This is a genomic window from Hymenobacter sp. M1-2 (genome assembly GCF_057808495.1).
On record NZ_JBTYZO010000001.1, the window covers coordinates 363351 to 470284 of the forward strand.

Genomic DNA, 106934 nt, shown 5'->3' on the forward strand with positions numbered 1-106934 from the left:
GAATGCTGAAAAGAGAGGGCTAGAAGGATTAGAAACCAGCTCCCCTCCTTGAAAAAAGGAGGGGAGCTAGCTTCTTAGCTTCTGGCTCTAGTACACATCCTCTAAGTAGCGGCGCTGCTTCTTGAGCTGTTTGAGGTACTCGGTGGCGTAGTCTTCGCTTTGGCCGCTTTCCTGGCTGATGATAATGAGCAGGGCGCGCTGCACGTCGGAGGCCATGCGGGTTTTGTCGCCGCAGACGTAGAAATGAGCGCCGTTTTCGAGCTGGTCGAATACGCGGCGGCTGTGGGCCAGCAGGCGGTGCTGGATGTAGATTTTCTCTTCCTGGTCGCGGGAGAAGGCCACGTCCAGCCTATCGAGGGTGCCGTGCTTGAGGTGCTGCTGCCACTCGGTCTGGTACAGAAAATCGGTAGTGAAGTGGGGGTTGCCGAACACCAGCCAGTTTCGGCCAGTAGCGCCAGTTTCGGCCCGCTCCTCCACGAAAGCCCGGTACGGCGCCACGCCCGTGCCCGCACCCACCATAATAATGTCGGTGGCCGCATCTTTGGGCAGCTTGAAGTACTCGTTGCGGTCCACCCACACGCGGGCCGACTCGCCGGGCTGGAGCAGGTCGGCCTGGTAGCTGGAGCAGGCGCCGTGCTTGCGGCGGCCGTACGTTTCGTAACGCACGGCGCCCACCGTGAGGTGTACTTCCTCGGGATGAGCCAGTAGGCTACTGGCAATGGAATAGGCCCGGCCCGGCAACGGCCGCAGCACCGCCGCCAAATGCTGCGCCGACAGCTCCACCGGAAAATCGCGTAGCAAATCGGCCACGTCGCGGCCGTATACATAGCCCGGCAGCTGGGCTTTGTCGGCCACCAGGGCGCGCAGTTGCGGGTGCTGCGGGGCCACGGCGGCGTAGCGTTCCAGCACATCGCGCGTCAGCACCGACAGCTCCAGGCGCTCCGTCAGCGCGGTTGCCAGGTCGGCTTCCTCGCCGTTGACCTGCACGGGCGCGGCAGCATCAAGCCGCGCCACTTGCAGTACCTCCTGCACTAAGTCCGGCCGGTTGGTGGGCTGCACGAAAAGGGCATCGCCGGGCTCGTACTGAATGCCGGAGCCTTCGAGCGAAAATTCCAGGTGGTAGGTTTCCTTGGTGGAGCCCCGGCCGTTGAGCTGAATCTTGTCCAGCAGCGGCGCCCGAAATGGCCGGCGGCTCGTGTAGACCTGCTCCACTTCAACACCCGCCGCTACCAGGGTTTGCGCCGCCACCGATACCACGGCCGCCGCTACGGGCGCGGGAGCCGCTGATTGTATCAGCACCTCCAGCACCTGCGCGGCCCACTGGCGGGCGGGCTGCTCAAATTCCACGTCGCAATCCACGCGCTCCACGAGGCGGCGGGCGCCCAGCTCGGCCAGGCGCTGGTCGAACTCGAAGCCGGTCTGGCAGTATTGCAGGTAGCTTTTATCGCCTAGCGCCAGCACCGCGAACTGTAGGTTGGGCAGCTTGGGCGCGCGGCTGCTGAGCAGAAACTGGTGCAGCTCCTCGGCCGCAATGGGCGGGTCGCCCTCGCCCTGCGTGCTCACCACTACCAGCAATTGCTGCTCGTTGCGCAGGTCCTTGGTGGGGTAGTCGTTCATGTCGCGCAGAGCAACAGCCAGGCCGCGCTGGCGGGCCGCTTCGGCGGCTATGGTCGCGGCTTTCTTGCTGTTGCCGGTCTGGGAGCCGTAGAGAATGGTGAGCGAAGCCGGGCCCGTGGCGGGCGTTGCCGTGGCGGGCGCGGGCAGGGTGGCGCCGGCGGCGGCCGTGCGGCCGTAGAAGTAGCCACTCAGCCAGAGCAGCTGTTGCTCGGTGAGGCCCGCCGTAAGCTGCTGGAGCTTTTGGTCGTCGAAAACGGGCGGTAGAGCGGGAGGAGGGGAAAGGGTCATGGCAGAAATAGAGAGGATAGATGAACGCGCTACAGATCAGGCTACTTCGGCGTAAGCCGCCGCCGCAAAGCCACTCAGCACGGCCGGGGTAGCCAGGCGGGCCACTTCGCCCACCACAATGATGGCCGGTGCCCCCACACCAGCCGCCGCCGCGCGCACCGGCAGCTCGGCCACCGTGCCCGTCACGAGGCGAGCCTCGGCCAGTGTCCCGTTCTGCACAATGGCGGCGGGCGTCTCGGCCTGCCCGTGCTGGCAAAACAGGTGCACGATGCGGCCCAACTCACTCATCCCCATCAGAATGATGGTAGTAGTGCGGGAGCGGGCAGCTTCGGCCAAGCTCGCCGACAGCTCCCCGCTGGCCGTGGTGGCCGTTACTACCTGAAACCCTTCGCTCAGGCCCCGATGCGTGACTGGGATGCTCATGCTACCGGCCGCCGCCACCGCGCTGCTGATGCCCGGCACGTAATTGGTGAGCAGGCCGTGGGCTTCGGCGTAGAGCATTTCTTCGCGCCCCCGCCCAAACACAAACGGGTCGCCGCCCTTGAGGCGCACCACGTGGCCGTGCTGGTAGGCGTATTCCACAATCAGGGAGTTGATTTCGTCCTGGGAATAGCTGCGCAAGCCGCGCCGCTTGCCCACGAACACCAGCTTGGCGCCGGGCCGGGCGTGTTCGAGCAGGTCGTTGTTGGCCAGCGCATCGTAGAGCACAACGTTGGCCTCCCCGAGCACCCGCGCACCTTTCAGCGTGAGTAATTCCGGGTCGCCCGGACCGGCGCCCAGCACGGTGAGGCGGGGTATAGTGGCAGTAAGCATAGAAAAAGAGTAGCGCGAAGCTCCGGCTTCGCGCATCGTTGAACGACAAGCGTGGGGGCGGCGCGGGCGAGGCGGAAGGCGCGGACGAGGCGCGAAGCCGGAGCTTCGCGCTACAGCTCCAACGAAGCCGCGTTTCAGCAAAAAGAAAAAGCGGAAAACTGGCCCGTAGGCTCAGGTTTTTGGCCGTACACTGGCTTCGGCAAAGCGGCCCTGGCGGGGCAGCGGAATTGGGCGAAGCAAACGGCGGCGGAATTCCTGGCGGCCGCTACGCGGAAGGCCGCGTCAGCTTAGGCTGGAAGGCGGAGCCAGGCAGTAAAAGGAGGGAAGTGTGTGGGCCTTAACAACAACACGCCATTCCCATCATAGAACAACACCCATGCGGTAGCGCGGAGGGAGTGGCAGATGCGGCGGCGGGGCAGAAGAACGACTTCACGGCTCGTTGTTTTTATATGGTCAGGAGTTAGCTTCGCTGACCTTCGGTTGGCACCGTTTCGGATGATCCGAGGGTTGCCGGCGTTTCCTAGAGCCTGTCTCTCCACGCCTCTGTATAAAAACAATCCTTTGTGGGGAAAGAATTGGTGCCCAAAGGTAGCTGCCGGGCTTTTACACTTCCAAATTAAATTTCCCTAGCCGATTAGCAAACCCAAGTTGCGGACTAAAGCTAAGACTAGTTCCCCTCCTTTTTTTAAGGAGGGGCTAGGGGTGGTTGACCATCGTTGAACGATTACTAAAACTAGCTCTACAAATCGTTCTGGTGTATATCAACCACCCCTAGCCCCTTCTTAAAAAAGGAGGGGAACTAGCTCCTAGCTCTAGTCTTTAGTTGTCCGCAACTTGGGTTAGCAAGGCGGCCGGCCGCATAATGTAAAGTTCATGTAACCCGCAGGGCCTCTTTGTAGTCTTGCAGGAGTTGAACCTCACATTCTGTCCATGACTACTGCTTCTACTTCTGCGCGGCTGCGCAACCAAATAGCCCTCGTAACGGGCGGCAGCTCCGGCATCGGGGCGGGCGTAGCCAAAGCCCTGGCCGCCGAGGGCGCCACGGTGTACGTCAACTACGCGCACGGCGCCGACGGTGCCGCCGAGGTGGTGCGCGACATAGAGAAAGCCGGCGGCAAGGCCGTTGCTATTCATGCCGACGTGAGCCGCGAGGAAGACGTACTGCAGATGTTCAACCAGATTCGGGAGCAGGCCGGCACGCTGCACATTCTGGTTAATAATTCCGGCATTCAGGACGACGCGCCGTTTCTGGACATGACGCTCGACCAGTGGCAGCACGTCATCGGCATCAACCTGACGGGGCAGTTTCTGTGCGCCCGCGAAGCCGCCCGCGAGTTTGTGCGCCGCGGCCCGCAGCCGGAAATCTCGAAGGCCACGGGCAAGATTATCTGCATGAGTTCGGTGCACGAAGTCATTCCCTGGGCCGGCCACGTCAACTACGCTACCAGCAAGGGCGGCATCATGCAACTCATGAAAAGCATGGCCCAGGAGCTGGCCCCGCACCGCATCCGCGTCAACAGCATCGGGCCCGGCGCCATTGCTACGCCCATCAACCTGGAAGCCCGCGACACGCCCGAAGAAGAGCAGAAGCTGCTCACGCTCATTCCTTACGGCCGCATCGGCGAGCCCGCCGACATCGGCCAAGTGGCTGTCTGGCTGGCCTCCGACGAGTCGGACTACGTCACCGGCATCACGCTCTTCGCCGACGGCGGCATGACCCTCTACCCCGGCTTCGCCGACAACGGCTAGGCGCTTGCGCTGCGTTGAATGAGGAATTAAGAATGAGGAAGGAAGAATTTGCTTTAGGCCGTCATGTAGAGCGGAGCCGAAGGCGTAGCGAAGCATCTCGCTAGTGTGGTAATCAATACCACCACAACCTCAGCACGCGAGATGCTTCCTTCGTCTGCATGATGTTCTAGCAAACAACGTCAGCATGCGAGATGCTTCGGCTCCGCTTCATGCGCGGAATGCTCTGCACAATGGCCGGTTCGCGAAAAAAGCCTTATACTTCTTTCGTCCAACTTCCCCACCCTAAGGAGGAGCCTTTTCGCGGGCTCCGCTGTTCTTTCCGTGTGACTGATTCCACTCCCACCACTCCACGCCCGGACCTGCTGCGCGTGCCCTACGACGACTACCGCGCGCTGCCGGCCATTGCCAACTCTGACCTGTCGCGGCTGCGCGACGCTCTTAACGGGCGCCCACCCCGGCCCACTACGTCTATGGGCGCCCTAGGCCTGGGCACTGCTTTTCATACAGCCCTGCTGGAGCCAGACCTCTACGAAGCCGGCCAGCCGGGCATCAACGACACGCTGGTGTGGTGGATGGTAGATGGCGTGAAGCTGAACCCAGAAGTGAACCAGATGCTGGAAATGGGCACGCCTGAGCCCAGCTGCATCTTCACCGAGCCCATCACCGACACGCTCTGCAAGCTCCGCGCCGACCTCATCGTGGACCAGCCCGGCCAGCCCTACACCATCGTCGACTTCAAAACCACCCTGGCCCGCGACCATCAGCACTTCGTGGCCCAGTGCAGCGGCTACGACTACGACCGGCAAGCCGCCTTCTACTCCGATGCCTTGCACGCCGACCGTTTCGTGCTGGTGGGCGTGCAGAAGGTGGAGCCGTTCAAGCTGTTCGTATTTGAAGTGCCCAAGTTCATGCTCTCGGAGGGACGGGCCAAGTACCTGCGCCTACTGAAGCTGCTGCAACCCGAAGCACCCGTGCCAACGGCCGTAGCCGGCGCCGTGCGCGAGGTGCGCGACCTGCTGCGCGGCGATTAAGGAAAGAGGCGAGGAAAAGGAAATTCTAATAGCCTCCTCACGCCCTAGCCCCAGCGGGGCGGCATATCGGTAGCAAAGCAAATCAGGAAAAAGCCAAGCCCCGGCGGGGCGACACCCAATGATTGGTGCCGCCCCGCCGGGGCTTGTTTAATTCTTAGCCCGATTAGCTAACCCAAGTTGCGGCGTAGCCGCGTAGCGGCTGAAGGTTTGTAGCCCCAGTCGGTTCGGAGGGCGCGCCGCGTAGCGGTGCCAGATCAGTTGGCGGCTCTAGCACCGCTACGTGGCGTAGGGTCGTTTTAGGCATGGTTTTCTACAAACCTTTAGCCGCTACGCGGCAACTTGGGTTAGCTACCGAATATGCCGCTCTACTGGGGCTCTCCGGTTTGTTGTTCCGATTTGGACTACCAATACGCCTCCGCCGCGGTGCGGCTAGACCTCTCAGTACTTGAAGCCAAAGGGTGCCTAAACGGCTCTGGAGCGAATAAAGCGTAATCGAAGAAAAATATTCTGAATTTATGTAGGAGTTTCTGTTGTTGATTTCTATACTTGCAAACACTTAACGAAAAAACACACGAGACAATGCGTCTTTTTAGCAATAATCTTCTCAATAATAATTCGAATGCTAATTGCATCCGAAATGGGAAGGCTATTGCTCCATAGGAGAAAAGAGAAATCATAAATTGAATTTCTTTTAAAGCCTTCCACATGTGGAAGGCTTTTTTTGTGCCTGCTGCGCCGATCATGCCCCGTTACAAGCCGAATTAGCGCCGCATTTTTTACGCACAAATACATTCCCGCTTAAATAAAAAACTCCCGAAAGGGAGCAGGGAAAACGCGTGCCTTTTCAAAAATAAAATTCACTTCAAACCACATAAAAAAACAGCACTATGACCGCTCAGGAAATGCTCAAAACCGAAGAAGCCATCAGCTTCGTGAAAGACACTTTCGCTAAGGAATTGTCTACGCAATTACACCTCGTCAAAGTATCGTCGCCGATTGCGGTACTCGATGGGACGGGCATCAACGACGACCTAAATGGGGTGGAGCGGCCGGTGGGCTTCCCGATTAAGGCGTTGGCCGAACGCCGGGCTGTGGTGGTACACTCGCTGGCCAAGTGGAAGCGGGTGCGCCTGCGGGAGCTGGGCATCGAAGCCGGCCGCGGGCTGCTCACCGACATGCGCGCCCTGCGCCCCGACGAAGATTACTCGCCCATCCACTCCATCTACGTAGACCAGTGGGACTGGGAAAAGCACATCAGCCCGGAGCAGCGCACCACCGGGTTTCTGAAAGCTACCGTGGAGCGCATCTACGAGGCACTGCGCACCACCGAGGCCCGCGTGGCCGCCGAGTACCCGGAAATAGCGCCGGTGCTGCCGGGCCGCATCACCTTCCTGCACGCCGAAGACCTATTGAAGCAATACCCCACGCTCACGCCCAAGGAGCGGGAGCACGAGGCCGTGCAGCAATATGGCGCGGTGTTCCTGATGGGCATTGGCGGGGAACTGAGCCACGGCGAACCCCACGACGGCCGGGCCCCCGACTACGACGACTGGAGCACCGAAACCGAAGACGGCTACCGCGGCCTCAACGGCGACATTCTGCTCTGGCACCCCGTACTGCAAACCTCCTTCGAAGTTTCCTCGATGGGCATTCGGGTGGACAAGCACGCGCTGGTGCGGCAACTGGCCCTGCGTGGCTGCGAAGACCGGCAGGAACTCTCGTTTCACGCGCGGCTGCTGGCCGACGAGCTGCCGCAGAGCATAGGCGGAGGCATTGGGCAGAGCCGGGTGTGCATGTTCATGCTGCGCAAAGGCCATATCGGCGAAGTACAGGTGAGCATTTGGCCCGAAGCTGTGCGCGAAGAGCTGGCCGGTGCTGGCGTAGGGCTGCTGTAAGCAGCACACAGGCTCGCTGCCTATAATAGCGGGGCGGAGAAGCAGGTTTGGCGGCCGGAGCTTCTCCGCTTTTTTTGTGGCTAAGTCAAGCACGAATCTTTCTACAGTGCATTTTTTGGCTTGTGAAATTTTTGCTGAGTGAACTGAAAGTCAGCTTGATACTTGCTGCTTCAGTAGAAGATTTAGCCCTTGACAAAACGAATGGGCAGCGTGAAAACAAGGATCGGCACTATGCTTGCGATTCAGCTGCGAAAGCGCTTAGCTTTTGCTTAGTGGCCCGCCTGGGCTCCAAGCGGGCCCCGCTAGTATTCACCTCATTTCTGCTGTCCCATGAAATCCTTCCTGCTCGCCATTGTTGCTTCTGTGCTGTTAGCCACTGCCACTGTAGCCGCGCCACTTGCCGCCCGCTCCGACGATGACCGTTGGGAGAAAAGATCAGACCACGGCAAAGGCCGTAAAGACGACAAGCGCTACGGCTACGAAAAAGAGAAGAAGAACAAAAAAGGCCACGGTTACTACGGCCAACGCGACTCACGAGGCCGCGACAACCGGTGCCAAAACGACCGGCGTGACGGCCGCTACTCCCGCAACGACCGGTACCGGCGCGACTCAGGCTACGGCAACGACCCCAACCGCAAAGTACCCGAGCAGCCTACTTGGGGAGGAATCTTCCGCAAGCAATAACGCAGACTAGAAAAAGGCGAAAAGCCCCGCAGCGCCATGCTGCGGGGTTTTTTAAATACCCAATTGTAGCCAAGGCAGAGAGCCGAAACGCGCAACACCGCCATATCAGGGAGGTAGTTGAAACCAACGGCAAAAGGCCGTCGGCTACCCTTATACAGGATGATTGTCTAAGTTCTAACTTCTCAAATCTAAGGTCTCTTTTAAAGTCTCGACTCAGTTGCCGATAGCATACTGAATGCCGCCTAGCAAGTGCTGCACGAACAGCGGCTCGCTGTAGCTGGCGTCGGTGTGGCCGCCGGCCGTGTAGAAGGCCCGGCCTCCGTCGTAGGTGTGGTACCAGGCTATAGGATGGTTGGCGCCGTTGGTGCCGCCGGAATAAGTGCTTTCGTCGAGCGTGGCCAGTACGGTGATGGCCGGGTTAAGGTCCCGGAAATTGTACCACTCGTCGGTGCGCGGCCAGGCATCGGGGAGGTGCTTGGTGGAGGCGTGGGTTTTGTTGCCGACTTGAATGGTAGCCTGCTGTATGGCCGGGTGGCCATTGAAATAAGCCCCTACCAGCCGCCCGTACCACGGCCAGTCGTACTCGGTATCGGTGGCGGAGTGCACTCCCACGAAACCCTTGCCCGAGCGAATGTACTGTTCAAAAGCCGTCTGCTGCGCTGGATTCAGTACGTCCTGGGTGGTGCTGAGAAATACCACGGCGCTGTACTTGCGAAGTGTGTCGGGCTGAAATTTAGTGGCTTGCTTGGTGGTGTCGACAACGAAGACATGGGTGGTGCCGAGCTGCTGAATGGTCCCGATACCAGCCTGAATGGACTCGTGGTAGTAGCCGCTCGTCTTATAGAATACCAGAATGCGGGGCTTGGGCTTTTCGGCCGATGCTGGGTCGGAAGAGCAGCTGGCTAACAGGCCGGGCGCCAGTAGCAGAAAGACCAGCAAGAATAGGTGTCTCATGAGCGTGCTACAGGTTGAGTATATAGGAACTACGCTAGCTATTGCCATTGGTTGAGCCGCGCGAGATACCACAGCTGCTCAGCCAACGAAGCGGAGGGCTTTACGCTTGGTAAACTGAGTGCTTCTGGCGCAACCTAGCCTCTGCGGCTGAGTATACTTTGTTTTGATTCTCACCCTCAACCAACTTCATTATGGCTACTAACGCACATTCTGCCTCCGGCGACATCTACGCCGATTTCAAGAAAGACGTAAACATGACGGCCTCCGAGCTGGAAAAGTGGCTCAAAACGGAGGAATCCAAGTCCGTGGGCCAAGACAGCGGCGATGGCACCAGCATCGGGCGGCACTCTGGCGAGCGAATCATCGAGATTCTGCACAAGAAGAAGGCCGACCTCAGCGAAGACGACGAGCAGCACATGCACAAGGTGCACAGCTACGTCAGCCGCCACTCGGCCCAGGGCCCGCACGATAAGAACGACGTGGAAACCTCCCGATGGCGCTATTCGCTCATGAACTGGGGCCACGATCCGCTGAAGAAGTAGCGAATCGAGAGGGCCTTCTGCCCGGCTGAATCATTTTCCGCATCAAGCTACAAGCCATTGCCGGGCGTGCTGTGTTGGCGCGCTCAGCAGTGGCTTGTGCTGTGGCTATGAGACCTTCGGTGCTGTTCAGGATGCCAGGTGATGGAGGGGTATTTCGAGGGTGTGATGCTGCAAACTGAGCTTTAACCAAGCAGGCAGGCCAGGCGTAGGCACTAGACCATCAACCCTATAGTCTTCTCCTACCTCATGGCAAACGAACAGAAATACGCCCTCATTACGGGCGCTACCAGCGGCATTGGCCGCGAACTGGCCAAGCTCTTCGCCCAGGATAAATACAACCTCATCATCGTGGCTCGCAACGAGCAGGAGCTAGATGCCACGGCCGCCGAATTCCGCCAGCAGTACGGTATCGAAGTCGTGACGTTGGCCAAGGACCTATTCCAGCGCGAGGCTCCGTTTGAAGTGGTGGAAGAGGTGAAACAACGCGGCCTGCAAGTGGACGCGCTGGTGAATGACGCGGGCCAGGGTCAGTACGGCGAGTTCGTGGACACCGATATCAACCGTGAGCTAGACATCATTCAGCTTAACATCGGAGCCTATGTAGTGCTCACCAAGTTCTTCCTGCAAGAAATGGTAGTCCGCGGCGAAGGCAAGATTCTGCAAGTATCGAGCATCGGCGGGGAGCTGCCGGGGCCGTTTCAGTCGGTGTACCACGGCACTAAAGCCTTCGTAACATCATTCACGGAAGCTATTCGGCAGGAAACCAAGGATACTGGCGTCACCATTACGGCTCTGCTTCCCGGCGTCACGGATACCGACTTCTTCAACAAAGCCGACATGAACCAGTCGAAGCTAGTGGCGGAAGGCAGCAAAGCCGACCCCGCTAAAGTAGCCAAAGACGGTTACGAAGCCCTGCTGGCCGGTGATGATAAGGTAGTATCCGGCCTCAAGAATAAGGCTATGGTAGCCGCCGGCAACCTCCTGCCCGACGAGCTGGTCGCCGCTAACATGTATCAGCAAGGCAAACCCGTAGGCGGCGATAAATAAGCACGAAATCCGCCCCGGTTTGGCCCCCTTTGATGTACACGTTGCGCGTCAAAGGGGGCCAAATCGTTATGTGAAATCCGGGTTGCGGATAGCACTGTGGCACGGACTTCAGTCCGTAGCCTTTGCACGTGTAATCATCAGATATTTAAGAACCAAACAATAAACGCCAGAGGCACCAACCACACTTCACTGCCTATTCTCCGCAATGTTAGCTACTCACTACGAGGGGCGTCCTTCCCACCGCAGATGACTCATCGACAACTATGGCCTTGATACGAAAAGGATGTAAAGGGAAGTGGGGCTACGGACTGAAGTCCGTGCCACGGGGCTTTTAGCGTAGGCTGAGCAAAGCGGGCTTAGCAGGTAAAACGGCCGAGTGCGGCTGCACTTGTGCTACTTGCGTGGCGGCCGTAATGGTGCCAGCAGCATCGCAATAACACACCACGTATTCCAGGTTGGAAGTCGATGGGGGAGTGCGGTCTAGGTGGGGGCTGCACGCGTTGTGCGCAATGCACTCCCAGGCGCGGTGGTGCTGGCGCCGGTAAACGTAGGCGAAGCGGCCGGGTATGCGGGCAAAATCGAGCCGACAACCCGCGGGTACTTGGTGCAGCCGTAGCTCGGCAGAAGGTGTAGTGGTGTGCATAGAAATGGAGGGAAGTAGGCTGAGTTGTGAGAGCTGAGAGCCTAGCGCTTACACGCTCTCGTCGTAAGCAGAGCCTGCGGCAAGAGCGCGTAGTGTGAGTTGGCTCTAAACCGAATGGCTTCTGAATATGCCGTTCTAACAGCTTCTCTGGGCCTTTTTATTCCTGGTTTTCTACGGATTCAGCGAGCATAAAACTCTGATTTTTGGGTCCTGAAAAATACGTAGCCTCTGCAAGCCAACTGGTGTTCGTAGCGTGGAAATCCGTTCCGCGACGAGCGGAGCGAGTAGCCGGTACCACGCCATACGGGCCAGCCGCGTAGGAACTCGCCGGTGGCTCGTGCGCGGAACAGATTTCTGCGCTACTGTTCGTGCAAGCTGCTTACTCGCCGCCGTATTTGCTGTGGCCTCCGCCGCCGGCGTCCATGCGCACGATGCGCGGCGTGAACGAACCCAGCACATCCACTAAGTCGCGCTGGTGGTCCATCACCTGGTGAATGTCTTTGTAGGCCATGGGGGCTTCGTCGAGGCCGCCACCAATAAGCTCCACGCCTTGGTCGCGGAGCAGGCGGCGCAGCTCGCCCTCGGTTACCTGCTGCTTGGCCTGCGTGCGCGACATGCGTCGCCCCGCCCCATGCGAAGCCGATTGCAGCGAATCCGGCTCGCCGCGCCCGCGCACGATGAAGCCGGGCGCCGTCATCGAGCCGGGAATGATGCCGAGCACACCCTGCCCGGCCGGGGTGGCACCCTTGCGGTGCACAATGGCTTCGCGGCCATCGGCCAGGGTTTCTTTCCAGGCGAAATTGTGGTGGTTTTCCACTTTGGCCAGCGGCTTTTCGCCTAGGGCTAGGCTCAGGCGGCGGTGAATGTCGCGGTGGCAGGCTGAGGCGTAGTCGCCGGCCAGGTTCATGGCCCGCCAGTATTCCTGGCCTTCCTGGGTGTCGAGGTCGAGCCAAGCCAGGTAGCGCGCTTCGGGTGGCAGGGGGCACTTGCTCATGGCTACTTTGGTGTAGTGCTGGGCAATGGCCGCGCCCAAGCCGCGCGAGCCGGAGTGCGAAAGCAGCCCCAGGTACTGGCCCACTGGTACGCCCAGCTCGTTGGTTGGGTCGGTGATGTCGACCACGCCCCACTCCACGAAATGGTTGCCGGAGCCGGAAGACCCAAGCTGGTTGATGGCGGCTTCGCGCTTGCCCCGCACCACCGCAATTTCCTTGAACTCCGGCCGGTCCAGAATAGGATCGGACGTGGGGTTCTTGAACACTTCCTTGCCCCCAAAGCGAGTGTGGTTGTGCAACAGCTTTTTCATTTCCTGCCGGCGTTGCTCCAGGTAGCGCGGCAGCACATCGAAGAGCGACAAAGCCATGCGGCAGCCAATATCCATGCCCACGCCGTAGGGAATCACGGCGTTATCGACGGCCAGCACGCCGCCGATGGGCAGGCCGTAGCCTTGGTGGGCATCGGGCATGAGGGCGCCATCGAGCGTGACGGGTAGTTGCATGGCTGTATCCATCTGTTTGCGCGCGCCGTCTTCAATGAAAGCCTCGCCGTAGCGGCGGTAGTCTTTGATGGCGGGGTTGAGGCGGGTTTCCCGGCTGGGGTCCGGCACGAATTCCTTGGCTAAGTCCCGCCACAGCGAGTCGCGCAGGTAGGCGTAGGGGTCTTCCTTGATTTTCTGCAACAGGGCCAGGGCACTGCCCTTGTCGAGGGTTTTCAACTGCTGGTCTTCGAGAATATCCAGGGCCAGGCCAATGGCGCGGCCTTCGGGGTAGCCTATTTTGCGCAGGTCGCTGCCGCGGAGCTTGGGAGATGCCATGTGCTGAAGTGGAAGGGTGGGACAGTTGTAGCGCTGATTGCCGCTGCCGGGTTATGGCCGAGCTGGGCATGCCAGCGCGGCCATCAGTAAAAGCCTGCGGCCATCCCGCGCCCTTAGATAAGCAATTCTATAACACTCCATTAACACCCACGTAACGGCACGCGTCTACTTTCGCCCAACAACCAAACCCACTTAGCAGCATGGCGAAAACCCCTGACTCCAAGAAGATTAACCGGCGGGAATTCCTGAAAAACACGGCCCTCGTGTCGGGTGGCCTGGCGCTGCTGCCGACCGTGCTCAGCTCCTGCGACGACGATGACGAGCCGGGCACCAATTACACCGGCGACTTTGGTTTCCGCGAAGGCGTAGCCAGCTTCGACCCCAGCCAGAGCAGCATCATTCTCTGGACCCGTTACACGCCCGCCGAAAACGAAACCGGCGACGCCACCATTCAGTGGGAAGTGGCCGAGAGCAGCAACTTTTCGCCCATAACCAAGAACGGTACCGCAGTTGCTGCTGCCGCTACCGACTATACGCTAGGCGTAGACGTGACGGGCCTGACATCGAACAAGAAATACTACTACCGTTTCCGCAACGAGCGGACCAGCACTACCTCGGTAGTGGGCGAAACCCGCACGCTGCCCAGCGGCGCCCAAGCCAGCAGCGTGAAGCTAGCGGTGGTGTCGTGCGCCAATTTCCAGGCGGGCTTGTTCAACGTGTACGGCGCCGTAGCCGAGTCGCAAGCCGACGTGGTGGTGCATTTGGGCGACTATATTTACGAGTACGGCGCGGGCGGCTACGGCACCAACCCAGCCACGGCCGGCCTCAACCGCGCCCACCTGCCCGCCAACGAAATCCTGACCCTGGACGACTACCGCACTCGCTACAAGCAGTACCGCAGCGACAAGCAGCTGCAAAAGGCGCATCAGCTTAAGCCCTTTATCTGCGTCTGGGACGACCACGAACTCGCCAACGACGCCTACAAGGAAGGCGCTGAAAACCACCAGCCCAACGAGGGCAGCTTCGAGCAGCGCAAGCAGTACGCCATTCAGGTGTGGCACGAGTACCTGCCGGCCCGCGTGAGCGACAAAACCAAAATCTACCGCAGCTTCGAGTTCGGTAACCTCGTTAACCTGGCCATGCTCGACACGCGCCTGGTGGGCCGCGAGAAGCAGCTGAGTTTCTCCAATTATATTTCGAGTACGGGCACCTTCAACGCGGCGGCTTTTGCGGCGGCTTGGCTGAATCCGAACCGCTCTATTCTGGGCAGCGAGCAGCGCGGCTGGCTCACGGCCAACCTCGGTGGCAGCGGCGCCAAGTGGCAGGTGCTCGGCAACCAAGTGCTCATGGGCAAGATGTACATTCCGGCCGAGCTACTGACCTTGGTGGCTCAGCTGGCTAGCGGCGGAGCCACACCCGCGCTACTGGCCCAGTACAACACGCTCGCCACGCAGCTGGTCGTCATCAAAACACGCATTCAGCAGGGTGATTCTACCGTAACGGCCGCCGAACGAGCCCGCGTCAATACGGTGCTGCCCTACAACCTCGATTCCTGGGACGGTTACCCCGCGGAGCGTGAAACCGTGTACGCGGCGGCCGGCAACAAGAAACTCATCTCGCTGGCCGGCGACACGCACAACGCCTGGTACAACGACCTGACGGCTAATAGTGGCAGCAAAGTGGGCGCTGAATTTGCGACGTCCTCGGTGTCCTCGCCCGGCTTTGAGGCGATATTTGGGGGCAATGCAGCTGCCATTCAAGGCTTCGAGCAGTCCAACCAAGTGCTCATCAACGACCTCAACTACCTCGACGCTTCCCGGCGCGGCTTCCTGGAAGTGGAATTCACGCAGGCCGCTGCCAATGCGCAGTGGAAGTACGTGGCTGGCCTCACTACCGAAAGCACGGCCGTAACGGTGGGCAAAACGGCGACCGAGTCGTAGGAAGGCGTGAGTTGAAAGTGCTGAAAAGCCCCGGCTGCTGGTGTAGCCGGGGCTTTGTGGTTTCACGCTTTTCCTTTCTAGAAGCAATTGGTAGTAGCGTGGTCGGCAGCATAGTAGCGCGAAGATCTGCGCACGAGCGAAGCGAGTTTCTACCCGTTGAAGCGAGTGGCGCGGTACCGGATACTCGCCGGCGGCTCGTGTGCGAAACAGATTTTCGCGCTACTGCATCGTGCATCCTAGTATGAATAGGCCGCCTCAGCGCAAGCCCGACCGAAACAAGCGAGCCGCTACCGCGTTGGGCAAAAGACGCGCGAATCTCTGGCGCATCGCCACTCCCGAATTACTAGATCATGTCTGCGACCCTGAAATCCATAGAACAAGCCACTTTTCATAACTCCTTCGTAGACGAGCTGCGCGGGGAAGATTCCTTTGATCTGCGTCCGCGCCAAGTGCCGGGCTACACGTATTCGCGTGTAAAACCCACGCCCGTACCCAACCCGCAACTCTTGGCGTGGTCTGATGAGCTGGGCGATTTCCTGGGGTTGACCCGGCCGCCGGAGCGGGGAGCGGCCGTGGATGCGCTGGCCGGCAACCTCGTCACGGAAAGCATGAAGCCTTTTGCGGCTCGCTACGGCGGCCACCAATTCGGCAGCTGGGCCGGCCAGCTCGGCGACGGCCGGGCCATGTCGCTGGGCGAGCTAACGGCCACCGACGGCTCCACCTGGGAAATCCAGCTTAAAGGCGCGGGTCCCACGCCGTACTCGCGCCGCGCCGATGGCCGGGCCGTGCTGCGCTCCTCGTTGCGGGAGTTTTTGTGTTCCGAAGCCATGCACTACCTCGGCGTGCCCACCACGCGGGCGCTTAGTCTGGTGCGCACCGGCGCCTCGGTGGTGCGGGACATGTTTTATGATGGCAATCCGCAGGCCGAGCCGGGCGCCGTGGTGGCGCGGGTGGCGCCCACGTTTATCCGCTTCGGCAACTTCCAAATTATGGCGGCCAGCGGGGAGATGGACAATCTGCAGGCGCTGGCCGATTACGTGGTTCGGCGCTACTATCCGGAGCTGGGCGAACCAAGCCCGGAAGTGTATCTGCGTTGGTTTGAGGAAATAGCCCGGCGCACCGCCGTAATGGTGGCGCACTGGCAGGCGGTGGGTTTCGTGCACGGCGTAATGAATACCGATAATATGTCCATCCTGGGCCTCACCATCGACTACGGCCCTTATGGCTGGCTGGAGCCCTACGAGCCCGAATGGACGCCCAATACGACTGACTTCGCCACGCACCGCTACGCCTTCGGGCAGCAGCCCCGCATTGCCCTCTGGAACCTAATGGCGCTGGCGCAGGCCCTTGGCCCGCTAGTAGAAGACCCGCTAACCCTGCGCGCCAGCCTCGACGTGTACGCCAAAACCTTCAACGCGACGCACCAAGGCAACCTACAGCGCAAGCTCGGCCTCACCGGGCCAGACCCCGCCACCGACCAGGACTTGTTCGAAAACCTAACGGCGGCGCTGGAAACCGCCGCAATGGACATGACCTTGTTCTTCCGCCAGCTCAGCCACGCCGTGCCGACCCTACTAGCCGAAACTGCCGACGAGGAAGCCGTATTCAACCAACTCATTGCAGCCGCTTCCTACGCCGCCCCCAGCAGCGAAGGCCACGCGGCGTTGCGGCAGTGGCTGGGCGAATACACCCAGCGGCTGCGGCAGGAAACGACTGCGCCCGAAACCATTCGGGAGCAAATGCTGGCCGTGAATCCCAAGTACGTGTTGCGCAACTACCTCGCCCAGCAAGCCATAGAAGCCGCCACGGCCGGCGACGTATCGGTGCTGAACCGCCTGATGGAAGTGCTCAAAACTCCCTACGCCGAGCAGCCCCAACATGATGAGTTAGCTGCTAAACGTCCAGAATGGGCCCGCGAAAAGCCCGGCTGCGCCACGCTTTCGTGCAGTTCATAGCTAGCAGACCTGAGCAGCTCGCGTCATAGGACTCTGAACCATCCATAGCCCAGGGTTTCAACCCTGGGCTGCTAGGCGCGTCATACTCACGACAGGAAGCATTCGGGCAAAACCATAGGAACAGATTCCCCCAGATGCTTCGCTCTGCTCAGCATGACAGGCACTACCACGGCGCTAGACTGGACAGTACCGGTGCAAAGTCTTACTTTGCGGCGGTACTTTTCTTGACTATATGGCACTGGTATTTTCTGACCGGCAATTGGCGCAACGCTTGGAACGGACGGAGGCGCGGGCCAACGCGAGCATAGTTGAGGCCCACTGCCTCTTGCACCCTGAGAGTGATGCTGCCTGGGTGGATATAGCTGGCGCCTACGCCATGTTCGACGGGGAAGACTCGCCGCTGACGCAGAGCTTTGGGCTGGGTTTGTTTGAGGAAGTGGGAGCATCGGAGTTGGCGCAGGTGGAGCGTTTCTTCACTGAGCGGCAAGCTCCCGTTTACCACGAAGTCAGTCCGATGGCGGCTGCGGCGCTGCTGGAAATGCTGCCGGCGCGAGGCTACCGGCCAGTGGAATATACCTCTGTGCTCTACCGCCCTCTCAGCCCCGAATCCGCCACAATCTCGGGCCCTGCTTCACGGGTCAGTACGCGCCGCATCACGCCCGCTGAAAGCACGTTGTGGGCGCAGACATCGGCAGCGGGCTGGAGTACGGAAGGGCGGGAGCTAGGCGAATTTATTCTACGGCTGGGTCAAATAATGGCCCGTAGCGCCGGGACGGAGCCTTTTCTGGCTGAACTAGATGGTGAGCCCATAGCGGCAGCGGGCTTGTTTTTGCACGAAGATGTAGCCTTGTTGATGGGCGCTAGCACCATCCCGGCCGGCCGGCGGCAGGGGGCGCAGTCGGCGTTGTTGGCGGGGCGGCTGCGGTACGCGGCTGAGCAGGGCTGCACGCTCGCCATGATGGGCGCCTTGCCTGGCAGTCAGTCGCAGCGCAACGCGGAGAAAAACGGCTTTCGGATTGCGTACACGCGCATTAAGTGGCAACTTGAGGGGGCGGTAACGTAGCCTGTGAGGCGGGAAGGATTCACTTTCATCATCTTTGCCCCATGAGCCTAGACAGCGCCACCTTCCTGCTGCACACCGACGCAGCCCACAAGACCATCATTCAAACCCAAACGGCCGACGGTTTTGAGGAGCACGACGCGCTGCTGATTGCCCAAACCTACCGCCAGAAGCTATTCGTGACGCTCGAAGCTCGGCGCCGCTACGTCATGTTCACGTGGCCGGATGATGCCTCTGGGGACGTGGAGCTGGATTTCGTGCAGGATTATGAGGAAGTAGAGGAACTTATGGAAGATGCCGGCCTCTACGGCAGCCACGACGGGGAAGTAGGCATTCTGTACCACAACCTGCTTTTCCTGCTCATGAACCGGTAAAACAGGCACTCTCGTACATTAGAATGTCGGCGCAAGTGAATTCAGTCAGAGTGAGCTAACTCCAAGTTGCAGAGTAGCCGCGCAGCGGCGACAGGTTTGTAGCCCCAAGTCGGTTCGGGGGTAGTGCCGCGTAGCGGTGCCAGATGGGCTGGCGTCTCTGGCACCGCTACGCGGCGCGGGGGCATTTTCGGTCTGGTTTTCTACAAGCCTTCAACCGCTACGCGGCTACTCCGCAACTGGAGTTAGCTACCTCATGTTGGGAGCCGGTATCTGAGCCCCAGCGGGGCGGCATATTGGTAGAACTACCGCCCGTAACATTGAGTAAAGCCCCAGCGGGGCGACACCCTAACTTGGGCAAGTACCGCCCCACTGGGGCTTGGCTGCTTATTTTCCACTAGCCAGAAGTAAACTAGCCACCGACTGAACGCCACATGCTACGCTGGACTGACGTGCTCAAATTCGCCAAATACAGCAACCCCGAGCCAGTTCGGCGGGTGGAGAAGTCGGAGGCAGAGTGGGTGGCGCAGCTGACGCCCGCGCAGTTTCGGGTGCTGCGGCAACAAGCCACTGAGCCGCCATACCGCAACGCCTACTGTCGCTCTTACGAGCCGGGCGTGTACGTCTGCGTCGGCTGTGGGAGCTTGCTATTCAACGCGACCGAGAAATACCACGCCATTTCCGGCTGGCCCAGCTTCACCCAGCCCAGCACCAAAAACGCCATCCAGTACGCCTTCGACGACAGTTTCAATATGCAACGCGTGGAAGTGCGCTGCAACGTCTGCGACGGTCATTTAGGCCACGTTTTCCCCGACGGACCCGAGCCTAGCGGCCTGCGGTACTGCATCAACTCGGAAAGCTTGCGCAGGCTAGATCAATCGGAAGACACGAACTAGCAAACTGAACGGGGAAGAAGGTATTCAAGCCCCGGAGGGGCGGCATGTTGGTAGTAAAAGTGGGATAGAAGGGAAAAAGCCCCATCGGGGCGACAGCAAATCGTTGGACGGGTTATGTCGCCCCGATGGGGCCTTACTCAACGTTACAGGCGTATTTCTACCGATGTGCCGCCCCTCTGGGCTTGATTTTCTATTCTAAGTGACAACAGTCCTAGCCAACTCGTTTTCCCGTCCTGACCAAGCTGAGAATGTGCGGCTGGAACGGTGCTGTTCCAAGCAGAACAAGAGTCCGGCAGAAGAGAAAAGGCTCAGAAACGCGCGGTAGCGGCTATACGTAGGCATATTCCCAACCGGTGAGCCCTCGTTTATTCTGCTGTATGTCGCTTCCTCTGCCTTCTTTCGCCGAAGAGTTTTTTCGCAACCCTGCCGTGGTTGGTTCCCTGATTCCTAGCTCGCAGGAGCTGACGGACAAAGTGATGGAGCCGATAAACTTTGCCCGCGCCAAGTGCATCGTGGAATACGGTCCCGGCACGGGCGTTTTCACCGATGTGCTCATGCGGCGGCGCCGGCCCGAAACGGTGCTCCTGGTGGTGGAAGTGAATGAGCGGTTTGCCCAGCTGCTACAGGAGCGTTACGCGGGCCACGCCAATGTGCACGTCATCCAAGGCTCCGCCGACCAAACCGATCAATACTTGCGCAAACTAGGCGTAGCCCAGGCCGATTACGTGGTGTGCGGATTGCCGTTTTCGTCGTTGCCGTTGCGGCTGGGGTGGCGCATTCTGGAACACACGCGGCAAGTGCTTCTGCCAGCGGGCAAGCTAATTCTATTTCAGTACTCACTGCTAAACCGCAAGCTGTTTGAGCGGTTCTTCCGGCTCTGCGACCACACCCACGTGCTACTGAACCTACCGCCCGCCCACGTACTCGTATATGAGCCCCTGGATACACCAGATACCGAAAACTAGGCGGCTACTGCGTAGGAACAGCCGTAACGGATGGTGTTTATCAGGGGTAGTTTGCTTAGCCTACGTGCAACCGGGTGTAAAATGATGGTGTAATTAGCTGGATAGCATCCGCAGAGGGATAATGGCTTGCTTGTTGCGGCTTGGCTTATCTGATTGTTCACTCATTTTTACTTCTTGCTTATGAAACGATTATTTTTACTCTTGTCCGTAGGGCTTGTTGTTACGGCTTGTCAGAAAAAAGACGCTGAGCCGGCTGAGGCGGAAGATCCTGACTGGATTAAGCTAGAAGTTCCCTCCGACTTGTCGGGTGATGAGGCGCACGCCATCACGGGGGACATCGACAAAACTCTGCTAGTGTCCACGCACACGCACGTGTACGCAACATCTGACCGGGGTAAAACCTGGCAGAAGTCTCCCAACTTTTACGGTGCTATGGAGGGCCTAGTGTTGCGTAACGACACCATTTTCGGGCTTATATTTTATTCCCGCTCCAACAATTCAGACGAAAGAACCGCATCTTATGCGGACAGATACACGGCAGACTACGGCAGGACCTGGGCGTTTACGTCCACCATATATCCATACGACGAATACCGCACCATGAGCCAGATTATTGGGCGGGTAGAAGCAGCGGGCATCACCTACCGGACTCATGTAAACTCGTTGCCTATTCCTAATTCTACGTCTCGCCAGCTTGTGGCTTCCGACCTTTCGCGGACCGACAGCAGGGGCCGGACGCTGTTGCGGCTGCCAATTGGCCACTACCTTAATGGTCTACACCTCGACGACAAAAATCGCCTCTACGTGGCCGCCTCCGGACTTCGCTTTGATACCAGCACTGGGGCGGCCATCAACCCAACCGTAGGCCGACCGGGCGTGGTGTATATCTCTCGCCGGCCGCTGCCATAGTCGGAGTACGGGGCTTCAGGCCGCTTAACGTTTCCGGTTCCGCTGATATTCCGCGTACTGAGCGGCGACAAAGGGGCTTATCCGGCCGGGGCGAATCGTGGTTACGAAGGTCATTCCAGCCAGATAAGGTCCTTCGCGGTACTTAGCAGGGCAAAGTTGACCATCTTGCCGGGTACCAATTACAACCGGATATGACAACGGAAGAGTTTGTTCAGGGATTTTATCGGGAGAAGCAAGGCCTACTGGAACTGTATCTGGGGCAGGAAGTAACCACGGCGGGAGCAGCTCTGATTCTAGAGATGCAGCTGACGGAGGCGCAGCGAGAGTTGATACAACAACTGTTAGATGTAGTGCTGACGGATGTTCTGTACGGTATTCTGCTTGGGTTGGAAGGTAGTGCATCAATTGGCCGCATCCAGACCCGATACGAGCTGCGCGATGCGGAAGGCAACTCCATCAACAACGGTGATCTGGGCGGCTATGCCTGGCAGTATTTCCAGAACGACGGGCAGGAAGACTAAGGAAAGTACGAAGGTGCCCCCTTCAGGTCCTTCAGGCGGCAAGATGACAGAGGTATGAGGAGTCCTTACTGCCTGCTTCGCAGAAACGCGGAATGGTCGAAGAGCTACAACCGCACCACTCGGCAAGGTGCGCTGAGGCCGGCACTCGTGCGCGCCCGTACCGAGTACACACCGGCTGGCTGGTGGTCCAACTGAAGCAGGTAACGGGAAGTAGTAGGCGCAGCTGTTTGCACCAGCCGGCCCAAGGCATCGTGTATTTCTACGGCACGGGTGCCGGCAGGGAGGGTTAGCGTGAACTCGCCCGTGGCGCTGGGGTTGGGATAGGCGCTAAGCTCCGGTACCGCTGCTTGGGCGGTAGAATTGGCCAGCACGCCGGCCAGATTGGCTTGCCACATATCGGCGAGGGTAGACGCGTTGGAGGCCGCGGTGTTGCCGCCCCACACATAGAGCCGATTGTCGCGGACAATGGCGGCGGCGTTGCGGCGCGGGGGCAGGTTGGAAGTGAAGGTGCGCAGCTGGCTGGTGCGGGTGTTGTAGGCCGCCAGATAGCTCTGGTTGGTGAAGTCGCCGACCAGCCAGAGCCACTCGCCCTGCACGGCTACAGCTTGGTTGGAAACAGTTGCGGGCAGTGTCCCGAGGGCCTGCCACTGGTTGGTGGCAATGTCGTAGGCATCAACGCGGGCCGAATTTACTGTGCCGTCATACCCCCCCACCACGTAAATTTTGCCATTGATGGCGGCGCCATAGGCTTGTTTCGCCTCGAACATAGGCGCCAGCGTGGTCCAGGTGCCGGTAGTTGGGTTGAAGGCGCGCAATTGATTGCTGAACGCGCCGCCGGCTACTTGCCCACCAAAAGTGTAAATCAGCCCGTTCCAGACGGCCACGCCGGCCATGGAAGCAGGAGTGGGGTTGGCAATAGTAGTGCCCGCGCCGCCATTCAGGGGCAGGGTTTGAAGCGTGGCGATGGGCGGGCCAGCGGTGCCGCCATTGAGCACGTAGATGGTCCCAGTGGAAGGATTAGGGTCGAGGATGACGGCAGAGGCCCAACGCTGGGCTGCTACGCTGGTGCCGGGCACCGCCGCCCAGGTGTTGTCGGCCACGGAATAGCGGAAGACGCTGGTGTTATAAGCGGTAGCAGGACTCCCGCCGCCTACCATATAGAAGGCATTCTGATCCTGGCAGTAGCCCATGCCGTAACGCCCACCATCGGGCAGGCTCGCAAGGGGGGTAAACGAGAGAGTGGACTGAGCGAGGACTGGGAGCGTGCCTAGCAGAGTAAGCAGGAGAGAGTAGAATCGCTTCATCGGGTTGAGGGGCTGGTTTAATTAAAGCTACCCAATATTTGTCGCAACTTGGTTGGCACGCCCAGTTCGTCCTGTGAATTAGGGGCAAAGCAGGCTCGCAATGAATTGCACCAGATTGCGAGCAGTATTTCACCCGATTACTTGCGTTGTTGCCAGGCATACAGGCCCACGGCGAGGCCGGCGGCCAGAGCGGCGGCCCATTTCTGGCCGTTGCGGGGCGTTCTGGAGGCGCTCCAGCCACCGGAGATGCCGTTACCGTGAGGGGCCGGAGCGGGGCTGAAAAGGCTGCCTTCCGTGATGGGCACGTGCTTGGCCTGGTCCATGTAGCGGGAAAAGAACTGCATGAACGCCCAGCGGGTGGTAGCCGGCGCCAGGCCATACGTGAGGCGCAGCGCTTTGCCGGTCCAGCCTACTATCACCGACGGTTGGGGGTGCCGGGCCAGGGCCACGATGGTGTCGGCTACTTTCTGGGCGGGGAATACGGGCGGGGCGGGCTTGATGAGGCGGCCGGTGTAATTGGCCCCGTGCTGGAAACCGGGCGTGTCGATGTAGGAAGGGTGGACGTCGCAGACGTGGATGCGAGGCTCGGCGCTCAGCTCGGCGCGCAATGTGTCGAAGAGGCCGCGCAGGCCGTATTTGCTGGCGGTGTAAGCGGTGGTGTAAGGCTCGGGCAGCCAGGCTCCCAGGGATACCACGTTGATGAGAATGCCGCGCCCCTGCCGCCGGAAGTAGGGCAGCACGGCATAGGCGCCGTAGAGCGAGCCGAAAAGGTTGATGCGCAACACCTGCTCGTGGGTGGGCAGCGGCACTTGCTCGAACAACCCCACGGCCCCTGCCCCGGCATTATTCACCCAGATATCAATGCCCCCGCCCCCGAAAGCGGCGGCAGCTTCGGCGAGGTGGCGCACGGCCTGCGAATCGGTAACGTCGGTGGGTACGGGCAGGGCTGCGCCGCCGAGGTGCTCGCATTCGGCGGCCACGTCGGCCAGAACTTCGGCGCGGCGGGCGGCCAGCACCACGCGGGCCCCATGGCGGGCGAAAGTGAGAGCTGTAGCGCGGCCAATGCCGCTGGAAGCGCCAGTAATAACGACAGTGGCGTCGCGGAGGGGGTGCTTGGTCATGGAGGAGGCGTGAAGGGCGAATCCAGGGTATACAGCCGGGCCGCGGCCGGAGTTATGGCCGAGCCTGACCACCCCGACCGGCGCCCAGCGCCTGCCCGCCGCCAACCGCATCACCCTCGCCCAGCTCTACGCCACGATGCGGAACTTGATAGCCGACGGCTGGAACCTCTACTGCGGATCCGACCCTGTGCGCCTCAAGGACTACATGGAGGCGCAACTGCTGAAGCGCGTCCGCCGGGAGCGAGGGGGAGAAAGAAGAGCCAGCTCAGATTACGGGCAATAGGGAAAAGAAGTGAGGTTAGCAAAAGGCCCCGGTAGTTGCCGGGGCCTTTTTGGTTACTTTTGATTATTACTCACGTTACGTTCTTGCTATGGATACTGCCGCCATTACCGCTTACATTGAACTGAACCCGCAGGTGCGCTTTGGGAAGCCCATCGTGAAGGGCACGCGCACGACGGTAGCGGAGGTGCTGGAAATGCTGGCCAACGGCATGAGCGCCGCCGATATCGAAGAAGATTTTCCGGCTATTGGCGCGGCGCAGGTGCGGGCTTGCTTGCTGTATGCGGCTAAGCAGCTGCCGTAGCTTCTAGGCGAGCAGAAGGAGTTTGGGTTGTGGCTGCTGCGGCTGGGATAAATTTGCGCTCGGGATGGATGAGCAGATTTTACTAGCCTCTGATTGATTTTATTGCCATCGCAGCTTTTACCAAGGTATTAGCGAGGGCGAAAAGAACTGCTAATGCCGCGGTTGATATGCGGACATAACAAGACGTTCAAGCAAACGCACTGATGATTTCCGCTTCTGTCAAATGCTTGGCGGCGGTCAGGGACATGGAATAGTTGTTATTGTATAGAACCAGGACTGCCTGTTGGGGAAATCGGGAGCAGGCCCACAGCATGAATTCCGCGCCTAGTTCGAGGGTAGAAAACTCTATGACGACCGTGTGGCCGTCTTAGTACCCTGATTTTGCGGCCAGCTTTTCAACTGGCAAGTCACACTACTTTATCAAGCTAATCGACGCGCTGCGGCATTTTACGCCCGAGTTGATGGGTGATATTGAGGCTGAGCAGGAATGGGAAGAAGTTGCGTTTCCGCACTCTATCCAGTGCAGGAGAACAGTTCGGGACAGCCTCAATTGGGTAGCCATTTGCCACGAGCGGCCTACCCCGCCCTTCTCTCTTGAGCTAGCGCCGGAGCGTAGATACATCCCTTAGCACGAACCTGCCCGCACTAAATGATGGAAAGCTCGATGAGAGCCTAAGACAACGTATTGTGGCCGGCAACACTCGCAGGGATGCCGACCCAATCTTAACAGTTGCTGCGCGATACCAATGGGCCGGCTAGCAGCACTTAACACCCATTACGCCTTAGTTGGCCTGCTGAGCCTGCACTAGTTGGCGGTAGTGCGCCAGGGTCGCCTCCTTGTCAGTCGCCAATTGCTGGAGTAAGGTCGCGTTGCCCCCTGCCGGACTGTACTTAGCTCCCCAAAGGGTAATTTCTATTAGTAGGGGAAGTAAATCCAGCCCTTTCTCGGTGAGGCGGTAAGTGAACTTTGACTTCTTGTCGGCGGCGACTTGCTTGGTGACAAATCCCTGAGATTCGAGCGTGGCAAGCCGGTCGGCGAGGATGTTGGTCGCCATCTTTTCAGTTGATTGCAGGAACTCGCCATACGTCGATTTGCCCTCGAACACCATATCGCGCAGGATTAGCAGCATCCATTTATCGCCCAGTACATCCAGGGAAAAGCTGATAGGGCAGTCAGAACGGGGTTTTTGCGACTTCATAGAAAAAGAATGTTTGTTTTACTTGCAAATTGAAAGTTAAATACCCTACATTTGTCTTGCAATGTGCAAGCGAATTTACATCTTTTTATCACTCCGCTTGCCATTGAGTACACCAACCAACATAACGTAAGCGAAATGAATTTCTCGGAAAAAAATGTGGTCATCACGGGCGGCAGCACTGGAATAGGGTTTGCCACTGCTCAAGCCTTTCTCAATGCTGGTGCCACGGTTTGGATAACGGGTCGAAGCGAAGGCAACCTACAGGCCGCTGCGGCCAAGCTCAATAGTCCTAACCTAAAAACGATTGTGGCAGATACCTCAAGTCTAGCCGGGGTCGCTGATTTAGAAAAGGTGGTAGCGGAGAGCATTAAAACCCTCCATGTGCTGCTGCTGAACGCCGGAATCGGGGTTTTTGCTCCCATCGAACACACGACCGAAGCAGACTTCGATGCCCAGTTCAACACCAACGTGAAAGGGCATTACTTTACCTTGCAGAAGCTGATGCCGTATTTGGTGGGAGGCTCCGTCGTGTTGTTCACGTCTTCGATGGTTGCCACCGCCGCCAATCTCAACACGAGTGTGTATTCGGCGACCAAAAGCGCGGTGAACAAAATCGCGCAAGTAGCCGCCAATGAACTGGCCGAGAGGAAAATACGAGTCAACATCGTGAGTCCGGGGCCAGTTGAAACGGACGGTTTACTAAGCGTAGTACCCAAAGAAGCGCAGGGTTCTCTGGCTTCCACTACCGCGCTACAAAGATTGGCTCAACCGGAAGAAATTGCCAAAACCATCCTGTTTCTAGCTTCTGATGATGCCAGCTTTATTACGGGTACAGAGCTTCTTGTTGATGGAGGCTATTCCACGTATTCGTATAAATAAGCGCAGGGTCAACCTCAACCATAAAAAAAGCGGCAGTATGCCGCTTTCGTCGGGGCCCAGGACGCCGTCGGTGGTTTCGCGCAGGTGCTGCTGGACCAGGGCATCGAAGAACTCGATGTAGGCGGTCTGGTCGGCTAGCATGGCCAGGGTGCCGGGCTGGCCGTGGCCCACGTACACCGTTTGGGCGTTCTGGTACTGCTGCTGCGCCTGGGCGAGCTGACGCCGCCACGCCTGCGAGTGGCTTTCTACCAGCCACGGGTGCACCTGGTGATAAGCCAGGTCACCGGCGAAGAGAGTGCCCGAGGCGGGCAAGTATACCACCGACATATTGGAGGTTTCGCCTTCGCCCAGGTCTTCTACCACGAAGTCGAGGCCGCCGATGGTAGCCACAGCAGCTCGTGAAAGTCGTGGCGGTGATGGCCGCGCGGCAAGGTGCGGTTTTGCTCCCAGCCCGGCGACACCGGCAGCAACTCACAGGAAAGCAGCCGTCCATCGGGCCGGACAAAGGGTACCTGCGGAATGGCGGGGCGAGCGGCCATGCTGAGGGAAATAACGGAAGCTTCTGGCAACAGCGCCGGCCCGCCGGCTTCTGCCGGCGGGCCTTGTTACAACGCTGCTTGAGTACAATAGGCGCTGCTAGCCGCTAGTGCGCTACCACCAGCCGTTGCACCGATACGTTCTTGCCAGCCTGAATACGGAGGAAGTACGTGCCATTGACCCAGGTGCCCGTGCTGAGGCTGTGGCGGCGACCGGCGAAACGGCTGGTGCGCAGGAGCCGGCCTTGCAGGTCGTAGACCTGCACCTGGCCTCCGGCTACCGTGCCGGGCAGCTCTAGCTGCACTTGCTCGGTGGCGGGGTTGGGGTAGAGCTGCGGCGCGAAGGCAGCTTGAGCCGCGGTGCTGTTAGGCCGGGTAGAAGTGAGGCGAAGCAGCCAGGACTGGTTGGCCGCCAGCGCCGGCAAGCTCACCGTCCAGCCGCTGACCGAGCCCTGAGCATCGACCGTAACCGTACCTGCCACCTGCCCCGACAGCAATTCCGTGACCTGGTACGCCCCCGCCGCCAGCGTGGACACGGGCAGCGACAAAGCAGGACTGTTGACGGCCGCGCTGCTCAGGTTGGACACCATCACCACCGCTTCCTGCTCGAACACGCGGGCGTAGCTGATTACCGCGCTGGCCGAGGCCGTGACGGGCAGCAAGTAGCCTTTGCGCAGCGGCGCGGAGGTGTTGCGCAGGCGGATGAGTTGCTTGTAGTGGTTGAGCAGCGAGGCCGGGTCGGCCGCTTGCGTAGCCACGTTGAACTGGGCGAAGTTGGAGTTGATGGTGCGCCAGGGCGTGCCGGTGGTAAAGCCCGCCTGGGCGCCGGCGGTCCACTGCATGGGCTTGCGCTTGTCTTCGTCGGGGCCGGCGCCGAGCATGCCTACTTCTTCGCCATAGTACACGAAGGGCACGCCGGGCATGGTGAGGTAGAGCGCGGCGGCCTGCTTCATGCGGGCCTGGTTGCCGCCAAGCACGCTCATTACGCGGTCCTGGTCGTGGTTGGTGAGGAAGGTGGCGTACTGGAGCTTGGGGTAGGAGCGGTCTACGAGGGCCAGCTGGTTGCGCAGGGCGGTGGGATTGCCGGTGCTCACGCCGTTGAGGATGGCCGAGGCCAGATCGAACTCGAAGCAGGCGTCGAGGCGGTCGTTGAGCACGTAGGGCACCACGGCGGAGGTGGCGGTCCAGGCTTCGCCCACGTTGAAGGCGTTGAGGTTGGCGGTCTTCACCACGTCGTGGAATTCCTCCAGAATGGCCAGGGTTTCGGGCGTGTTTTCCTGTACCGCGCCGTCTTCGTCGAGGTGCTTCACGCCGTCGAGGCGGTAGCCGTCCACGCCTTTGTTGAGCCAGAAGCGGGTCACGTCCCACATGGCGGCTTTCAGCTGCGGATTGCCCCAGTTGAGGTCGGGCATGCCGCTCCAGAACACGCCGTAGTAGTAGCTGCCGCCGCGCGCGTGCCACACCGGCTGGCCCCAGGGGCTGAGGTAGCCGGGGTTGGTGTTCGACCAGATATACCAGTCGCGGAAGGAGTTGGTGGCACTGCTGGCCGACTGCGTGAACCAGGGATGTTGAATGGACGAATGATTCAGCACCAAGTCAATCACTACTTTGATGCCGCGGGCGTGGGCGGCGGCCAGGAAGGCCTCAAACTCGGCCATGCTGCCGTAGTCGGGCTCGGTGGCCAGGTAGTTGGTTACGTCGTAGCCGTGGTAGCTCGGCGACTCGGCGATGGGCATGAGCCAGATACCGGTGATGCCGAGGTCGGTGGTGGTGGCCGGGTTACCGTCGTTGAGGTAGTCGAGCTTCTGGGTGAGGCCGGCGAAGTCGCCGCGGCCGTCGCCGTTGGTGTCGTAGAAGCTGCGCACGAAGATCTGGTAAAATACGGCGTCGTTCCACCAGTGGGTGGTGTAGCCGGTGAGGGAGGGGCCGCAGGCCTGGCAGGTGCCGAAGCAGGCCGTAGGCACCGTGTTCACGGCGGCCGTGGCGTCGAGCATGCGGGCCAGGGCGCCGGTGCCGTCGTCGGTGCCGCAGGCGGCGGGCACGGTTTCGGCGTTGGCGGCCGCGTTGCCATTCACGAAGCGGTACTGGAAGCGACCGGGCGCGGGCAGCGAAATCTGCACCTCGTAGATACCATCGCCGTCGGCATCGGTGAGGGGCAGGGCAGCTGGGTTCCAGTTAGGGCCGTAGCCGGCCAGTGCCTGGAAGTTGCCCACCACATGTACCCCGTTGGGCGACACGGTCTGGCCGCGCATGTTCACCGAAAACAGCACCTGCGTAGCACATTCGCCGAACGCCACACTAGGTAGGCGCACGGCCATAGCGCCCACCACCACTTGGCGGTTCACGTTGCCCCCACCGTCGTCTTGGCCGCAGGTAACGGGGGGAAGCTCGGCACCGGGCCAGGCGTTGCCGTTCACGAACTTATAGAGGTACACGCCCGTCGGCACGTTCACCGTAACCTCGTAGACGCCGTCGTTGTCAGCGTCGGTGAGGGCGGTGGTAGCGGGGTTCCAGTCGGCGGGAAAGCCGGCCTCATTCTGGAAGTTGCCGGCCACGTGTACGCCACTAGCTGACACGGTTTGGCCGCGCATATCAACCCGAAAGGTGAGCGGCACGGCCTGGGCTGCTAGGGCGCCGAGTAGGGTGAGGAGGAGTAAAAGGTATTTCATGCGATGGGCTTGGCGAAGAGGCAACAGGTGCAGAGATTAAAAGTAGCTGATAAGCACGGGAATTGATAGCAAGACCATGAAGTGACGTGCTTAAATAGGATTAGGCTTTCCCTAAGTCAGAGTCGGGAAGCTAGGTGGCGGAAAACCAGGGTGTCAGGTAGCATCTATTGCCTGCTTGCTCGGTGTCTTTTGCTTACGCGCCGTGGGCCGGATAGCATGAGGCGGAAATGAGGCCGCCCTCCGTGCGGCCGCCATAGAATGGCACCGGCGCGGAGGGCGGGAAAAGGGAGGGGTTAAGCTATGGAAACGGTTGTCCGAACGGAAAAACCTTAGCGAACAACGAGCTTCTGCGTGACCGGGCCTTCGGGCGTTTCCAGGCGCAGCAGATACACACCGCGCTGCTGATTGCGCAAGTCAACGGGGCGGCCATTGGCCAGGCTGCTGGCCGCTTTGCCTTGCTTGAGCACCAGGCGGCCAAGAGCATCGGTTACGGTGAAAGGCGCGGTGGCTACCGCTGGATTCGATAAAGAAGCCAGAGAGAACTCGCCAGTGGTGCTTGGGTTAGGATATACACTCAGGGCAGCTTTGAGCTGAGGATTTCCAGTTGAAGCGACGACACCGGCGAAGGAAAAATCATCGACCAGGAAAGAGGAGGTGCCTGTAGCCGTTTCATTACCAACGATGTAAATAATACGGAGGGTATCCGGCGTTTCGGTCGTGAAATACTCAATCGGTATGGAGCCTTGGGTATAGGTGTTGGTATTGACCCGAGAGGTGATTGAGGGGGCGGCGCCGCCAATAATCTGGCCGTTTTTGCTCAGGAACACGCCTGCTACCACGGTATCGTTGGCCGCTATGTTGGCCTTGTACCAAAACTGGAGGCTGGTGGGGCGGCCGGTGTAGGCAATACCACCCGTTCGAACAAGGTTGCCGGTTAAGTCAGTGTTGGCAGGGGTACCTAATAAGAAGATAGAGGGAGTTCTGAAAGGGCCTTGGGTGCCATTTAGCACCTGCGTCTGCAATTGGGCCGCCGAGCTGCCGGTGTGGCCGTCGGTCGATTTGGTAACAGTGCCGGCATCGAAGGTAGCGCCGACGGTCAGGTAGAAGTCGTCGGTGGTGTACCAGCCTTGCGGGCTTTCAATGAGGTTGTTGCCACGGGATTCCCACGTTTCGAGGCCGGCATTCGGGATGGTTTGGGCCGAGGCGGTATGAACTGCCAGCAGAAGAGCAGGCGCATACAAAAGAGAGCGTAGTAAGTGTTTCATTGATGGGGTAAGAAGGGATGTGAAAGGATGGAGTTTGAGCGGGTGAAACTAGGACCAGAAAGGCAAAAACAGACACTTTGTTTTAGGCAAGAGGTGTACAAAAAGTTGCCATGATGATGCGGTAGGTGGGCCGGAAGTCAACAGCAGCAAAGCGGATTCTTCTTGCCAGTAAGCAGTTGTCTTAGGAAGATCAGGCACCTGCTGCTTGATTTTTCTAAAGTCTAGAGACGCATGTTTGGGTCATTTCGTTGCTTATTTCGGGTAGAGCGTACTCCCCGAATGGCCTCGTGGGGCATGTGGACAGCTGTTGCGCCGCGCCGACAAGGCCACCAGACCCCAGCCTTGTTTTATGTTTGCGGCTATGGAAAACAACCTCGCCGACTTGCAGTATCCCATTGGGCGGCCCGTACTGCCGGAAGCCCCTCTTACGCCCGCCGAGCGTGAGGTATACATTGCGCAGCTGGCCGAGCTGCCCGCGCAGCTCACGGCGGCGGCCCGGCGAGCTGGCGGTGTGCGGCTGGAAAACAGCTACCGCCCCGGCGGCTGGACCGGCCGGCAGGTGCTGCACCACGTGGCCGACGTGCACCTCAACTTCTACCTGCGCTACCGCCTGGCCCTCACCGAAGACCACCCCACCATCCGCGCCTTCGACATGAACGCCTGGGCTGCGCTGCCCGACAACGACGCGACGCCCGTGACGGTGTCGTTGGGGCTGCTGGAGGCTCTGCACACGCGCTGGGTGACGTTGCTGCGCCACCTGGATGAGGAGCAGTGGCAGCGCACCTTCTACCATCCTCTTTATCAGCAAACCTACACCTTGGACCAGGCGCTGGTGCAGTACAGCTGGCACGGCCGGCACCACCTGGCGCACATTGAGCTGCTGAGTCGGGAAGGGTAGGGGGAAGCAAGTGGCTTACTCCAGTTGGGGAGTAGCCGCGTAGCGGCGACAGGTTTGTAGCCCCAAGTCGGTTCGGGGGAGCGCCGCGTAGCGGTGCCAGATGGGCTGGCGTTTCTGGCACCGCTACGCGGCGCGGGGGCGTTTCAGGTCTGGTTTTCTACAATCCTTCAGCCGCTACGCGGCTACGCCACAACCTGAGTAAGCTTGTTTCTGAGCCTTTGCCTCACCTACAGACTCACATTGGATAAGAATATCTTGTTATGGTTGGCGGGGCAGAGCATTGCTTTGCGGGCGGCGGATCAGCGCGCTTGTGCCAATCTTGCCGCGAGAAACGAAGCCTCGTTTGCTGAGCCCTTGGTAGAGCAGTTCCTTGGACAAGCCGACGTCTGAGGGTTTGGAAAGCGAAGTGACGGGCAGGATCAAGGTGCATTGGGCCTGGTCGGCGAGGTGGCAGAGTTTGTCTAGTGCTGTGCTGCCGTGGCCCTGGCCAGGTAGGGTGCTGACGATGCGCGTCAGGTAGAACGTGGCATTGGTTCGCGGGTGGCCCTCTATCCAGACCTGGGGCGTGAGGGATGCACGACCGTTTGACCACGGTTGCAGCCAGGCATACAGCAGATCGGCGGGGACGAGGGGCGGGTTCATACTTGGGGAACCGGCGTTCAGTTGCTTGCTACCGTTAGCGCGGAGTTGGTGTTGCCTTTGCCATCGTTCTGGGTTTTGGGGTTGGTGGGGTCGGTTTGCCAGTTGCCATCTACTACTATTTTGTATTGGTAGCTGCCGGGGGGGAGTTGGAGGGTGCAGCGCCAGGTGTTGCCTTTTTTGAGGAATAGGGTGTGCAGCGGCTGCCAGTTGTTGAAGCTGCCGGCCAGTGTGATCAGGCGGGCGGTGGGGAAGCCGGGTAGTTGCAGCGTCACGTTGCCTTTAGTGGGCTCGGTGAGCTGGTTGAGGATGTTTTGGGCGGCTTGGTCGGTGGGTTTTAGGGCCACGTAGCGGCCTAGCATATCCTTGGCCTTGGCGTGGTTGTGCTGTTTGAGGTACGCAAAGGCTTGGGCCTTCAGGATGCCGGCCGACTGCGGGTAGTGCGTGCTGCCCAGCGCCAGCAGCGCCACGGCCTGGTCGAGTTGCGGGCCATCACTTAGTTCGTCGGCTATTCTGAGTAAGTCCTCTTCTGGCAGCTGGGCCGCGCCACGCCCGGTTTTGCCGCCTGGCTTGGCCCCCAGGAAAGGAGTTGCGGCGGCCACTGCGCCCTGCTTCAGCACCTTGCGGCTGACCTGCACGAAGGGGGTTTGGTAGGTGTCATATTCCAGGAAATCAGCGGGCTCGGGCGCCGGCTGGCTTAGCGTTTGGGCGGGCACGGCCGCCAGCACGCTCAGGCCGTTGCGGCTGTTGGTGAAGTACACGACGCCCTGTTTGCGGGTGCGCGACACGTAGAAGAAGCAGCGGAAGTCGCCGTTGTCGCCCCAGTGCCAGAACCCTTCGTTGCCGGCTTGTTGCACCAGCCCCACGCCCAGCCCCCACCGAATGACGGCGGAGGCCTGGGTGGTGTCTTGCAGGGTGCGTTTGGGCGTAGACAGAGGGTGGAAGAGGGCTTGCGCGGTGGCGGGTTTGAGGCCCTGGCCCGTGAGCAGGGCCACCAGGAACCGGCCGTAGTCGGTGGCGGTGGTGAGGAGGGAGTAGGCGGCGTTGGACTCTTGGTACCGTTCGAGGGGCGTGGGTTGGCCAAAACGGTTGTGGGGCGTGGCGTGGTTGGCTTCGAAGGCCGGCTGCCAGCGGAAGCTGCTGCGGCTCATGCCCAGGGGCTTGAACACGTACTGCTGCGCCACTTCGTCGAGGTCCTTGCCGGTGATGGTCATCACGACGCCCATCAGGTACACGAAGCCTTCGCCGGAGTAGCCAAACCGGGTGCCGGGGTCGGCGAGGAAGTTGAGCTGGCCGTAGCGCCAGTTGGGCAGGCCGGTTTGGTGGCTTAGGACCAGGCGGGCCGTGAGGCGCTTGTGCCGCTCGTCGTGCTCCAGGGCGCGGAAGGGCACGTATTGGTAGAGGGGCTTGTCGAGGTCGATTTTGCCTTCATCGGCCAGCTTGAGCACCAGGTAGGCAAACACGACTTTGCTGAGCGAGGCCGCCGAGAAAACGGTGTTTTCATCAACCCGGGCCGGCTTGCCTGCTTCCCGCACGCCCACGCCCTTGGCCCAGACCATGCCTTTGGGGTTGATGACGGCCACGGCCAGGCCCGGGATGCCGGCGCTGTCGATGAGGGTGGTTAGCGCGGCATCGGGCAGGGCGGCTTTTTGGGCCCGCGCGAGCTGGGGCAGGAGGAGAAGCAGGAAGAGCAGGAGTTTCGGGTGCGGCATAGGGGCGGGGGGTTGGGGGCAATTTCGCGGTAATTTGGGTAAGCTTGGCTATCGGGCAGTTAGCCGCTTCCTTCTTGGCTTGCTGCGCGACGGCCGTGGCGCAGGGGCTGGGGGCCTCACCCCCCGGCCCCCTCTCCTTCAGAGAGGGGGAGCCAGACGTCAGCAGGTGTACGTTGAGTTGAGAAATACTCTGGGTTGCTGGTTGGAGGGCGGAATCGTGGGTGGGCCGGGCGAGGGGGCATTATGGAGTGGGAGCGGGTGCCTGATGGAAAGCGCCGGGTGGTGGATGGGCGGCGGGTTGTTGTCGGCTTGCGGCTGACGGCTGTTCGGTTGCGGGCGATGTCTGTTCGGTTGCGGGTGATGTCTGTTCGGGTGCGGGTGATGATTGTTCGCTTGCGGGTGATGTCTGTTCGGGTGCGGCTGATGATTGTTCGCTTGCGGGTGATGATTGTTTGCTTGCGGGTGATGATTGTATGGTTGCGGGCGATGATTGTATGGTTGCGGGTGATGTCTGTTTGCTTGCGGGTGATGACTGGCGCGTTGCGGGTGATGATTGTATGGTTGCGGGTGATTGCTGTTCGCTTGCGGGTGATGTCTGTTCGCTTGCGGGTGATGGCTGTTTGCTTGCGGCTGCCATCTGCCGTCTGGAGTGTGGCGGCGGCTAGGGCGGGGCGGAAGAAAAATTTGTGATAGACATCGGTATATAGTTGTGCTTAGGTGGTAAAGTGGTAGCTTTTGCGGCTTGCCTGGTTGGGCAGGTTTATTTCCACTCTTACTTTTTTACGCATAGGCATTATGAACACCAAACAACAGAATCAGGCAACCATGTATGCGGCGGTGCTGCGCTTCTTCGCCGAGGCGGGGGCGCCGCTGGTGACTATTAAGCGCATTGGGGCGGGGCGCGACGCGCTGGCGGCGCTGGTGGCGCGTATCGCGGCCGTGGAGAAGGAGCAGGACCGCAGCACCGCCGGCATTACGCGCGCCCGCCAGGTGGTGAAGGCCGAGGCCGCCCAGAAGGGGGAAATTCTGCGGCTGCTCCTCACCACGGTCAGCTCCGATCCGGCGCTGCTCGGCGACCTGAAGGACCCGCTGAGCCGGGTGGTGAAAGCCAAGGAAGCGGAGCTGCTGACTTACCTGCGCAAGATTGACCAGAGCGTGGACGTGGTGGACCCGCAGGAGCTGGCCGATGCGGGCTACGACCCGGCCGTGCGCACCACGCTGCAAGCCGATATCCGGGAGCTGGCTGACACGCAGGCCACGGCCCGGCAGGTGGAAACGGGCACCAGCACGGCCACCGGGCAGCTGGAACAGCTCTTCGCCGACGCCACCACCGTGCTCGACAAAGCGCTGGACCCGCTGGTGCGCGCCCAGCAGCTGGCCCAGCCGGCGCTGGTGACGCAGTACGAGGCGGTGCGCCGACTGGTGCGCACGGCGGCCACCCGCGGGGCCCGGTACCGGGGCGTGGCGCAGTACGGCAAGCCCACGCTGGTCTACGACCGGCGCGAAACCAGCCTGCCCCAGCCGACGCTGGGCAACCGCAGCGGCAAGGGCCTCACGCTGCGCTACTACACGGCCCTGACCAGCACCGCCGCGCCGGCCCCCGGCCAGGGCGTGGTAGTGAAACACCGTACGGACCTGCGACTGGCCGATTACAGCCAGCTCGGGGCGGAAGAGGCGCCGTATCTGCTGGTGCTGCTGGAGCAGGTGGATGGGGAAGGTAGGTGGGTGGTGCGGTAGGGGGGCCTCACCCCCCGGCCCCCTCTCCCGTGGAGAGGGGGAGCCTAACGACTTCGGTTTAAATGGAAACGCCCCGGTGGTTGCCGGGGCGTTTTTTGTGTTACGTTAAATAAGTAAAAGGTATAGAGTAGACTTAATCAGGAACACAAACATTCCCCATTGCTACTTGAATGTTATGTATAGTTCTGCCTACCTATTAGGGTACAATAGGTCTTCGCTTTGTGGTGGCTCATTATAAGCTGCAAGCTCACGCAGTTTGTGTGTCTTTCAATAGCTATTATTGTCGTTCTGGATTTTTTTTCGTTCTACAAGTCTCTTGTTGATTCTGTTTAATGTGAATTTCAAGTCTTTCGTTGCGTCTAAAAATGAAGCGTCAGAATTTTCAAAAGAAGCAAATACGATAACCTGTTGTTCTGTGAAATTTGAGAGTTCTTCAAGGAAGGTTCTAAAATTTTTCATGGCGATATCTTGTTGTTTTGGTTCGTCAAATATTAGTATTCTAGGATGGTTAGTATTGAACTCGATAGCAGCTTTCAGTAGAGAGATGGTATAAGCCCAAATGCTCCGGATGAAGTCACTTGCCGAAGAGTCGAATATAATATCATAGTGCTTTTCAGCACCTGATTCAACTTTTTTCTTGATTACAGGTAGATAACTGTCATGCGAAATAATAATGTTTTCAAATGTCTTACTTCTATAGTTAAACTTATTAAGTAGGTTTATAAAATTGTTTTCCAAACTTTTTAGCTTATTTCTATCTTCAAATGAAAAAAAGTCTTTTGGTAAGTTCTTCTCTCTGCTCAAAATTTCGCTAAACTCTACAGAGAATTCCTTTATCTGTTGCTTTATTTCATATAATTCTTCGTTTACTCTCTCGTAGAAGTCAATCTGCTTTCTTAATGTAAGCTTCTTTTCTATCTCAGCTTCTGAGGGCATTCTGTCATTTTCTAATAGTTCTTGCTTTATTTTTCTAATTTGAGTTCTTGTCTCTGACAGCAGAATTTCCTGTTTAGATAATTCAAGTGACTTATTAGCTATTGATTTGTTTTGACCATTGATATATAAAGTAATCATTTTTTCCTGGGATTCGAGATATGAAATATTGTCTTCAATTCTCATTGGAGTTTGATTAATATCAATTGGCAGTAAGGAATCTTTTAATTCTTGTTCACACGTTGGACACACATTCAATGAGGTCATAGAGCCTATATCACCGCCAAATTTTTTTATTTTTAAAGCTCCTTTGTTCTTTTTTAGGTCATCTACTATTACTTTTAATTGATTATTGTATTGTTGTAATCTGTCTTTATCAAGATTGATTTCATTGAATAACAAATCATAATTTAAAGAAATATAGCTTAGACTCGTGCTTAAATCTTTTAGTAACAATTCGTTAGATTGAGTATTTTCTCCAACAGTTTTTGTTCTTTGTAATTCTATCTTCCGCAACGCTTGTTTAAAAGTATCTACGTATTCTGATAGAGATAAAGTATTGTCGCCCTTTATATATCTTATTTGTATATCATTAATGTTATTGATTATAAATGGTTTTGAATATATTCCTACGAGCTGGCCTCCGCTTCTTTCCGATAATCTATGTAGTTGGGAAAAAATATTTTCCCATTTACTTTGTAATATTTGCTTGTCTGTGTTTATCTGCTGTTTGTTTTTTTCATTTTCATATACGTCTAAGCTTAGGACGAACTCAAGTGCTCTTTCCTTTACATTCTTTGTGCTATAATAAGGTGTCGTAGCTAGGAAATCAGACCATCCTGCTTTTTGTTCAATTATGAAAGAAGGAGCTATTTGCTGTAGAAATAACCTAGAGAGGTCACCCTTAGTGTTTAAAACTTCAGGTAAATCCCATTCAAGAAACGTGGATAGGAACCTGTGAAAACCATAAAGTTCGTTGGTTGCACTGCCAGCATCATGTACATATGTTGGCATTACATCATAGAATTCCTCGGATTGAGTTAAAGCTGGTCCTAGTATAATATCAATAAGTTGCGGTTTCTTTATGCTGCTAATTACACTGCGTTTAAATGTTGCTACTTTGCTCTTGTTCTCTATTTCTAGATAAACGAAAGACTGAGTTACTTCGTAGAGACTACCATCTGCATCCTCTACGTAGTCTCTCAACACAGATTGCATTGTCTTTTCATTGCGGCCTCCAAGCAATTCCTCAAATCCCAAAGCATATAGGATAGCTTGAAACAAACTACTTTTTCCCGAACTATTATCACCTCTTATTATATTAAGACCTTGCTTAAAATTGAAATTAGTTTCAAAAAGCCCACTTGTGGTGTTGACCTCCAATTTGATAGCATTGATTTTAAGCATGTTCAATTATCCAGTTTTGAGACATTGACTTGATTCGAGACTCTGTTATTTTATTCTTGCCAATTGATTTTAGAAAGATTTTTTCGTTATTAAATAGTTCTTTATCCTGTTCTAATTTTGTGTATAAATCATCTCCTTTTTTTGTTAATTGATATTTTTGGTCGTTTGTCATAATGCATATATTATCCGCAACGGCTAGTTGCATAGCGCGATTTAAAGTAGGCTCCATTCCCCATACAGAAAAGTTGCCCTGATAATTACTTCTAATGAAATTTAATAACTTAATGCTATTAGCTTCGCTCTTGAGCGCCCAAGAGAATAGATGTAATTTTAGCAAATCAGATGTTTCATTTCGGCAACAAAGTTTTAAAACTATGACTATTTCTGCGATTTTATACATAGGTCGATAATTCACTGGAACGCCTATCGGGCGTTTCGTAAACGATAATTTTCTTGCTTCTATTGGTTCCATTACTCAAAATTAATAGGGCATCTTATTATCCAATCTGCTAGCACGTAATCACTCAATCTGTCAATCATTGCTTCATCGAGATTTGGAAAAGAACTTTTAAGTTTCAATTTCAATTCTAATCCTATTTCATCATAAAGAGTATTGCTGCTTAGAGTAGATAAGAAACATTTTTCAGCAACTCTCTTTTCGTATTGATCAACAATTCTAATGAATCTTTCATAGTCTTCCGGATAAGTTTGTTCCCATTTTCTTAAGAGAATATCGCCGTTAAGAAAATCGCTAATCGAGTTTTGTGTGAGGATATCTATTTTTTCGCCTTTGTTCTTAATTTGAGGTGGTAAGCGTAGCTCGTGCTTTCTAACAGCATTTTCAACGTATGGTATTTGAGCGGTTTTCCAATTTATAATGTCTGTAACTGTTGCAGTGTTCTGAGGTACTATGTCAACTTTGCGCTGCTGGTATCCTTTGACCAAGGCAACTTGTCCAGTGAAATTACCTATGTCATGTATCAAAACGTCGAAGCTGTTATCTAGAATAGATAAGTTTTTGTTTCTATATTCATCGGCTTTGTCCCTGCAATGCTTAACTAAGTCTTTCTTTTTATATTCGGGAGTTACAAATATCCATTCTTTTATCTTTATATCTTTGAAATATTTTTTTAGTTGATTTTCGTATAATACCAATTTGTTTAAATCGGATGTTACCTTATCCCTTTGCTCTTCATAAAGTTTGTCTGGTGGATAATCGACATCAGGACAATAGCATTGAAATACCTTGCCTGTTCTCGTAAACCCTTCAATGCCTAAGTCTCCTTGCCAAGCAGGTATTTTTTGATATCCCTCTATTTCATACTTCAACTTGAAGCATAGTTGGCAGAAGTCCTCCCAGGAATTTCCCTCAAAGGTGCCGTGCTCAGTTTTTATCATGATATACTTTTTATTATAAGTACTACACTAATTGTAATTCCTCGTTGCATGAAGTAATGATACACACTTCATCGTTTAAAAGAACCATTTTAATTGACTGTCATCGATTTTGTTCGAGAAAGGGTGTGGAAAGTTAACATATTTTTAACTAACTAAGCAAGCAACGAGATACATAAGTAATAGGACATATGGCTGTTTGTTCCTTTTTGCTGGAGGATGTATCGTCGTCTGCTACGAAGGAGCATACATCATCCTTCAATACTTAGAGAGTCGTAGCCGCGTTGTGAGGTGCGCTTTTCGAAACATCATGCTGCATTTTTGACATCCGATTGTGCTCAGCTCTATTGAGCGGTTTCAGCCGAATGAAGCGGTAGAGATGCTTCGACAAGCTCAGCATGACGTTCTTTTGGCGTAGTGCCTGCACACCCTACTTAGGACGTTCCGGCATGGCGGGCCTAATAACTCGGATGCGGTTGTTGTCCTCGTCGGCTACGTAGAGGGTGCCGTCGGGGGCTATGGCTACGGCGGCGGGGTGGTTGAAGCGGGCGAGGGCGGCGGGGCCGTCGCGGTGGTCGCCCATGGCTTGTCCTTCCATGCCGCCGCTCTCGTCGGGCCCGTAGAAACGCAGGTAGTATTCGTTGAGCGGCTGCTCGAAGCGGTGGCGGCCCACCTGCCCGGCCACGGTGGTTACCTCGCCCTGGGGGCTCACGCGGCGGATGAGGTGGTTGCCGCGGTCGGCGCTGAACACGTTGCCGTGCGCGTCTACGGCCAGGCCGGTGGGGTAGCGGAAGCGAGCCTGGGTGCCGGGGCCATCGGCATAGCCGGGCTCGTAGTCGCCGGCCAGTACCACTGGCCGGCCGCCATTGGGCGGGTAGCGGGTGAGGCGGCCTTGCAGCACGTACACGGCGCCATCGGGCCCCACGGCTACGGCGCCGGGGTAGACGTAGTGCCCTTCGTTGCTGAACGGGCTCACGCGCCGCGTATCGCCTTTTTGCAGGCTGCTCACCCGGCCTTTGGGGGAAATGCGGCGCACGCCCCCGGTTTCGTTGTCGGTTACGTAGAGCGTGCCGTCGGGGGTGGCGGCAATAGTGCTGGGGTTGTTGAACCGGGCCTTGGCGAACCAGCCGTCGTCGTTGCTGCCGGCCACAATGCCGGGCTGCCCGGCCCAGACCTGCACCTGGCCCTGGCGGCTGATGCGGTAGATGGTGTTGCGGCCTTCATCGGCCACGAATACGGCGCCATCGGGCCCCAGCGCTACGCCGGCCGGGCCGAATAGTTCTTCGGGTGCCTGGCTGCGTACTTCCGGCGGCGGAAAGCGGCCCGCGATGGTGCGTACGTCGCCGGTGGGGCTCACGCGGCGCACCAGGCCGTTGCCGAAATCGGCCACCAGCAGGTTGCCACTGGGTTCGAGGGCCAGGCCCCGGGGCCGGTAGAACGTGGCCGTCGCGGCGGAGCCGTCGAGGGTGGTGCGGGGCGGCTGCCCGGCCAGCGTGGTTACCTGGCCGGTGGGGGCAATGGCCCGCAGCACGCCATTCTGCACGTCGGACACGTAGAGCGTGCCGTCGGGGCCCAGGGCCAGGCCGTCGGGGAAGTTGAAGCGGGCGTCGGCGGGCGTAGGGGCATCGGCGTAGGCGCGGGCATCTTTCTGCCCGGCCCAGGGGCTGACGGGCTCGGTACGGTTGGGCAGAATGCGGCGCACGGTGTGGCGGGTATCACTGGAGGTGAAGTAGATGGTGCCCCGCGGATCGACCACCATGCTCTGAATTCCGTCGAGGTCCAGCTCCGCGCCCGGCCAGTTGCCGGTCCGGGTGTTGGTCATGGTCCCCGCCCAGGTGGTGACCTCCCCGCGCATACTCACCCGGCGAATGCAGCCGTTGCCCGTATCGGCTACCAGCAGGGCGCCATCGGGAGCCAGCGCCAGGGCCGTAGGATGTTCGAAGCGGGCGGCCCGGCCTACGCCATCTACGCTACCACCCCTGCCGTCTTCGTCCCGCCCGCCTGCCAACGTGCTGACCATGCCGGCCGGGGTAATTTTACGGATGGCTTTGTTTTGCGAGTCGGCCACGTACAGGTTGCCGGCCGCGTCGAGGGCCAGGCCGAGAGGATACCGGAACAGGGCCTGGGCGGCCGGTCCGTCGCGGTGGCCCGCTGCTTCGTCGCCGTAGCCGGGCTGCCCGGCTATGGTCGTTACCTCGCCCTGCGGGCTGATGCGGCGGATGGTGTTGTTCTCGCTCAGGTACACCGTGCCGTTGGCCGAGACGGTAATGCCCTGGGGCGAACCAAACCGGGCCGCCGCCCCCCGGCCATCGGCGGTGCCGGCGGCACCCGTGAGGCGCATCACCCCGCCTTCCTGCACCTGCACTTGTTGGGCTGGTGGCTCCCCGGCCAGGGTGCTCACCAGGCCCGCGGGGGTGATTTTGCGCACTTGCTGCCCGGCTACCAGATACAGATTACCTCGGGCATCGGCCGCCACGGGTCCCACGCGGTCAAATAGGGCGTTGGTTCCCCGCCCATCGGCGTAGGTGGGGGGCAGCGGCAGGCCCGCCAGGGTGCTTACCACCAGCGCGGGCGGAGCTTGGTTTGGGGTTTCGCCCTGGGTGGGTTCCGGCGAGAGGGCGGGGCGGGCCCGCCAGCTGCCCGCCGCCAGGGCCAGCACGCAGATTCCAATTAGGCTAAGGCTTAGGGGACTCATGTGGAATGTGTGACTGGTGGACCCCACCCCCGGCCCACGCCGCTTGATGCGCGGAATCCTCCGGGAGAGGGGTGCACCCCTCTCCCGGAGGATTCCGCGCATCAAGCGGCGTGGGCCGGGGGTGGGGTTGAGAAACCGCTCCGTAGCCGCTGTAAACTAAGGCAGCACTACTCCCGCTTCAATACTTCTTGAATCCCGCTCAGACCACCGGCAATGGCTTCTAGCTTGGTGAGTACCTGCAGGACCTGGCCGGCGCCGGAGTTGCGCAGGTTGTGGATTTGATGCTTGCCAATGAGCTTTCTTGGGGAGGTAATTAAGCCGCTTCTAGGATGAATTCGGCCGGAATCTGGAGTTCCTTGTAGAGCCGCTTGGCGAGGTCAAGGTTGATTTTACGCCGGCCGCGCAGTACTTCGCTCAGGCGGCTGGGGCTAATCTGGAGTAATTCGGCCAGCTGGTTTTGCTTGAGGCGGCGCTTGAACATTTCCACTTCGATGCGGCCCGCTAAGGTTTGCGGTGAGCCGGGCTCGTGGCCGTGGTCGTTTTCGTAAGCGTTGATGGCGTCGCGTAGCTCGATAAGATGCTGTTTCTTGGCATCGTCGGCAGCGTAATCTTCCCCTGCTAGCAGTTCGAACTGGTGTAGCGCGTGGGTATAATCGGCTTCGGTACGGAGTTGCATGGCGGTACTAGCGTTAGATGATACGGGCGTCGATTTTGTCGTATTCGGAGTGGGTGCCAAGGAAGCGGATATACACCGTTCAAATATCGAAATGAATGCGGGCAATAAGGCGGTAGCGGTTGCCGCGAATGTTGAAGACATACCGGTCGTTGCCTACGTAGTCAGCCGCAGGGTAGATAGATTTCAACTCCGGCAAGCTATTCCAGTCGGCGGCTTCCACTACGGCAAACCAGACGCGCAAAGCTTCGGCGGCATCGGGGTACTGCTCTCCAAACTCGCGGATGATTCGTTTTGAGAGGATAACCACAGGTGAAGGTAGATAATTCTGGATTTGGTAATCTTCCTGTCCTCCTGAGCCTGCGAAGGACCTGCCTCTGAGAAGCGCAAAGCCTCCTTTAGTATTTCGAATTAGGGAAGTGTTAAAGAGGCATCCTGTTGGGCCAATAGAGGCATGACGGGCTAGAATGGCTGTTACTCCCGCTTCAACACCTCCTGAATCCCGCTCAATCCGCCCGCAATGGCTTCTAGCTTGGTGAGTACCTGGAGGACTTGGCCGGCGCCGGAGTTGCGCAGGTTGTCGCGGAAGGTGGCTTTGATTTCCTGCCAGCGGGTTTCCTCTTCCGGCGTGAGCCAGCTGAGCAGCTCGCGCAGCTTGAGCAGGTTGGCTTCGGTGGCGCTGGTCAGGGTTTGGGCTTCGCTTTCGTAGTGGGCGGCCAGCAAGTCCGTAATTTCCTGGTCGTTCATGACGGGGCGCACCTTTTCGGCCAGCTTGTTCATGTTGCGGTAGGAGCCTTGCAGCTTGAACGGCGGCTCGGTGCGGTAAGCGTCGGCCTGGGCGGCGGAGGCAATGTAGGCGGCATTCACGCGGGCCACTACGTCGCGGAGGCGCAGCAGCTTCTGGAGCACCGCCACGTACTCGTTCAGCTCCTCGGGCGTGTGGTTGCCCTCGAAGGATAGGCCTTCTGATTGGCCGGTTTCGGCGAGGCGGATGAGGGCGGGCACGTCCTGGGGGCTCTGGGTGGCGAGGCGAGCCAGGGCGCTGTTGCTGGTGAGGGCGTTTTCGAGGTAGGAGAGACGGAACGCGTCTTCGGAGCCGGCCGTGAGAATGTCGCCGAGGTTGTAGATGTCGGCGCGGTTGGCCAGCATGTCGGGCAGCTGGAATACGTCGCCGCTTTCGGTGTAGGGGTTGCCGGCCATCACCACGGCCACTTTGCGACCCCGGAAGTCGTAGGTGCGGGCGCGGCCCTGGTACACGCCCTCAATCTTGCGCTGCGCGTCGCAGAGCGAAATGAATTTCTGCAAGAACTCGGGGTTGCAGTGCTGGATGTCGTCGACGTAAATCATCACGTTGTCGCCCATCTCGAAAGCCAGGTTCAGCTTTTCCAGCTCCTGCCGCGCCCCGGCGTTGGGAGCCTGCGCCGGGTCCACGCTCGTCACGGCGTGCCCAATGGCCGGCCCGTTGATTTTCATAAAGATGAGGCCGAGGCGGTTGGCCACGTACTCCATGAGCGTGGTTTTGCCGTAGCCGGGCGGCGAAATCAGCAGCAACAGACCCATGAGGTCGGTGCGCTTGCTCTCGCCCGCCGCCCCAATCTGCTTGGCCAGGTTAGCCCCGATGAGTGGCAAATACACTTTATCAATGAGCTGGTTGCGCACGAACGAAGTCAGTACGCGGGGGCGGAAGTCTTCCAGCCGCAGGTCTTGCGTGGCCCGGGCGAGCAGCAGCTTCTTGGTTTCCTGGAACGCCTCGAACTGCGGCACTGTGGTGCGGTCGTAGTGCAGCAGGCGGCGGCGGAAATCTGGGAAGTCGAGGCGGTATTCGTTTTTCGTTTTTTGCTGTTCGTTGTTCGTGACGATGCGCGGGTGGGCGCCCTGGAAGCCTTCGAGGGTTTCGCGCAGGGGCGTGTGCACCACGCGGGCGGAGTCGTAGGTGTTGGTGAGGAGGAGGACGGCGGTTTCGTAAGCCTCACCCCCCAACCCCCTCTCCTTCAGAGAGGGGGAGCCAGACGAAGGTGCTATGTCTGATGATATTAAAATTGAGTCTGAAGGTGATGTTTTTATGGGGTTGGGTTGCTCTTGTGCCGCCGTGGCTCCCCCTCTCTGAAGGAGAGGGGGCCGGGGGGTGAGGCAACTCTGCACCCACTGCCGGATGAGCTGGAACTGGGCGGCGGGCTGGTCTTGGAGGCTGGCTACGGACTGCTGGAACAGGTCGGTGGCCTGGCGCTCTTGCAGGGACTTTTGGAACTGCTGGTACTGGTCGGCGGCTTCCTGGGAGATGATGAAGGTGCCGGTGTGGGTGAGCTCGTGAAAGAGGTAGTCGCCGGCTTCCGCTACCTGGTCGGGCGTGAAGAGGTTGGTTTGCCGCGCGAAGGTCTCCACGGCCGTTTGCAGCTCGGCTTTGAGGTCGTCGAACTCCTGCGAATCGGGGAAGACTTGTAGCAGCACGCCAATGCCTTGCAGCTGCCGCTCCCAGTGGGCGCGTTGGTCGGGGTGGCAGAAGCGGAGCCAGAACAGGCTGGCGGCGGCACGGGCCTCGGCCGGGTAGCGGAGCAGGTCGGCGGAGCGGGTGAGGCGCACCAGGGCCGCCAGCAGCAAAGTTGCGTCGTGGTCGTGTACGCCTTTGAGGTAGCCCTCGGCGTAGCGCGCGGCCATGAACTGCTGCACGTAGGCGAGTAGCTCCGGCTGGCTCAGGTGGGAGAGGTCTTGAATCGACAGCACAGCCGGGCGGCCGGCTTCAGGGTCGGCGGGGGCGGGATGCTGGGCGGCTTGCAGAATGCGCCAGGCCAGAAACTCGGCCCGGTACACGTCCTGGCTTTCCGACACCACGGTTTGCTCCCACACCGAGCGAGCCGAGAGGAGAGCTGGGTCGGTAATTTTCTGGAAGAAATTGGTGCCCGTGAGGTGGTAGTGCAGGTCACCGTCGCGGAGCACCACCGTCAGGTCCAGCGGCTGGGTGTTCACGGTGAAGGCGTGGGGGCCGAACTTGAGCGTCTGGCCACCTTCGGCGTAGAGGTCGGCCCGGTCGCGGAGCTGGCGCACGGCATCTTCGCGCAGGGTCTTGAGCCGGCTTTGCACGTCGTCGGCCTTCACGGCGTCGCCGAGCTTGCGCAGCTCTTCCATCGTGGCGCGCACCTTCTCCACCATGAGGTCCGCCGCAAAGTAGCCGTTGATGTCGGCCACCGATTCCAGGCGGCCGAGGCGGGTTTGCACGGCTTTCAGCAGCCGCTCGGCGCTTTGCAGCAGGGCCGTGGCGCGCTGGTTGCGGGCCGCCACCAAGGCCACTTTCTTGCTCTCAAACGCCTCGTACACTTGCTCGCGCTTGGTGGCAAGCTGGCTCAGGAACTGGTCGAAGTCGGGAAATTTGCCTTCCAGCTCCTCCAGCTGCACCATGAGCTTGGTGAGGTATTCGTCGCACTTGGCGGGCGCGTCGGCCAGGTCGAGGTAGTTGGTGAGGGCCTGATCGAGCAGCTTGAGCTGGGCCGTGAATTCGGCCTGCGCCTCGGTACCGGCCAGGGCCTGCCGCCGCCGTTTCAGCGCCGCCCGAATCTGGTTGAAGCGGGCGTACACCACCGAAATGTTGTCGATGATGGCCGTAGTTTGGGTGGGGTCGGGAATGGGCAGGTTGCCGACAACTTCAATCAACAATTCCAGCTCCTGCGCAATGGCGGCCGTTTCCTGCTCGCGCTGGTCGGCCTCCACGGTTTTCTGCACCTGCGCCACACCTTCCTCAATGGCCTGCACGCGGGTGGCGTAGGGCGCCAGCGCGTCGGGCTTAAGCAGGAACTCCACGGTCTGGGTGGCTACTTCCTTGCTCAGCGTTTCGAGGGTGGCGGCGTGGGCTTCCACGGCGGGTACCTCCACGTAGCGCAGCTCTTTCAACGAAATTACCTCGCCCCGCACGGCGCGCAACTCGCCTAGCAGCCCCACGAACTCCGTCACGGTGTCGGGCGCGGCGCGGCGGATGCGGCCGGCCAGGTCGTCTGCCTTCTGAAAAACGGTCTGGGTTTGCTGGAGGGTGTTTTTGCGGATGCTCTGCACCTTCTCAAACTCCGCCACGGCCGCCGAGGCGGTCTGCCGGATTTCGCCGAGCGGCTCCGCCAGGGCCTGAGCGGCGGGTTCGCGCAGCCAGTGGTAGGAGTCGGTGAGGGCGGTGGTTTGGCGAATGAGGTCGAGGTAGAGGCCGGCGTAGGAATCGTCCTTGCTAGTGAGCGTCAGCACCTCCTGCACCTCGCTCATGGCCCGCACTATCTCCTTGTTGCCGAGCTTGTAGAGGTAGGAATCGGAGGTGACGGGCAACTGGAAGTCGGGGCCAGTGAAGGGCGTCTGCCAGATCTGCACGGCGTGGTGCTTCTTGGGCTCGTCGTCGGCGCGGAAGTAGCACAGCTCGCCGTTCTCGAACAGCGCGTAGCCGTGGCACACGATGGGGTTGTCGACGCGCTGGGCAATGCGGTTGTAACTCAGCAGCAGATACGTGCCCTGGTCGCGGTTGTAGAACACGTACAGAAAATCCTCGCCGTTGGGCGAGACGAGGCGCTTCTCGAACAGCATGTCGCGCAGGCCGTTGTCGAAGAGCTTGTTGTCGCCAGTTTGCAGGTAGAAGCCGTGCGGGAAAATGAGGCCCTGCCCGTCGGGCAGCAGCACGCAGGCATCGGCCAGGGCATCGAGGCGCTGGGCCTGCTGGAGCCGGTGGTTGAAGATAAAGTAGCGGTACTGCTGCTCCTGGTAGGGCCGGATCTTGAGCAGAATCAGGTTGCCGATGCTGGCGAAGTAGATTTCCGAGTCGTCGAGCGTCTGGTCCTTGTTGTCGACCGGCTCACTCAGAATGCCCTGCCCAGTGGCGGTGTTGTCTTCTACTTTGATGGTGAGGTCGCCACCCACGGTTTCCACGAACACCTTGTCTTCGATGCTCACGTGCGGGTGCTTGCCGCCGCGCTGCATGTCGCGGGTGGCGCGCTTCCACTGAAACTCGTGCTGGGGCGGGAAGGCGTACTCGTGGTCGGAGCGGTTGTCGAGGTAGCTGAGCGTGTTGCCCTGCACCAGCCACTTAAACGTCTTCACGTCGGTGGCGCTCTTACCGATGCGGAACACCATGAACAGGTGCGTGCCCATCAGCGCAAACTTCACGAACTGCGTGTTTTTGTAGTAGCGGTAGAGGTTGCGGAATTCTTCCACGAACTGCGGCTGCTGCAACAGCTCCAGGCTCTGGGGCCGGAAGTCGTGCTCCGCGTACTCGTACACCCCAAACACGTCCGCCAGGTCTGGTTCCGCCTTCAGCCCGAGCACCACGTTGTACCCAAACAGGAAGCGCTGCCCCACCGGTACCATGTCCCAGGGCACGCAGTTGTTGTCCGTCGTGATGCGGCCGGTGCCAATAAGGCGCGTATCCACGGCCCCGAACACCTGCTTGCGCTCGGTGTTGAGCGTGTCGAGGCGCTGGCGCAAGTCGGCGCTGCTTTTTTGCAGGCGGTTGCGCAGGATTTCGTAGGTGCCGGTTTCGAGTTGGGTGGCTTGTTCCATGAAGGTGTCTCTAGTTCTAGTTGCCTCACCCCAACCCCTCTCCACAGGGAGAGGGGCTCTTGTTGTAGTTTGTAGAGCTAGTGAATGGCTAGGAGTACTTGATGATCCTGGGGGGGGGTACTGCTTTACTGCGCCGCGGAGAAGCTGTGGCTAATCCGACGTCAGGCTATCGATAACGCAACGGCCGTTTTCCTGCTTGACGTAGAAGTACCAGCTGAAATCGGGCAGGACGGGCAGGCGGTAGGCCTGCGTGCCGGGCTTGAGCTTGGCCGGTTGGTAGGCCGTCAGCTTGTCGATTTCCTCCAGACCGTAGATGTCTTGCGTGTTCAGCACTTCGTCGGAGTCGAATCCTTCGGGTGGACCTTCCTCTTGCCTGATTGCCTCCAAAGAACGGCCCCGTTCCAGGATAGAAGCGCGCTTTTCAGCTAAGTAGCTAGCTGAGAAGTAGCCGGAGCGGCGGAGCGTGTCGAGGTATACGGCCAGCTTGCGTCGGTTCAGCTGCATGTACTTCGTCGGGCTGATATTGCCGCGTGGCATCTTCGCCAAGGTCGCCGAGTCTTCGTCGGCCCGAAGTGGGCTGTTGATGAAGTACGTGCTGGTGTCGTTGCGCTCATAGTAGCGAGCATACCAGCGCAGAAAGGTCTTTATCCGGTCAGCGCACGTAGCAGCCGAGGCGGTTGGAGCACCAGAAGCGGCCGTGTCGGGCGAAGCTTGTTGGGGCGTATCGGCGGGGCGGTCAGGCTGGCAGCTAAGCAGGAGAGCTGCTAGCGGCACGGGAAGCAAGAGAGGCTTGGGAAAGCGCAGAAGCATGTAGAGCTCTAAAACTAGTTCCCCCTCTCTTTTGGAGAGGGGGCTAGGGGTGAGGTGAAGCTACTGCGTGTAGCCAGGATAGAGTACTTTCAAATGCTCCACAATAGTTTGTAACACCTGCGGTGTTTGATGAAGCACTTCTTCATTGGTAAAACGCAGTACCAGAAAGCCTAGCTCCTGCAAATCGTGGGTACGACCTCCATCATACTCTGCTTGTGCGGCATCTGCGTGGACACTGCCATCTACTTCAATAATCAACCAAGCAGCTAAGCACACGAAGTCGACAATAAACTGCTGGATAGCGTGTTGGCGACGGAATCGTACGCCCAGCTTTTGGCCGCGTAGGTGCTGCCAGAGGTGGTCTTCGGCAGGCGTTGGAGCTTTGCGGTTCGTACGGGCATATTCTTTCAACGAGTTCTTCCAGCGGGTGGCGTCGGTGGTGTACATCCGGTAAGGCTCGTTCACCTCACCCCCCAACCCCCTCTCCTCTGGGAGAGGGGGAGCCTGACGATTAGTATCGTCATGATAATCAAATTCCATAGGGACCATGTGAGTCACATATTACAACGCCTAAAGTCGCGCCGCCGTGGCTCCCCCTCTCCGGGAGGAGAGGGGGCCGGGGGGTGAGGTCCTACTTCAGCTCCAGCATTTTCACCGGCTTGTCGCCGATGCCGAGCGCCTGGGCCGTGCTAGCCAGCTGCGTGATAGTATTGCGCGTGGCATCGTCGTTGGCCTTGTTCAGGAGCTTGAGCAGTAGGGCCGAGACGCTGAGGTTCTTCATATCTTCACTGTTCAGGCCGAACTGGTCGATGAAGCGGCGCAGGTTGGTTTTGAAGTCGCCACCGCCATCCAGGGAGAAGAAGGCGTCCTTCACGGTGCCGAGCACTTCGGAGTTGTGCACAGCGCGGTCCACCATTTTACCCTTCGTGATAGAGCCGATGATCTGGTCGAAGAACATCGTTTCGCCGCCCACGATGTCGATCTTGGCGGCTTTGAGGGCTTCGCCGATGACGTCGGCCTGCGAGGCGGCAATGTCTTTCTGAATGCTGATCTGGGCCAGCTCCACCGACTTCTCCTTGTCCAAGCGTAGTTTGAACTCCTCGTGGTCTTTGCCCACGCCATCGAGCTTTTTCATGGCGTCGGCCTTGGCTTCGATGCCCTTGGCTTCCACCGCAAACTTCTGCTCCGACACGGCAGCCTCGGCGAGGCCTTTCTTCTGATCGGCTTCGGCTTTGGCCTGAATGATGTCGGCGTCGGCCAGCCCTTTTTCGCGGTTGATTTTGGCGGCAACCAGGCCCAGTTTCTCGTCAGCTTCGGCCTGCGCGCCGGCTTTGGCCTGAATGGCCTGGGCTTCGGCGGTGGCGGTGAGCTGAAGTACAGTGGCTTCGCTTTCACCTTCTTTCTGGCGGGCGGTGGCTTTGGCCTGCATCACCTGCGCTTCGGCCAGGCCTACCGCGGCGGCTTTGCTGGCTTCGGCTTCGGCCAGCGTCCGGATGGCCTGCGCCTTGAATTCGGCAGAAGCTTTTTCCGCTTCGGCATCAATTAGGGCTTGCTTGGCGCGGAACTCGGCGGCCTGCTTCTCCATGTCGGCGTTGCCGACGAGGCTGACCGTGGCGGCTTCGGCCTGCTGCTTGGCGGCCGTTACGGCTACCAGCTTCTCGCGCTCGGCCTGGGCCTGGGCGCGGGTGTCTTTTATCTTTTCTTCTTCCGCTACCGTGGCTTTTTCCACCACAATTCGCTCCCGGATAATGGTCTGGATGTTCTTCTTCTCTTCCTCCAGGGCCTTCTCTTTCTCGATTTGCGCCAGGGCTACAATCCGCTCCCGTTCGTTGGCCTCCAGCGCCTTAGCCTGAGCCACTCGCTCGGTTTCCACGGCATCGGTACGCTGCTTGTTGCGCTCGGCCACCAGCACCTGCCGGTCGCGGTTTTGCTCCGCAATGCCTACTTCTTCCTCCGTCGTGATGCGGGCACGCTCACCTTTCAGCTTTTCTTCCTGCTGCACCTTTTCGGTTTCGGCCAGCTCGCGGGCCTTGATGTTGGCGATTTCGCGCTTCTGCTTTTCCTGGTTTTCGATGAGCTGCTTATCGAGTTGCAAGATGGTTTCCTGGGCTTCCACGTCCTGCTTCTTGATGGTTTTCTGCATCTCGCGGGCAATGGAGTTGGCCTGGATTTTCTGCTCCGAGGTCAGGGCCACAATCTTCTTGATGCCCTCGGCATCCAAGATGTTGTCCTGGTTGAGCGAGGAAAGCGGGGTTTGCTCCAGGTAGTCGATGGCGCAGTCGTCGAGCACGTAGCCGTTGAGGTCGGTGCCGATGATGCGCAGGATTTCCTGCTTGAACTGCTCGCGGGAGTTATACAGCTCGATGAAGTCGAACTGCTTGCCCACCGTTTTCAGGGCTTCCGAGAACTTAGCGTCAAAGAGGTTTTCCAGGGCCGTAGGATCCGAGGCACGGCGGCAGCCGATGCTCTGGGCCACCTGCACCACGTCGTCGTGGGTTTTGTTGACGCGCACGAAGAAATTCACCTTCACGTCGGCCCGCAGGTTGTCTTTGCAGACGAGACCTTCGGAGCCGGCGCGCGAAATCACCATGTTTTTGAGGGTGATGTCCATTATTTCCAGCTTGTGCAGCACGGGAACAATGAAGATGCCGCTGAACGACACTTTAGTATCGCCGAGGCCGGTGCGCACCAGGGCTTCGCCCTGCACGGCCTTCTGATACATTTTCACCACAATGGCAATAAGGCCAAGCAGCAGGACGGCGAAGACGACAATCACCGCCAGAGAAAGTTGTTCTAACATGGACGTAGGAGTAAGAGTAAAATCAAGAGGAGAAAGTAAAGGCGCGTCGTATGCGCCAGTTGTGTGTAGAGATTTCAGCGAAAGGTTAGAGGATGAGTTTGATAGATGCCAGTGGAACTTGAGTTGGGTCAGCTAGCATCAGTCAAAATATTCTAAGAGAAAGCCACAAGAGGCTTCAATCAATTCAAGCATAGCCTCAAATACAAAGTCGAACAGCGTTTCGGCTACTCGCCAGAGCTTGGATGGTTGTTTTGTTTCCAGTGGTGGCATCAAGCAGCGTCGTAAGGCTCAATCAGATAGCAGCGCCGCTCGGCATCATAGTCAATGACCAGCGCGGAGTCGCCTTTACGCAGCTCGGAGGTGGCGGAAGCGGCTCGCACGTTGAGCACGAGTGGGGCGCCGTTGAGCAGCCGGACGCTGGCTTGGCCCATCCGCTCCTGGCTGGTAGGCAGCAGCACCGTGCAGACTTTGCCGAGCGGCTGCGCGCCGCTGTCGTGGTTGCGTTCCAGGGCCGCGAACAGGTGCACGAAGGGCAGCGTCAGAACCTTGGCTAGGAGCAAGCTGCCGATAAACAGCGGTATCAGAAAGAGCAGGCCGGGCACCAGGGCCGCGTTGCCGAGGTAGTGATTCAGCAGGATGCTGCCAATCCAAAGCGGCAGGGCCACGAAGCTCAGAAACACCATCAGCGGCACGCGGCCCAGGTTGAAGAAGGCCAGCGCGTTGTTGAGCCAACTCACGCCCACGCCGGAATGGTCGACGGCCGCGTGGGCGTGGTGCGATACGTCTAGATCGTGACTGGTGGAAATATCCAGGGTTTTGAAATCGAGCAAGCCCAGAATGACCGTGAGCCAATAAAGTAAGACAAATACCAGCAGACTGGTAGGAAGAATATTGGGCGGCGAAACGGCCGCGTGCAGCAGCTCAGTCATAACAAGTAAGGGAAAAATGCCGCTTTGCTGTCGAAAGAACCGAAAAGGAATTGAGACCTGCGCTATAGAGGAGCTTTTTAGTTGCTGCGATGGCTGAAACTACTCTTGTTGCCGCGGCGCCTGTGCCAGCAATTGCTCCAGCTCCTTGTTGCGCCGCCGCAGCCGCCTGGCATAGCGGCCGTGAACCAAGAGGGCCAAGATCAGGCCGATGCTTACCAAACCTTGTCCTTCACCATAAGCAATGACGTGTGTTATGCGCAGAGCGGAGCCGCTAATTACCAGCAATAAAGAGATAATGAGCAAAGTCTTCTCAACAGGATTTATGCGGTTGTCCATGTGGTGTTACAGTCCTAGTTTAGTCTTTAGAGCTTTCAAGTCCTCGTTGGCCTGGCCGGAGCCAGCAGTGCCCAGAGCCTTATCGATTTCCTGGTCGATGCTGCGGCTTTCCTGGGCAATCTGGCCGTACGATTCGGCCAGGGCTTCTTCGGTGGCTACTTTCTCCTTCATACGTTCCAGCAGCGTTACCGTGCCCGAGGAGTCGAGCTGGGCCAGCTGCTGATTGATGGTTTTGGTGGCCGTACTCACCGTCACGCGAGCCTTCAGCGTCTTCAGCTCGTTGTCCCACTGCGAGATGGTGCTTTTGAGTTGCTGTACGTTCTGGTCGAGTTGCTGGGCCGAGGCTTCAAACTTCTGCTGGTCCTGGCTGGCGCGGGCAGCTTGGGCTTCGTGTTGGCTCTTCTTGAGGAGGGCTTCGGTGGCTAGGCGGTCGGCTTCGGTTGTTTCCAACTTTTGGCGGTGCGCTTTTTGGAGGAGCAGCACGGCCTTGTTCTCGTATTCGAGAGCCCGGCCGCGCTCGGTGTCGGCGTCGTTGCGCGCCCGAATGGCCAGGGCCTTCACTTCGGCCAGCGCGTGCAGCGCTTTGTCGAGGTCCTGGCGCAAGTCGCGCAGACCTTGCTCGGTCATTTTGATGGGGTCTTCGAGCTGGTTGACGGCCGAATGCGCTTCGGCCTGTCCGATTTTGAAGATGCGATTGAAGAGGTTCATGGCTTTGAGAGTTGTAGCGCGAAGCTCCCGCTTCGGGCCTCGGTGAACGATAATCAGGAGGGCAGTAAGTTGCGCGCGAAGCGAGTTGCGTCCTATGCTTTGGAAAACGCAATCAGTTCGTCGCCGAACTCACTTAGCAGCAAGGCTAGCGAGTTGAAGACGGCCTCTAATTCGGGCCGGTCGAGGTGCTCCAGCTGGAGCGTGTCGCGGAAAATGACCTTGCGGCCCGACTCGTCGAGCACGAAGGCGCCGTGGATGATGTCGCGGTTCTTTTGCAGCAGCCGTTGGTAGACGTCGCAGCTGGGGCCGGGCAGATCGAGCAGGTATTGCTCCATGATGAGCAGCGGCTCTCCGCAGCCTAGCACCAGATGTTCGATGCCTAACTCGGGCTTGCTTACTACCAGCAGGTTGTTGGCTTCGTCGATGCGGCGGATGTCGAAGCCCATTTCCAGCAGGTAGCCCTGAATTTTAGAGAAGTAGTGGTTGGCCATATAGTAAGGTGAGGAGAAAAAAGCTAAGAGCGGCGGAGGAGGATAGAAGCAGCCAGGACTATGCTATCGTGTTCGGTGGCTACTGGCTCAAAAAAATAGCGCCTCGTGAAACCATGTATTCGTATTGTGGTAGCTTTACGCCACAAGAGTACTCAAAGTTTTAGATACGCTCAAATTTTGAGCGAAAAATATTTTTGCTGATGTCTTACGTCGGAAAGAACATTCGGAAGATTCGAACGGTAAAAAAGCTTAGTCAGGCGGCTTTTGCAGAGCTTTTTGGCCTCGCACGACCTAGTGTGGGAGCTTATGAGGAAGGGCGTTCCGAGCCAAAAATGGAGACATTGATTCAGATTGCTCATCATTTTGGCTTGTCCGTAGACTTGCTACTAACGAAAGAGCTGACGGTAAATGAGCTTTACCACTTCGATATATTCAAGCAGCACACGGCTCCTGCTGAAGCCACTGCTGCTCTCGCCACTGCTTCAGCCGATCAGCAGAAATCGGTAACGCCTTTCGTGCCCACCGACCGGCTGCTCGAATACATTGTGCAGCACCATAAAGCCAGCTTCCTCGACACGCTGCCGCCGCTCACGTTTCCGCACCAGCTCGGCCCGGCCACGCGGGCGTTTGAAATAATAGGGGCCGAAATGCAGCACCAGCAGCAGGGCCTGCGCCACCAGGATGTGGTGCTGTGCCGCCGCATCGATCTGGCCGCGCCCAACCTGCGGGTGCACCGCATTTATGCCTTCGTTACGCAAAGTCGCCTGCTGGTGCGCCGCTTATCGGAACGGCTACCCAACAACGTGCTCAAGCTGCGCGCCGACAACCCCGATTACGGCGCCGAGGAATTTGCCCTGGAACAAGCCTTGGAAATTTGGGAAGTGAAAGCCGTTTTCACTACTCACCTTCGACCGCCTTCCACTATGGAGGAACGGGTGACGCGGTTGGAGCGGCAGGTAGAAGAGCTGCTGGCGCGGCTAGGGTAGCAGATGTGTAGCACGAACTTCAGTTCGTTGCCCCGCTATTTGTCTCCAATAGGCTGTGAGTTACAGTTCATGCACTATCTGCTGACATGCCGTCTATTAGGGCTACGGACTGAAGTCCGTGCCACAGTCACATTCGCTTAAGGTCATTTATATGCTTAGAATAATACGCTGGGGTGGGGTGGTGCTGGCACTTCTAACGGTGGTTGTGGTTGGCGTTTGCCTCTGTTTCAGCCAGCCAACGTATGAGCCGCCTCGCCAGTCCGAGCTGCGCAAGCGAGTCAACTATTTGGCGCGCGTGATTGGAGAAGGAGCGGGGCCGGGTACGGGGCTGGCGGCCATTGGCGAGCAGACGCCGGAGTGGGCCCTGTTTACCCTGTCCTTTTCCAGCTACGCTTTCAGCAACCTAGCCGCGCAGGATACCAGCTTCCGGGCCGAAGCCGGCCGGCTTACCGAGCAGGCTATACAGGTAGCTTTATCCGAACCCATTCGTGGGCCATTTGAGTACGCCTTCGACCCCACTTTCCCCGACACAACCCGCTCGGTGCTCTATCTGGGGCACTTGACGTTGATGCTGGGCTGCCACCGCCAGTTAGTGCCCAATTCACGCTACGCCGCGCTGCACGATGCCGTGGCCGGAGCATTATATCACCGCTTCAACCAAGACCCGACGGGTTGCTTGGAGTCGTATTCTGGCCAGCGTTGGCTACCAGACAATACGGTAGCGCTGGCCGCCCTGGCGCTGCACAGTCGTCTTACCGGGAGCCCCTACGAGGCGGCGGCCCGCCACTGGACCGCCCGTGCTCGGCAGCAGTGGCAGCAGCCAGGCACCGGATTGCTTATGTCGCAGGTAGATTCGGTGGGGCGGCCTATGGAGGAACCGCGGGGTTCTATGCTAGGATGGGGAATTTGGTTTCTGGCCCGGTTTGATAGCACGCTGGCGGCTGAGCAATACGCCTCGTTTCGGGAACAGGCCAGCACGAACTATGGCGTGGTGCGCCTCTATCGGGAACGGCCCGGCCGCTACACCACCGGCCTCGGCGACTTGGACAGCGGACCGCTCATTCTGGGCTACAGCATTCCCGCCAACGCCTTTGCCCTGGCCGACGCCGTGACCCTGCACGATTGGCGCAATGCCGCGCGGCTGCGGCGGCTGGTGTCCTTTGGCAGTCGTACGCGCGAGACGGACACCGAGATAAGCTACGGCGTGCGCTTAGTGGACTTACCGGTGAGCCCCTTGGCCGAAGCTTTACTGCTGTGGGCCGAAACCGGCGGCTATGCTAGTGGGACTTCACTCTCACAATCAGCTGCCAAAAGGTAGCCAATCAAATAGAAGTACGGCTGTCCTTCCAACCGCAAGGAGGAACGACAGCCGTACACAAAACTATGAACTGCCCTAAGCTCTTACTTCTCAGAGCTCAGCACTTAGCCGAATAACACTGTTGGGGTCAGGTTGCCGGCTTGCCACTCGGTGCTGATTGTAGCTAAGGCGGCGGGTTGCTGCCCTAGCAGCCAGTCCAAGGCGCTGGTGACTTCGGTGAAAAACTGGATGTCGTAGTGGATAAAGGGCCGCCCAACGCGAATCAGGCTTTCGGCTACCATCTGGTTGTACATGTTTTTGGTTGGCAGTACTAGTGCCACTTGCCGTAGCGAGGGCACCGATACGTGCGGTATCCAGTACGTGGCCAGCCAAAACTGCTCCTCTAGTCCCAGGCTGGGCAGCTCATTCATGTCGAGCAGAATGGTAGACACGGTGCCTTGTTCGAGAAGCTGCACTATTCCCGTTAGGCCCTCTCGCAAGCCCCGCAAGCCCTGCTGCTGAGGGTTCCATTGAAAGCGTAGAAACGAAAATTGGGGAAAATACTGGGCCCGCACGGCGGGGAGAGTTAGCATCATGAACAACAAGAAAGGCGAAAGGCGCCTCGCCGAAGGCGCAACTTACGGCTCGATAGTAAACTATTTCCAGAGTTTCTATAACCAAGGTTGTCTGGACGTCAAACGCAGCAAAATTCTCGCCTAGTCGGTATACCTGCTCAAGCGAGTTGCTAGTGTAGTGCTGGCTGCAAGCGAGTTTGAAGCGAAGCCAATATTTTCTACTTGCTTACTTAGTAATAAGTAAGTACATTTGGCCATCATGTCCAACCAAACAATTCCCTCCCTTCCTGACACCCGCACCCGCGTCCTTGACTTGGCTGAGCAACTATTGCTGGCTCGGGGCTTCAATGCGTTTAGCTACCAGCACATTGCCAAAGAGCTAGGCGTGAAGCCAGCGGCCATTCACTACCACTACCCCACAAAAGAAGAGCTCGGCACCACTATTATTCAGCGGCAGCGGGGTCGGTTGCGCAAGTGGCGTGGTCTGCCTCACATGGTAGAGCAGCCACCCGTTGCGCAGCTCGAGGCGCTGATGGGAGTGTACCTCACCCACCTGCGGCAGGAGCAGCGCGTGTGTCTTTTTGGCTCGCTAGCGGCGGAATTCCGCACCCTACCCGAAACCATGCAGCGCGAGCTCCGCCTCTTCAACCGTGAACTCACCGAGTGGTTGGCCGAAGTGCTGGCCGCTGGCCGCACCGCTGGCACCCTGGTTTTCCGCGGCGAGCCACTGGCCAAGGCGGCGCAGGTACTCACCACCTTGGCCGGCGCCCTACAAGTGGCCCGCGTGCACGATGAGAAGCATTTCTACATGATTTTCGACCAACTGCGCAGCGAGTTGCTGCCAGAATAGCTCTCCCCCGCCACGGCCAAAAGTTGTTCGCCGCGAGGCGGGAAACTGTACTGTTGGAGAGCTGATTGGGCGCCTCTTTTGCGTCAGTTCGCAGCTCATTGGCTTGTTCACCACATACCGTTTTGCGCCATGCTCAATACGTACTCTCCCGCTCTTACTCTGTACCCTTTGGAAGCTACTGAAACTCCCGTTGCACCGCCCGTGAAGGTCGCGTACCCGGCCGTGCCGCCGGCCCTGAAGCTGTTGCGACTGAAGCTGCGGCTGCAAGCTCTCATTTCATCGGAATGGGCGTTTAGGTCGGCTTGGCGGTTGTTTTGCACTCCGCGCCGACTGCCCCTGAAGGGCTGGGAAGCACAAGCGCTGGCTGGGAGTCAGCAGCACTGGACAAAGGCCGAAAGTGGCCGGGTGGCGTACTACGAATGGAATCCTGCCGGGGTGCGGACGGTATTGCTGGTACACGGCTGGGAGCACCGCGCTAGTTTCTGGGGTGTCTTGGCGAAAGAGCTGGCAGCTACTGGCTACCGCGTGATTGCACTGGATGGACCGGCCCACGGCGCTTCTGAGGGGCGCCAAGCCAATTTGGTAACTTTTGCGGCTTCCGTACAGGCCGTGGCCGACGCCGCCGGACCACTGCACGCCGCCGTGGCCCACTCATTCGGAGCAGCTGCTTCGGCGGGCGTACCGGTGCAGTTCAATCGAGCTACGGAGGGTCTGCTGCCGCGGTTAGTGCTGCTGAGTATGCCAAGCAGCACCCGCAACGTGGCGCGGCGCTTTGCAGAGCTGCTGCGTCTGCCCGATAGTGTGGTAGAGCGTATGGCACGCTTTATTGAGACGCAGTTTGGGCGTAAAGCCGAGAGCTTCGATGTGCTGGAAACCGGCCGCCACTTACCTGTGCAGCGCGCTCTGCTTTTCCACGACCGGGAAGATGCCAACGTGCCTTTCGAGGAAGCCGAAGAAATAGCCGCTCACTGGCCCGCGCTGGATTTTCGCCCTACCACCGGCCTGGGGCACAACCGAATTCTGCGTGATTCCGGCGTGGTGCGGCAGGTGTTGGAATTCCTGGCGTAGCGCCGTTTCTGACGCCCGTTTTTTGTTCATGATGCGCACGGCGGAAGCTGCGCGCTCAGTATTTCACTATGGCTGTCGTTGAAATTGCTGCTCCCGCGTCCGTTACCATTCCGGCCACCGATGGAGTGCCGCTAGGTGGGTTGCTATTCGAGCCAGTGGGGCCGCCTCGGGCCGCCGTACAGCTCAACATGGCTACTGGCACCAAGCGCCGCTATTACGAGCCTTTCGCGCGGTATTTGGCGGAGCAGGGTTTTGCGGTTTGCCTTTGGGATTACCGGGGCGGTGAACATTCGCGGCCAGTGCCGCTCAACGTGAGTGGCTATCAATTCCTCGACTACGGCACCAAGGACATGCCCGCCGTGCTCGACTGGTTGGAGGCGCGGTTTCCGGGTTTGCCACTCCTACTGATTGGGCACAGTGTAGGCGCGCAGCAAGTGGGTTTCATGCCCAACTTACACAAGCTCCGGGGGCTGGTGGCGGTGGCTACGTCGGTGGGCTATTGGGGCTACATGCCACTTGGCTATCGACTCAAAACGCACTTCTTTTTTCACCTTTTCAGCCCGCTGAGCCATCTGCTGCTAGGCTATAATGCCGCAGGGCGTTGGGGCATCATGGAAGACTTGCCGCGTGGAGTAGTGGAAGACTGGCGCTGCTGGTGCAGCGTGCCCGACTATTTCTTCGACAAGCAGTACGTCGGTCAGTTGCCCCCACATCAGTACAATAATTACACCTTTCCCGTCGCCGTATTCTGGGCCACTGATGACCCTATTTCCAACCGCCATTCCGTGCCGCAGTTCTGGCAACACGTGCGCAGCACCCGCGGCATCACCATGCATCGTCTGGAGCCCGCCGCATTGGGCTTGCGAGCTATCGGGCATTTCGGCTTCTTTCGGCGCCATTTGAAAAGCACCTTCTGGGCACAAGCAGTGAAAGAGTTGAATGCTATGCTCGCCTAGCGCAAGGGGGCTGGCGGCAGTCTTGAGCGAGGCACAGCCGAGCGAAGACTTGCCAGCCACGGAGCCCGGCAAGTCTTCAGACTTGCGAGACCAAACAAGGCGGTGCCCACGGGCTATCCTATTCTGGTCAGTCTGAAGACTGACCTGGCTCCGTGGCGGGCAGTCACGCTGACTTTGTCAGCTGAAGACTGCCGCCAGTGCCACAGTGCCACGCTAGTACTGGTACTTTACAGCTGGCCTGTTAGGCGTTGAGCCGCCGTGGTTAGGCCATTTTGCACGCAAATTTCAAGTGGTTGTTGGCGCATCCAGCAAAGTAGAAAGCCGGCCCAAAAAGCGTCGCCGGCGCCGGTAGCATCAATTACTTCCGTAATGGGCTGGGCCGGCCGGTGCTGCCACGCAGCATTTATTTCCCGAAACCACACGCCATCGGCGCCGCACGTGAGGCAGACTACGCGGGCTGTAGCAGCGGCTGTATCCAGGTAGGCGCGGGCGGCAGAGGCATCCAAGGCCGCGCCGGTGAAACGTTCCACGTCATCGAGGCTCATTTTAAGCAGGGGCGCGTGGGCCATCACTTCGTGGAAAACGTCGGCGGCGTTGTTTTTGCGGCCCCAGATAGATTCAGCGTAGTTCCAGTCGATGGAGACGGGCAAGCCGTGGGCGTGAGCGGCGGCGAAAGCGGTGAGGATGGTGTGCCGGGCTGGGGCTTTGCTCAGAGCAAAGGCGGTAGTATGCACTATTTCGGCGGCGGCAATTAGCTCTTCTGGCACCGCATCTAAGTGCCGGTCGGCGTCGCGGTATTGGATGAATTCGGGCGTACCCTGGCTGCGGGCCACGACAATAACGCTGGTCGCATAATCATCGAGTTGTTGAATGTGGGTGGTGCTCAGGCCCGCTTCATTCACAGCTCGCAGCAATTGCCGGCCCAGTCCGTCCTGCCCCACGGCCGCCACCAGCGTTGCCGCGCCGCCGCCGTGCCGCACGAAGCGGCAGAGATTGGCCGGACTCCCGCCCGCCACCACCCGCAACGTCGTCGCCGCCGACAAATCGGGCACGAAGTCGGTGCTGATGGCGTCAATCAGCAACTCACCAATAGCCAGCAGGCCGACTGGAGCGTGCGTAGGGGCGGAGGGCGTATGCACAGTATAACGAGATAGAAGTGAGGAGCCAGGAAGTAAGAAGCGAGTGGTTACGGAACCAAGCGCAGGGGCATGAGAGAAGCAATTCGAAGGCGAGTCATGCTTTATATCGAGACGCCTGGCTTGGTGCGGGTTGAAGTTCCTGGGCCTTAGGCACCAGAAGCCGGCGACCTTGCTGGTAGGCTTCCGTGATGAGCTGTCCGGCGGCGCTCCAGGTGCAGTAGGGCACGCCGATGGGTTTGTGGCTGAGGCCGTGGAAATTCTCGTAAAAGCCCCATTCTGGCCTATCCGGGTTGAGTTTATTCGCGGCTCGCAGATGCTTTGCTACTTGAGCGGCGGCATCCAATTGCTCATGCTGACACAAGGCCGCACCCAGCCAGCCGTTCCAAACGGACCAGAGGCCACCGTTGTGAAACTCGTGGGGTTGGTTGCGGAAATTGTAAGCGTAGTTGTCGGTCAACTCCGCCATCAAGCCATCCTGCTCCTTGATAGCTGGATCGAAGGCGGGCAGCAAAAATTGTCGCTCCCGCAGTTGCTCCCGCAAGTATTCTACGAGCGTGGTGGTGTGGGCTGGGGTGCCGAGCTTCAGCAGCAGCGCCAGACTGTTGGCAGCCAAATCGAATTGCGCATAGACACGGGCCGGGTTGAAGCCCATGAGCCAGAACTGGCGCGGCGCATTGCGGCGCTGGTGCTCCAGGTTGGGCGCGTAGAGCGGGGCGGTATCGGCGGGGACGTCTTCGTTCCGGTAGTTGCGAACGAGCACCGCCCGAATAGCCGCTGCTTTTGCCAACCACTCCGGGCGCTGCCAGTGGTTGCCGGCTAGCTCCAAGGCCCACACCCGCAGTAGCTGGTCGTAGAGCACGTAGCCGTGCTGCACGTACTCATCGGCCCAGTTGCCGCTCTGCGGCACGTATACGAGATGCTTGCCGTTGAACTCCCAGGCATCGAGCAGCACCAGACCTTTCTCCACCTGTGGCCGGCAGGCCTCGGCCAACGCGGTAGTGCCGGTGAAGTGCGCGTGCTGCAGCAGCCCGATAATGGCCCAGCTCACATTGTCGACGCGCCCGCAGTTGCCGCCGTAGCTGGCGTGGCCGGTGCGCGGGTCAACGTTGGAAGGGAAGAAGCCCACCGTATGCTGGGCCCCGAAAATGGTGCGCAACGTAGCCTCGCCGGTTTCTATCAGTCGCTCATCGCCACTAAGCAGCGCCGCCAACCCCGTAATCACTCCGTCGCGAGTCCAGATGCGCTGGTAGTTGCTTACGTCCTGCACGCTGGCTACGAAGCCATAAGGCGTAGATGCACTGTGCAGTAAGGCAAGGCTTGGCTCGTGTAGCATACATAGGTGTTCAGTAGAGAGACCTTAGAATTAAGAGCTTAGAACTGAGAGGTAATAAGTGAGTCTATTCGTGGGTGGGCTGAGGCTCACCGCTACAAGATGGACGGTTGGTTGGGCTTGATTAGCTAGCTTGTTTGTAGTTGCGGAGTCACAAGAAACCGTTGTTCTTGTATCAGTAATAGATAGCAAGAGCCTCACGCTACGGCTGCTTCGTCTTCGGATTTTGGGATGAATGCCACGGAAATTGCGCCGCAGAGCAGCAGCGCACCGGCGAGGTGAATCACGTTTTCGGGGCGGGAGCCGAGCAAATGGCGGTAAATCCAGGAGAAGGAAAGGGTTTGCAGCAACATGGGCAGCACGATGAACATATTGAAGATGCCCATGTATACGCCCGTTCGCTCTTTCGGAATCGCGCCGGCCAGCATTACGTAGGTGGTGCCCATCATGCTCGCCCACCCAATGCCGAGCCCGAGCATCGGCGCGAGTAGTAGCACCGGCTTATGCAAAAAGGGCAATAGCACCAAGCCGATGCCAGCCGAGCCCAAGCTGAGGGCGTGCACGGCCCGCGGGCCCCACTGCCGCACCAGAAAGGCCAAGCCGAACGCCGCGCAAAACGTAACAAAGTTGTAGGTGCCGTTGATTTCGCCGGTGAGCAGTTGGGCCTTCGCGAAGCCAGGCGAAGCTTGGTCCTGAGTGCTGTACACGGTGTGGGCCAGGCAGAGCGTGATGTACTGCCAGTAGCAAAACAAGGCATACCAGATAAACAGCATCATCGGGCCCATGCGGCGCATAGTAGGCGGCATTTCCATAATGGCGGCTCCAATTTCCGCCAGCGTGTGGCCCAGACCTTTCGGTTGGCGCTGAATGGCGGCTACTTCCTCTTCCGTCAGCGGGTGTTCTTTGGTGGTGATGACGGAGTAGAGGATGGCGGAGATACTCACGGCGGCGCCAATCAAAAATGCGGCGTAAGTGGTGTGCGGGATGTTGTTGGAGCTACGGGCCGTGCCGCTCACCAGCCCCAGGTATACCAGCACCGAAGGCGTGAAATTGGCCAGCGTGATACCTAGGCCCGTGAAAAAGCTCTGCGTCAGGAAGCCCACCGAGTGTTGGGGCGCGGGCAGCTTGTCGCTCACGAAGGCGCGGTAGGGCTCCATGGTGATGTTGTTGGCCGCGTCCAGAATCCAGAGCAAGCTTGCCGCCATCCAGACCGCGCTGCTGAACGGCATCACCAGCAAGCAGAGGCTGCACAGCACCGCGCCCACCAAGAAATACGGCGTGCGCCGGCCCCAGCGGCTCAGGGTTTTGTCGCTTAGCGCTCCCACAATGGGTTGCACGAGCAGGCCCGTCATCGGCCCGGCCAGCCACAGAAACGGCAGCTTGTCCGGGTCGGCTCCCAAGTAGGAGTAGATGGGACTCATGTTGGTTTGCTGCAAGCCAAAGCTGTACTGAATGCCGAAGAAGCCCAGGTTCATGTTCAGAATCTGCCAGAATGCCAGCCGGGGCTTGGTCAGCGCGGTGGCAGAAGCAGTAGATATCGTAGGACTGGCAGCCATGGAAAAGTTGGGTGGAGAGTAGCGCGAAGTTTCAAGTTCGCGCTTCGTGGAACGGTAAGTGGTGTTATGGCAATCAGCAACAATACGCGAAGCGGAAACTGTGCGGTGCTTTCGCAATAGCAGGGTTTTAGAAATGACTCCTTAGCCAGGTAGCAGCTGGATTGGAAGCCAAACGCCGCCCACCTTGCGGCGGGCGGCGGGCAGTCGGCCCTTCCCACGAGGCCTTCTGCCATCCCCACAAACCCGGCCCGCTGGTTGCAGCCTGTCGGCGCCGGGTTTGCAGGAATACAGACTTACAGCACAGCTTTCATTTAAGAGGGTAAGACATGAGTGCTAAAAAATATTCTTGCTCATAGTCAGATGCCTGAGCTTCTTCTAACGAGTCACCGAATAGGTTTTTCGCAGTGTCCCGACTCCGGTAATCTTCACCGATTTCCAGCCCGTTGGCAAGGTGCTTTTGCGCTGCACGATGCCTGCGGGCGTGATATCAAGTCCGCCAAAACCCATGAGCACGGCTTGCAGCACGCCGCCCGCCCCAGTGGCGAAGTAGGGGTTGGTGCCCCCTTTCGTTTCGGCAATGACGCGGAAGGGCGGCAGCAGATTGGGCTCGTAGGCATCCTTGAACCAAAGTTTGGCCTTGTCGGCATCGCCAAGGCGCGAGTACAGCAGCGAGAAAATGGCTTGCGTCATGGCCGGCGTGCCCTCGTTGGGAACCCGCGTTTCGTAGTAAGCTAGATCTTTTTTGATCTGGGCGGGTGCCGTAATCACGTTCAGCGGGTAGGCCAGCAGGTTCACGTCGCCTTGCTTGATGCCTTCGCCCTTGTAGGTGGCGTGCTCTTGCGTGACGCCGTCGGGGAAGCGTAGGATGGGAATGTTCTGGGCTACCAACAGCCAGTCGGGGTTGGCGCGCAAGCCGAGCAGCTTGGCGGCGGCAGCGGCGTTGCGCAGGTTCACTTGAGCCGCGGCGTTGGTGAAGGCATTGTTATCCACGTTTTCGGCCCATTCGTCGGCGGCCACCACGTTCTTGATGTCGTAGTGGCCGGGGCCGTTGCGCTCCACCCGGCTGGCCCAGAAGTCGGCAGTAGCCGAGAGGATGGGCCAGCCCGTTGAGCGCAGCCAGTCTTTGTCCTGCGTCACGCAATAGTACTGCCAGGCGGCCAGCGCTACGCAGCCCGAAATGTGGTGTTCGAAAGGCCCACTCAGCGCCCAGACCGGGGTTTCCTCTACACCCGTATCGGCACTTTCCCACGGGTACATGGCGCCCTGATAGCCGTGAGCAAACGCATTGCGCCGGGCCGGCTCCAGGCGCCGGAAGCGGTACTCAATCAGCGACTTGGCAATTTCCGGGTGCAGCACGGCCAGCACCGGAAACATCCACACGTCGGTGTCCCAAAACACGTGCCCATTGTAGCCCAGGCCCGACAAGCCCATCGGCGAGGGCGAGAAGTCGGTGCCGGCCCGCGAGAAGCTGTAGAGGTGGTAGAGCATGCTGTGCACGTCCTGCTGGGCCTGCGCGTCGCCGGTAATCTGGATGTCGCTGCGCCACAGGTCCTGCCAGGCTTTGGTGTGGAAGGCCAGCAGGCGCTCCTTGCCTTCGAGCCGGGCAAAAATGGTGAGGCGCTCGGCTTCGTTCAGCGGGTCGGCGTGGTGAGCCGAGGTGATGGACGAGCCCGCCACGGCATAGTTGTAGGTTTGCCCGGCTTTCAGCGCCTTACCGAATTTCATCAGGTGCATGTTGTTGTCCCACATTTCGTGGATGACCTTGGGCTCCTGCCCGTGCGCTTCCGCAAACAAAAAGCTGTTGGAGGCGCAGAGCTGCATCTTGCCCGTGGGGCTGCGGGCCGATGAGGTGAGTAAGCTGAGCGTGACGTGCGGCCGGTCGATTTCGTTGTAGTAATTCTGCGCGTCGCGCAGCGCGTCGGGGGTTTCCATCACGCTAGCCGCCGTGAGGCCCACGTCTTTTTTCGCCGTCACGGACACGTCGAGCAGCACCGTGAAGGGCAGGTGGCGCAGGGCGTAGTACGTGTAGCTGATGGTGGCCTTGTCGGCGTAGTCGAAGGTGGTGGTGAGAGCCGCGCGCTGCATGTCGAGCTGCTGGCGGAAGTTGGTGGCGTCCTGGGCCGAAAGGCGCCTGCCATCCACTTCCAGGTACATATTGAGTAGGTTGAAGCTGTTGAGAAAGTTGCTCACCCGGCCCCGGCCATACTGGTCGTACGCCCCAGCTAGCACCACGCTCTTCACCTTAAACGGCTCCGGCGACGACACAATGCCGAGCATGCCGTTGGCCACCGTTACGCCGTAGTATTTGCTCGGGTCAATCTGGTCGGCCGCCACGCGCCAGGGGTCCGGTTGGGCCAGTAGCGGCAGCTGGGCCGCCAGCAACAGCAGTGCCCAGACGCACAGTGAAACCTTCAGTTTTTGAGAGCTAGAAATTGCCATGTAGAAAGGGCTGATATGCTTCAGTGTAAGCTAGCTGGAGCAGCGCTACCGCACGCCACTCAGCGGCACTACTACCGCCTGCCAAGGCTGAAGCGCGAGAGTAGCGCCCGGCTTAAAGGAAGGATAGTTGTTGAGCCAAGGTGTTCCCGCCAGCTTCAGGCCGCCGGGCACTCCCCAGGTGCGCTTTTCCGAGGAGAAGTTGAGCACCACCAGCACCTTCTCCGCCCCCAAAGTCCGCGTGTAAGCGTAGATGTGCGGGTTGGCCTCATCAAGCAGCTCGTACTGGCCGTACACCAGCACCTTGTGTTCCCGGCGGGCGGCCGTGGCCTTGCGGAAGTAGTTGAGGATGGAGTTGGGGTCTTTCTCCGCCGCGGCCGCGTTTATCTGCGCGTAGTTGGGGTTGATTTTCAGCCAGGGCTTGCCCGTCGTAAACCCCGCGTTGGCCGTGGCGTCCCACTGAAACGGCGTGCGGCCGTTGTCGCGGCTCGATATTTTCTGCGATTCCAGAAACTGCTTCAGGTCGCCGCCTTCCGCTTGCAGCTGCGCGTACATGTTCCGGGTTTCGATGTCCTGGTAGTCCTCAATCTTATCGAACCGGATGTTGGTCATGCCCAGCTCGTCGCCGCCGTAGTAGTAGGGCGTGCCGCGCATGGTAAGCAAAAACGTGGTCAGCAGCTTAGCCGAGGCCGCGCGGAACTCCGGCCGGTCGTCGCCCCAGCGCGTTACCATGCGGGGCTGGTCGTGGTTGCCGAGGTAAATGGTGCCCCAGCCTTTCTCCGCGAATATCTTGTCCCACTTCGTGTACACCTGCTTGAATTCCAGGAGGCTGTAGCCTTCGGGTTTGCGCATGCGGTACTTGCTGCCGGGCACGTTGCCCACGTCCATGCCTTCGAAGTGGTAGAGCATGTTCAGCTCGCGGCGGGCGGGGTCCACGTAGTCCAGGGCCTGGTCGCTGGTTACGCCCGCACCCTCGGCCACCGTCATGATGTTGTACTTGCTGAGCACCTCGCGGTTCATTTTCTGCAGGTACTCGTGCCGGCGCGGGCCCTGGGCGTAGTACTTGCTCACATCCTTGAGATACTGCTCGGGAATGGGCGGGAAAGTGGGGTCCTTGGCAATGAAGGAAATCACGTCCATCCGAAAGCCATCGATGCCCTTGTCGAACCAGAAGCGCATCATGTCATACACCTCCTGGCGCAGCTTGGGGTTTTCCCAATTCAGGTCGGGCTGCTTGCGCGAAAAGTAGTGCAGATAATACGCCTTGGTAGAGGCATCATAGGCCCAGGCGTCGCCCTTCACATCGAAGAAGCTGACGCGCTTCGGCGGCGTGCCTTTTTCCTTGGGCCACCAGTGGTAGTAGTCGCGGTAGGGGCTGGTGCGTGCGCTTTTCGACTGCTTGAACCACTCGTGCTCGTCGCTGCTGTGGTTCACTACCAAGTCCATCACCACCTTCAGGCCCCGTTGGTGCATGCCCTGGAGCAGCTCGTCAAAGTCCTGCATGGTGCCGAAGTCGCGCATGATGCTGCGGTAGTCGGAAATGTCGTAGCCGTTGTCGTCATTGGGCGAGCCGTAAATCGGGTTAAGCCAAATGACATTCACCCCGAGGCTTTTGATGTAGTCCAGCTTGGAGATGAGGCCGCGCAGGTCGCCTACGCCGTCGCCGTTGCTGTCTTTATAGCTGCGCGGGTACACCTGGTACACCACGGCTTCTTTCCACCAGGTTTGGTCTTGGTTCATGCCGGTTGGTTGCGCCGCCGGTTTCGCGGTAGTGGCTCGCTGGGCCGCACTGCCACCCGCACAGGTCAGCAGCATCGCCGCAAGCAGCGTTGTTGCAATGTTTTTCATAGCTGGCAGTGAAGTGGAAATATCGGTGCCCTAGCAAGCAGGCCGATAATTGCTACTAAGTGGCAGCAACCACCGGCCTGCGTATTGGGCGCTATCGAATGCTTACAAATGCTGCCTAATATCCAGGGTTCTGAGTGATATTCGGATTAACTGCCAATTGCTGATTCGGGATAGGGAAAATGAGATAGGTGCTAGCGCTGCTCTGAGGCCTATTTTCCGAAGGCCGTGAGAATTGACCGAAGCGAATCAAATCCTGCCGCCGCCACTGTTCCAGGTATAACTCCCGGCCTCGTTCATCAATGAGTACATCCAGATTGACAGACGGCAGGGCGCTGGCTCCCCGTGACGGATGTGTCCGTATAAAATTTACCAGAGCTAGTGGAGTAGCACCGTAAGCACCCGCGCTGGTGGGAGTGCCACCGCGCAAAATGGCTTCAGCCTTCATCAGTAGTATGTCGGGTAGGCGCAAGTGTACCATGTCGTTATTGGTTAAAGCGCTGCCATCATTGGGTACATCAGGGGCGTACTTGAACACCCGGATGCCAGTAACCTCCAAGGTGTTCCTATCGGTTTCGATAATGCTAACAGTGGGGGTAAAGGCCAGCGGCGACCCCTGCCGGTTCGTAAGTGGAGCATCGGTTCTGAGGTCGTACTGCTGCCCCACAAAGAAGCCCACGTTAATCCGATTGCCTGGGTTCACGTTCGTCCCTTGGCCGTCGTAGCGATAGGCGATTCCCCGGCGCTTATCGGTTGCTTCAAACTTATTGTAAAAAGCGGCTGTCGTTGCTGGCCCATTATAGCCACTAGGATTCATGTTGTAGTGCGACGTAAACTTCCACAGGTCACGCGTGGCGCCGCTACTTACACCGCCGATGTTTTCCTCCGTGAAGATATTCTCTGTGCCGATGACTGTGTTGTTGGGTGCGAAATTGTCGAAGTAATTAGGCGCGAAAGAGTATCGATTGCTGTTAATGATTTCATCCGCCAGCCGGATCACCGTGTTCATGTCTGCCGCATCGAAGGTAGGGGCACTACGGCTAGTATACACACCACGGTTGAGATAACACTTCATTAGCAGCGCGCGGGCCGCGTTTTTGTTGGCTCGTCCAGCCGGACCATCGGGCAAAGCGGCCTGTACTGCTGTTATTTCGCTCACGATGTAGTCTAGCGCTTCTAATCCCTTGCGTACCCGGGCAACCTGTGTTACTGGCTCGCCAGGCTCGCGATAAGGTACCTGGTCAAATAGGTCCAATACCCAATACATGGCCCAAGCGCGTAGGAATCGTGCCTCAGCATTTTGCTGGGGCGAAGGATTAAACTGGAGCATATCGGTGGCAGCAAACACGATGCCATTCAGGCCATTGAAGGCATTTCGGATCTGTTCATTGTCGCCGTCCCAGCGGTGCTGGTGCAGCTGGCGCCACTTGCCGTTGTCGTCCCAGTCTGGTCCGCGGGTGGGCATAATCCGCTCATCGGTAGTCACCTCCGACAAAGCAAACACATTGGTAGCACCCTGAAATGGGTCACGCATAGAAACATACACTCCATCGAGCAGGGCTGCCGTGTTGGTGGTGCCACCCCCTCCTACCTGGCTGGGAGTCAGGCTTCCATCAAGGTCCTCGTTTAGCTCGCAACTGTTTGCTACCTGAAACAGGGTCAACATGACCGCTGTTCGGAAAATTATTTTCTTCGTCATGGCAGTTAAGGGTTACCAGATTTACAGAGAGAAGTTGATGCCGAACGTGAACGTACGGGCAGAAGGATAGCCGGTGTAATCGATACCGGCTGATGGAATACCAGCTGATGGAGGTGCACCGTTGGTCCCTGCATTACTGCCAGTGGCTTTGTTGGTGTTAATTTCAGGATCGAAGCCTGTGTAGTCAGTAATCAGAAACAGGTTTTGCCCCGTTGCGTATATGTTAGCTCCTTTAAACACCTTGCCCAGGTCGCCTAGCGCATACGATAATGTCAGATTCGACATTTTCAAATAGTCGCCCTTTTCAATGAATCGTGAAGAAGCGGTAACTGGGTTGGTAACCGATTCTTTAATAGGTTCTTCAAAGTTGACCAGCGCAATGTTCTTGCCGGCTCCAATCTGGCCCACATTGCCCACGCTGTTGAGGGTGTTGTTGTAAATATCTTGGCCAAAAACCCCGGTCATATTAGCTACGAGCGACAGTTTCCGGAAGCGTGCGTTAAGACTTAGGCCAAGTAGTGTCTGAGGATTGGGGTTGCCCACGTAGAAAGACGCCCCGTCTTCAGCGTAGCTAGCTTGTCCGGTTGTGGGGTCGATACCCAGGAATTGCCTGGTGTAAAAGGCATTGAGAGGTAAACCATTCTGGATGGTTTGCGCCAATGCTCCCGACAATCCCTGACCGTTCAACTCACCGGTAAAGATGGGAGCTCGCAAACCAGAAACCTCGTTATCGATAAAGGTGCCATTAACATTGAGACTCAGACCAAAGCGTTCCGTATCCAGAATGGTAGACCCAATAATTACCTCAAAGCCTTTATTTACAATTTCGCCGTCTAGATTATTCCAAGTCACAACGGCACCTGGAGCAGCCGGTTGAATAGGCACGGTGGGAAACAGCAAGTCGGTGGTCGTCTTGTTGAAATAGTCTACGGTAGCCGTTACCCGGTTATCGAATAAGGCCAGATCGAGCCCCACGTTGTATTGCTCGTCAGCCTGCCACTTCAAGTCATCGTTACGATTAGTAAGTTGCCCTTGATTACCGTTGTTGAGGAGTGTATACTGACTCTGTGACGAGCCGGCCGGAAATTCTTGGTTGCCGGTGCGGCCGTACCCCGCCCGCAGCTTAAACTGGCTTATTGGCGCTACTTGGAAAAAGCTTTCCTGACTAACGTCCCAGGCCGCCGCAAAAGAGGGAAAATAGCCGTAACGGTTGTTTGAGCCGAACTTGCTGCTTCCGTCACGGCGTAGCGTAGCTGTCAGCACGTAACGCTGCTTATAGCTTAGAATGGTCCGGCCAAAATAAGACTGTAAGGCAGTAGAAGGGTCCACAAAAGAAGAGATGAGACGCCCAGAAGCATTGGAATACTGAATGTAGTCGGTGTAATCCAGGCCGAAGTCGCCAAAGCCGCGTTCAGTGGTGCCTTGCGCGCTTATGTTGATGCCGGAGTTAGCGAACTTGGTATACTCGTAGCCCAACAGTGCGTTTAAACTGAGGTCTGTAGCAATTTCTTTATTGAAGTTCAGCGTATTGGTCAACTGTTGGGTCAGCAACTCATTTTGGCCAATGGCCGCAAATCCTTTTCCTTGGTAGTCGCCGAAGTTAAGACGCTGATTGATAGATGTCCGTCGCTGCCCCGTGCTATAGTTAGCACTAACCAGCAAGCGATATTCCAACCAGTCGGTGAACTTATAGTAAGGCGAAGCATTAGCTAGAATGGTAGTCACCCGCGCATTGTCATTATACAATTCCAGCTGCGCCAAGGGATTGATAGTGCTCCCACCTCGGGTAATATTGAGTGTGTCGTTGAGGCGTAAGGGGTTAGTGGGGTTCCACTGGAGGGCCTGACCAATTAAGCTGCCCTGAAATCCAGCATTATTCGTGATAGGGGCTAGCTGCTCTCGGAACTGACTAGCATTGATGTTAATATCAAGCCCCAGCTTCTTACTATCCAGGAAGTTGAAGTTAGTTGCGAGGCCAGCACTGTATTTCTTGAACTCTGTTTTCTTAATGATGCCTTCCTGGTCTAGATAGCCGAGCGAAACTCGATAGCGGCCATTCTCATTGCCGCCACTCAGGGCTAGGTTGTAGTTTTGGAGAATTCCAGTTTGTAAAATTTCTCCCAGTGCGTCAACATCACCGCCAAAGTCATTATTCGGGTTTGCTTCGTAATAGGTGAGCGCCTGCCGATATTGATCAGCATTGAGTACGTCGAGCCGCCGCAGGATCGAGGAAAAGCCGCTAGAAATGCCTACGTCTAATTTAGCCGCGCCCGACTTTCCCCGTTTGGTGGTAACCAGTACGACTCCGTAAGCAGCTCGTGAGCCGTAGATAGCGGTGGCTGAAGCATCTTTAAGAACAGTCAGTGATTCAATGTCTGACGGGTTCAGAAAATTGAGCGGATTGCTATCTGGGGTGTTTCCCAAAGAAGCGGTCGAAAGGCCGGGCCGGGCTGAGCGTCCATCAAGCGGTACACCGTCCACCACGTATAGCGGCTGGCCAGTACCTGTCACAGCCGAGTTCCCCCGAATTTTAATAGTTGCAGCGCCTCCGGGCTGCCCACTGTTGTTGGTAACCTGCACCCCCGATGTACGGCCCTGAATCAGCTGGTCAGGTGAAGTAAAAGTACCCTTGTTGAAATCCTCCTGGCCAACCACTGAAACGGCGCCAGTTATGTCATTTTTCTTGACCGTACCGTAGCCAACGACCAACACCTCATTTAGCGCCTGGGCATCTTCCTTGAGCGTTATCTGGACCGTGGATTTGCCCTCAACATTAACCTGCTGGGTGGCGAAACCCACGAACGAAACCGTCAGCGTGGTAGCTGTGGTAGGCACTTGTAATTCGAAAGCCCCGTTGGCGCCGGTGCTGGTTCCCACAGTTGTGCCCGTCACAACTACCGTTACACCTGGCAGGTCGGCGCCCTGTGCGTCAACTACTTTCCCAGAAACCGGGCGGGTGGTTTGTGCCTGCGTCAGCAGTGGAAAAAGTAGGAACAGAATACTAAGCGTCAGCATCTTCAGCAACGTCGGCCGGAGGCTGCCTGCCGGAATCGCCGCTGAATACGCATACAATGTGTACCGTTTGTTTTTCATATGTGGGAAGGGTTAAGTGGAAAGAAATTCCAAATGCGTGCAGCCTCGGACGAAGCCGCCGCAAACGTTACCTGAAGACTCGCACAAAGGCCCGCTGCCATTGGAATCGGCGGGCGCAATCAAGTAGGGTGTTGTTCGGCCCTTAATAAGTTTAGGCCCCATTAACGGCTGTGCCGTCGAGCTCAATTATTACACCTTGAGCTCTGTTGTAATATTGGCGAAAGCCAAAAAGTGAGCGTCTATCCGGCGCTGACTTGAGAAGATAGGGTAGGCATAAGCGGGTGGGGTTTTGGAGTGGGAAGGCGGCTTGTTGTGCTAAAGGTGTAGAATTAATTATCAGAAAATCAAGTAATAGATAGAGGGAAAGTACACGTTTTCCTCCGAAATCGGTAACGTAACCGATTTCGGAACAATATTCTTTTTTACACTTCAGGGATAAATATTAAGTTAATGTTGCTTGATACCAATCAAACGCTGGCCTAGCTGCTCGGTATCGATGCGTTAGCTTTAGCCACCATTGCTAGTTTCACTTCTCATTCTGTAGCTCGTCTTTCCTCATGAAAAGAGCCACGCTCCGCGATATTGCCCGGGCGCTGGGTGTTACTGTCGCCACCGTTTCCCGCGCGCTCAAAGACTACCCCGACATCAGCGCCGATACCAAAGCGCGGGTGCTCGAAACGGCGCGGCAGCTCAACTACTCGCCCAATGCCATGGCCGTGAAGCTGCGCCAGAAGCAGTTCAGCATTGTGGGTATGATTATTCCGGAAATAGTGCACCCGTTTTTCGCCAGTGTCATCAGCGGCGTCATCGATGTGGCCGATCAGCACGATTATCACGTCATGCTCACGCAGTCCAACGAGTCGTATCAAAAGGAAGTCCGCGAAACCCGGATGCTACATGCCACCGGCGTCGATGGTCTGCTGGTGTGTCTTTCCAACGAAACGGTAGCCGTCGACCACCTGCGTGCCTTGCAAGAGCGTAATATTCCGGTGGTCCTCTTCGATAAAATCAACCCCGCTTTGGAAGCCAGCAAGGTTGTGGTTAATGATTTTCAAGGCGCTTTCGAGGCCACCGCGCACTTACTGGCCCAGGGACTGACGCGCGTGGCCCATATCCGTGGCCCTGAGCATCCGGAAAACGCCAAACAGCGCCTGGCCGGCTACCGCGCCGCGCTGGAAGCGCACGGCTTGCCTTTCCGGCCGGAGTACGTGCGGCAGTGCCGCCACGTCACGCAGGAAGAAGGTTCCCGCTTTGCCCGCGAGCTGCTGGCCCTGCCGGAACCGCCGCAAGCCATTTTTACTATCACTGATCTAGTAGCCGTGGGCGCCATGCAGGCCATCAAAGAACAAGGGCTGCGCATTCCCCAGGACGTAGCCCTCTTTGGCTTCAGTGACTGGCACGTGTCTACGGTTATGGAGCCGCCCATTAGCTCCGTCTACCAGCCCGGCTTCGAAATGGGCCAGCAGGCCATGCACATCCTGCTGCGCGAAATGAGCCAGCTGCAGCAAGACGAGCCCGTGACCTACCAAACCGTGGTGCTCAACACGGAACTGCGCATCCGGCAGTCGTCGGAGCTGGCCCCGAAGCTATTGGGAAGGCCAGCCGCCTAGGAGCGGAGCTACACGGCCTCGTGGCCAGCCGCGGCTAGTTCGCGCAGCACTTCTCGCAGGCCCTCCGGGTCTTGAATCAAACGCTGAATGTGCTCTAGATACTCGGTTTCGGCGCGGAGCTGGCGTTTAAGCTGGCGGATTTCCTGCTCACGCTTTTTGCCAGTGCTGCCCATGAAGCCGTTTTCGCCAAACTTCAACTCGTTCAGCTCCTGCTTCAACTCGACTTGCTGGCGGTGCAGCGCCTGCGTGTAGCGGACCAGCACAGAGTCATCGGTTTGGTCAGCGGGGCTCGATTCGGATAGCAGTTGGAGTAGCGTATACAAATCGTTGGCTTCGTAGGCTTCGGTGATGCGCTGCATTAGGGCCGTTTTCTGCTGTTGCGTGGCCGGGTCGCGCTCCAAGTCGGGGTGATGAATGCGGGCGAGTTGGCGGTAGAGCGTTTTGGTGTTAGACAGCAAGTTCTGCAATTCCTCTCGAGCTGCTTTTTCGGCGGCTTCCTGGGCCTTTTGCGCCTTAGACTTGCGCCGGTTGCGCGCCTGAGCGGCGGCTTGCTCGTGGGGTGGTAAGTCAAAATTGGGGTCAGGGGTGAAGCCCCCTGTTGTTTGCCCCGCGTCCGGGTTTGCCGTTTCGGTGGTTGCTTCGGCTGTGGCCCGGCGGCTGGGTGCGTACTTGAGCAGAATATCGGCCACATCTTCCCCGAAACGGTCCTGAAGCGCCCGCGCATTAGCTATTATCAGGACCGTAATCCGGTGCTCATCCAGCCGACTAAAATATCCCAATAGCAACGCTTCCTCCAACGGTTCAAATAATGCCCGCCGCGCCCGCACTACGGCTTCCGCCGCCGGGCCCACTTGCTGCCAGTAGCGCCGTCGCGCTTCGGCCTGCTCCGTCCGTAACTCCCGCAACCGTTGGCGCAATCCTTCCACCTGCTCCACCGCCGTCCGAAATGCCTGCTGGGCCGGCGTCCCTGGTGCTTCGGCTGGTGCAGAAACGGGCAAGGAATTGGCGGCGGGCAGGTCGGTGAGCGGGTTGTGCAGCTTCATAGGGCAAAGGTAGCTTTGAGCCTCAGCTTCAAGCTTGATGGAGTGGTAGGCGTTTACGGGTAGCCTTGCGCAATGATTTTTACGAGGCGCGAAATAAGTAACTGCTCATGAAGCTCCAGCGCCTTAACAACGTGTTGCCGACTACATGCCAAACACTTCATAAGCCATGCGAAACGTGTTGCAATGGGCATCTACGATGTCGGAGAGGCGTTCGGAGTAGCCGCCGCCCATGCTTACCGCCACTGGCAAGCCATGCTGCCGGCAGAGACGCAGCACGTACTCGTCGCGTTGGCGGCAGCCTTCGGAACTCAGGGCCAGCTTGCCCAGCTTGTCGGTAGCCAACACATCCACGCCGGCCTGGAAGAATACGAAATCGGGCCGTACTTGTGCCAGCAACGGCAGCAGCGTCTCGCGCAGAATGCGCAGGTATGTAGCATCGTCGGTGCCTAGTTCCAGCGGCACGTCCACGTCTGATTGTTCCTTACGTAGCGGGTAGTTGGCGCCAGCGTGTATGGAAAAGGTGAACACGCGCGGCTCCGCGCGGAAAATGCTGGCCGTTCCGTCGCCTTGGTGTACGTCGAGGTCTACTACCAACACCTGCTTTGCTAAGCCGTTATGCAACAGATGCGCGGCGGCCACGGCGATGTCATTGAGTACGCAAAACCCTTCGCCCCGATCCCGAAACGCGTGGTGCGTGCCGCCAGCCAGACTCATCCCAATACCGTCGCGCAAGGCATTACGGGCCGATTGTACCGTGCCGGCCACGCTGCTCAACGAGCGGCGTACCAACTCCGGACTTTGCGGCAGGCCCAGACGGCGCACTTCAGCTGCCGTTAGCTGCCCGTCGCGCACCCGCTGCCAGTAGTCGGCGGAGTGTACGCGTAGGATGTCTTCCTCGCTGGCCAAGCCGGGGTCGAAGAAGTCTTCGGGTGGGGCGATGCCCTGCCACAGCAATTGCTCCCGAATCAGTTCATACTTGGCAATGGGAAACCGGTGACCGGCAGGTAAAGTGATGCTGTAACGGTCGGAAGTGGCAAGGCGAGGCATGAAGGCTACGTACGGATAGTTCTGTATAATGACGACGCGTGTGGCACGGACTTTAGTCCGTAGCCTAACCACCTGGCGCAATCATTAAGGGCTACGGACTAAAGTCCGTGCCACATGCGCCTATACGTGAAGCAAAAGAACGTCCGTAACTTGTCAAATAAGAAATTATGAAACATTGGAATACTTGCTTGCCTGCGGCTTCTAAAAGCTTGTCTCAATTTTATTGAAAGATTCTAAATAAAAAATAATAAAAATATTTTTCACTGATATTTGGTGAATACAAAAACTCCTTTCATATTTGTCGCACCAAACACAACAACCCATGCTGCTCCACATCAATTACTCTTTTGCGCAAGACGGTTTGAAGCCAAGGGCTTTGAGCGCGGTTCGGTACAGCTAAAGTAGCAGCAGGATTCTCTCTGACACTTCCGCAACCCGAACCCAGAAGGTTCGGGTTGTTTGTTTTTCAACCTCTTACATCCTTCGGCCATGCATCTGCTAGCAGATTGCTCTGTACTCCAACCACGGAATAAACGGCGTTTCAGCCGCGAGTGGGATTGGTATGGCTGGGATTTTTTGTCGGAAGATTCGCGTAGGTAATTCCTCGTGATATATCCGTGAAAAAGCCCGGCTTCCTCCAAGAAGCCGGGCTTTTTTCATGCTACTTATCTGACTAAAAACTTTATTTAGTCGGCCTGGAATTACTATGATTTTTAAATAAAAAACATAGCAGTTCGAAATAGAATAGTGACTCGAAATAACACCTGCTTATAATTAATTTCCCACAAAAATAGTTGCCATCATGAATAGGAGAAACCTATCGCCTCGTCGCTCTGAACCTCAGTCTTCGTCTTTTTCTGGCCCGGCGGCCTGCTCCCTGGGCTCCAATTTATGTCTAACCGCAACAAAGCTTTATCGCCCAAAGCCGTGGTTGCTCAGCGCGCCACGGCTGCTCTAACTGGCTACGTAAACTGGCGTAAATGGTCGCCAGCTCGCCAAATTGACTACGTGTTTTCCGGCGTTTCCGCCGCCGAACTACACGCCTCTGTTGGCGCCAATACACTGCTGGCGCACCTTCATAAAAGCTGCGTCGCCAATCGTAAAGTGACTTACCAGAGCCAAGCCCACAACTTCTTGCTGGCTTTGGCTGCCAAGCGAACCGAATTGCTGGAGCGCATGGAAACCATTCACGCGGTGGGCTTGCTGGCCGAGCATTACCGCCACCGGGTGCGCGAACTAGCCGACTGGAAGCCCAAAAGCAAGAACGTGTACGCCCAGCTGAAAAGCCTCGTGCGTCACCTCTTCGACCAGTACGGCGACGTGCCCATCTGGGTGATTGACGCTTGGGATATGAAGCATCCGAAGAACTTCGGAGTCAGCATTCCCAACCTGACCGTGCACCTAGGTAGCGGCAAGGCATTGCGCCACTTCGCGGAACTGCCTTTGCCGATCACCAAGCGCATCGAACACGAAATGCGGCAGGCGCCCGCCGGTTGCACGTTCGTGGAAGCCCTGCGCTACGCTCAGCTCGCCACCCGCGACGCCTTGGCCTGGTTTGGGCCGGTGCTAGGTTCGCGGATGGGCCGCGAAATTGAGCCCCACGACGATGCCTTCTGGCTCGGCGTAGTGGACTTCTTCGCCACTTCGAGCATGGTCGATACGCATCATTTTGCTCCCGTGTGCGACTGGATTCACCAGAAGCGCTCCGTGGGCATAGGGCAGGAACCGGCTCAGCCCGGCTTCTCGCTAAAGGGCCGCACAATGGCTTCAGTCCTTGCTCAGACGGAGCAATGGCACCGTGGTCTGGCTCGCCTGCGTCACTACGGTCCTAATATCTCGCTCACCACGGTATGGCCCGGCTTATCGGTGCCGGACTTTGTGGGCGGCGAGGACGACCGGGTGCGCATCACCCAACTGACCTGTTATTGGCAGTTGGTGGAAGAAGGCCACGCGCATCAGCACTGCGTGGCATCCTACGTACTGTCGTGCACAAAAGGACGCTGCGCCATCTTTTCCCTGACCATCGACGGAACGCGTCGGCTGACGTTGGAAGTCACCCAGGACCGCACGTTGGTACAAGCTCGTGGTAAGTTCAACCGCACCATGACCGCCGACGAGCAGTATTGGGTGAGCCGCTGGGTAGCCGAAGCCGGCCTGACGCTGTCGAAATACGCTTGAGCAAAGCGCCCCGGTCTGCTGGCTCTTTCGCCAGCTGACCGGTCGTTAGCCGCGCCGTCAGAACGGTGGGATTAGGAAACTAACGCCTCGGCTAATCGCTGTCCCAACATTAAGCGGACGACGACCCATCAGCTCGCCAGAAAAGCGGGCAGACGGGCAGATGGTTAAAACGTCGGCCTTTCAGTATTTCACCACTTAAGCCATTTAAGACAATGCGCTTCAATCTACCCCTCCGCAAGAACCAGCCCAACACCGTGAACCACGAAGGCGCTGCCGCTTTCACGCTCACGCCGCAGTTGGAGCTATACGCCGCCGTGGCTACGGCCGCGCTGTCGGACCAGTTCTACGAGGCCGCTGGCACGCGGCTGGTCCGTCTGCGCGAGTTGGTAGCCAAGTGCGAGCCGCTGTTTGTGGCCCGGCTGGCAGTGTACGCTCGGGAGCAGATGCATCTGCGCTCGGTGCCGCTGGTGCTGGCCGTGGAGCTGGCTCGCCTGCACCACGGCGACAACCTCGTGAGCCGCTTGGTGGCCCGCATCGTGCAGCGTCCCGACGAAATCACGGAGCTGCTGGCTTTCTACGCGCAAGCCAACGAGCGGGCAGGCGTGAAAACCCTCAACCGCCTCTCCAAGCAGTTGCAGAAAGGCTTGGCTATGAGCTTCAACCGTTTCGACGGCTACCAGCTAGCCAAGTACGACCGTGACGGCGCCGTGCGTCTGCGCGACGCGCTGTTCCTGGTGCACCCCGCCGCCAAAAACGCGGAGCAGCAAGCCCTGTTCGACCAATTGGTAGCCGGCACCTTGCCCACGCCCTACACCTGGGAAACCGAGTTGTCGGCGCTTGGCCAGCAAACCTTTGGTTCTGCGGAAGCGCGGGCCACGGCCTTCCGCCAGAAGTGGGAGGAATTGCTCGGCAGTGGCCGCCTCGGCTACATGGCCTTGCTGCGCAACCTGCGCAACATCCTCGAAGCCGACGTATCGGCGGAGGCGGTGGTGGAGGTGTGCGCCACGCTCGCCGACCAGCAGGCGGTGGCGCGCAGCAAGCAGCTGCCGTTCCGTTTCCTGGCCGCGTACCGCGAGGTGAAAGCCTTGCAAGCGGGCCACGTGTCGGCGGTGCTCGCGGCGTTGGAAGACGCCATTGCGCACAGTGCGGCCAACCTGCGCGGCTTCGGCCCCGAAACCCGCGTGGTAGTCGCCTGCGACGTGTCGGGCTCGATGCAGCAGCCAGTGTCGGCACGCAGCAAAGTGCTGCTCTACGACGTGGGCCTGGTGTTGGGTATGTTGCTGCAAAGCCGCTGTCAGCACGTGACTGCCGGCATGTTCGGCAACACCTGGAAGCGCCTGAGCCTGCCCCGCGGGCCAGTGTTGCGCAACGTGGACGAGTTCTACCGCCGCGAAGGTGAGGTAGGCTACAGCACCAATGGACACTTGGTAGTGCGCGACTTGCGCACTCGTCGGGAGCCGGTAGACAAAGTGATGATCTTCACGGACTGCCAGCTCTGGAACAACTCCGGCGACGGTGATGCGCTCGCCAAAGAATGGGCCGAGTACCGCCGCGAAGTGGCCCCGCAGGCTCGCCTGTACCTCTTCGACTTGGCTGGCCACGGCACGGCTCCCCTCGACGTTCGCGCCGAGGATGACGCGGCCCTGATAGCTGGCTGGTCCGACAAGGTGTTTGATGTGCTGGCTGCGCTGGAAGGCGGCGGCTCAGCCCTCACCGAAATCGAAAAAATAGACCTGTAACACGGGCTTTCCGTCGCTGATTGCCAGCTGGTGTTACACTTGCGGCCCCGGGAGTGGCATTCCAACCTGAAAGCTACCGCCACTCCCGGGTTACGACCCAACCCATTTTCTCAGCTGACGAACTCTATGAACCGCAAATACATAGCCCAGGAAACCCTGGACGCGCTAGAACGCGGTAGCTACAGCACCCCCGAAGGTGAACTCCGGGAACTGGCTGCTTGGCAACGAGCGGCCGAGCGAGGCAGTGTGCTACACCGGCCTGCCGATGTGCCGCAACTGCTTCAGCCGTTTGAGCAGCCCGCGGGTGAGCCGGCTGAAATTCGGGTGTACCAAGCCACTACGCTGGAAGCCGTGACCAAACTGGCCGCGGAATTCGAGCGAGTAGGATGCCTGAACTTTGCTTCGGCGCGCAACCCTGGCGGCGGCTTTTTAGGCGGCAGTCAGGCGCAGGAAGAAAGTTTGGCGCGCTCTTCGGGCCTGTATCCCTGTTTGGTGCAGTTCCGGGAGATGTACGACCACAACACCAACACTGCCCGCACCGGCCTCTACAGCGATTATGCCATCTACTCGCCCGGCGTGCCCGTCTTCCGCGACGATGTCGGGAAGTGGCTGCCGCAACCGTTACGAGTGGATTTCATCACCTCGCCGGCCGTTAACGCCGGAGCCCTTAGCCGGAACAACCCCGATCTGCTGCCGCAATTGGTGCCTACCATGCAACAACGCATTCGGCAGGTGCTAGCCATAGCGGCCCAGCACGAGTGCGAGGTATTGGTGCTCGGTGCCTGGGGCTGCGGCGTGTTTCAAAACGACCCGCAGCAAATAGCCAGCTTGTTCGCCGAAGCCTTGGCCGAGCCCGGCATCCGTGGCCGGTTCCGCCGCCTCGACTTCGCCATCTTCGACCCTAAGCCGCCACATCCCACGCTTGAATGCTTCAAGCAAGAGCTGCAAAGTCTGGGGGGATAGTCTGCCGTTCTAAGCAATGCGAAAGACCTAATGATAATTGACACGCGCTTCATCTTAGCAAGAAAAGGTCCTTCGCTCAGCTCAGGATGACAGGTAAAACAACATCAGCAACGCGGAGACGCGAAAGGTCGCGACTCTGCAACTCTCTCAATTCTCATGTCTCACATCTAATTTTAACTTCTTGGGAAGGCGGCTGACCACGTAACGGCAGCCGTCGGCCGGGACGGCACCGGGCGGCGCAATCACGTGCTAGCTCGCCGTTCCAGACCAGCTGAGCCGCTGTTTCGGTGCCGTAGGCGGGCGTTACTTCGTGGTTGTTTTCAGGTGTTGCGCGGTGCGCGGCACTGCGGGTTCGAATCCCGCGCCAGAGCGGCGGCTTCGGTTGGAAAACGTACGCCAGCCGCTCGTTGCCCAATTGGTGGTTTCAGCTGGAAAAAACACCCTGCCGGGTGTCGTCGGAAAGCATTTCTTCGGGTCATACGTTCGAATCGTATCAGTCCGCTCGCGCAGTGCGAAGTGGGGTGTAGCTCAGTCTGGTAGAGCAGAATGGCTTCGGCCACTGTTTTCCACCTTTTACCCCGGCAGATAGTTTCGCTTGATTTCCAAACGGGTGCCGTAGTCAGCCTTACTTCGCATCCCTACTGCCCAGGTCGTGGGTTCGAGTCCCACCGGCAGCCGCAAGGCTGGCCGTAGCTCAGTTGGTAGAGCAGGATATAGTGGCTGGCGCTTGTTGCCCCGTCCGGAAATCAAGTCATAGTACCGCATGGGATGCCGTAGGAAGGCGATACTTCGGAGTAGTTTCCCACAAGGAAGTGCAGGTTCGAATCCTGCCTCGCGACTCACCAGGCCGCGAGTGGCGAAATCTGGTAGACGCGCTGCTAAACATGCCTCCGCATGTTGCTCCCATGCTATTTTGCCCTTGTACGGGTGTCGTAGTCAGGCCATACTTCGCACTCTTAATGCCCAGGTTGCAGGTTCAAGGCCTGCTGGTGGCTGCTTCGGCAGCAACTGTAGCTCAAATTGGTAGAGCAGGTTTTTGGAGGCCTGGCGTTAGTTGCCCCGTACCAAAGTAGGTAGACATTAGTATTGAGTACTAAGACCTAATCTAACAACTTAAAACAGCGGATTTGATAAGGTCTAACTACTCAGTACTTACGTCTCACTTCTTACCTGACCGGTGCCGTAGCGAAGCCTTACTTGGTTTAGATCGATGGGGTCGTGGGTTCGAGGCCCACCTGCCGCGAGGCAGTAGCTCAGTTGGTTAGAGCACATATGTGGGTTTCGTGCTTGTTGCCCAATCAGGTTGTAGGGAAGGAAAAGAGGAGGTGTCGTAGGATAGCCTTACTTCGTTCCGATTAAACTCAAGCGGCTGTTCGTTTTTCACCCTTCCCGCTCTTTTCTCTTCTCTGGATGCCGTAGGCCCGCGCTACTCCGACTTTCCTCGTTGGGCTGTACGCCCGTTGCGCGGGCCGCTTGTTGCTCCAGAGTTTGGGAAGAGAACAACCATAATTGTCAGCAGCATGTCGGTGGCAGCCGTGCTGGAATGCTGGTTCGACGTGCGCCACGCGGCCCCAAATGCTGCCGGCGTCCTGACGTCAGTGGGCGGCGACCCGTCAGCCCGCCGAAAAGCGGGCAGACGGGCAGACGTCGGTGAGTAGAAGCCGGTCCGATATTGCCAAAAGCTGCCGAAACAGAATACTCCCGAAAAAACCAGCACATCAGCACATCAATACATCAGCACAGCAACCCATCAAGAAACCAGCACATACATAAAAGAATCAGCACATCAGCACATCAAAAAATCAGCACATCAAACAACTAAACTCATGGCCTCACAACTACGTGGCAACGACTTGCGGCAGCTCGGATTTCCCGAAGGCCGCGCCATTGGCTTAGCGCTGGCCCAGTTGCAGCGCAAGCATCTCAAAAAACTCTCGCAAACCGACCAACTGGCTCTGTTAAAAAGCTTGCTGAATGCTCCCAACGATTTTCTGACCCACCTCGACTGGAGCCATACGGCAGCAGCTCTGTTGCCTCCGCCCAACCGGCACATTGCCCTGGCACCGCGTAAAGACTACGCCGTGTTCGGGCCCGAGTACATCGAGCAGGGTGCCATCCATCAGATGGAAACGGCCATGAAGCTGCCCGTCACGGTGGCTGGGGCCCTCATGCCCGACGCCCACCACGGCTACGGCCTGCCCATCGGGGGCGTACTGGCCACCGACAACGCCGTGATTCCCTACGCCGTGGGCGTGGACATCGGGTGCCGAATGGCGCTGTCGGTGTTTGCGTTGCCGCCCAAGCACCTGGAGCAGCGGGTGCAGGAGCTGCGCAAATTGCTGATCGACAATACCCGTTTCGGCAACAAGCAAGGCTTCGTACGCGGCCAGAAAATGGACCACGCCGTGCTGGACCGGGACGAGTTCCGCGACATCGGCTTCCTGCGCAACAAGCAAGCCACGGCGGCCGAACAGATCGGCACGTCGGGCGGCGGCAACCACTTTGTGGAGTGGGGCGTGGTTGACATCACCAACCCAGCTAATGAGTTGGGCGTGCCGGTAGGCCAGTATCTGGGGCTGCTTTCGCACTCTGGTTCCCGTGGACTAGGCGCGAGCGTAGCCAACCACTACACCAAGCTCGCCAAAGACGTGTGCCAACTGCCCGCCGAAGCCCAGCACCTCGCTTGGCTTTCGCTCGACTCCGAGGCCGGGCAGGAATACTGGGCCGCCATGAACCTGGCGGGTGACTTCGCTTCGGCCTGCCACCACCAGATCCATCAGCGCTTAGCTAAAGCCCTAGGTGAGCGGCCGTTGGCGAAAGTGGAAAACCACCACAACTTCGCCTGGAAGGAGCGCCTCGCCGATGGCCGTGACGTGATAGTGCACCGCAAGGGCGCCACGCCGGCCGGCGAAGGTGTACTGGGCATCATCCCCGGCTCCATGACGGCTCCCGGCTTCATCGTGCGTGGGCGGGGAGCGGGGGCTTCGCTGTCGTCGGCTTCGCACGGGGCGGGCCGGGCCATGTCGCGCACGCGGGCCAAGCAGGAGCTAGGCGAGGCGGAAGTGAAGCGCTACCTGCAACAGCACAACGTAGAGCTGATTGGTGGCGGCGTCGACGAGGCCCCGCAGGCCTACAAGGACATCCATGCCGTGATGCAAAGCCAGCAAGAACTAGTTGATGTACTTGGCTCGTTCACGCCGCGCATCGTACGGATGGAAGGCGGCGCTTAAGTAGTGAGACCTTAGAACCGAGAAGGTAGATGTAAGGCAGTCTTTTGTTCAGCAGATGATTATGCAAAACATCATGCACGGTTATTTTTGGGTTACTACTTAAGCATTGAGCACTCACACATAAAAAAGCCCGAACGAATTGTTCGGGCTTTTTTATGTGTGAGTGCTCGACTACTAGGAGCTTCTAGGCTTTAGGGTTAGGCCATGAAGCGGCGGCGGTGCCGAAAGAGCCTGAGACTGCGGCCGTGGCCACCATCAGAGGAGGAGAGACTCCGGTCATCGGGGCTAGTGGAAGAGGCTAGCTCGTCGATAACGGCTAGGGATGATTGGGTGAACAGCCCATTGGCTAGCAAAAGAAGGGCTAGTGCCGTGGTGGGCAAGGAAGAAGCGGGGGCAGTAGGTTCCATACGAATGTGGGAATTCGAGAAGTGAAAAAATCAATGGAACCTGAAGCAGGTGTGGGCCGCAGGTAAGAGAGAAAAAGAGCTGTTTTTAGAGGTTAAGCCGCCTCTATAGGAAGCGGCTAGAAAGCAAATTAAGAAGTAAAAGGGAATAGTGCAGATACCTACGTTAATTAATCTGAACACGGATTTAATAAAATACTAATGCCCCTTGATTACTGCATCACTAGTCCACTATCTGAATTAAAAGCTGCTATAACGCGGCAAAGCCCGCCACCGACGAATCGGGACGGGCTTGTAGGCTATAACAGCCGCCGTATGATTAGTTAAGCGCGGCGGCGCTGGTCGTGGAGTTTCTTTAAGCCGAAGCCGACCCCGGCAGCCAGCAGCAGAGAAGCACCTCCGTCGATGGGCACGGCTGTGGGGTCAGGGCTGGTTCCGGGGCCACCGGAGCCAGGATTTTGCGCTTGTACTAGGTTGAATCCACCCGCGAGCAGGAACAGGCTAGCTGCAGCTAAAGTCAATCGGAGAGTAGTGGCGATGCTTTTCATGCTGTAAATATGCTGAAGACAAATGAGAACCAACAACTATTTGGCCTCTATAATGCACACTTAACGTACACTAAACATGCGAGGCCGAATAATTACTCAGCTATGCTACTCTATTACCAGACGTTTGTTGACGTTGCCTTGGGTGGTGCGCAGACGTAGCGTATACACTCCTTGGGCCATGCCTGTGAGTGAGAAGGGACGGACTTCGGTGGAACTGGCCGGCAAGGTAGCGCGCCGCACAATCTGGCCGAGCGAGTTCAGCAATTCCACCTCAGTAGCCTGACGAGCCAGAACGGCGGGCAAGCTGATGGATACGGTTCCGCGAGCAGGGTTCGGGAACACAGACACCTGCTGGCTGAGCGCCGCCGAGGCAGTAGCCAAGATACGCTGTTGGGTTAGCAGCAGCGTAAACCGGCCCGTAGTGGCGCCTGGCACCAGTTGGAACGAGTACTCCGGCTGCGCGGCCAAGTCTACCACGCTACCAGTTTGGGCGTCGCGGAGGTAGGCGTAAGTACCGGCGGGTAGGTTGAGCAGCTCCGTGGCGCGGAGCGTGTGGGGGCCAGCCTGTTGGGCCGCTACGTGCAGAACTACAACCCGGTCGGTGGCGCCAAGCGCGGGCAGCGCGTTTATGGCAAGTTGGGTGGTAGCATTCAACTCCGAGGCCAGCACGGGTGAGTTGCCCGCCAGCAGTTTATAAGCGTCCAAGTTGGCATCAAAGCCGGTGGTAGCGCCTTGCTCGAAATACACCACTGTTTCGTCGGCGGCGCCAGTTGTGGCCCGCAGGTCGAGGCGCACGAGTGGGCTGCTGGTGCTACGCTGGAAGATAGGGCTGGCGTAGGAGGTCAGGCGGGCGTCGTTGGCAAAGGACACTTGGCCGTTGCTGCTGCCCGGCGTGCTCACCCGCACAAAGAAGCCCTGGCCCGAGCCAATAACGTCGGTACCGCCGTTGGTGCCGGTGCCGTTGGCCACGTAAGCGGAGTAAGTGCCAGCATACTGACCCGTGGAGCGGTACACGTACACGGCCGCATCTACGTTGGTGCGGCTCACTAAATCCCAGTCAATCGGCGAAGGGTAGGGGTTGCCGAGTAGCTGCCAGCCGGATTCGGTCTGGGTGCCACGGCTGAGGCCCCCGGCCGTCTGCGGGCCGTTGTTGAGCGTGCCCACAAAATCCACTGTCTGCGAGCCGGGAATGTTGACCGTGTAGCCGCGCGTTACCGTCAGAGCATCGTCCGTGGAGCTGGGAGAGAAGAAGCCTTTGTCGAAGTCCTGCGGGATTGGGTTGCCGCTGGTGTTCACGCGAGTTTCATCGTAGCCAAACACCGTGGGGAAGGGCCGGACGGTACTGGGATTGGCGGCCGTGTTGTAAGCGGGGTTCACGGTGGGCGCGAAGCCGCTAGTAGCCAGATCCGCGACGGTCGAGCCGCTCACGGGCGCCGAGTAATGGCGGTAGCCGGGGCCGTTGTTCAAGCTTGGGTCGATGTAGCGCTGCACGGTGGCGCTGCCCGTTACCGTACCCCGAACATTGACCACGTGAGCAGTGCCGGTGGCGTTGGAGAGCAGCGTCAGATTGCCATTCGAAGCCAGATTCCCAGTGAGTTCCAGTACGCGCTGCACCTGCACCGGACCAGCGGCCGTAACGCCGGCGGGGCCAGCGGTGAGGTTGTTGAAGAAGGTGGTAGTGCCGCTGATAGTCTGGGCTGTCGTGCCCGTGAAGGCAACGGTCCCCGTGCCGCTGCCCAGCGTGGTACCGCCATTGTTGGTGAAGTTGCCGCTCACGTTGAGCGTGCCGCCGTTGGCCGTAGTCAGGGTAGCGCCCGAGGCCAGCGTGATGCTGTTGACGGGCTGAGTTGAACTCACTACCGGATCGTTGGCAACATCCGGAATGGTGACGTTATCGGTAGCGGTGGGCACCTGCGCCGGAATCCAGTTGCCGGCCGTAGCCCAATCGGTGCTTACGGCGCCCGTCCACGTCAGGCCCGTAACCGGAGCAGTGGGCGTGAGGAAAGCCGCCAGCCCGCTCAGGTTGGTGCCTTGACCAATGAGGCCTAGCTGGTTAAACGAGCCCGTGCTGAGGTCCACTTCCCATAGCGACTCGGTGCTGAGACCAGCAAGAGCCGCGGCCGCGAAGGCGGAATTAACCGGAGCGGCCGGATTCGACAGGTCGGAGTAAATATCAAAATCCACTCCAGTAGAGCTATTAACGCTCAAGCCTGAGCTGCCAACTACTTCGTTGGCGCCGGTATTGGGGTTGGTGAACCGTACAACTTGGTTCTGGCTCAGATCATAGCCGTAGAGCGTGGTGCCAGTGGCTGGGTTGTTGTCGTTGTTGGTGTAGGCAGCCGCTACCAAGGCGCGACCTGTAACGCCATCTACCGTTACGGCACCATCGGCGGGGTTCACGCGGTAGTTGTTGCCATTCGAGCCAATAATGCGGATACGGTCGGCGGCGGGGTTAAAGTCGAAGCCGATACCCGAAGCAACGCCGAGCGAGTATGAACCCGGGCCCCCAACTGCTGTCAGAGCGCCAGTGGTCAGATTCAGGGTGTAAAGCTGGCCTTGGCTGGCGGTAGCATTATAGCCTAGGGCGTAGAGGTTGCCATCGAAAGGACGGAAATCAACCCCAACTAGTACCTGGGAACCATCGGCTGGCAGACCCGTGATATTAACGGCTGTCCGAATGTTATTCGGACGGGAAGAATCAAAGGAAATCAGATTGCCGGCGGCAATACCGTAGAGCAAGCGCCCTACCAGAGCCGGCTGCGTGAGCGGCGCAATGAGGGCCGCTACGTCGCGCACTGGAATGCCCAAACCAATAGCGCCCGCTGCTGACGCGGCCGCCGAGCTGGGGTTGAGCGTATAGAGCGTACTGAATGTAGAAGGCGAGGCGCTGGAATTGGTGTTCGACACCAAGAAGCCCAGGTTGGTTTGGGTTGCCGGATCGAAGAAGAAATCCAGGTCGTTGGTGCCGCCGCTGCCGGGCAACAGACCCGTAGACCCTACCGCAGTGAGTTGGCCGGCGTTGGGGTTGGTTTGAATGAAAAGCTGGTTGCGTACCTCATCCAGATCGTAGAGTGTGGTGCCCGTGCTGCCCGCGTAGGAATTGGTGTAGGCTACGGCCCCAATGCTAGGCGCACCCGTGGCACCGGCCACGAAGTTGAGGTCGCCGTCGGTAGCGGCAATAGCGCCGTTGTTGGGGTTGAGGCGGTAGTTGCGTCCGTTCTGGCCCGTCACCCGAATCCGGTCCACAGTAGGGTTGAAGTCGAAACCAACGGCGTTGAGGGCGGCAGTAGTATTGCCCAGGTCAAGCGCGACGGGCCCTGCTCCTACCGCCGTGGCTACGGCCGTGGCTAGGTTGATGGTGTAAAGCCGCGCCTCCCCGGTAGTTTCATTGTAGCCCAGGCCAAAAAGCTGGCCGGTGTTGGGGCGGAAATCAGTGCCTACTAGGGTTTGGCCTGCCGCAATGCCCGTGATGCCTACGGCGGAATTGATATAGTTTGGCGTCCCCGAATAAAATGAAAGCAGATTATTGTTGGAGCTTACTGCGTACAGCTGTTGCCCACTCGGCGCTGGGGCGGTCCGGTCAATGCCGAAGGCAATGTCAGTGATGGACACCCCGAGTGTGCCGCTGCTGAGCAGCGAAGCATTACCCGTAGCCAGATCGAGCGTGTAGAAGCTGGTTGCAGCGCTGGTAGTTACGGCCAGCAAAGTTGTCTGCGCGCGCGATGCTGGATCAGTGTAAATGTCGAAGTCGGTTTGGTCGGTGAGGTTGAGCAAAGCCAAGCCCATTCGGGTGATTGGTATGCCAGCAGTCAGCACCCCATCGTTGGGTGGGCTCTGAATGTACAGCGTCGAGCGGCTCTCGTCGATGTCGTAGAGCGTGGTAGTAGGGCTGGCGATATAGGAGTTCGTGTACGCCACGGAGCCCACGGCCGGGTTATCGGTGGAAGACGCCGGAAACTTTATGGAAAGGTCAGTGGCGGCCAGGGTGCCGTTATTAGGATTAAGGCGGTAGTTGGTATCGTTGCTGCTCGTAACACGAATTCGGTCTACGGTCGGGTTGAAGTCGAACCCGATTTGTTCGTTGCTGTTGCCTAGGGCCAGAGCCAACGTGCCGCCCACGGCGGTAGCGGCACCGCTGGTTTTATTGATGGTGTAGAGCTGCGCCGTGCCGGCGCCGTCGTAGCTGAGGGTGAACAGCTCACCCGTAGCGGGGCGCGAGTCGAGGCCAACCAGCGTTTGGCCGGCGGCCACACCGGTAATAGGGGTGGTAGCAGGGGCGATGCCACTAAGCAGCGAGGTGAAGGAAGAGGTGGCGAGCACCGTGCCACCTTGCGCCAGGCCATATACAGTTTGGGCTTGCGCGGTTGGTGCGGCAGCGAATAGGCCCAGACCAACGGCGAGACCTAGCAGCCGGCGGTTAAAGGGTGGAAACGGAGAGCGTACGGGTGTTTTCATCACGGGAAATGGGGCTTAAAATGCGTTGAGTATGGAGAAACCAACGGCATCAGATTACACCAAATCCTAAGCTGGGCCGTGGGCCCAAAACGTACGGTAACTGAACCAGAAATGGATTGCCTAAATCCGTTAAAAATTCTTGATAAAAGGCTTGGTACATAACCGCGGTAAGTCTGCAACCAGCCTTCGCCATTCGCGTTTGGGACCGGCCTATTTTCGTTTGCCCAGCCTTGGTCAGTGGCTTTATTCCAACACTATTTCTGGAAAGAAGAAGTACAGTTGCCGTTCCTCTGAGTGGGGCAAAATATATAGACGATGATATTAGTAGGCTCAAAGTAAAACTAGGTCGAACTCTGGCTTCTTTGGCAATAGAGCTAGTTTTATGAGCGAATTTAGGACGGCTTATAAAGCCTAGCGTCGAGCGAAAATGATAATACCATAACCAAAAGGGGTATGATTTCCGTAGAAGGCGTTCATCAGGCACCAGTAAAACGACCTCAACAACTTACTCACTACTATGAAACAGACGAAAAAAACTCTGGCGACTGGCGTATTCGCCCTCCTGTTTGGTGCCGCGGCCGCTCTCTCTTCCTGCTCTACCACGGGCTCTGCCTCGGGTACTACTAGCGGCTCGACCAGCGGCAGCACCCCTACCACCGGTGGCAGCACCAGCGGCTCGACTTCCGGCTCCAGCACCAGCGGCAGCACTACCAGCGGCACCACGTCGGGCACTACTAGCGGTAGCACTACCTCGGGTACTACCAGCGGCACCACGTCGGGTAGCACCACCACAGGCACTACTAGCGGCAGCACTACTGGCGGTACTACCAGTGGCACCACTAGCGGCAGCACTACCCGCTAATCAGACTCAAACGAGGGCTTCTATCCTCGTTTTACAACTAAGCCCCGGCTGTTCCATAGAGCAGTCGGGGCTTTTGCGTTACAATAAGCTTGGTTTGTACAGGCTAGCTATGAGCTTGAATGTTGCCTGTTAGACTCCTTAACTGAAAGAGAATCCGTTTTATTCAGGTAGTAACCAAAGGTTATTGTTCTCTCTTTGCCGCTGTAATCGACACTAGCACAGTAGTTGCTACCTTGCGCAGCATCAATCATATTAATCTCCTTTCCCATGAACAAGAAACGTACGACTCTTTTAGCCTTAGCCTGTGCCGTAGCCACTACTCTGGGCGCGTGTTCCCAGACCAAAACTGAGGAAGCCAGTGCAGAAACTTCTGCGCAAAGCGCCACAAACGCCGAGTCCTCGGACACTGATACCAAGGTGGAGACGGAAGGCACCAGTATTGAGAGCGATAGCGAGGGTACCGCCGTCATTAATAGCAGCGCGGAGGAGATTACCATCAATGGCAATAACTCAGTGCAGACAAAGGAGTGTAATGGGCAAACGGTACAAGTGTTCGGCAGTGGCAATAAGGCCACTTTCACCGGCACCTGCGAGGGCTTCTTTATCGTGGGCGACAAGAACGAAGTGAGCCTCGAAAACGTGAGCTCCATTCAGGTAACCGGTAGCAATAATATTGTGCGGTGGAGCGGTGCAGAGCCCAAAATCACGAACATAGGCAAAGGCAACACCATTGCGAAAGCCAAGTAAGTAAATCCTTGAAGAGCTCCACGCTGCGCTCAAGGCGAAGCACATTTCAGTAGAGCATCACAAGATAAAACAGAGCGCCGCCTTGATTTCCAGGGCGGCTCTCTGTTTTTTAGCTGCCCATGGTACAAGACAAGCAACTTCCACCTCTGCCATAAGTGACTAACTTTAGCGCAGTCTGCACAGGCAGATCAAGGAGGTAAGATGTAGTTGCCATAGTATCATGAATTAGTATAACCAACTTTCAATGAATCTACAGAAAGAATTACAAGTTGCATTAGCACAAAAAATGTCTATTTCCACACTAGTAGAAACGCTAAGACAGTTTAAAAATGATGACGGGCAACAACAAGAAGCTTTGGAGATTTTAGAGCATCTTAGGTTAAAAGCACGAGAGGATACGGAGGAAGACATTGTTTTAGAGCTATTAGATATTGTAACAGGATTTTGTTCGTCACATCTTAAAATCTGGCATTAAATTAGAAACAAGACGACGGTTGAGGGCATGAAGCGACCTCAAGTCGGACGTAATACAGCGCGGTATAAGCAATAAATATATTATGCTCTTTTTCAAATAGATTAGCGCTGTTTGTAAAAAAATAATTTACGGAATAGGATAATATTTTATAGAGGTTTAGAGTTTCATCTCAAATAGCTGTGAAGCTACGGTCTTAGAACAAAGAGTCAACCAAGATACTTTTACTGACCGTACTCAGTGAGGGCATAGAGTCAACAATCGTCTACTAGTCTGTTCCAAATCATCGAAACCAGTTATGTGGGGAATGCAACCTTGGGATAATGACCAGGCCGCCGACTGGTTTGGGCGGCTACTAGAAACATCAGCGTTGCCGGAGCGTGTGCGCGCCACGTTGCAGCTAGCAGAATCTGAACCGCTTGATGAAGAGCACATCCCTTTGTTACGCGCCGCTGCATACTGCTTGCTACAGTTTGGACACGTGTACGTCTGGCCAATTGAGGATTTGGATGCTGACTTAGCCCGCGCAATACGAGCTTTACAACTCGTGGCGCAGGACAAAGAATACTGTTACAACGAGGAAGTGCGCGCGGTGGTAGAAGCGGAGCGTCACGCGTTGCAAGTGCGTTTGGATAGTATTGCGTCCCGATAACAATGAGGAATTCGCCCGCCTCAATGGCTTTGATTATCAACGCTAGGAAGAGTTTAGGTATCGTGTTGCCCGGCGCTCTTGTTGACTTATGGCGTGAAACGAATGGCATGATGTTTCCTGGATCGGGAGTTGTTTTATATAGCACCGAAGACATTGCTGAAAGAAACAACACATATGAAGTCTTTGTATACGCACCCGAATTGCTCCTCATTGGTGACGATAGTGGTGGAGCAGGATTTTTTATGAAAGCCTCTAGCGAAAGCAAAGAGGTTTTGAAACTAGACGTTGGGGCAATTGGTGCAGCAGAAGGTAAAGTTGTAGCGACAGATCTATTGTCTTGGGTGGCTCAAGGATGTTCTTAATGAATCATTAATCGGGCTGAGTCTAGGCTACTGCGTGCCTTACTATCTTGATTGTATATCTTTCCACAAAGCGCGTAACATTCAGTAGAGCCCTCCGAGCATCAGTTTAATTTCAAACTCATGTGGTGCAAGCATATACAGGGCTTAGGCTACACGCCCACACTGATGCGAAAGTCACATAAAATTAAGATGTATTAGATATGGGATTAGAGTTAACGGAGAAGTTCTCTGATACTATATGGCTCCAGGAAAATGCCGAGCAAGTAAAACAAATTATTATTAAGCTATCTACGTTCAGTAAGCAGGCCGAGGAGAAAGAATTTTGGCTTAAGGATTTATCGGGTAGTGGCGGTTGGGAATATGACGTAAGAATATTCTTGACTCAGAAGAATTTACTAATAGAAGTCAGCAGCTTCAGCAAATCCTTTTCGATAGATGTAAGGTTATTGCACGAAGCTCTCCAGGCAAGTACACTCGTTTCCTTGATAGATACTGATGGGGAAGAGTGTCACTTTAGGTAATTAGGACACGCTGAAACAGTAGAAACGTGATAGCCGTTCGCCGCTGCACGGACAAGCAGACTAAAAGCCAGAATAGATAATGAAGGCAGCGCATCTCTTGGAACATGGTTATTAGGAGAGAAGGCAATAGGATACTTCACTGTGTATGTTATTGCAAGCGGCGTAAGTAAACAATGAAAAAACTCAACAGATTAAGGCATTAGCGGAAGCAAAAATCGCGTCAGCAGATCCAGTTGTGGTGATGGATGTGTTGCTGACTATCACCCATACAATCAACGATTGGGCATGGGTACAGGACCAGTGCCTACGACTCGTATTCAGCCCAAACGAAGAGGTGCGCGGACTGGCGCTTACCTGTTTAGGACATGTTGCCCGAATTCATTCCATGTTAGACACGCAGAAAGTGCTGCCGGTGCTCCATCGCATCATTGCGCAAGACGCAGCAGTGGCTGGGAGGGCCCAAGACGCGCTAGATGATATAGAGTTATTTGTGAAGCACCCTTTACGATAGCCTGAAATGGAAAGAAGTTCTTTTTTGGATAGTTATATCATAAAGCAGCGTGATCTGACGGCAGCTTTATTAAGTGCGCTTGGTGATAGACTTACTTATGCGGAGATGTATACGAGCGCGTGCACGATGGCTGAAGAGAATATAGATCTTGCTCTGTTGATAATGATTCAGGCCGTTATTCATGCTCCAGTTCATATGGATGAGACAATTAGAGATAGTATATTTTTGTGGGTGCGCAATGAAGGAAATCGGAACACATATACGTATTTAGTGGAGCTTTCGCGAAATAGCTACCGTACAGAACTCACGGAGTACCTAAATGAAATGCGTAACTCGCTGGCCTGGAAATATGAACAGCTAGGAATAAGTTTGGAGTAGATATTTGCTTTAATATTCGCCTCACACATAAATAAACGGATCGTAGGTAATAAATACCAAACAGCTTTGCTTATGCACTCAGATTTCGTATTGCCTATCAGAAATATTGGTGAGGATGGATGGCGAGAAAAACTTCAGCGCTACTTAGAGAATTTTGATATCGTTTGCGTGGGGGTAGAGCTTGAGCGATTATCTGCTCTTGAAAAAGAGTTGAATCTTGCTTTGCCAGAAGATATGAGGCAATACCTTATCTTCTTCGGTGGTATAGAAAGCGCTGACTTTATGTATGGCTTGAAGCCAGTGGGGGAGTGGCAATTACTGTTTGCTGCAAATTTCAGCTTCGTATCGTGGCACTACAGAATGTACGAAGTTAGGACCATGGTCTACTTTGCCGAGAGTCCCGGTAACGACCCTCTGTGCTTTGATAAAGATTCCGGAGAAATTTACTTGTTCTCGCACGACCCGATACAGAAAGCGAGGGTGTTTGCAGATTTCAACCAGTACCTGTTATTCGAATTGATGGAAACAGAAAAGCTGCTTCGTGGCGGCCTCGAAGAAGACTACGAAAAACAATTAAAGCAGAAGTATTTATCTGGTGAGGGCATAGATTATGCATTCCGAGATATGAAACTATAAGCACACGAAGCTTTTGCTACCAGGACCGGCTGACAGAAGATGATGCCCAATGTCTCTTGGACGCTACTGACAGTAGAGCACGTTCTCACAAGTCGGTTTTAGTGGTTGTGCTGTGGGCAGCGGGTGCCTCTGCGGCTACGCATAAGCTTACTTTGGGTGGATTGGTAATTGATAGTTGAGACATGAGTGTTTTACATCTTGCTTTCCGTCCTTCGGCTGAGGAGCTACCCTCCTACTTTGGCGGGCTGCCTTGCCTGGCTGCGGATACAGAGTGGCCGCTTTGCCCCACCACACAGCAGCCGCAATTGCATCTCCTGACGCTGGGGCCGGGCTTCTTCTTCACGCCCACTATCGCCGAAGGCTACGTTATATCGGTGTTCGTGTCGTTTGACCACGAGCAAGGAAGCCGTAACCTGACCTTGCCTCGGGAGTTTGCTATCAATTTGGAGGAGCAGGCCGCTAACGCGACCCGAGGGTTTTGCCGGGTGCTGTTGCACAAGCCCGCGCCAACCCCGTCGGTGCCACCATCTGCGCAGTACTTGGCCTTACCGCCGAGTCTGATAGAGCGCAACCCATTCTCAGCGCAGGAAATGGAGGAAGAAGTGGCTACGCTCGGACGGGGTTTGGAGGTGAGCAAGTTCGGCGGGATTCCCGGGTGGTTGCAAGACGACATCTGGCTCGGGCCGAAGTTTGGCTACCTGCTCCAAGTAAACGAGTACGACATCCCGGCTATTAGCCCCGGGCACGAAGGCATATTTCTGGGTGGAGTGGGATATCTGTTTCTGAATCACAACTCCCGCAAACTGGTGGGGCCTTGCGAGGCGGGTTGCTTCTTTATTCAGTTTACTTGATCAGCTAGCTTCCTGCCGCTTAGTACTGGCAGAGCAGTATAGCTAGGAGTAAGAGTTGCAGGACTGCCCAGCATGTTTTGGTTCAGCAGATACTACGGTGCCTCGCCACGAACGGGGCAGCCGGTCGTGGCATGATATCTAGTGCCTATCTGCGGCTTCTTTTGTGGTGGCTTCTTTCGTGGTGGGTGGGGGAGGCGGCATGTCCATGAGGCGCGTGTTGTGCATGACTTTGATGAGCCACTGGCCGTTGGCTTGCTTCATCACCGTCCAGTTCAGCAGAAACTTTAGGAGGGGGACGGCTTGGCCATCCGGCGTTATGCCGCCCGTAACCTCCGAACGCACATCCACAGCCGCTATATTGGGGGTGAGGAAGCGCACCTTGGTATCCGTTACTTTCTGCGCCCCATTCTTATACATGACGGTTAGCACAGGCACGTGAAACTCCTCGATCTTGGCGCGTCCGTGCGCCGACATGCCATACCAGTTAGTGAAATCGGCATCCTCGGCAAACGTAGCCCCAAATGCTTTTACATCGTGCGCGTTGAAGGCCTTATTGAAAGCCACGACGAGCGAGCGGACGGCCGTTTCGTCGGCCGCTACGGGAGCGGTGGTTTGGGCCTGTGCCGCGAGCAGTAGCTGAAAGTTTAGTAGGAAGAGGAAAACAAGTTGTTTCATGGTTGTTCAAAGTCGAGGTACAAAGAAAAGTAAGGGTGCAGAATTGGTAAAGTCTGAACAAGCAGTGCCGCCGATGCTGGAGCTGACGCCTGGCTCAGAGAAAATACTTGGCTAGTCGTCTTGATGCGGTTATCTCCACGCTTGCGCGCCTTGGCTCAGCAGTCGAGTCATCTGGGCTTGCAGAGCGACGTGGTCGGCGGCGGTCTGCGCTTGCAGGGCGCGCAATGCGGCTTCCGTCTGAGCCGACTTAGCTTTAAGCTGCTCAATCTGGGTTTGCTGCTCCTGCACGGCGCGCACGAGGGGCACCACAAACTGGCTATAGCCCAACCCGTAGGCGTCGCGCGCGGTGGCCGGGGCGTGCACCCCATCGAAGGTAAAGCCCAACGCCTGCGCGGCCTGCTCCACCTCTTGCGCCAGGAAGCCCGTGTGCACGGGGGCGGCGGCATCGGTAGTGAAAGCGGGCAGTACGCCAGTGCGCTGGAAAGCCTCTTGGCGAGCTGCATCGAGGCGGTAGGTTACGGGGCGCAGGCGCTGGATAAAGGCCAGGCCGGGCACATTGGTCTGTACGTCGTACTTGAAGCGCGCATCCGAGGTCACCGTTAGCCCTACCTGGCAGCGCAGGGTGGTGATCAACGTGTTGCCGAGCTGAACACTGTTGCTGGCGAAAGCCACGGCCGTGCTGCCCAGGGCCGTGGTGTTGGTCAGGGCGCCAGTGGCTGGGCCGCTGTCGTAGCCCACGGCCGTGTTACCGATGCCGGTCGTGGTGACGTAGCCGCTCTGAAAGCCAACGAACACGTTGCCGGCACCCGTCGTGTTACGGTAGCCGCTCTGGTAGCCGCTGAACTGGTTGAAATTGCCGGTCGTGTTGCTGTAGCCGCTCTGGTAGCCGCTAAACAAGTTGCCGCCGCCACCCGTGTTGCTGTAGCCGCTCTGGTAGCCGCTGAACTGGTTACCGCTGCCGGTCGTGCTGGCGTAGCCGCTCTCGCGCCCGATAAAGAAGTTGAAGTCGCCGGTTGTGTTACGGTAGCCGCTCTGAAGGCCAATGAACAGGTTATTGGTGCCGGTGGTATTGGCATAGCCGCTCTGGTAGCCGTCAAACAGATTGTTGTTGCCGGTCGTGTTGGCGTAGCCGCTTTGGTAGCCGCTGAACTGGTTAGCGCCGCCGCCCGTGTTGGCCTGCCCGGCCTGGTAGCCCACAAATTGATTTTGGGAGCCGTCAATAACGCTTGGCTGGTTAACCTGCCCGGCCTGGTAGCCAACGAAGACGTTCCGGCCGGCCGTGTTCTGGCCCAGGTTGAGCCCGCCATCGGCCCGCACGCCTACGCCCACGGCGGTGCCAATGCTGGCCCCGGAGCCGGTCAGGGCTTGGGCTTGCAGGTTGAGGGCTTGGGTGGCGGTGTGGTTGCCCAAATCATCAGCACTCGGGTTGAAGAAGGTCCAGCCGGCGGTGGCGGCGAAGTACCAGAAGCCGGGGCGGGCACCGTCGGTCTGGTAGACGAGCAAGCCGGTGGCGGGCGCGGCAATGGCCGTGCGTTGGGCCGCCGTCAGGCGCGGGACGAGCAGGCCCTTGTCGGTGGACACCACATCCAGCGCGGCCGAGGCGGCGGGGGCCGTCGTGCCCACGCCCACGCTTTGGGCGCGGGCGGAGTAGCTACCCAGGAAGAGCAGGGCCAGCAGCCCTAGCCGGGGCCGGGAAGTAAAGAACAGTCGCATGGCAAGGAAGAAAAGGGTTTCTAGAAAAGCGCGCGTGAAGAATTGCCGCGGCGGCTACTCTACCACGCAGCGCCCGCCGAAGCTGGCCGTGGCGGTGATGTAGCGCAGCAGATAGGCCCCGGTGGCCAGGCCGGCCAGCGGCACTTCGCCCTGGGCGCGCCCATCCACGGCGCTGGTGCGCACTACCCGGCCCACCATATCCAGCACCTGTAGCGTGCCCTTCCCGGCCGGGCCGGTGTAGAGGTAGGTTGCGGTTTGCCCCGTTGCTACGCGGGTGGGGTACACCACGAAGCCCGCGGCCTGCGCTGTGAGGGCCACGGTGCGCAGCGGCGAGTAGGTGAAGTCGCCGTTGAGGTCGGTTTGGCGCAGGCGGTAGTAGAGCAGCGTAGCGCCGACCGGCAGCCGGGTATCGAGCAGGGTGTAGTCGTGGCGGGCGGCGCTGGTGCCCGCCCCGGCCACGGTGCCCACGGCCAGGAAGCCGCGCCCATCCAGACTGCGCTCCACCGTGAAGCCGGCGTTGTTTGCTTCCGAAGCCGTGGTCCAGCGGAGGCGCACGGCCGCCGGCCCCTCGGTCTGGGCCGTGAAGTCGAGCAGACTCACGGGCAGCGGATTGCTCGCGTTGCTCACCGTGAAGCGGTTGAGCACAGTGGCATTGGTACTGATGCTGCGGCTGCCGGCGTTGGTGGCGTCGCCCACGGTCGCCCAGGGCGCCCCGGCGGCGGTTTGCTGCCACACGCGGGCCTGCGAGAAGCCGGCCAGGCCGTTGTCGTTGTCGGGCAGCCAGCTTAGTGTGAGCTGGGCGGGGGTAGCGGGCGCGGGTTGGTTGTCGGCCGCCACGGTCCAGAGGCGGTCGATGCCCTGCGCGGTGCCGCCCAGGTTCTGGCCGAAGCTCACGTCGGCCGTTAGCAGGCCCGCCGTGCGGGTGATGGCCACCGTGCCAAGGTTGTTGCCCTGCGGGGCGAGCACCACGCCGTGGCCGAAGTCCACGGCCGCGCCGCTCACGGCGGTGCGGGTAATCTGGAGAGCCCCGAGTACGTAGCGCCCCGGAGCCTCGCCCGCGAGGGTAGCGCCATTGGGCAGGCGCAGCGTGTGCACTGTGCTCCCCGATTTGGTGTTCACCAGCCCGTTGCTGAGCTGGAGCAGGTTGCTCACGGTCAGGTCGCCGGCCAGGCGCAGCAGATTAGCGCCGGCGGTGGGCTTGTTCACTTCGAGTTGGTAGAGCGTGGCGCCGCCGGGTGTCAGGAGCTGGTCGGTGGGGCCGCTGAAGGTGACGCGGCTGGTGCCGGGCTGCACCGTGCCGGTGTTGGTGAGGTCGCCGCGCACTTCCAGGGCGCCGGTGCTCAGGTTGAGGGTGCCGGCATTGGTGAGAGGACCATCCACGCGCACCGTCCCGGCGTTGGTGAGCGTGCCGCCCGCCGCGTTGCGCAGCCCGCCGCTGCCCACGTAGAGGACGGCGTCGGCCGGTACCGTCAGCACCGCGCCGGCGTTGGTGAGGTCCTGAGCAAAAGCGGCGCCTGGCAGGAGCAGGGCGCTCAAAGCAGAGTAGATAATCGGAGTTTTCATAGGCAAGGTTGACTATGGTGGTGGCACTTAAGCGGAGGTGTTCGGTGGGGACTTTTTCAGCCCCACACCACTCCGTCGGGCTTATTATCAGGCATAGAGGAAGGAGCGGCGACAAGGACAGCCGAAAGCTTGCCAGTTGACGCAACGCTACGAAACTACCGGCCGGGCCTGGTAGCTGCCGGTCTAATCGTCCGGCGACAAGGCACCATAGACAAACGACATCTGCCCGACGATTAACAACTCGCCACGTGGCTGCCTAACCAGCAGCCTCCAGTGGTTGGTAAGTCGTATTGGCTGTTGATAATCAGAGTTGTAGTAGATGATAGGGCAATGGGCCAGGCAGAAGCCGACGGTAGACTATCTGCTTGTGAGGCAGTGACGGGAGCTACTCGCTGGGGAGCACCAGAAACTAGGTTAGGGTACTGGTAGCGGGGCCGCAAGCAGTATGAACCATACTGGCCATGCTCGATTGTCTCGTGAACTATTATGTAATATTCTACTAATATTTTAGAAAAAACCATAGATTACTGCCGAGTTAACCTTAAACCCCATACACAATGGCAAGAGTATCGAACAACATTATCACCCAGGGCCTGAGCGGCACAATTGGGGGCACGCTGGTATTCCGGCAGGTAGGAGGCAAAACGATAGTGTCGGCCGCGCCGCGCGAATCGGAGAAAGCCCCAACGGCGGGGCAGCAGGCGCACCAGGAGCGGTTTCAGCAGGCCACGCTCTATGCTAAGGCGCAGATTCGCGACGCGGCCAGCAAAGCGGAGTACGAGGCGGCCCGCACCGATGGTGGTGCCAATGCCTACGCCATCGCGGTAGCCGACTTTATGCAGGCACCCGATATCCGGGAAGTGGACCTGAGCGCCTACACGGGCCAACCCGGCGACGCCATTCGGGTGCGGGCGACGGACGATTTCAGGGTGACGGGCGTAACGGTGCGTATCGAGAACGGCGACGGCACGCTAGTAGAAGAAGGCCGCGCCACCGCCGACGCCAATGGCCTCGACTGGCGCTACACCGCCACGACCAGCAACGCCAGCCTCGACGGCGACAAAATCACGATAACGGCCACCGATAAGCCCGGCAACCGCAGCACCAACAACCGGACGCTGTAGCACCGATTGGCTCGCTTTCGTACTATTTCGCGCCCTCGCTGGCTATGGCTAGCGGGGGCGTTTTCCGTATAGGCACCGTATAGGCACTCCTTAAGCAGTGCGAAAGCGGGTGAGCGGAAAAATGCAAACAGCCGCTCCGGGTTCCGGGGCGGCTGTTCGTTGTTTTGGGGGATGTATTGATCCTCTGAGTCGAGCTTCTAACTACTACTGACAGACTACTATCTACAGTACTGCTAGCACCTTTAATACAGTGTAGTGAGCTTGCGCGTGACGGAAGTTAGGGCCAAACGTATATTCAGTGCGAAGGCGTACCCGTAAAGAATCGCCGGGGCGAAGGTTAACACGGCCGTCGTGAAAGTCATCTAGCCAAGGAGTGTCAGTAATGCGTGCGGAAATCATTTTACCACGTAGTAGAAAATCCCACATCGATTCGCCAAGAAAGTCTACACGCTTGATTTTGACGATGTATTCGTGTTCGGTTGTCTGAGTATCCTCGATGGTGAGGGATTGGATGTTAGCTATATTGAAATTAGGATTGAGGCTAGCATTACCTACAGCAGAGCGATATTCAATATAATCCTGCGGTGCGAGCGGTGCTACGGCACGCGTGATACTTTCAATAAAGTCAGCTAGGCGGTCAAGAGGAACTTGACCTGGAATAAGCAGCGAGTTGAATTGAGCAGCTTCGGCTAACGCTTGTAGTTCAACTTGGGCATTTTTCAGCTCTTGTGAATTGTTTAACTCGCTTCGGTTTTCGAGATACTTAAGCAGCCAATACTTGCCCTTGAGTAGAAAATGACCAACTAGCTTTTGCCAGTCGAACTCCTTTATAGCTTCATCAGGTATTTGCCGTAGAAAAATCGCCAGTTTAGCTCGCAGTGAACCAACCTCAACATCATCGAGAAGCAGTTCTACACGAAGGTCAGTATCAACAGTCTGAGCTAACAGGTCGTCAAGCTTCCCAAGTACTACAATTAGGTCAGCTAAAGACTTGAAAACTCTTTGCGGTGAACCGCTTTGTTTCTCGAAAGAAGCGTATAGCTCAAATTCAGCTATTAAAATGTTAGGAGCAACCATATACTTGCTGTAGAGGCATGTATTGAATTAGGCTGCTTCATCAACTAGCCAATCAAACGCATACTCTTTACACTCTGAAGTGATTAGAGGTGATAGCCGAAATGTGCATAGCATAAGTAAGTGGCTATACAGTGTACGAGTTCGTAGCTAAAGTGGAATATAGGACAAGTAACTGGACCTTACTACTGTTCTTCACGCCACATACGCGCCTTCCGACGTCTGACGCAGCAGGGCAAGGGCCGCCAGAGTTGCCAGCAGCGGCTCCACTTTCGCGGGCTTTACGCTCTTGAAGCGGGCGGCTACCTGAGCTGCCGTCAGGGGCTGGCCGGCTTGCTGGAGGGCGTCGCGCAGGGCCTGCATCTGCTGGGCCAATTCCTTGGGGAAGCCAACGGGCAATAAAGAATTAGCAACGAGTAGTTGGTCGGCCTTGGCCGTCGTCAGCTCATTGTTCATTGATACTTGTTCATTGCTCATTGAACCCGGCGCCTGGTAGGCGGGACGGAGGTAGCGGACGTGGCCGGCTTGCTCTTCGCGGGCGCGCTCGTGGTTGAGGCGCACGAGGCGGGTGAGGAGTTCGGCATCGGGCAGGTCGGCGGGCCAGGCGTAGGCTTCGGCCACGGCGGTGTCGAGCTGCTGGTGCAGGCTGAGCACGACGGAAGCCAGGCCCTGTTGGTGGACGGTCTGGTCTTTGGCCGTGAGGGGCTGGCCGGCGCGCAGCTTCTCCACCACGTTGTAGAGGTCGGTGAGGGTGAGCGTGGGGTGCTGGGCCTGTTGGCGCTTGCGGTGGGCGTCGAGCTGTTCGGCCAGCTCGCGGATGCGCGCCTGCTGCGCGGGCGTGGCGGCGGGGAAAGGGAATGGGTCGAAGCAGCGAGTTTTGTTGTAGCGGGGTGTATTACCGCCCAAGTCGCCGCCAGATGCTAATGCCCAAACCTGATGTATACTACTAGAAAGCACACCAAGCCAATAAGCATCATCAAGCGCAATAGCAATCAGCATATTATCCGGTAATACACCTGCTTCAAGAAACTGAAATGTTCTGTGCTTGGCGGTTTCAACAGTGGCAATGTATCGTCTCAAGTTCTTTAGTGCAGGGCGGAAGCTGGCTCTTGCCTCGCCAAAAATCCACCAGTTGTCGCGGTAAGAAGCGCGGTTGTTCTGGTCTCTCTCAGGTTTAACCGTTTCATACACGTGTTGATAAACAGCTGGGTATTGCTCCAATACTGTTTTGGAGGACAGACCGAATAAATCGATTATTAAAACGCCTCTCGGCTTATCGGCTAAGTCTTTCCCGTTGCGGTAAGGCATTATATGGTTTTCTAGACCGGGGATACTCCCTAATCCTAACTTAGCGGCGTGGGCAGGAGTAACAATGAATCCGGCGCCATGTAGCTTGACTCCAGGATTCGATAAGCCAGCATTTGCTTTTAGTGGTTTAGCACTATCTAAGTCGGCCCCAATTGTTAAATCAGAGAGGATTCGCCCTTGTAATTCTGCAAAAGACACTTCAGAGGCTTCTTCTCCTTTAGGGACTGTTTCAGTCCGGACTTCAAGCAGTTGCCCAGGAGTTGTTGCAGTAGCGGTTTTTTCAGCAACTGTCATTGCAATTCGTACAGCAGCACCATCATTGCCTTCTACCCAAGGGTGGTCGGGGATGGCGAAGGTGAGGGTGAGCGGCGAGTTTTCGCCCTCCAGGAAGGGCTGCATCACGCGGCGGTTGAAGGTTTGCTTGAGGCTGTTGGTGGTGATGAAGCCGAAGCGTTCGGCGGCGCCCTGCTGCACGGCGCGGGCGGCGTTGTACCACCAGTACATGACGAGGTCGGCCGAGTCGGGCACCTGGCCCTTGTAGGCTTTGCGCAGGGCTTCGGTGTAGCCGTCGCCTAGGGCTTCGCGCATGCGGGCCGGCCCCACAAACGGCGGATTGCCCACGATAAAATCAGCTTCGGGCCACTCGGCGGGCTGGGAGTTGGGGTAGTCTAGCACGGGGGTGCGGGCGGTTTCGTCGGGCACGGGCTGGCCGGTGGCCGGGTGGGTCTTCATCGTGCCGTCCCAGCGCGTGACGGGCTGGCCGTGGGCGTCGAGGCGGGGCTGGGGCGGGTCGTGGCGCAGGGCGGCATCCTGCTGGCGGATGTTCTGGAACTCGTCGAGCAGCGGTTCCCGCAGCTCGGAGGGGCCGTGGGTGCGCAGGTGCCATTGCAGGTAGCCGATGCGCAGCACCACGTCGGCCACGGCGGCGGCGCGCGGGTTCAGCTCCAGGCCCAGCAGCTGCCGGGGCGATACTGTCGTACCGCCGCTGAGGTCGAGCAGGCCGGTGTGGCCGTAGCTGTTGATGGCGGCCAGCACTTCGCCCTCCAGGCGCTTAAGGTGCTCCAGCGTGACGTAGAGGAAATTGCCGGAGCCGCAGGCCGGGTCGAGGATGCGCAGGCTGGTGAGGCGGTTGAGGAAGCGCACCAACTCCTGGCGGGCTTCCTTGGGCTGGCCTTCTTCGAGGCGCCGGGCGGCGGCGGCCTGCGCGGCGGTCCATTCCCGGCGCAAGGGTTCGAGCACGGTGGGCAGTACCAGGCGCTCCACGTAGCGGCGCGGGGTGTAGTGGGCGCCCAGAGCATGGCGCTCCTTGGGGTCGAGGGCGCGTTCGAGCAGCGTACCGAAGATGGCAGGCTCCACGTCTTTCCAGTCGGCTTCGGCGGCTTTGAGCAGCAGCTCTATCTGGTCGGCGGAGAGGAGCAGGGCAGTGGCGTTGTGAAAGATCTTACCGTTGAAGCGCGGCAGGCGCGCTTTCAGCCCCGAAGAGAAGCCGCCCACGTCCATCTTGTGCCAGAGGTCTTCCAGCGCATCGGGCAGCGAGGCCCGCAGCTCCGGGGTGGCGTATTCGCGCAACAGTCCCGTGAAGGAGGCTTTGGGAATCAGCTCGGCATCTTCCGAAAACATGGTGAACAGGCAGCGCACCAGAAACTGCGCCACCACATCGGGCGCGTGCCCCGCCCGTTCCAGCTGCGCCGATATGCCAGCCAAGTAGCCGGCCAGTTCCCGCGTAACGCGGGCGGCGCGGCGGGCGGGGTCCAGGCTGCGCGGATCGAGGAAGAGTTGCCGCAGCATGGTGCGGGTTTCTTCGCGAGCCAGCGCCGCCAGTGGCAGGCGAAACCGCGTTTGGTCGGGAAACGGGATAAAGGAGTCACCGACGCCGGCAAAGTTGCTGTAGATGTCGAGGCAGTAGCCCACGTCGGCCACTATTACGAAGAGCGGGCGGGGTTCCTCAGGCGGTAGGGCACGCACGTAGCCAAGAGCTTGTTGGCGTGCGGCCTGCATCATTTGCTCCCATTTAGCGGAGCCGCGCACGGCATGGCCGTGGCGTCGCTTGATGGGAGTTAGACCCAGTTCACGCCGTAATCCGGTGTAATCCGGTGTAATCCGGTGTAATCCGGTGTAATCCGGTGTAATCCGCGCTAGCGCGGTTTTTATCTACCTCAGACTTAGTGCTTACGCTATCAACCCCCTGTTTTGTTTCCAATACAAAACATCCGCGTTTGTACAAGTCGATGCGGCCGATGCTTTTCTTGTCGCCGTCGTTGAACTGCACGGCGCGTTCGAGCACGTAGTGGTCCTCGGTCGGATTGTCGGTGGTGGGGTTGGGGCGGGGCACGCCCAACAGGTCGCAGAGGTCTTGCAGGAACAGGCCATAGTTGGCCCGTTCCGCGCCGCCGGCCGGGCGCCAGCGGGCTTCAAAATCGGGATAATTCACGGGGGGTAATGCTGAATTATGGATGCTGAATTATGGATGCTGAATTATGGATGCTGAATTATGGATGCTGAATTATG

86 protein-coding genes and 1 riboswitch are annotated in these 106934 nt (G+C 57.9%); of the genes, 39 read left to right on the top strand and 47 right to left on the bottom strand.

Translation table 11 applies throughout. The features are described from left to right. Positions 1-87: 87 nt before the first annotated feature. Positions 88-1905 (bottom strand): assimilatory sulfite reductase (NADPH) flavoprotein subunit, encoded by a 1818-nt coding sequence (locus ACYSMN_RS01485; RefSeq protein ID WP_488922057.1) that lies wholly within the window; start codon positions 1903-1905, stop codon positions 88-90. A gap of 36 nt (positions 1906-1941) precedes the next feature. Further along, the gene (gene cobA, locus ACYSMN_RS01490; protein ID WP_488922058.1) at positions 1942-2718 is read right to left on the bottom strand and encodes a uroporphyrinogen-III C-methyltransferase; all 777 of its coding nucleotides are present in this window, start codon (positions 2716-2718) and stop codon (positions 1942-1944) included. 442 nt (positions 2719-3160) lie between these two features. Next, positions 3161-3272: riboswitch (SAM riboswitch) on the bottom strand. A gap of 376 nt (positions 3273-3648) precedes the next feature. Between cobA and ACYSMN_RS01495 the strand changes: the two genes are divergently transcribed. The 4 genes from ACYSMN_RS01495 to ACYSMN_RS01510 all read left to right on the top strand — a co-directional run bounded on the left by ACYSMN_RS01495 (position 3649) and on the right by ACYSMN_RS01510 (position 8077). Then, positions 3649-4467 carry an SDR family oxidoreductase gene (locus ACYSMN_RS01495; RefSeq protein ID WP_488922059.1) on the top strand — a complete coding sequence of 273 codons (819 nt, stop codon included), beginning with the start codon at positions 3649-3651 and terminating at the stop codon, positions 4465-4467. 323 nt (positions 4468-4790) lie between these two features. Further along, on the top strand, positions 4791-5498 hold the full coding sequence (locus ACYSMN_RS01500; protein WP_488922060.1) for a PD-(D/E)XK nuclease-like domain-containing protein: 708 nt from the start codon (positions 4791-4793) through the stop codon (positions 5496-5498). An 887-nt stretch (positions 5499-6385) separates the two neighbouring features. After that, positions 6386-7393: an aspartate--ammonia ligase gene (asnA, locus tag ACYSMN_RS01505; protein WP_488922061.1), complete on the top strand. Its 1008-nt coding sequence runs from the start codon at positions 6386-6388 to the stop codon at positions 7391-7393. 330 nt (positions 7394-7723) lie between these two features. Continuing rightward, positions 7724-8077, top strand: a complete 354-nt coding sequence (locus ACYSMN_RS01510) for a hypothetical protein (protein WP_488922062.1) — start codon at positions 7724-7726, stop codon at positions 8075-8077. 213 nt (positions 8078-8290) lie between these two features. Here the strand turns inward: ACYSMN_RS01510 and ACYSMN_RS01515 are convergent, their stop codons facing one another. Then, a complete protein-coding gene (locus ACYSMN_RS01515; RefSeq protein WP_488922063.1) occupies positions 8291-9031 on the bottom strand; it encodes a ThuA domain-containing protein in 741 nt (246 codons plus the stop codon). A 191-nt stretch (positions 9032-9222) separates the two neighbouring features. Here ACYSMN_RS01515 and ACYSMN_RS01520 point away from each other — a divergent pair, with 191 nt between their 5' ends. Beyond that, positions 9223-9573: a DUF3140 domain-containing protein gene (locus tag ACYSMN_RS01520; RefSeq protein ID WP_488922064.1), complete on the top strand. Its 351-nt coding sequence runs from the start codon at positions 9223-9225 to the stop codon at positions 9571-9573. A gap of 246 nt (positions 9574-9819) precedes the next feature. Beyond that, on the top strand, positions 9820-10620 hold the full coding sequence (locus ACYSMN_RS01525; RefSeq protein ID WP_488922065.1) for an SDR family NAD(P)-dependent oxidoreductase: 801 nt from the start codon (positions 9820-9822) through the stop codon (positions 10618-10620). Positions 10621-10951: 331 nt separating this feature from the next. Here ACYSMN_RS01525 and ACYSMN_RS01530 read toward each other — a convergent pair whose 3' ends face one another. Next, positions 10952-11263, bottom strand: coding sequence for a hypothetical protein (locus tag ACYSMN_RS01530; RefSeq protein ID WP_488922066.1), 312 nt, complete (start codon positions 11261-11263; stop codon positions 10952-10954). A 379-nt stretch (positions 11264-11642) separates the two neighbouring features. Beyond that, positions 11643-13073 carry an RtcB family protein gene (locus ACYSMN_RS01535; protein WP_488922067.1) on the bottom strand — a complete coding sequence of 477 codons (1431 nt, stop codon included), beginning with the start codon at positions 13071-13073 and terminating at the stop codon, positions 11643-11645. A gap of 200 nt (positions 13074-13273) precedes the next feature. Here ACYSMN_RS01535 and ACYSMN_RS01540 point away from each other — a divergent pair, with 200 nt between their 5' ends. The 8 genes from ACYSMN_RS01540 to ACYSMN_RS01575 all read left to right on the top strand — a co-directional run bounded on the left by ACYSMN_RS01540 (position 13274) and on the right by ACYSMN_RS01575 (position 21690). After that, entirely contained in the window at positions 13274-15013 is a 1740-nt protein-coding gene (locus ACYSMN_RS01540) for an alkaline phosphatase D family protein (RefSeq protein ID WP_488922068.1), read from the top strand. 350 nt (positions 15014-15363) lie between these two features. After that, positions 15364-16968 carry a protein adenylyltransferase SelO gene (locus ACYSMN_RS01545; protein ID WP_488922069.1) on the top strand — a complete coding sequence of 535 codons (1605 nt, stop codon included), beginning with the start codon at positions 15364-15366 and terminating at the stop codon, positions 16966-16968. A gap of 232 nt (positions 16969-17200) precedes the next feature. After that, entirely contained in the window at positions 17201-18031 is an 831-nt protein-coding gene (locus tag ACYSMN_RS01550) for a GNAT family N-acetyltransferase (RefSeq protein WP_488922070.1), read from the top strand. Positions 18032-18072: 41 nt separating this feature from the next. Beyond that, positions 18073-18402 carry a hypothetical protein gene (locus tag ACYSMN_RS01555; protein WP_488922071.1) on the top strand — a complete coding sequence of 110 codons (330 nt, stop codon included), beginning with the start codon at positions 18073-18075 and terminating at the stop codon, positions 18400-18402. Between the two features lie 431 nt (positions 18403-18833). Beyond that, positions 18834-19295: a peptide-methionine (R)-S-oxide reductase MsrB gene (gene msrB, locus ACYSMN_RS01560; RefSeq protein ID WP_488922072.1), complete on the top strand. Its 462-nt coding sequence runs from the start codon at positions 18834-18836 to the stop codon at positions 19293-19295. Positions 19296-19672: 377 nt separating this feature from the next. Beyond that, positions 19673-20260, top strand: a complete 588-nt coding sequence (locus ACYSMN_RS01565) for a class I SAM-dependent methyltransferase (protein ID WP_488922073.1) — start codon at positions 19673-19675, stop codon at positions 20258-20260. A gap of 180 nt (positions 20261-20440) precedes the next feature. After that, entirely contained in the window at positions 20441-21169 is a 729-nt protein-coding gene (locus ACYSMN_RS01570) for a hypothetical protein (RefSeq protein WP_488922074.1), read from the top strand. Positions 21170-21360: 191 nt separating this feature from the next. Then, complete coding sequence (locus ACYSMN_RS01575) at positions 21361-21690, top strand: hypothetical protein (protein ID WP_488922075.1); 330 nt, start codon at positions 21361-21363, stop codon at positions 21688-21690. Between the two features lie 104 nt (positions 21691-21794). Here the strand turns inward: ACYSMN_RS01575 and ACYSMN_RS01580 are convergent, their stop codons facing one another. Both ACYSMN_RS01580 and ACYSMN_RS01585 read right to left on the bottom strand, forming a co-directional pair. Next, entirely contained in the window at positions 21795-22994 is a 1200-nt protein-coding gene (locus ACYSMN_RS01580; protein WP_488922076.1) for a T9SS type A sorting domain-containing protein, read from the bottom strand. Positions 22995-23131: 137 nt separating this feature from the next. Then, entirely contained in the window at positions 23132-24115 is a 984-nt protein-coding gene (locus ACYSMN_RS01585) for an SDR family oxidoreductase (RefSeq protein WP_488922077.1), read from the bottom strand. 136 nt (positions 24116-24251) lie between these two features. Between ACYSMN_RS01585 and ACYSMN_RS01590 the strand changes: the two genes are divergently transcribed. Continuing rightward, complete coding sequence (locus ACYSMN_RS01590) at positions 24252-24398, top strand: hypothetical protein (protein ID WP_488922078.1); 147 nt, start codon at positions 24252-24254, stop codon at positions 24396-24398. A gap of 88 nt (positions 24399-24486) precedes the next feature. Beyond that, positions 24487-24699 carry a DUF433 domain-containing protein gene (locus ACYSMN_RS01595; RefSeq protein ID WP_488922079.1) on the top strand — a complete coding sequence of 71 codons (213 nt, stop codon included), beginning with the start codon at positions 24487-24489 and terminating at the stop codon, positions 24697-24699. A gap of 782 nt (positions 24700-25481) precedes the next feature. On the opposite strand, the gene ACYSMN_RS01600 is transcribed toward ACYSMN_RS01595, so the two are convergent. Continuing rightward, the gene (locus ACYSMN_RS01600) at positions 25482-25898 is read right to left on the bottom strand and encodes a winged helix-turn-helix transcriptional regulator (RefSeq protein ID WP_488922080.1); all 417 of its coding nucleotides are present in this window, start codon (positions 25896-25898) and stop codon (positions 25482-25484) included. Positions 25899-25961: 63 nt separating this feature from the next. Between ACYSMN_RS01600 and ACYSMN_RS01605 the strand changes: the two genes are divergently transcribed. Continuing rightward, positions 25962-26777, top strand: a complete 816-nt coding sequence (locus ACYSMN_RS01605) for an SDR family NAD(P)-dependent oxidoreductase (protein WP_488922081.1) — start codon at positions 25962-25964, stop codon at positions 26775-26777. Here the strand turns inward: ACYSMN_RS01605 and ACYSMN_RS01610 are convergent. The 4 genes from ACYSMN_RS01610 to ACYSMN_RS01625 form a co-directional block, all read right to left on the bottom strand. Continuing rightward, the gene (locus ACYSMN_RS01610) at positions 26697-27167 is read right to left on the bottom strand and encodes an MBL fold metallo-hydrolase (RefSeq protein WP_488922082.1); all 471 of its coding nucleotides are present in this window, start codon (positions 27165-27167) and stop codon (positions 26697-26699) included. The genes ACYSMN_RS01605 and ACYSMN_RS01610 overlap by 81 nt on opposite strands. Next, on the bottom strand, positions 27134-27316 hold the full coding sequence (locus tag ACYSMN_RS01615; protein ID WP_488922083.1) for a hypothetical protein: 183 nt from the start codon (positions 27314-27316) through the stop codon (positions 27134-27136). Before ACYSMN_RS01615 ends, ACYSMN_RS01610 begins: the two co-directional genes overlap by 34 nt. Positions 27317-27420: 104 nt before the next feature. Further along, entirely contained in the window at positions 27421-29982 is a 2562-nt protein-coding gene (locus ACYSMN_RS01620) for an alpha-amylase family glycosyl hydrolase (protein ID WP_488922084.1), read from the bottom strand. 329 nt (positions 29983-30311) lie between these two features. After that, a complete protein-coding gene (locus ACYSMN_RS01625; RefSeq protein WP_488922085.1) occupies positions 30312-31247 on the bottom strand; it encodes a T9SS type A sorting domain-containing protein in 936 nt (311 codons plus the stop codon). Between the two features lie 361 nt (positions 31248-31608). Here ACYSMN_RS01625 and ACYSMN_RS01630 point away from each other — a divergent pair, with 361 nt between their 5' ends. Next, positions 31609-32145 carry a YfiT family bacillithiol transferase gene (locus ACYSMN_RS01630; protein WP_488922086.1) on the top strand — a complete coding sequence of 179 codons (537 nt, stop codon included), beginning with the start codon at positions 31609-31611 and terminating at the stop codon, positions 32143-32145. 258 nt (positions 32146-32403) lie between these two features. Here the strand turns inward: ACYSMN_RS01630 and ACYSMN_RS01635 are convergent, their stop codons facing one another. Both ACYSMN_RS01635 and ACYSMN_RS01640 read right to left on the bottom strand, forming a co-directional pair. After that, complete coding sequence (locus ACYSMN_RS01635) at positions 32404-32787, bottom strand: hypothetical protein (protein WP_488922087.1); 384 nt, start codon at positions 32785-32787, stop codon at positions 32404-32406. Positions 32788-32804: 17 nt separating this feature from the next. Next, the gene (locus ACYSMN_RS01640; protein ID WP_488922088.1) at positions 32805-34496 is read right to left on the bottom strand and encodes a serine hydrolase; all 1692 of its coding nucleotides are present in this window, start codon (positions 34494-34496) and stop codon (positions 32805-32807) included. Positions 34497-34754: 258 nt separating this feature from the next. On the opposite strand from ACYSMN_RS01640, the gene ACYSMN_RS01645 reads away from it, so the two are divergent. Continuing rightward, positions 34755-35186 carry a hypothetical protein gene (locus ACYSMN_RS01645; protein WP_488922089.1) on the top strand — a complete coding sequence of 144 codons (432 nt, stop codon included), beginning with the start codon at positions 34755-34757 and terminating at the stop codon, positions 35184-35186. A 105-nt stretch (positions 35187-35291) separates the two neighbouring features. Then, complete coding sequence (locus ACYSMN_RS01650; RefSeq protein WP_488922090.1) at positions 35292-36233, top strand: hypothetical protein; 942 nt, start codon at positions 35292-35294, stop codon at positions 36231-36233. A 267-nt stretch (positions 36234-36500) separates the two neighbouring features. On the opposite strand, the gene ACYSMN_RS01655 is transcribed toward ACYSMN_RS01650, so the two are convergent. The 14 genes from ACYSMN_RS01655 to ACYSMN_RS01720 form a co-directional block, all read right to left on the bottom strand. Continuing rightward, positions 36501-38573, bottom strand: a complete 2073-nt coding sequence (locus ACYSMN_RS01655) for an AAA family ATPase (protein WP_488922091.1) — start codon at positions 38571-38573, stop codon at positions 36501-36503. After that, positions 38566-39045 (bottom strand): hypothetical protein, encoded by a 480-nt coding sequence (locus tag ACYSMN_RS01660; protein ID WP_488922092.1) that lies wholly within the window; start codon positions 39043-39045, stop codon positions 38566-38568. The genes ACYSMN_RS01655 and ACYSMN_RS01660 overlap by 8 nt, the downstream gene beginning before the upstream one ends. Next, positions 39045-39902 carry a hypothetical protein gene (locus tag ACYSMN_RS01665; RefSeq protein WP_488922093.1) on the bottom strand — a complete coding sequence of 286 codons (858 nt, stop codon included), beginning with the start codon at positions 39900-39902 and terminating at the stop codon, positions 39045-39047. Before ACYSMN_RS01665 ends, ACYSMN_RS01660 begins: the two co-directional genes overlap by 1 nt. Positions 39903-40398: 496 nt before the next feature. Next, positions 40399-42663 carry an NHL repeat-containing protein gene (locus tag ACYSMN_RS01670; RefSeq protein ID WP_488922094.1) on the bottom strand — a complete coding sequence of 755 codons (2265 nt, stop codon included), beginning with the start codon at positions 42661-42663 and terminating at the stop codon, positions 40399-40401. Between the two features lie 313 nt (positions 42664-42976). Further along, on the bottom strand, positions 42977-43339 hold the full coding sequence (locus ACYSMN_RS01675; RefSeq protein ID WP_488922095.1) for a helix-turn-helix domain-containing protein: 363 nt from the start codon (positions 43337-43339) through the stop codon (positions 42977-42979). A 79-nt stretch (positions 43340-43418) separates the two neighbouring features. Then, positions 43419-43646, bottom strand: a complete 228-nt coding sequence (locus ACYSMN_RS01680) for a type II toxin-antitoxin system HigB family toxin (protein ID WP_488922096.1) — start codon at positions 43644-43646, stop codon at positions 43419-43421. A gap of 164 nt (positions 43647-43810) precedes the next feature. Next, positions 43811-48856, bottom strand: coding sequence for a DNA repair ATPase (locus ACYSMN_RS01685; RefSeq protein ID WP_488922097.1), 5046 nt, complete (start codon positions 48854-48856; stop codon positions 43811-43813). Positions 48857-49006: 150 nt separating this feature from the next. Then, positions 49007-49666, bottom strand: a complete 660-nt coding sequence (locus ACYSMN_RS01690) for a hypothetical protein (RefSeq protein ID WP_488922098.1) — start codon at positions 49664-49666, stop codon at positions 49007-49009. A 60-nt stretch (positions 49667-49726) separates the two neighbouring features. Then, positions 49727-50206, bottom strand: coding sequence for an endonuclease domain-containing protein (locus tag ACYSMN_RS01695; RefSeq protein ID WP_488922099.1), 480 nt, complete (start codon positions 50204-50206; stop codon positions 49727-49729). Between the two features lie 91 nt (positions 50207-50297). After that, a complete protein-coding gene (locus ACYSMN_RS01700; RefSeq protein ID WP_488922100.1) occupies positions 50298-52466 on the bottom strand; it encodes a flotillin family protein in 2169 nt (722 codons plus the stop codon). 269 nt (positions 52467-52735) lie between these two features. After that, a complete protein-coding gene (locus tag ACYSMN_RS01705) occupies positions 52736-53395 on the bottom strand; it encodes a hypothetical protein (protein WP_488922101.1) in 660 nt (219 codons plus the stop codon). A gap of 99 nt (positions 53396-53494) precedes the next feature. Then, complete coding sequence (locus ACYSMN_RS01710) at positions 53495-53731, bottom strand: hypothetical protein (protein ID WP_488922102.1); 237 nt, start codon at positions 53729-53731, stop codon at positions 53495-53497. Between the two features lie 6 nt (positions 53732-53737). Then, complete coding sequence (locus ACYSMN_RS01715; RefSeq protein WP_488922103.1) at positions 53738-54439, bottom strand: PspA/IM30 family protein; 702 nt, start codon at positions 54437-54439, stop codon at positions 53738-53740. A gap of 92 nt (positions 54440-54531) precedes the next feature. After that, positions 54532-54930, bottom strand: coding sequence for a CesT family type III secretion system chaperone (locus ACYSMN_RS01720; protein ID WP_488922104.1), 399 nt, complete (start codon positions 54928-54930; stop codon positions 54532-54534). A 200-nt stretch (positions 54931-55130) separates the two neighbouring features. Between ACYSMN_RS01720 and ACYSMN_RS01725 the strand changes: the two genes are divergently transcribed. Further along, entirely contained in the window at positions 55131-55916 is a 786-nt protein-coding gene (locus ACYSMN_RS01725) for an XRE family transcriptional regulator (protein ID WP_488922105.1), read from the top strand. A 151-nt stretch (positions 55917-56067) separates the two neighbouring features. Further along, positions 56068-57234: a hypothetical protein gene (locus ACYSMN_RS01730; RefSeq protein ID WP_488922106.1), complete on the top strand. Its 1167-nt coding sequence runs from the start codon at positions 56068-56070 to the stop codon at positions 57232-57234. Between the two features lie 104 nt (positions 57235-57338). Here ACYSMN_RS01730 and ACYSMN_RS01735 read toward each other — a convergent pair whose 3' ends face one another. Then, the gene (locus ACYSMN_RS01735) at positions 57339-57809 is read right to left on the bottom strand and encodes a hypothetical protein (protein ID WP_488922107.1); all 471 of its coding nucleotides are present in this window, start codon (positions 57807-57809) and stop codon (positions 57339-57341) included. Positions 57810-58047: 238 nt separating this feature from the next. Here ACYSMN_RS01735 and ACYSMN_RS01740 point away from each other — a divergent pair, with 238 nt between their 5' ends. From ACYSMN_RS01740 to ACYSMN_RS01750, 3 genes are all read left to right on the top strand, one after another. Next, positions 58048-58638 carry a TetR/AcrR family transcriptional regulator gene (locus tag ACYSMN_RS01740; RefSeq protein WP_488922108.1) on the top strand — a complete coding sequence of 197 codons (591 nt, stop codon included), beginning with the start codon at positions 58048-58050 and terminating at the stop codon, positions 58636-58638. A 168-nt stretch (positions 58639-58806) separates the two neighbouring features. Further along, complete coding sequence (locus ACYSMN_RS01745; RefSeq protein WP_488922109.1) at positions 58807-59706, top strand: alpha/beta fold hydrolase; 900 nt, start codon at positions 58807-58809, stop codon at positions 59704-59706. A 68-nt stretch (positions 59707-59774) separates the two neighbouring features. Next, positions 59775-60662 (top strand): alpha/beta hydrolase family protein, encoded by an 888-nt coding sequence (locus ACYSMN_RS01750; RefSeq protein ID WP_488922110.1) that lies wholly within the window; start codon positions 59775-59777, stop codon positions 60660-60662. A gap of 227 nt (positions 60663-60889) precedes the next feature. Here ACYSMN_RS01750 and ACYSMN_RS01755 read toward each other — a convergent pair whose 3' ends face one another. The 7 genes from ACYSMN_RS01755 to ACYSMN_RS01785 all read right to left on the bottom strand — a co-directional run bounded on the left by ACYSMN_RS01755 (position 60890) and on the right by ACYSMN_RS01785 (position 73760). Then, entirely contained in the window at positions 60890-61801 is a 912-nt protein-coding gene (locus tag ACYSMN_RS01755; RefSeq protein ID WP_488922111.1) for a carbohydrate kinase family protein, read from the bottom strand. 94 nt (positions 61802-61895) lie between these two features. After that, positions 61896-63134 (bottom strand): glucosidase family protein, encoded by a 1239-nt coding sequence (locus ACYSMN_RS01760; protein ID WP_488922112.1) that lies wholly within the window; start codon positions 63132-63134, stop codon positions 61896-61898. Positions 63135-63328: 194 nt separating this feature from the next. After that, a complete protein-coding gene (locus ACYSMN_RS01765) occupies positions 63329-64687 on the bottom strand; it encodes an MFS transporter (RefSeq protein WP_488922113.1) in 1359 nt (452 codons plus the stop codon). Positions 64688-65062: 375 nt separating this feature from the next. Beyond that, on the bottom strand, positions 65063-67126 hold the full coding sequence (locus tag ACYSMN_RS01770) for a kojibiose hydrolase (RefSeq protein WP_488922114.1): 2064 nt from the start codon (positions 67124-67126) through the stop codon (positions 65063-65065). 45 nt (positions 67127-67171) lie between these two features. After that, positions 67172-68971 (bottom strand): glycoside hydrolase family 13 protein, encoded by a 1800-nt coding sequence (locus ACYSMN_RS01775; RefSeq protein WP_488922115.1) that lies wholly within the window; start codon positions 68969-68971, stop codon positions 67172-67174. 115 nt (positions 68972-69086) lie between these two features. Beyond that, positions 69087-70634 carry a RagB/SusD family nutrient uptake outer membrane protein gene (locus ACYSMN_RS01780; protein ID WP_488922116.1) on the bottom strand — a complete coding sequence of 516 codons (1548 nt, stop codon included), beginning with the start codon at positions 70632-70634 and terminating at the stop codon, positions 69087-69089. A 54-nt stretch (positions 70635-70688) separates the two neighbouring features. Then, the gene (locus ACYSMN_RS01785) at positions 70689-73760 is read right to left on the bottom strand and encodes a SusC/RagA family TonB-linked outer membrane protein (RefSeq protein ID WP_488922117.1); all 3072 of its coding nucleotides are present in this window, start codon (positions 73758-73760) and stop codon (positions 70689-70691) included. Positions 73761-74317: 557 nt separating this feature from the next. Between ACYSMN_RS01785 and ACYSMN_RS01790 the strand changes: the two genes are divergently transcribed. Beyond that, positions 74318-75370 carry a LacI family DNA-binding transcriptional regulator gene (locus ACYSMN_RS01790; RefSeq protein WP_488922118.1) on the top strand — a complete coding sequence of 351 codons (1053 nt, stop codon included), beginning with the start codon at positions 74318-74320 and terminating at the stop codon, positions 75368-75370. A gap of 8 nt (positions 75371-75378) precedes the next feature. Here ACYSMN_RS01790 and ACYSMN_RS01795 read toward each other — a convergent pair whose 3' ends face one another. Both ACYSMN_RS01795 and ACYSMN_RS01800 read right to left on the bottom strand, forming a co-directional pair. Then, positions 75379-76413, bottom strand: a complete 1035-nt coding sequence (locus tag ACYSMN_RS01795) for a J domain-containing protein (RefSeq protein ID WP_488922119.1) — start codon at positions 76411-76413, stop codon at positions 75379-75381. A 141-nt stretch (positions 76414-76554) separates the two neighbouring features. After that, on the bottom strand, positions 76555-77460 hold the full coding sequence (locus ACYSMN_RS01800) for a histone deacetylase family protein (RefSeq protein WP_488922120.1): 906 nt from the start codon (positions 77458-77460) through the stop codon (positions 76555-76557). Between the two features lie 891 nt (positions 77461-78351). On the opposite strand from ACYSMN_RS01800, the gene ACYSMN_RS01805 reads away from it, so the two are divergent. From ACYSMN_RS01805 to ACYSMN_RS01820, 4 genes are all read left to right on the top strand, one after another. Continuing rightward, positions 78352-79638, top strand: coding sequence for a PcfJ domain-containing protein (locus ACYSMN_RS01805; protein WP_488922121.1), 1287 nt, complete (start codon positions 78352-78354; stop codon positions 79636-79638). A 212-nt stretch (positions 79639-79850) separates the two neighbouring features. Beyond that, on the top strand, positions 79851-81377 hold the full coding sequence (locus ACYSMN_RS01810; RefSeq protein ID WP_488922122.1) for a TROVE domain-containing protein: 1527 nt from the start codon (positions 79851-79853) through the stop codon (positions 81375-81377). A gap of 126 nt (positions 81378-81503) precedes the next feature. Further along, the gene (locus ACYSMN_RS01815) at positions 81504-82340 is read left to right on the top strand and encodes a TIGR02452 family protein (protein WP_488922123.1); all 837 of its coding nucleotides are present in this window, start codon (positions 81504-81506) and stop codon (positions 82338-82340) included. A 1826-nt stretch (positions 82341-84166) separates the two neighbouring features. Then, positions 84167-85570: an RtcB family protein gene (locus ACYSMN_RS01820; RefSeq protein ID WP_488922124.1), complete on the top strand. Its 1404-nt coding sequence runs from the start codon at positions 84167-84169 to the stop codon at positions 85568-85570. A gap of 197 nt (positions 85571-85767) precedes the next feature. Here the strand turns inward: ACYSMN_RS01820 and ACYSMN_RS01825 are convergent, their stop codons facing one another. The 3 genes from ACYSMN_RS01825 to ACYSMN_RS01835 form a co-directional block, all read right to left on the bottom strand. Continuing rightward, positions 85768-85977, bottom strand: coding sequence for a hypothetical protein (locus ACYSMN_RS01825; RefSeq protein ID WP_488922125.1), 210 nt, complete (start codon positions 85975-85977; stop codon positions 85768-85770). A gap of 320 nt (positions 85978-86297) precedes the next feature. After that, a complete protein-coding gene (locus tag ACYSMN_RS01830; protein ID WP_488922126.1) occupies positions 86298-86522 on the bottom strand; it encodes a PID-CTERM protein-sorting domain-containing protein in 225 nt (74 codons plus the stop codon). A gap of 105 nt (positions 86523-86627) precedes the next feature. Further along, a complete protein-coding gene (locus tag ACYSMN_RS01835) occupies positions 86628-90977 on the bottom strand; it encodes a DUF4394 domain-containing protein (protein WP_488922127.1) in 4350 nt (1449 codons plus the stop codon). 517 nt (positions 90978-91494) lie between these two features. Between ACYSMN_RS01835 and ACYSMN_RS01840 the strand changes: the two genes are divergently transcribed. The 8 genes from ACYSMN_RS01840 to ACYSMN_RS01875 all read left to right on the top strand — a co-directional run bounded on the left by ACYSMN_RS01840 (position 91495) and on the right by ACYSMN_RS01875 (position 96969). After that, on the top strand, positions 91495-91839 hold the full coding sequence (locus tag ACYSMN_RS01840) for a hypothetical protein (protein WP_488922128.1): 345 nt from the start codon (positions 91495-91497) through the stop codon (positions 91837-91839). A 267-nt stretch (positions 91840-92106) separates the two neighbouring features. Beyond that, positions 92107-92586 (top strand): DUF3060 domain-containing protein, encoded by a 480-nt coding sequence (locus ACYSMN_RS01845; protein WP_488922129.1) that lies wholly within the window; start codon positions 92107-92109, stop codon positions 92584-92586. A gap of 244 nt (positions 92587-92830) precedes the next feature. After that, positions 92831-93061, top strand: a complete 231-nt coding sequence (locus tag ACYSMN_RS01850; protein WP_488922130.1) for a hypothetical protein — start codon at positions 92831-92833, stop codon at positions 93059-93061. A 304-nt stretch (positions 93062-93365) separates the two neighbouring features. Beyond that, complete coding sequence (locus ACYSMN_RS01855) at positions 93366-93710, top strand: hypothetical protein (RefSeq protein ID WP_488922131.1); 345 nt, start codon at positions 93366-93368, stop codon at positions 93708-93710. Between the two features lie 23 nt (positions 93711-93733). Beyond that, positions 93734-94072, top strand: coding sequence for an SMI1/KNR4 family protein (locus tag ACYSMN_RS01860; protein WP_488922132.1), 339 nt, complete (start codon positions 93734-93736; stop codon positions 94070-94072). A gap of 1038 nt (positions 94073-95110) precedes the next feature. After that, a complete protein-coding gene (locus ACYSMN_RS01865) occupies positions 95111-95482 on the top strand; it encodes a hypothetical protein (protein ID WP_488922133.1) in 372 nt (123 codons plus the stop codon). A gap of 72 nt (positions 95483-95554) precedes the next feature. Beyond that, complete coding sequence (locus ACYSMN_RS01870) at positions 95555-96118, top strand: SMI1/KNR4 family protein (RefSeq protein ID WP_488922134.1); 564 nt, start codon at positions 95555-95557, stop codon at positions 96116-96118. A 182-nt stretch (positions 96119-96300) separates the two neighbouring features. Further along, positions 96301-96969 (top strand): hypothetical protein, encoded by a 669-nt coding sequence (locus tag ACYSMN_RS01875; RefSeq protein WP_488922135.1) that lies wholly within the window; start codon positions 96301-96303, stop codon positions 96967-96969. A 138-nt stretch (positions 96970-97107) separates the two neighbouring features. Here ACYSMN_RS01875 and ACYSMN_RS01880 read toward each other — a convergent pair whose 3' ends face one another. The 3 genes from ACYSMN_RS01880 to ACYSMN_RS01890 form a co-directional block, all read right to left on the bottom strand. Then, positions 97108-97644 carry an SgcJ/EcaC family oxidoreductase gene (locus ACYSMN_RS01880; protein ID WP_488922136.1) on the bottom strand — a complete coding sequence of 179 codons (537 nt, stop codon included), beginning with the start codon at positions 97642-97644 and terminating at the stop codon, positions 97108-97110. A 129-nt stretch (positions 97645-97773) separates the two neighbouring features. Continuing rightward, the gene (locus tag ACYSMN_RS01885; RefSeq protein WP_488922137.1) at positions 97774-99357 is read right to left on the bottom strand and encodes a tail fiber domain-containing protein; all 1584 of its coding nucleotides are present in this window, start codon (positions 99355-99357) and stop codon (positions 97774-97776) included. A 54-nt stretch (positions 99358-99411) separates the two neighbouring features. Further along, on the bottom strand, positions 99412-100920 hold the full coding sequence (locus ACYSMN_RS01890) for a hypothetical protein (RefSeq protein WP_488922138.1): 1509 nt from the start codon (positions 100918-100920) through the stop codon (positions 99412-99414). A gap of 557 nt (positions 100921-101477) precedes the next feature. Here ACYSMN_RS01890 and ACYSMN_RS01895 point away from each other — a divergent pair. Continuing rightward, positions 101478-102044 carry a hypothetical protein gene (locus ACYSMN_RS01895; RefSeq protein ID WP_488922139.1) on the top strand — a complete coding sequence of 189 codons (567 nt, stop codon included), beginning with the start codon at positions 101478-101480 and terminating at the stop codon, positions 102042-102044. Between the two features lie 222 nt (positions 102045-102266). Here ACYSMN_RS01895 and ACYSMN_RS01900 read toward each other — a convergent pair whose 3' ends face one another. The 3 genes from ACYSMN_RS01900 to ACYSMN_RS01910 form a co-directional block, all read right to left on the bottom strand. After that, complete coding sequence (locus ACYSMN_RS01900) at positions 102267-103121, bottom strand: LAPAL motif-containing putative phage structural protein (RefSeq protein WP_488922140.1); 855 nt, start codon at positions 103119-103121, stop codon at positions 102267-102269. Positions 103122-103313: 192 nt separating this feature from the next. Next, positions 103314-106427: a class I SAM-dependent DNA methyltransferase gene (locus ACYSMN_RS01905; protein ID WP_488922141.1), complete on the bottom strand. Its 3114-nt coding sequence runs from the start codon at positions 106425-106427 to the stop codon at positions 103314-103316. A gap of 67 nt (positions 106428-106494) precedes the next feature. Beyond that, positions 106495-106857, bottom strand: coding sequence for a type IIL restriction-modification enzyme MmeI (locus ACYSMN_RS01910; protein ID WP_488922142.1), 363 nt, complete (start codon positions 106855-106857; stop codon positions 106495-106497). Between the last annotated feature and the right edge of the window lie 77 nt (positions 106858-106934).

Excerpts from the sequence above, each read along its gene's own strand:
- ACYSMN_RS01485 (WP_488922057.1), bottom strand. The coding sequence starts at position 1,905 with ATGACCCTTTCCCCTCCTCCCGCTCTACCGCCCGTTTTCGACGACCAA.
- cobA (WP_488922058.1), bottom strand. The coding sequence starts at position 2,718 with ATGCTTACTGCCACTATACCCCGCCTCACCGTGCTGGGCGCCGGTCCG.
- ACYSMN_RS01495 (WP_488922059.1), top strand. The coding sequence starts at position 3,649 with ATGACTACTGCTTCTACTTCTGCGCGGCTGCGCAACCAAATAGCCCTC.
- asnA (WP_488922061.1), top strand. The coding sequence starts at position 6,386 with ATGACCGCTCAGGAAATGCTCAAAACCGAAGAAGCCATCAGCTTCGTG.
- ACYSMN_RS01510 (WP_488922062.1), top strand. The coding sequence starts at position 7,724 with ATGAAATCCTTCCTGCTCGCCATTGTTGCTTCTGTGCTGTTAGCCACT.
- ACYSMN_RS01515 (WP_488922063.1), bottom strand. The coding sequence starts at position 9,031 with ATGAGACACCTATTCTTGCTGGTCTTTCTGCTACTGGCGCCCGGCCTG.
- ACYSMN_RS01520 (WP_488922064.1), top strand. The coding sequence starts at position 9,223 with ATGGCTACTAACGCACATTCTGCCTCCGGCGACATCTACGCCGATTTC.
- ACYSMN_RS01525 (WP_488922065.1), top strand. The coding sequence starts at position 9,820 with ATGGCAAACGAACAGAAATACGCCCTCATTACGGGCGCTACCAGCGGC.
- ACYSMN_RS01530 (WP_488922066.1), bottom strand. The coding sequence starts at position 11,263 with ATGCACACCACTACACCTTCTGCCGAGCTACGGCTGCACCAAGTACCC.
- ACYSMN_RS01535 (WP_488922067.1), bottom strand. The coding sequence starts at position 13,073 with ATGGCATCTCCCAAGCTCCGCGGCAGCGACCTGCGCAAAATAGGCTAC.
- ACYSMN_RS01540 (WP_488922068.1), top strand. The coding sequence starts at position 13,274 with ATGGCGAAAACCCCTGACTCCAAGAAGATTAACCGGCGGGAATTCCTG.
- ACYSMN_RS01545 (WP_488922069.1), top strand. The coding sequence starts at position 15,364 with ATGTCTGCGACCCTGAAATCCATAGAACAAGCCACTTTTCATAACTCC.
- ACYSMN_RS01550 (WP_488922070.1), top strand. The coding sequence starts at position 17,201 with ATGGCACTGGTATTTTCTGACCGGCAATTGGCGCAACGCTTGGAACGG.
- ACYSMN_RS01555 (WP_488922071.1), top strand. The coding sequence starts at position 18,073 with ATGAGCCTAGACAGCGCCACCTTCCTGCTGCACACCGACGCAGCCCAC.
- msrB (WP_488922072.1), top strand. The coding sequence starts at position 18,834 with ATGCTACGCTGGACTGACGTGCTCAAATTCGCCAAATACAGCAACCCC.
- ACYSMN_RS01565 (WP_488922073.1), top strand. The coding sequence starts at position 19,673 with ATGTCGCTTCCTCTGCCTTCTTTCGCCGAAGAGTTTTTTCGCAACCCT.
- ACYSMN_RS01570 (WP_488922074.1), top strand. The coding sequence starts at position 20,441 with ATGAAACGATTATTTTTACTCTTGTCCGTAGGGCTTGTTGTTACGGCT.
- ACYSMN_RS01575 (WP_488922075.1), top strand. The coding sequence starts at position 21,361 with ATGACAACGGAAGAGTTTGTTCAGGGATTTTATCGGGAGAAGCAAGGC.
- ACYSMN_RS01580 (WP_488922076.1), bottom strand. The coding sequence starts at position 22,994 with ATGAAGCGATTCTACTCTCTCCTGCTTACTCTGCTAGGCACGCTCCCA.
- ACYSMN_RS01585 (WP_488922077.1), bottom strand. The coding sequence starts at position 24,115 with ATGACCAAGCACCCCCTCCGCGACGCCACTGTCGTTATTACTGGCGCT.
- ACYSMN_RS01590 (WP_488922078.1), top strand. The coding sequence starts at position 24,252 with ATGCGGAACTTGATAGCCGACGGCTGGAACCTCTACTGCGGATCCGAC.
- ACYSMN_RS01595 (WP_488922079.1), top strand. The coding sequence starts at position 24,487 with ATGGATACTGCCGCCATTACCGCTTACATTGAACTGAACCCGCAGGTG.
- ACYSMN_RS01600 (WP_488922080.1), bottom strand. The coding sequence starts at position 25,898 with ATGAAGTCGCAAAAACCCCGTTCTGACTGCCCTATCAGCTTTTCCCTG.
- ACYSMN_RS01615 (WP_488922083.1), bottom strand. The coding sequence starts at position 27,316 with ATGGCCGCTCGCCCCGCCATTCCGCAGGTACCCTTTGTCCGGCCCGAT.
- ACYSMN_RS01620 (WP_488922084.1), bottom strand. The coding sequence starts at position 29,982 with ATGAAATACCTTTTACTCCTCCTCACCCTACTCGGCGCCCTAGCAGCC.
- ACYSMN_RS01625 (WP_488922085.1), bottom strand. The coding sequence starts at position 31,247 with ATGAAACACTTACTACGCTCTCTTTTGTATGCGCCTGCTCTTCTGCTG.
- ACYSMN_RS01630 (WP_488922086.1), top strand. The coding sequence starts at position 31,609 with ATGGAAAACAACCTCGCCGACTTGCAGTATCCCATTGGGCGGCCCGTA.
- ACYSMN_RS01635 (WP_488922087.1), bottom strand. The coding sequence starts at position 32,787 with ATGAACCCGCCCCTCGTCCCCGCCGATCTGCTGTATGCCTGGCTGCAA.
- ACYSMN_RS01640 (WP_488922088.1), bottom strand. The coding sequence starts at position 34,496 with ATGCCGCACCCGAAACTCCTGCTCTTCCTGCTTCTCCTCCTGCCCCAG.
- ACYSMN_RS01650 (WP_488922090.1), top strand. The coding sequence starts at position 35,292 with ATGAACACCAAACAACAGAATCAGGCAACCATGTATGCGGCGGTGCTG.
- ACYSMN_RS01655 (WP_488922091.1), bottom strand. The coding sequence starts at position 38,573 with ATGCTTAAAATCAATGCTATCAAATTGGAGGTCAACACCACAAGTGGG.
- ACYSMN_RS01660 (WP_488922092.1), bottom strand. The coding sequence starts at position 39,045 with ATGGAACCAATAGAAGCAAGAAAATTATCGTTTACGAAACGCCCGATA.
- ACYSMN_RS01670 (WP_488922094.1), bottom strand. The coding sequence starts at position 42,663 with ATGAGTCCCCTAAGCCTTAGCCTAATTGGAATCTGCGTGCTGGCCCTG.
- ACYSMN_RS01675 (WP_488922095.1), bottom strand. The coding sequence starts at position 43,339 with ATGCAACTCCGTACCGAAGCCGATTATACCCACGCGCTACACCAGTTC.
- ACYSMN_RS01685 (WP_488922097.1), bottom strand. The coding sequence starts at position 48,856 with ATGGAACAAGCCACCCAACTCGAAACCGGCACCTACGAAATCCTGCGC.
- ACYSMN_RS01690 (WP_488922098.1), bottom strand. The coding sequence starts at position 49,666 with ATGCTTCTGCGCTTTCCCAAGCCTCTCTTGCTTCCCGTGCCGCTAGCA.
- ACYSMN_RS01695 (WP_488922099.1), bottom strand. The coding sequence starts at position 50,206 with ATGGAATTTGATTATCATGACGATACTAATCGTCAGGCTCCCCCTCTC.
- ACYSMN_RS01700 (WP_488922100.1), bottom strand. The coding sequence starts at position 52,466 with ATGTTAGAACAACTTTCTCTGGCGGTGATTGTCGTCTTCGCCGTCCTG.
- ACYSMN_RS01705 (WP_488922101.1), bottom strand. The coding sequence starts at position 53,395 with ATGACTGAGCTGCTGCACGCGGCCGTTTCGCCGCCCAATATTCTTCCT.
- ACYSMN_RS01710 (WP_488922102.1), bottom strand. The coding sequence starts at position 53,731 with ATGGACAACCGCATAAATCCTGTTGAGAAGACTTTGCTCATTATCTCT.
- ACYSMN_RS01715 (WP_488922103.1), bottom strand. The coding sequence starts at position 54,439 with ATGAACCTCTTCAATCGCATCTTCAAAATCGGACAGGCCGAAGCGCAT.
- ACYSMN_RS01720 (WP_488922104.1), bottom strand. The coding sequence starts at position 54,930 with ATGGCCAACCACTACTTCTCTAAAATTCAGGGCTACCTGCTGGAAATG.
- ACYSMN_RS01725 (WP_488922105.1), top strand. The coding sequence starts at position 55,131 with ATGTCTTACGTCGGAAAGAACATTCGGAAGATTCGAACGGTAAAAAAG.
- ACYSMN_RS01730 (WP_488922106.1), top strand. The coding sequence starts at position 56,068 with ATGCTTAGAATAATACGCTGGGGTGGGGTGGTGCTGGCACTTCTAACG.
- ACYSMN_RS01735 (WP_488922107.1), bottom strand. The coding sequence starts at position 57,809 with ATGATGCTAACTCTCCCCGCCGTGCGGGCCCAGTATTTTCCCCAATTT.
- ACYSMN_RS01740 (WP_488922108.1), top strand. The coding sequence starts at position 58,048 with ATGTCCAACCAAACAATTCCCTCCCTTCCTGACACCCGCACCCGCGTC.
- ACYSMN_RS01750 (WP_488922110.1), top strand. The coding sequence starts at position 59,775 with ATGGCTGTCGTTGAAATTGCTGCTCCCGCGTCCGTTACCATTCCGGCC.
- ACYSMN_RS01760 (WP_488922112.1), bottom strand. The coding sequence starts at position 63,134 with ATGCTACACGAGCCAAGCCTTGCCTTACTGCACAGTGCATCTACGCCT.
- ACYSMN_RS01765 (WP_488922113.1), bottom strand. The coding sequence starts at position 64,687 with ATGGCTGCCAGTCCTACGATATCTACTGCTTCTGCCACCGCGCTGACC.
- ACYSMN_RS01770 (WP_488922114.1), bottom strand. The coding sequence starts at position 67,126 with ATGGCAATTTCTAGCTCTCAAAAACTGAAGGTTTCACTGTGCGTCTGG.
- ACYSMN_RS01775 (WP_488922115.1), bottom strand. The coding sequence starts at position 68,971 with ATGAAAAACATTGCAACAACGCTGCTTGCGGCGATGCTGCTGACCTGT.
- ACYSMN_RS01780 (WP_488922116.1), bottom strand. The coding sequence starts at position 70,634 with ATGTTGACCCTGTTTCAGGTAGCAAACAGTTGCGAGCTAAACGAGGAC.
- ACYSMN_RS01785 (WP_488922117.1), bottom strand. The coding sequence starts at position 73,760 with ATGAAAAACAAACGGTACACATTGTATGCGTATTCAGCGGCGATTCCG.
- ACYSMN_RS01790 (WP_488922118.1), top strand. The coding sequence starts at position 74,318 with ATGAAAAGAGCCACGCTCCGCGATATTGCCCGGGCGCTGGGTGTTACT.
- ACYSMN_RS01795 (WP_488922119.1), bottom strand. The coding sequence starts at position 76,413 with ATGAAGCTGCACAACCCGCTCACCGACCTGCCCGCCGCCAATTCCTTG.
- ACYSMN_RS01800 (WP_488922120.1), bottom strand. The coding sequence starts at position 77,460 with ATGCCTCGCCTTGCCACTTCCGACCGTTACAGCATCACTTTACCTGCC.
- ACYSMN_RS01805 (WP_488922121.1), top strand. The coding sequence starts at position 78,352 with ATGTCTAACCGCAACAAAGCTTTATCGCCCAAAGCCGTGGTTGCTCAG.
- ACYSMN_RS01810 (WP_488922122.1), top strand. The coding sequence starts at position 79,851 with ATGCGCTTCAATCTACCCCTCCGCAAGAACCAGCCCAACACCGTGAAC.
- ACYSMN_RS01815 (WP_488922123.1), top strand. The coding sequence starts at position 81,504 with ATGAACCGCAAATACATAGCCCAGGAAACCCTGGACGCGCTAGAACGC.
- ACYSMN_RS01820 (WP_488922124.1), top strand. The coding sequence starts at position 84,167 with ATGGCCTCACAACTACGTGGCAACGACTTGCGGCAGCTCGGATTTCCC.
- ACYSMN_RS01825 (WP_488922125.1), bottom strand. The coding sequence starts at position 85,977 with ATGGAACCTACTGCCCCCGCTTCTTCCTTGCCCACCACGGCACTAGCC.
- ACYSMN_RS01830 (WP_488922126.1), bottom strand. The coding sequence starts at position 86,522 with ATGAAAAGCATCGCCACTACTCTCCGATTGACTTTAGCTGCAGCTAGC.
- ACYSMN_RS01835 (WP_488922127.1), bottom strand. The coding sequence starts at position 90,977 with ATGAAAACACCCGTACGCTCTCCGTTTCCACCCTTTAACCGCCGGCTG.
- ACYSMN_RS01840 (WP_488922128.1), top strand. The coding sequence starts at position 91,495 with ATGAAACAGACGAAAAAAACTCTGGCGACTGGCGTATTCGCCCTCCTG.
- ACYSMN_RS01845 (WP_488922129.1), top strand. The coding sequence starts at position 92,107 with ATGAACAAGAAACGTACGACTCTTTTAGCCTTAGCCTGTGCCGTAGCC.
- ACYSMN_RS01850 (WP_488922130.1), top strand. The coding sequence starts at position 92,831 with ATGAATCTACAGAAAGAATTACAAGTTGCATTAGCACAAAAAATGTCT.
- ACYSMN_RS01855 (WP_488922131.1), top strand. The coding sequence starts at position 93,366 with ATGCAACCTTGGGATAATGACCAGGCCGCCGACTGGTTTGGGCGGCTA.
- ACYSMN_RS01860 (WP_488922132.1), top strand. The coding sequence starts at position 93,734 with ATGGCTTTGATTATCAACGCTAGGAAGAGTTTAGGTATCGTGTTGCCC.
- ACYSMN_RS01865 (WP_488922133.1), top strand. The coding sequence starts at position 95,111 with ATGGAAAGAAGTTCTTTTTTGGATAGTTATATCATAAAGCAGCGTGAT.
- ACYSMN_RS01870 (WP_488922134.1), top strand. The coding sequence starts at position 95,555 with ATGCACTCAGATTTCGTATTGCCTATCAGAAATATTGGTGAGGATGGA.
- ACYSMN_RS01875 (WP_488922135.1), top strand. The coding sequence starts at position 96,301 with ATGAGTGTTTTACATCTTGCTTTCCGTCCTTCGGCTGAGGAGCTACCC.
- ACYSMN_RS01880 (WP_488922136.1), bottom strand. The coding sequence starts at position 97,644 with ATGAAACAACTTGTTTTCCTCTTCCTACTAAACTTTCAGCTACTGCTC.
- ACYSMN_RS01885 (WP_488922137.1), bottom strand. The coding sequence starts at position 99,357 with ATGCGACTGTTCTTTACTTCCCGGCCCCGGCTAGGGCTGCTGGCCCTG.
- ACYSMN_RS01890 (WP_488922138.1), bottom strand. The coding sequence starts at position 100,920 with ATGAAAACTCCGATTATCTACTCTGCTTTGAGCGCCCTGCTCCTGCCA.
- ACYSMN_RS01895 (WP_488922139.1), top strand. The coding sequence starts at position 101,478 with ATGGCAAGAGTATCGAACAACATTATCACCCAGGGCCTGAGCGGCACA.
- ACYSMN_RS01900 (WP_488922140.1), bottom strand. The coding sequence starts at position 103,121 with ATGGTTGCTCCTAACATTTTAATAGCTGAATTTGAGCTATACGCTTCT.
- ACYSMN_RS01905 (WP_488922141.1), bottom strand. The coding sequence starts at position 106,427 with ATGATGCAGGCCGCACGCCAACAAGCTCTTGGCTACGTGCGTGCCCTA.